This is a genomic window from Streptomyces sp. NPDC057616 (assembly GCF_042800575.1).
GTDB lineage: Bacteria > Actinomycetota > Actinomycetes > Streptomycetales > Streptomycetaceae > Streptomyces.
Genome location: NZ_JBHVGU010000013.1, coordinates 28608 through 126711, shown reverse-complemented (window position 1 = coordinate 126711; position 98104 = coordinate 28608). Strand labels below are relative to the sequence as shown.

The following is a 98104-nucleotide window of genomic DNA, read 5'->3' as shown; positions in this document are numbered from 1 at the left end:
TACCCGGTCGCTCCGTTGCGATGGTGCCCCGCCGGCGGTGCGGCTCCTTAATTACCTCCCGTACTACCTTGCTGCTTTACATTCCGTTCTTTAACTTCTTCCCCCCTCCCCCCCCCGCCCCCGGCGCCGTGGCCTGCCACTCCCCCACCGGCGAACTGCGCGAGCGCATCGTGCTGCCGGTCGGATACCCCACCAGCTGCGCCTTCGGCGGGGCCGGTCTGGGCTACCTGTTCGTGACCTCCGGCTGCCGTCCCGTGAGGCCCGACCGTCGATCCGCGGAGATCGCCCGGGGAGCCGGCTCCCTGTTCCGGCTCACGCCCGGCACCCGCGGACTGCCGACCAACAGGATGGTGATCTCGACATGGCCGCGCTGAACGGCACCACCAGCATCGTCACCGGCGCGGCGCGCGGGATCGGCCGCGCCGTCGCCTCCTGCCTCCATGACCTCGGCAGTCAGGTCGTCGCCGTCGACATCGACGACGCGGTCGCCGCCGACTCGCCCTGGCACCCGGTCGTCGGCGACATCACCGACCCCGCAGTCCACGACGAGTGCCTGAAGGCCGCGGCGGCCCTGCCCGGCACGCTCGGCGTCATGGTCAACTGCGCCTTCGCCGAGGAGCGCGCGCATCTGCTCGACAGCACCGACGAGGGCTGGGATCACACCCTGGCCGTCTCCCTTCGCGCACCGATCGCGCTCAGCCGCCGCTTCGTGGCCGCCCTGGACTCCCGCCCCGGCGCCATCGTCAACGTCACCTCCGTCCACGCGCACGCGGGCCTGCCCGGCTTCGGCGCGTACGCCACGGCCAAGGCGGGCCTGACGGCGTTCACCCGCACCGCGGCGGTCGAGTGGGGCCCGCTCGGAGTACGGGTCAACGCGGTGGCGCCCGGTTTCGTCGCCGTCGAACGCAACGCCCACGTCTGGCGCGACCCGCGGCTGCTGGACGACGTGGTGGCGCACTACCCGCTGCGCCGGGCCGGCCGGCCGGCGGAGGTCGCACGCTGTGTCGCCTTCCTCGCCGGCCCCGACGCCTCGTTCGTCACCGGAGCGGTCCTCCCCGTGGACGGCGGACTGCTCGCCCGGCTTCCGGAGGAAGATCGCTCATGACCGAACCGGTTCTCCAAGTCCGAGACCTCACCACCCACTTCACCACCGAGCGCGGTGTCGTCCGGGCGGTGGGCGGCGTGTCCTTCGACGTCCGGGCCGGCGAGACGCTCGCTCTGGTCGGCGAGTCCGGCTCGGGCAAGTCCGTGACCGCCATGTCCTTGATGCGCATCGTCAGGTCGCCGGGGCGCGTCGTGTCCGGCGAGGTGATCTACCGCGGACGCGACCTGCTCACGCTCTCCGACCGGGAGATGCGCGAGGTGCGCGGGGCCGGCATCAGCATGATCTTCCAGGATCCGATGTCGTCGCTGAATCCGGTGATGCGGGTGCGTGACCAGCTCGTCGAGGCGATGCTCGCGCACGGCAAGTTCACCGGGGCGCAGGCCCGCTCCCGCGCCCTCGACCTCATGGAACGCGTCGGCATCCCCGATCCGGATGCCAGGCTGACGGACTACCCCCACGCCTTCTCCGGCGGGATGCGCCAGCGCGTGATGATCGCGATGGCCCTCGCCAACGAGCCGGACGTCATCGTCGCCGACGAACCGACGACGGCGCTCGACGTCACCATCCAGGCGCAGATCCTCGAACTGCTGGCCGAGCTCAATCGCGACCTGGGCACGGCCATCGTGCTCATCACGCACAATCTCGGCGTGGTGGCGCGCTCCTGCCGGCGGGTGGCCGTGATGTACGGCGGACGGATCGTCGAACAGGCGCCGGTCGACGAGCTGTTCGCCCGGCCCCGGCACCCCTACACCCGGGCACTCCTGGCCGCGACGCCGCATCTCGCCACGCCCCGGCAGCTGCCCCTGCGGCCCATCGAAGGCCGGCCGCCCAACCTCGTGGCCCCCGTCCCGGGCTGTGCCTTCGCGCCGCGCTGCGAGGCCGCGGAGGACCGCTGCCACACCGAGCAGCCTCCCGTCTTCCGGCAGGAGAACCGCCACCGGGAATGGGCCTGCTGGGTCTCCGGTGCGGACGGCGTGCTCCCGCCACCGCCCCCGGCGGCTCCGATCACGGACCCCCTCGTCGAACGCGGCGTCCAGAAGCCGCTGTTGAGCGTGCGGGATCTGGTGAAGACGTTCCCGGTGAAGCGACGGACCGGATCACTGCGTCGCAGGACCGTCCAGGTCAGCGCGGTCGACGGCATCGACTTCTCGATCGCGCCCGGTGAGACGCTCGGCCTGGTGGGCGAGTCGGGGTGCGGGAAGTCGACCCTCGCCAAGGCCCTGCTGGGCATCCACCCGGCGACGTCGGGAGCCATCCAGTTCGACGGCCGGGACGTGGGAGTCCTGCGCGGCGGCGACCTGCGGTGGTACCGCGGCCAGACCCAGCTGGTCTTCCAGGACCCGATGTCCTCGCTCAACCCGCGCCTGACCGTCGCGGACGCCGTGGGCGAACCCCTCCTGGTGCACGGGCTCGCCCGCGGCGCCGAGGTGAAGCGCCGCGTGGCGGAACTCCTCGAACTGGTCGGCCTGGACCCGCAGGCGGCGTCGCGCTACCCGCACGAGTTCTCCGGCGGTCAGCGGCAGCGCGTCGTCATCGCCCGCGCTCTCGCGGTCAACCCCCGCCTGCTGGTGTGCGACGAGGCGGTGGCCGCCCTCGACGTGTCGCTGCAGGCCCAGATCGTGAACCTGCTCCAGGATCTGCAGCGGCGCCTGGGACTGGCCTACCTCTTCATCGGGCACGACCTCGCGACCGTCCGGCACATCTCGCACCGGATCATGGTCATGCACCTCGGTCACATCGTCGAGTCGGGACCCTCCGATGAGATCACGGCCCGGCCGCAACACCCTTACACCGCAAGCCTGTTGTCGGCGGTGCCCGAGCCCGACCCGCAGCGCGAGCGGGCACGCGAGCGCATCGTCCTGACCGGCGACGTACCCAGCCCGATCAGTCCCCCGCCCGCCTGCCGGTTCCACACCCGCTGCCCCATCGGTCCCAGGGCCAACCCCGAGCGGACCATCTGCGCCACCGAACGCCCGCCTCTGACCGAGGTGGCCCCCGGCCGCTACGCCGCCTGCCACTTCCCCGGCGAGCTGAGCGGCAGCGGTCTCGGTGCGACGCGGACCTCCGTCCTCGCCCCCTCGGGAGAGACATCATGAAGGCGTCCACCGCCGTCCGCGCGATCCGGGACACACGGCTCGTGGCGATCCTGCGGGGCTCCAGCACCGACCGCCTGGTGGCGGCGGCGGGGCTCCTCGTCGAGGAGGGCGTACGAGTGCTGGAGTTCCCGCTCACCGGTCCGGGCGCACCCGATGCCCTGCGTCGTACCGTCGAGGCCGCCGGCGGGTCCGTGGTGGCCGGCGCGGGCACCGTGCGCACGGTCGACGACGCTCGCCGGGCCCTGGAGGCGGGCGCACACTTCCTGGTGGCACCGAGCCTGTCGGTGCCGGTGATCGAGTACGCGCGGGCCCACGACACCGCGGTGCTGCCGGGCGCGTTCACCCCCACCGAGATCGCCACGGCGCTGGAGGCGGGCGCCGGACTCGTGAAGCTGTTCCCGGCGGCCTCGCACCGACCTGAGTTCCTGCGCCGGCTGCGCGTCCCCCTGCCCGAGGCCGGTGTCGTGCCCACGGGCGGTGTGGGACTCGACGACGCGGCCGCCTGGCTGGCAGCCGGCGCCGTCGCCGTGGGGATCGGCTCACCTCTGACCGGCGACACTCTGGAGACCGGGGACCTCGCCCGGCTGCGGGTGCGGGCCCGCGCATGGAAGGCTGCTGTCTCATGACCGTCGACGTGCTGACGTACGGCGAGACGATGGGGCTCTTCGAGAGCGAGCGGATCGGACCGTTGCGGATGGGGGGCCCTATGCGGCTGTCCATGGCCGGGGCCGAGACGACGGTCGCCATCGGCGTCAGCCGGCTCGGCGGCAGTGCCGCCTGGGTGGGCGTCGTCGGCGACGACGAGGTCGGCCGGCTCATCCTCCGCACCCTCCGCGCCGAGCAGGTGCAGACGGACGGTGTGGTCGTCGACCCCCGGACGCCCACCGGTCTGCTGCTCAAGGAGCGGCGCAGCGCCGGCTTCTCCCGCGTGTCCTACTACCGGCGGCACAGCGCCGGCGCCCGGCTCGCTCCGGAGCATGTCCTGCCCGAGCATGTGGCCGAGGCACGGATCGTGCACCTGTCGGGGATCACTCCGGCGCTGTCCGCGAGCGCCCGCCAAGCGGTCTTCCGCGCGCTGGAGTTGGCCGAGGAGGCCGGGCGAACCGTGTGTGTCGACCTCAATTACCGCTCGGCGCTTTGGACTGCGATGGAGGCCCGACCGATACTCATGGAAGTGATCAAGCGGGCCGACATCGTGCTCGCCACCCAGAGAGAGGCCGCCCTCCTGACGAAGCATCCGATGGCCGACCCCTTCGAGGCGGCCGCATCACTCGGCCGGCTCGGGCCCCGGCTCGCCGTCGTCAAGCGCGGCGCCGACGGTGCCGTGGCCTGGGACGACGGCCGCCTGCACGAAGTGCCGCCGCGTCCCGCGCAGACCCTCGACCCGGTGGGCGCGGGCGATTCCTTCGCGGCCGGGCTCCTGGTCGACCTGGCGCGCGGCCGCTCCGCCCAGGAGGCGCTCGACACCGCCGCGGCGGTCGCCGCCGTCAACGTCGCCTGCCCGGGCGACTGGGAGGGACTGCCGTCCCGGGCCGAGATCGACATGGTGCGGGGTGACGATGTACTCCGCTGACACCGACGACCAGGACGCCGCGCGGCGCCCCGACGGCGGCCCGCTGCCCAGCGCCACGCAGCCGCACGGCAGCGGTCTGGAGAGCCTGCGGCGCCGCAACACGGCGCTCGTCGCCAGGACCCTGCTGCACCGCGGGCCGTCGGCACGCTCCGAGATCGTCCATGCCACCGGGCTGAGCGCGACCAGCATGACCAAGATCACCGCGCAGATGGCGCGCGCCCGCATGCTGGTCGAACTGACCGCGGTGGCCGGGGGCAACATGGGGCGCCCCCGGGTGCCCGTGGCCCTCGACACCGCCTACTACCGGTTCGTCGGCATCCACATCGGACTGCGCCGCACCACCGGGGGCCTCCTCGACCTCGCCGGCGACGTCGTGACGGAACACGCCCTCACGCACCGCGGCAGAACGCAGAAGGCGATCCTCAACGAGGCCCGGGAGCTGCGCGACCAGCTCGTCACCGAGGCCGGCGGACCCGAGCGCGTCCTGGGTACCGGCGTGGCCACGGGCGGCCGGGTCGATCCGCACACGGGCGTCGTCGTCGACCACCCCCTGCTCGGCTGGAAGAACGTCCCGCTCGCGCAGGAACTGGGCACCGACGACGGCCGCCCGGTCTTCATCGACAGCAGCGTCCGCGCCATGGCGCTGGCCGAGACCTACCTCAGTGCCGCGCGGCACGCCGGCTCCTCGATCTTCCTGTTCATCGGCAACATCGTCGGCGCCGGCCTGATGGTCGACGGACGTCTCCGCCTCGGTCACGATGCCGCGGCGGGAACCATCGACCACCTTCCGCTCGGGCACACCGCGCAGGGAACGCCGTGCCGCTGCGGACGCACCGACTGCCTCGCCGCGCTGGCCAGCGACGTCGCCGTGCTCGAACGCGCGCGTCAGGCCGGAGTCGTGCCGTCCCACGCCTCCTTCGAGTCCCTCGTCACCAAGTCCCGCTCGGGCAGCGCACAGGCGGCGGCGCTGCTCAGGGAACGGGCGGAGCACGTCGGTACGGCCGCGGGCATCCTGCTGGATCTCATGGACCCCGACCTGCTCGTCCTCGGCGGCGGCCTGCTGCAGACCCCGGAACACCTCGACGCGCTCCGGGCGGCGGCCGCCGCCCGGCTCAGCCGCCCCACCGCGGCCGAACGCATCGTGCCCACCGGCCTCGGCGAAGGGTCCCTCGTTCGCGGATCGGGCAGCCTGCCGCTGCACGCCTTCTTCTCCGACCCCGTACCGATGCTGCCCGTCTAGCCCGGCTGGTCCGTCCAGCCCGTCGGGGCGGTGGCAGGGGACCCCTCCCACCGCGCCGACGGCCGCCGTCCGGCCGCATTCGGCGTGTTCGACGAGCAGGGCCCGCCTCCAGTCGTCCTCGGCGTGGCCGTGCAGCAGGCCGGCAAGGCCCTGCCCGTCGACGGTGGGGTTCAAGTCTCCCGCGGCACGGGTGTGGACGGGCTGTGCGGTGCGAACGTCGTCACCTCTGCCGTTCTCGTTCAAGGCGTAGGTGAAGACGCCGGTGTTGTGCGGGTACTGGCCGGAACGAAGGTGAGTTGCAAGGTCGACGGTTCGGATCAATTCGGCCGGTGGCCGGAATAAATCACGGCCGGTCCGACTCCCGGCACCGGCCGCCGCCGCTACGTTAATATCCACTTGGATACTAACTACGGAGGGACGGTCACCGTATGACCAGCACACTCATCGTCGGCGGCAGCGGCGGGCTGGGGAGTGTCATGGCCCAGCACTTCGCCGACCGCGGCGACGACGTCATCGTCACCAGCAGGGACAAGGCGCGTGCCGAGGCCATCGCCGCGCAGATCGGCGGCAGCACGCGCGGTCTGGCCCTCGACCTCGCCAGGCCGGAGACGATCAGCGCCTCGCTCGCGGACGTGACGGACGTCGACAACGTCGTCATCACCGCGGTCGGCCAAGCGGCCAACACACTGGCCCAGTTCGACATCACGGATGCCGTCTCGGCGGTGACCATGAAGCTCGTCGGCTACGCGGAGACCGTCCGCGTGCTGCGCGAGCGCTTCACCCCGGACGCGTCCGTCGTCCTGTTCGGCGGGCTCGCCAAGGAGCGCCCCTACCCCGGCTCGACCGTCGTCAGTACGTTCAACGCCGGCATCTCGGGTCTGGTCAGGACCCTCGCGATCGAGATCGCCCCGCATCGCGTCAACGCCCTGCACCCGGGCCTGATCGGCGACAGCCCCAAGTGGCGAGATGTCCCCGATCCCCCGCACTCGGCCCAGACGCCGATCGGGCGCCTGGTGACCATGGCCGAAATCGCCGACGCCACCGCGTTCCTGCTCCACAACACCGGAGTCAACGCGCACGACCTGCACATGGACGGCGGTCTGCTGGCCACCTGACCGGCGGAGCGCGTCGGCAGAGCGTGCTGGTGGATCAAAACTGCCGCCGATCAGCAGTTGGAGGCGGCTCAGGCGGTTCCCGGTCTCCGTGCCCGGCACCGGTTGCAGCATGAGAAGTCGCTGCCGGGACTGCGGGCTGGCGAGGACGACACAGTCCAGGTCGAGGCGTCCCACATGCTCGTTGAACACGGACTTCGTCGAGCAGTGCAGCGTCGACACCCTGTGCTGATCCCACATCCGGGCGAACTCCGCGCTTGCTTCCCGGAGTTCGGAGACCAGGTTCGTGGCAGCGGCATCGTGGCCGCGCTGGGCGACCGTGGCTCTCAGGTCCGCCACGTACGACAGGCTGGTCGCCTCTTCCTCCTGCGGCGACCCGGAGCGCAGCACGGAACGCCAGTGCGCGGAGGTGAACCAGTGCCAGGCCAGGTTCCTGTCGTGGCCGGGCCGCTCGGCGAACATGCCGAACAGGGCGATGTTCAAAGGGTTCTGTGCCACGACGTTGGAGAGGTCGTCGGAGATGAGCGCGGGTGTCGTGGCCGCCAGAGCGTCCAGTGTGTACTTCAGCCCTGGGTCGACGTAGTCCGCGGCCTCGGCGGGCGCCGGTGGCGCCTGCCCGGCCAGCAGATACAGATGGTGCCGCTCGTCGGGTGTCAGCCGCAGGGCGGTCACGAGGCTCGCGAGGATCGAGGCCGACGGCCGAGGACCGCGTGCCTGCTCGAGGCTCTCGTAGTAGGCCGTGGACATGTTGGCCATCGCCGCCACCTCGTCGCGGCGCAGCCCGGGCGTCCGGCGCCGGGCGCGCGGCGCGAGGCCCAACTCCTCGGGGCGCAGGGCCTCTCGGCGACGGCGGAGGAAGTCGCCCAGCTGGATCCGGTCCGTCACCTGGGTCCCCGGGGTGGGCCTCCGGTCCGCGTCCACGCCGGCGAGCAATTCGCGGGCCGCATCGAGAGATTGCGTCATGAGGTGCATCGTCGCACTCGAGCTCGCACGCATGCACACGGGCTGAACGCGCCCTCGCACGACGCACGGCACGACGCCCGTTTCATCCACCGCTCGTCACTACGTGGCTGAGCTGTTTCTCCGCCAACGACGCACACCTACGGTCCCGTTGAGACCGGATGGTCTTCCACGAGACGAAAGAGGAAGCATGCACATCACGACCCCCGTCGTCCTTGTCCACGGTTTCTGGCACGGAAGCTGGTGCTGGAGCCTGGTGGGTGAGCAACTCGCGAGCCGCGGAATCGCCTCGGTCGCCGTGGATCTCGACGGACATGGGCTCAAGAGCCGCTCGCCGCAAACTCGATGGCGGCGGCCGTTCGACTCCGGTGCCTTCGCCACCGAACCCTCGCCGATGGCCGGGATCACGGCGTCCTCCGCGGCCGAGGGCCTGGTCGAGCAGGTGCGGCGGATCGGGAACGGCCGGCCGTGCCTGGTGGTGGCGCACAGCATGGGCGGCACGGTGGCGACGGCCGCGGCCGAGCTGGCGCCGGAACTGTTCGCCGAGCTCATGTACGTGGCGGCGTTCGCCCCGGTCGGTGGGATGCCGGCGGCGCAGTACATCAACATGCCGGAGAACGTCGGGGAACTGGTGGCGAGCGGGCTTTCGGCGGACCCGGCCGCGGTCGGTGCGCTGCGCTACGACACGGGCGACAGGGACCGTAGAGCCGTGATCCGCGAGGCGTTCTACAACGACGACGTCGACGAGGCGACCGCCGAGGCCGCGATCTCCCTGCTGACCGCCGACGCACCGGCGGGCATCGCCCTCGAACCGATCAAGGTGACCGCTGGACGGTACGGCTCGATCCCGCACGGCTACGTCGTCTGCACCCGGGACAACGCGATACGGCCTGCGCTGCAGCGCCTCATGGTCCACGAGATCGACGCCGTCTCGGCCCGGCCGACGACGGTCGTGGAAATCGACTCCTCGCACTCACCGTTCCTCTCCCACCCGGCCGCCCTCGCGGACGTCGTCCAGGCGGCACACGCGGCCCTCCGCCGACCCGACCGGGCGGAGACCGCCGGGGTCTGACGCGGCCTGACACCCGTGCCCATTGCTGCCCCGAAGGGACCGCCTTTCCCCATGCCGAGCCAGACGACACAAGCCGCCGCGCACAGGACGCTCGTCCTGCGGTTGCTGCGGAAGCACGGTCCTTTGACCCGGGGCGAGTTGGCACCTCTGTGCGGCCTGTCCCGCACAGTGCTGCACGACACCGTGGGCGCGCTCATGGACAGCGGCACCGTGCGCGCCTCGGTGCCGGAGGCGGCGCGGCGCAAGCGGGGCCGCCCTGCGGAGGTCCTGGCCGTGAACCCCGGAACCGGCCTGCTGCTCGGCATCGAATTCGCTCGACGGGCGGTCCGGGTGGCCACGATGGACACGGCACACGGAATCGTCGGCGCCCTGGCGGAGGCACACGGGCCCGACACCCCCTGGCAGACCCGTGTCGACACGGCTTGGCGACTGGCGGACACCTTGACGAGCGGAACGCTGCGATCTGCCGCGCCGAACGGCATCGGTGTCGGGGTGGCCGGCCCTGTCAGTCAGGTTGGCGCGGTCGACCCGGTCAGCCCGCTCGAGCTGACCGGGCCTCAGCCGCCCACTCACAACCCGCTCCCAGCCCTCGTCCGCGAGCGCTTCGGCGCACCGATGCTGATCGACAGCAACGCCCGGCTGGCGGCACTGGCCGAGAGCATCTGGGGCGCCGCCGCCGGTCGGCATGACGTGCTCTACGTGCGGTTGTCGTACGGCGTCGACGGCGGCCTTGTGGTGGCCGGCGCACTCCACCGGGGCGGCCACGGGCGCTCCGCAGAAGTCGGCCACATCACCGTCGAACCGGGCGGCGCACCGTGCGAGTGCGGTGGGACGGGGTGCCTGCAGACGGTCGCCTCGCTCGAGGCCGTACTCGCCGCCTATCGCGCCGCCGGAGGCACGGCCGCGGACGTCCCGGAGCTACTGGCCGCGCTCAGGTCGGGCAACCGTACGGCGCATGCGGTCCTGGAGCAGGTCGGCGCTCACGTCGGCAGGGCGCTCGACGCGGTGAGCCACGCCGTCGGACCTGACATGATCGTCATAGGCGGCGAACTGGCCGACGCCGGCGCGCCCTTGATCGGGTCGATCGAACGCACCCTCAACACACGTACGGTGCACGGCATCGCCGGCCGACCGCTCGTGCGCCCGTCCCGCCTCGGCGACGCCGCCACCGCATTCGGCGCCATCGCCCAACTGATGCCGTAGCCGGGGAGAGCACCACGACCAGGGCTGCAGCTACGCTTCCACCGGCGCAGCGAAGCGGTCCCTGCGGATCTGGCTCAACCCGGCGCACGGACGAGACCTGCTCCGGCTCGGCTACGACCTGTGCTGGGCCACCACGTGGATGGCGGACGCCAATCGGTGGATTGCCCCGGTGCTCGGCCTTCCCGAACTCCCCTTCGTCGACTTCGGGGACGCCCTGCTCCGGGACCGCCCCGACGGAGTTCACTGGAAGACCTCTCCCCTGGTCGGCCTGCGCGAGGATGACTTCCGCACTCTTGCCGACTTCACCCGTTCTCTGGGCACTTCACATGCCACCGGCTGAGCCCGCCCCGGCCCAGAACCTGCTCATCACCCGAACGGCGGCAACCCCTTGCTCTCCAGGTGAGCCAGCAGCGCGTCGAGGCACGCGTCCGCCGTCGCCAGTTCCGTGCGGAAGAACGAGTCCTCACCCAGCGGCCCGCCGCCGACGATGACCATCCACGCCTTTCCGTGTTCCAGCATGCGATCCCCGTCGGCCTTGAACACGGTCGTGACCCCGCGTTCGGCCAGCCACTCCATCAACTCGAACAAGTCCACAGCGGCCCCCCTCGGGCTGGAACATCCCCGGGAGGTCGGCTCACTTCGGGGCGCGATCGGGAGGGCATCGTATGGGACAGGCTCCAGTCCTGTCCGTGGTTTCTGGTGCGGGTGGTTCGGGTGGGTTCAGGCGTTGGGCAGCCCATGGTGTGTGTGGATACGATGCTCAGCGTCGCATGTGCCTTCCGGTGAGGCCTTTGCGCATTTCGGTCCCGCGGGGGTATTGCTGTGGAAGCTCCAACCGTTGCCTGGCCGGCGCTTGCCGAGACCGACGGCGACCATGTCGGTTGGCAGTTCCGCCAGCCCGGCCTGAAGTCGCGGGCTCTGCCGTTCGCCCTGGTCGCCCTGGTGGCCACGGTGAGCGTGCTGGTGCCCCTCGGCCATGTGCAGTCGTGGCCGGAGTACGCGGTGAGCGTGGCGCTCCTGCTCGCCTGCGCCGGGGCCTTCTTCCTGCCGTGGCAGCGCCTGCCCGCGTGGACCACCGTCCTGGTGCCCCTGCTGTACACCCTTTCCGTCCTGGAACTGATCCTGGCCTCAGGTGTGGCTTCCGGCGTGGGCCTCGTACTGCTCGTCCCGCTGATCTGGTCGGTGCTCTTCCACCGCCGGTGGGAGTCGGCGTGCGTGGTGGTGGCCGTGGTCGCCGTCCAGGCGGTGTCGTCGGTCATCCAGGACGCACCCGATGCGGTGATCGTACGGCGCGTGGTGCTGTGGAGTGTCCTCGGCGCGTTGATCGCGGTGGCCGCCCATGGCCTACGCGACCGGATCAGGGGCTCGCTGACCGCCAACGCGGCACTGCAGGCGGAGGTGTCGCTGACCCGGGAGCGGGACCGTATCGCCGCCGATCTCCGCGACAGCGTCGTACGGAAGATCTTCAACGCCGGGCTGGATCTGCACGGTGCGGCCGCGATGATCGGCGAGGGGCCCGCGCGTGCGCGGCTGATGCACGGTGTGACCGAGCTCGACGAGGCGATCCGCGCCCTGCGGGAGAGCGTGTTCGACCTCGGCGACGAGCCCGACGCCTCGATAGGGGCCTCCGCCCACACCGAGCCCCACGACGGCTGACACCACACATCCACCCATCCACGCATCCACACGCTCACACGCAAGGCGTCCACCTCCGTGTAATTGAACGTTTCAAAATCGGCGACAGGCCGCGCGATCGGCGACTTCCTCGCACGTCAGCACCTTCATCGCCTCACCGCTCAACTACCGCCGCGCCACCTCCCATTGATGCACGACAGGCCGAACAAGCGGCCTACTGATCAGTTCTTGTGAGAAACCTTGACGGCCCATGTGCGTGCACATACCGTCTCCCGGCAGCGACTTTTAACGATTCAAAATCCTTGGCGATCCGAGGCCTTGCTGCCCACCCGAAGGGAGCTCAGCGCGTGCCCGCACAGCGCGTCCCCGCCACTCCTTCCCGCCGTCAGATCGTGTTCGCCGCGTCCGCCGCAGCGGCCGTCGCCGCCCTGCCCTCCCCCCTGGACCCATCCGCGCACGCGGCGCCCTCGGCCTCCCCGGCCGGCTCCATTGACTCTTCCGCGACCACCGGCGCGACCGATCCGGCGGGCCCGGAGAGTGCCCGGACATCCGCCGCGGAACCGCTCCTCACCGCCTTCCCGCTCTCCCAAGTCCGTCTGCTCGACAGTCCGTTCCTGGCCAACATGCGGCGCACCTGCGCCTACCTCCGGTTCGTCGACATCGACCGGCTGCTGCACACGTTCCGCGGCAACGTCGGCCTGCCCTCCACCGCGGAGCCCTGCGGCGGCTGGGAGGCGCCGAACGTGCAGTTGCGCGGGCACACCACCGGTCATCTGCTCAGCGCCCTGGCCCAGGCGCACGCCAACACCGGTGACACCGTCCATGCCGACAAGGGCCGCGCCCTGGTCTCCGCGCTGGCGCAGTGCCAGCAGGCCGCGCCCTCGGCGGGATTCCACCGCGGCTACCTGTCCGCCTTCCCGGAGTCGGTCTTCGACCAGTTGGAGACGGGCGGCAAGCCGTGGGCCCCGTACTACACCCTGCACAAGATCATGGCCGGCCTCCTCGACCAGTACCAACTGAGCGGCAACCGGCAGGCGTTCGAGGTCCTGCTGGAGAAGGCCGCCTGGGTGGACGCGCGGACGGCGCCGCTGTCCCACGAGCTGATGCAGACCGTGCTGAAGGTCGAGTTCGGCGGTATGAACGACGTCCTGACCCGGCTCTACCAGGTCACCGGCGACAGCGCCCATCTGCGCACCGCCCAGCGCTTCGACCACGAGGACCTTTACACGCCGCTGGCCGCCGGCCGCGACGAGCTCGCCGGGCGGCACGCCAACACGGAGATCGCCAAGGTCGTCGGTGCCGTCCCCGGGTACGAGGCGACCGGCGACCCCCGCTACCTGGACGTCGCGGACACCTTCTGGACGACGGTCGTCCGGCACCACTCCTACGCCATCGGCGGCAACTCCAACCAGGAACTCTTCGGCCCGCCGGACGAGATCGTCAGCCGGCTCTCCGAGGTGACCTGCGAGAACTGCAACAGCTACAACATGCTGAAGCTCGGCCGGCAGCTCTTCCTGCACCGCCCGCACCGGGCGGAGTACATGGACCACTACGAGTGGACGCTCTACAACCAGATGCTCGGCGAGCAGGACCCGGACTCCGAGCACGGCTTCGTCACGTACTACACCGGACTGTGGGCGGGTTCCCAGCGCCAGCCCAAGGGCGGCCTCGGCGCGGCCCCCGGAAGCTACAGCGGCGACTACGACAACTTCTCCTGCGACCACGGCACGGGTCTGGAGACGCACACGAAGTTCGCCGACAGCATCTACTTCCGCTCCCACGCGCCGCGGTCCCGGCCCACTTTGTACGTGAACCTCTTCATCCCCTCGGAAGTGCGCTGGCCCGAGGCGGGAGTGACGCTGCGTCAGGAGTCGGCCCACCCGACCGGCGACCGTACCCGCCTCACCGTCACGGACGGCACCGCGCGCTTCACGATGAAGATACGCATCCCGTCCTGGGTGTCCGACACCGGTCGGCCCGCCACGCTCCAGGTCAACGGCCGCCGGATCGCCGTGCCCCTACGGCCCGGCAGCTACACCGCGGTGGAGCGTGTGTGGCGTACCGGCGACGTGGTCGAACTCGCCCTGCCCCGGCGGCCCGTGTGGCGTCCCGCCCCCGACAATCCGCAGGTTTCCGCACTGTCCGTCGGTCCCCTGGTCCTGGCCGGGGAGTACGGCGACACCGCCCTCGCCACCCTCCCCACGATCCTGCCCGACACCCTGCAGGCCGCTCCCGGCCGACCCACCGAGTTCACCGCGGTCGCCGGTGGCCGCACGGTCACGCTGCGCCCCTTCCACCAGGTGCAGCACCAGCACTACAACGTCTACTGGGCGCACACCCCGCGGCCGAGCCGCGAGCGGGACATCGCCCGCTATCCCCTGAGCGAGGGAAGCGGCGTGACGGCCTCCGACACCACCGGCACCTTCGCCGGCGCCACGCTCGCCGGCGGTGCCACCTGGACGCGTGACGGTGATGCGACGGCCTTGGCGTTCGACGGGGTCAGCGGTCATCTGGCGCTTCCCGTGGGGCTGTTGAGCGGTCTGAACGAGCTGACCGTCAGTGTGCGAGTGCGGGTCGACAGCCTCGCCCCGTCCGCCCGCGTCTTCGACCTCGGGTACCACAAGGACACCTACCTCTTCCTCGCCGCGACCACCGGAGCCGGGCGCGCCCGTGCCGCGCTGAAGATCGCCGGCATGGAGGCCGAGGACGTGGTGGACGGCACCGCGCCCCTCCCCGTGGGGCGGTGGACGCACGTGGCCCTCACGCTCGGCGGCGGCATCGGCGTGCTGTACGTCGACGGCACGGAGGTCGGTCGCAACGCCTCCATGGTCAGCGGGCCGCTGCTGCTCGGCGCGACCAGCCGGAACTACCTCGGGCGGTCGCAGAACACCACCCACCCGTATCTGCACGGAGCAGTGCGCGACTTCCGGCTGCGCAACCGGGCGCTGAGCGCCGCGGACGTGGCACGGCTCGCCTCGGGCTGAGCGGACTTCCACCGCTCGAGCCAACCCAACGGCCCCTCCCTCATGACTGGTTGGGGCCCGGCCCATCAACTGCTTCGTACACCACGCACCAATCCTGAAAGGCCCATCAATGACGGCCCCACACTCCGAACAACCGCTCCCCAGACGCACTTTCGTCGTCGCGGCCGGCCTGGCCGGCGGCGCGCTCGCCACCGGTCTGCCCGCCGTCGCCTGGGCTGCCGACTCCGCCCCCGCCGCCGCATCCGCAGACACCGCCCGCCGCGGGTACTCCGCACCCGGCTTCGCCGACCCCGCCAAGGACAGCCGGCCCACGGTCTACTGGTACTGGAACGGCCCGGTCACCCCCGAGCTGGTCGACCGTCAGATGGCCGACCTGCGCGCCAAGGGCATGTACGAAGTCGTCCTGTTCTCCTTCGACAACGCCGAGATGCAGCCGGCCTTCTTCACCGAGGGCTGGTTCGACATCGTGGGCCATGTGCTGCGCACCGCCGAGAGCACCGGCATGCGGGTGTGGCTGTTCAACGACGACCACTTCCCGAGCGGCCGGGCCGGCGAGTACATCGTCAAGGGGGGCACGGTCGGCTCCCGCACCTACGCGCCCCGCCCCGAGCTGCGGCTGAAGGCCCTGTGGCGGTCGACCACCGTGGTGGAGGGACCGGCCACCGTCGACCTGCGCCGCAGCACGGGAGTCGGCGTCGAGGCGGGCCATCTGGTCGTGGACGCCGGGGTGTTGAACGGCGCCGCCGTCCTGCGGGGCGGCGAGAGCTGGACCGACTGCACGGTCAGCGGCAGCGCGAAGGCCGACCACACCGCCGCCGGGCTCGTCGTCCGCGCCACCGCCGACGGCTCCGGCGGGTACGCGGTCGGTTTCGACCAGACCGGTGTCGTCACCGTGCTCCGCCTGGCCCGGGGCACCGAGCCGGTGGAACTGCTGCGCAGCACCCGTACCGACGGATTCAACAAGACCAAGTTCCACACGCTGGCCGTCTCCGTGCGCGGCGGCAGCCTGTCCGTCACGCTGGACGGCCGGGACAAGGGCACCGTGACCGACGACCGGTACGCCTCCGGAAGTGTGGGCGTGCGCGCGGTCGGGGACGAGCGCGGGCTGTGGGACAGCCTGTCCGTCACAGCGGCCGACGGCGGCACCCTGTACACGTCGTCCTTCGACACCGCTGACGCCGCCGGGGACTTCCCCGAGCGTGCCGCCCTGGCATCGAAGGCCGTTGCCGCCGCGGCACGGCCCGCGGCCTCCGCCGACGCCTCCGACGTCGTCGACCTGACCGGCCGGCTGACCGGGGACGCCAAGTGGCAGGTCCCGGCCGGGCGTTGGCAGATCGACCTGTTCGGTGGTGTCACGCTGGTCGACGACAGCCAGGGCTACAGCCGCAGCTACGTGGATCTGCTCGACGACGAGCCCGTCGAGCTGTTCCTCGACATCGTGCCCGGCGAGTACCACCGGCGTTTCGGCCGGTACTTCGGCACCGTCGTCCCGGGGTTCTGGGACGACGAGCCGTTCTTCGCCTCCGCCGAGGCCCACTTCAAGCGCCTGCCGTGGTCCCCCACGCTGGACCGGGCACTGCGCGACGTGGGAGTCGAACCGGGCGTGGCGTACGCCAGTGCCTTCGACGACCTGGGGCGGCGCGGGCGCATCGCCCGCGGCCACTTCTGGCAGGCCGTGTCCAACCGGTTCGCCCGGTACTTCGAGCGGCAGGCCCGCTGGTACGACGAGCGCGGCGTGTCGCTGATCACCAATCCCCTCTACGACGAGACGTCGCCGGCCAAGCGCATACCGTCGACCGGTGACCTGCACAAGGTCAACCAGTGGGCGCAGGTGCCCGGCGGGGACATCATCACCGCCGAGTACGTGGCCGGGGAGCAGACCATGCTGCCCCGCAATCCGGTGTCCGTCGCCCATCAGATGGGCCGCGAACGGGCGTTGATGGAGATGTTCGGGAACATGGGCTGGCAGGTCACGCCCTCGTTCGTGCACGCGACGGTCGGCGCACAGGCAACTCGCGGTGTCAATCTGGCAGTTCTGCACGCGCTGTGGACCGACGAGACACACGTCTACTTCCCGCCGCCGTTCGGCCCCCGGGCCCCCTGGTGGTGGGCGATGAAGCCGCTGGCCGAGTGGATCGGCCGGGTGATGGAGGTCGGCCGCGGCAACTCGGCCGCACGGACCGCGCTGCTCCAGCCGCAGCGCGCGGCCGAGCAGTGGACGGGCACCGACCGGCAGGGCGAGGTGGACGGCGCGCTCGCCGACGCCGCCTACGCGCTGGAGCGGGCTCAGGTCGACTTCGACCTGCTCCACGAGGGTGCGCTCGCCGGTGACGATCAACTGCTGTGCCAGGCCCGGGTGCACGGCGGTGTCCTCGCCGTGGGCGCCGCCCGCTACGAGCTCGTCGTGCTGCCGGTCACGTACACGCTGGACGCGGCCTGCGTCCGTACGCTCGCCTCCTTCGTCCGCGCGGGAGGCACCGTGGTCGCCGTCGGTGAGCTGCCCGCCGACGACGCCGACGGCAACGACCGCTCGCTGACGCGCGGGCTGTCCGACCTGTTCGGCGACGCGGTGCCCGGCAGCCGCCGGTACGGCGCGGGACGGGCCGTACGGGTGGCGGGCGCCTCCGGTCTGCGGGCGGCCACGCACGAGGCCGGGGTCGCGGCCGCCGTCCTCGAACCGGCCGGTGACGCCGTGCGGGTGCTCCGCGTCACCCGGGGCACCGACACGGCGTTCCTGTTCAACAACGAGAGCGGCACCGCCGTCGAGACCACCGCCACGCTGCCCGTCGACGGCGTGCCCGAGCTGTGGGACCCGCTGACGGGCGACACCGGCCCCGCACCGCTGTACCGCACCTCCAGGCGGGGCATCCATCTGCCCGTCTCGCTCGCCCCGTACGAGACCCGGATCGCCGTGGTCCGGCGCGGCGGAGCGGCCGAGGCCCACCTGACCGGGTCGCCGCTGCCCGTCATCGCCGTGGCGGAGGCCGGCCGCTCCCTGCGCGTGACCGTCGAGGCCTCGGCACCCGGGGAGCACCGGCTCACCGGCGTCGCCGGCGGGCACGCGTACGAGGGCACGGTCCGCATGGACGACGCACTCGCTCCCCTCGCGGTCACGGGCGACTGGACCCTCACGCTGGAGCGCGACGGCGCGACTCCCGTCACGGGTCCGCTGGGCAGCTGGACCGGCGTCGACCGGCTGTTCTCCGGCAGCGGCACCTACACGATCACAATCCCCGTGGAACGCTCCGTGCTCGACGGGCGGCGCGTCCTCCTCGATCTGGGTGATGTGCGGGACGTCGCGGCCGTGACCGTCAACGGCACGCCTCTTGAGCCCCTGTTGTGGGCGCCCTTCGTCGCCGACGTCACCGACTCCGTGGTGGCGGGCGACAACCGGCTCGAGGTCCGGGTCGCCAACACCCTGTCCAACGAACGCAACAAGCCGCTGCCCTCCGGGCTGCTCGGCCCGGTGACGTTCCGCTTCCGCCGCCGGGTCACCACCGACCTGAGGCGCGTGTGAACCGCCGCGACGCCCTCGATCGGTCCCCGTACCCCCGAAGGATCACAAGGATCACCATGCACAGAACCAGCAGACGCGGCGGTCCTCGCCGCGCCCTCGTCCTGCCCGCCGCCGTGACCGCGTTCGCCACCGTGCTGGCCGGAGCGGTGACCGCCGACGCCGCGGCGGACATCACCATCACCCCGTCCGGCCTCAGGACCCAGCACCTGAGCCAGGCGCTCGGCATCGACGACACCACGCCCGACCTCAGCTGGCGGACCACCGCGCACGCCGCGAACGCCCTGCAGGGCGCCTACCGCGTGCAGGCCGCCAGTTCCCTCCAGCGGCTGCGGTCCGGACGTCCCGACCTGTGGGACTCGGGCAAGGTGGCGTCGGCCGTGCCGGAGACGACGTACGACGGCCGTGCGCTTGGATCGCGCACCCGCGTGTACTGGCGCGTCATGCTCTGGTCGCAGGGCGGGCGCCAGGCCTCCGGCTGGAGCGACCCGGCCGCGTTCGAGACGGGTCTGACGCGGTCCTCCGACTGGGGCGCGGACTGGATCACGCATCCGGACTGGCAGCTGAGCCGGCGCAGCGTCGACCCGGTGGTCGTCAAGGTGCCCCGCACCACGGCCCGTTACGTCCGCCTGGACGTCACCCGCCTCGGCCTTCCGCTGGAGGAGAACTTCCCCGCCCGCACCTGGCGGCTGCAACTGGGCGAGATCGACGTCCGCGACTCCGTCACCTCGGCAGGCGGCCTGGCCAAGGGCGCCGCCGTCACCGCGTCGGAGACCAACACGGTGCGCAAGACCTGGGAGCCGGCCCTGGCCGTCGACGGTCTGCCCAACAGCGCCCTGCAGACCGCGGCCGGCTACGCCAGTGCCGCCCACGACTCCGCGGACGTGTCCGACCGTCCTGTGACCCTGACCCTCGACCTGAAGTCGGCCAGGACCTTCGACGAAGTGGCCCTCTACCCGCGGGCCGACGTCCTCACCGACGACGGGCGCGTCCCCAACTTCCCCGTCGACTACCGCCTGTCGGCGGGTGACGCGGCGGACGGTTCGTTCACCGATCTGGCCCAGGTCACCGGCGGGCAGGCGCCCAAGCCGTACCTGCCGGCCGGACTGCCCCTGCTCGCAAAGGACTTCACCCTTCCGCGTGCCGTGCGCAGCGCCCGCCTCTACATCGCCGGGCTCGGCGTCTACGACGCCACCCTCAACGGGAAGGCGGTGGGTGACGCCGTCCTGGAGCCCGCCAACACCACGTACGACAAGCGCGTTCAGTACGCCACCTACAACGTCACCGACCGGCTGCGCGCCGGTGCCAACACCATCGGTGTCGCCCTCGGCAACGGCATGTCCAACGTCGTCAGCACCGCCGACCGGTACCGCAAGCTCTACGGCGACATCAGCGACCCCAAGCTCATCGCCCGGCTGGAGGTGACCCTCGCCGACGGCAGCGTCCGCACGGTCACCAGCGGCGGCGACTGGCGTGCCACACTCGGCCCGACGACCTCCTCCAACTGGTACGGCGGCGAGGACTACGACGCCGGCCGCGAGATCCCGCACTGGGACGAGCCGAACGGCGACCGCTCCTCCTGGGAGCGGGCCGTCTCGGTGCCCTCCCCCGGCACCGAGCGGGCCCCGGCCGTCCTCAGCGCCCGCGAGACGGAACCGATCCGCGACGTGGAGACGCTCACCGGCAAGGAGGTCGACGGCGCCGCGGGCAGCCACGTCTTCGACCTCGGCCGCAACATCGCCGGCTGGCCGGAGATCACGGTCGGCGGCGCCCCCGCCGGGACCGAGATACGCATCTACCCGGCCGAGAGCCTCAAGGACGGGCACGCCTTCCAGTCCATCAGCAACGTCGGTGCCCCGCTGTGGGACAGCTACACCACCGGCTCGACCCGCACCGCCACCTGGCACCCGACCTTCAGCTACCACGGGTTCCGGTACCTGGAGCTCAAGGGCGTGCCCGCGGGCGCGACGGTCACGGTCCGGGGCAGGGTCCTGCACACCGACAACGCCTCCGCCGGTGACCTCACCACCTCCGACCCGCTCGTCAACGGCATCCACTCGCTGATCCGCCGCGCCATCGAGGGCAACATGATGGGCGTCCTCACCGACTGCCCCAGCCGGGAGAAGCTGGGCTGGCTGGAGCAGGACCAACTCGTGTTCCCCGCGCTCGCCGCCAACTTCGACATGGAGGCCCAACTCCGCAAGATCGTGCGGGACATGGCCGACGCGCAGACCGAGGACGGGCTGATCCCGAGCACCGTGCCGGAGTACACCAGCCTGCCGGGCGCCTACCGCAACGACTCCAACTGGGGCGGTGCCTTCGTCCTCGTACCGTGGCAGCTCTACACGACGTACGGCGACCTCGGCACCCTGCGCACGTACTACCCGCGCATGCGGCAGTACGCGGCCTTCCTGGACAAGCAGGTCTCCGGCGGCATCCTGGACTACGGCCTGGGCGACTGGTTCACGCCCGACCGCACCTTCCCGCGGGCCGTGGCGGGCACCTACGGCTACTGGCGTGTCGTGGACACCATGGCGCGGATCGCCACCCTGCTCGGCGACAAAGCCGCGGCCGACGGCTACCGGGCGAAGGCCGACGCCAGTGTCCGGGCGCTGTCGGACGCGTACTACTCCCCCGCGACGGGCACGTTCGGCGGTGGCGGCCAGGGCGCCGAAGCCCTCGCCCTCGACATGGGCGCGTACCCGGCGGGCGAACGGGACCGTCTCCTCGGCCACTTCACCTCCTCCGTCGAGGCCGCCGGCCACCATCTGCTGCTCGGCGAGATCTCCCTGCCTGCCGCCTTCCGGGTGCTGTCCGCCGCCGGTCGCGACGACATCGTCGAGAAGATCGCCACGCAGACGACCAGCCCCAGCTACGGCTACCAGGTCCTGGCCGGCAACACCACGCTGGGCGAGTCCTGGGACGGCGGTCCGGGCCAGTCGCAGAACCACTTCATGCTCGGCGCGATCGACTCCTGGTTCACCACGCGCGTCGCGGGCATCGACCAGACGGCCGACTCCGTGGGCTACCGCGAGCTCCTGATCGACCCGGCGGTGGCCGGCGAGCTGACGTCGGCGTCCGGCTCCTATCGCACTCCCTACGGCATGGCGCGCACCTCCTGGCACCGGACCGGCGACCGGTTCCGGCTGAGCGTCGACGTCCCGGCGGGCAGCACGGCCGAGATCCACGTCCCGGCTGCCGAAGGCCGGGCCCAGGCCCCGCGCGGCGCACGCCTGCTGCGGGCCCGCGGCACCGAATCGATCTACCAAGTCGGCTCCGGGCACTGGCAGTTCGAGTCGGTCATGCCGTCGTCCTAGCGCCCGCGGGGGCACGCCACACGGACATGCATGGCCGACGATCCGACCACCGTCCGACATATCGAACGAGAGAAGGGGCACTGCACATGGCACCGCACCAGTTGCCACGACGACACTTCCTCGGCACCGTGGGCGCGGCCGGCCTCGCCGGTGCGTCGCTCGGCCTCGTGCCGGGCACCGGGCGGGCCGAGGCGGCCCCGTCCGGTGCGGACGTCGCCGCGAGCGCGTCCGCCGGGCACGGGACCGGCTTGCCGTACCCGACGCAGCGGCGGCCGTTCGCCATGCCCGGCGTCAGGGAACAGGACTGGACCGGCGCGCTGTTCGTCGGCACCGGCGAGTCCCGGTTCGCCCTGCGCGTCGGACTGCTCACCGAGCAGGGCAAGTTGCTCCGCGAGAAGATGACCAACTACCTCTGGCGGATCGGCCCGATGACGCCGGACGGCGCGTACAAGGAGGTGCAGGTCACCACCGACGACCGCACGGTCATGCCGGCGCACCTGGAGGCGCTGCGCGAGGTGGTCGCACACCCCGACCAGTGGTCGCAGAGCGAGGTGGCCGACGCCACGGCGAAACTTCCGCAACTGCAGAAGAAGTACGACCAGGCGCAGAGCGAGAAGCACACGATACGGGTGCGGTACGCCCGTACCGGCGACGGCAGCGCCTTGGTCGGCGCCGTCACCGCGCTCGACGACGACACCACCGTCGTGCTCGAACTCTCCTCGCCCTGGGGCGAGTCGGCGTCGTTCGCGGTGGACGGTGGTGGCCTGACGGGCAGCGCTCCGGGCCTGCTGGACCCGACGATCACCGGTCACGTACGCCTGACACCCACCGAACCCGCCGACGGCAGCGGGAGTTACGCCTCGGTCGCCGACCTGACGGCCGCCGTGACGGGCGGCAGCGGCGCGGCGGGCACCGCCGTAGCGGCGCTGATCCACCGGCTCGACAAGGGACGGACGATCACCTTCGCCGCCCGCGTCGACGACCACCCGGTCGATGCCCGGACGCCGGAGGCGCACGAGGTGGAGCACACGCTCGCCGCCGCGGGCGCACATGTCCGTGGCGCCAACCTCACCGGTTCCGGACCGGTGGGGCGGGCGGCGGACGCGGTGCGCGACGCCCTGTCGCTCAACACGAACTACGACCGGGAGCGCCGGCGGAACTTCGTCATGTGGGGATGGGGCGGTGGCGGCGGCCTGTTCACGGGCTGGGACTCCGCCTTCGACGCCGTGGACGCCGCTCTGGTCAGCCGCCCGCTCGCCATCCAGCACGAGACGGACGTCTTCGAGGCGCCGGCCCCGCCCAACCAGGTCCCGCTGCCGGGGCCGCGCTACGACCAGCAGAACTCCGGGCCCATGCACGCGTACGCCGCGTGGCGGCTTTACACCAAGTTCGGCGACCGCTCGGTGCTGGAGAAGACCTATCCGGCGCTCGTCACGTTCCACGACCTCCTGCCCGAGTGGGACACCGACGGCGACGGCTTGCTGGAGACGCCCTACTTCGGGGACCGGATCGGCGGCCGGGGCAACCACCTCGGCCTGGACGACAGTCCCGTCTACGCCTCCTACCACCGCATCCCCAAGCAGGGCGGCAGCGGCGACAAGCGCGACAACACCGACCTGACCGACGTGGCGCTCAACTCCTACTACGCGCTGCTGGCCGAGACCCTGGCCAAGATGGCGCGCGTACTCGGCAGGCCACAGGACGCGCTACGGTACGCGGCACAGCACGACACGATCCGGCGCCTGCTCAACGACCGCCTGTGGCACCCCGAAAAGGGCCTGTACCTGAGCCGCTACCTCGACGGCACCTGGAACGAGGTGGTCACGCCGACCGTCTTCTACCCGATGTTCGCGGGCCTCGCCACGCCCGAGCGGGCACGGATCCTCGTCGAGCAACACCTCCTGGATCCGGAGGAGTTCTGGGGCGACTACGTCGTCCCGAGCGTCGCCCGCAACGACCCCTCCTACTGCTCCGGCGGCCCGGTGCACCCGTCCTCCGAGCACTTCCGCTTCTTCGACCGCTACGGCGAGGGCACCGCCCCGGAGCAGTGGAAGGGCGCCGTGTGGCCCCCGATGAACGCCACGGTCTACGACGGCGTCAAGCGGTACGGCTTCGACGACGTGGCCGCCCGGTTCGCCGCCCGCAGCACCGCGATGTACCTCGACGCCTGGGACAAGGAGAACTGGTTCCCGGAGTCCTTCGACCCCGAGCCCGGACAGTCGATCATGGACTCCGCGGTCGACACCGCCTGGCGCACCTACTCCTGGTCCAACGCGATGGCCGTGCAGGGCCTGCACGAACTCGTCTCCGACAACCCCTGGGACGGCGACCCCTCCGCCCTCATGTTCGGCACGCTCGCCCTCCCGGGCACCAACACGGTCGCCAACGTGGAACTGCGCGGCCACACCTACGCCGTCTCCGCCGGGCCCGACAGGACGACTCTCGTACGGGACGGCCGCACCGTCTTCCGGGCCACCGGCGCCCGCGTCGCGGTCCGCGACTTCGTGCTCCGCCGCTCCGGGGCCACCTTCGACATCAACGCCGACGGACCCGCCCGCGTCGAGGTGTTCACCGAGGACGGCCGGACCCGTGGGCGGAAGGTGCCCCGCGGCCGCACCCACATCTCCCTCTGAACGACCGCCCAACACCCCTGCACCCCCGCCCCTGACCCGATGTATCCGGAGAACAAGGGAGAACCATGCTCAGAACGGAAAGACGGACCGGCACAGCGCGCCGGCTCCCCGGGCGCGCCGCCCGCGTCGTGCTCGCCCTGCTCGTGTCCTGCCTGGCGCTCGTCGCCCCCTCCGCCGCTCACGCCGAGGCCGACGCGCCCGCGGCGCAGCAGATCACCGTGGACGGCGCAGGCACCGGACGGGTCTTCGACGGCGTCGGCGCGATCAGCGGGGGCGGCGGCACCTCACGGCTGCTCGTCGACTACCCGGAACCGCAGCGCAGCCGCATCCTGGACTACCTCTTCAAACCCGGCTACGGCGCATCGCTGCAGATCCTGAAGGTGGAGATCGGCTCGGACACCAACTCCAGCAACGGCGCCGAGCCCAGTCACATGCGCACCCCCACCCAGGTCGACTGCAACCGCGGCTACGAGTGGTGGCTCATGGAGCAGGCCAGGAAGCGCAATCCCGACATCCGGTTCTACGGCCTCGAATGGGGAGCGCCCGGATGGTTCGACGGCGGCTTCTGGTCCCAGGACAACATCGACTACCTGATGCGGTGGCTCGGCTGCGCCCAGCGGCACGACCTGCACATCGACTACCTCGGCGGCTGGAACGAGAAGGGCTGGGACGCGGCCTGGTACGGGAAGCTCAAGGCCGCCCTGGTGCGCGAGGGCCACGGTGACGTCAAGGTGGTGGCGGCCGACAACGCCGGCTGGCAGGTGGCCACCGACATGAAGAACGACCCCGCCTTCGACGCGGCGACGGACGTCGTCGGCATCCACTACCCGTGCTCCGCGGTGCACTGCTCCAGTTCCCCGGACGCCCTCAGCCTCGACAAACCGCTCTTCGCCAGCGAGTCGGGCTGGAACAACTACCTCACCGGGGCGACCAGACTCGCCGCGGAGATGAACCACGAGTACGTCGACGCCCGCATCACGGCGTTCATCAACTGGCCCGCGGCGTACGCCTGGTACCCGACCGTCCAGATGCAGGGCAGCGGTCTGCTGCGGGCCAACGAGCCGTGGAGCGGTCACTACGAACTCGGCCCGACCCTGTGGACCATCGCCCAGACCGCGCAGTTCACCCGCCCGGGCTGGCGCTACGTGGACTCCGCCGGCGGCTACCTCGACGGCGGCGGTACGTACGTGACCCTCCGGTCGCCGGGCCCGCGGCCGGCGTACACGACGATCTTCGAGACGACCGGCGCGACGGCCCCGCAGAACGTCAGCGTCACGCCGACCGGCAAGCTGCCGCGCGGTGCCCTGCACCGCTGGACGACGACCCTCGAGTCCACCGACTCCGCCGACTGGTTCGTCCGGGGTGCCGACGTGCCTCCGGACCCAACGGGCGCCCACGGCATCACACTTCAGCCGGGCACCGTCACGACGGTCACCACCATGCCCGGCGGAAAGGGCGGTGCGGTGGCGCACGCACCCCGTGCCCAGAGCATGGCCCTCCCCTACCGCGACGGCTTCGACACCTACCGGACCGCGGCCACCCCGCGCTACGTCTCCGACATGGAGGGCGCCTTTCAGGTCGCGCCGTGCGCCACCGCCCCGCAGTCCGCCGCCGGCAGCCGGGGCACGGGCCGGTGCCTGCGTCAGGCCATCACCACTCAGCCCACGAAATGGTCCCGGGTGGCCGCCCCGCTCACCCTGTCCGGGGACATCCAGTGGACCGACTACACCGTGTCCGCCAAGGTCCTGATCGACCACACGGGCACGGCGTCACTGCTCGGCCGCGTGGTGAACCAGCTCAACAACGTCGGCACCGGACGCGTCAACGCCTGGGAGGGCTACTACCTGAAGCTGTCCGACTCCGGCAACTGGTCGCTGGAGGTACTCGCCCCCGACAAGACGACCCGCGTCCTGGCGAACGGCAGCATCGCCTCCGCCGGCGCGAACACCTGGCACAAGCTCTCGCTCGGCTTCTCCGGGCAGACGATCACGGCTCGCGTCGACGGAACGGAGGTCGCGCAGCTGACCGACACCACGTACGACCACGGTCAGGTCGGCCTGGGCCTGGACTCCTACACCACCTCGCAGTTCGACGATCTTGAGGTACTCCCGACGCACGGCGCGTAGAGGGCCGAACGTGCCTTCTGGGCTTGGGGGTTGAGTCACCGTTCGACACTCACCAACGCCCAGAGGGCACGGCTCGGGCATCGTTACGCTTGCTCCGGAGGTGGGGATGATCAACGCGATGGTCCTGAGCGCCGGCGCCTTGGTGTTCCTCGTGATCGGCACGTGGTTCGTCCGGCGGCAGCGACGTCGGCACGCGGACGCCCGCGCGGGTTGGGGCGCCGTGGCGATCGGCCTGGGACAGCTCCTCCATGGAATCGGGTCTCTCTCCGGGAATCGGCAGCCACTTGGCGTGATCCTCGCTGCGTGCTCCGCCGCCTTCGGCATCGCCGGAGCCGTGCTCGTGGTGCTTGCCGGCCGGACGCTCGGCAGGGGCAGGATCGCCGGCAAGCGCTGAGGCCCAACCAGTGGTCCGTACCAAGGTATTGACTCCCCCTTACTTCATTCCTTAAATCAAGAGGCGATGCCTTCATCCCCCACCTCGGCCGGCTCATCTCGTCCATGAACCCGGCCGCTGCCCGGAAGGAAGAGCCGTGGCCTCTCCACGTCTGCTCCGAAGATGCCTGTTCGCCGCCCTGTCCGCCGTGCTGGTCGCCTCCGCGGCGACCGGCGCGGCGCACGCGGATCCGCCGCACGCCTCTCCCGCCCCCACCTCCGCCGCCGCCGTCGCGTTCTCCGACTCCTTCGACGGTCCGGCCGGTGCCGCCGTCGACGGCTCCAAGTGGCAGATCGAGACCGGCGACAACGTCAACAACCACGAACGCCAGTACTACACCTCCGGCAACAACAACGCCGCCCTGGACGGCCAGGGCCACCTCGTCATCACCGCCCGCAAGGAGAACCCCGCCAACTACCAGTGCTGGTACGGCACCTGCCAGTACACCAGCGCCCGCCTCAACACCTCCGGCAAGTTCAACGCCCAGTACGGCCACGTCGAAGCCCGCATGAAGATCCCCCGCGGCCAAGGCATGTGGCCCGCCTTCTGGATGCTCGGCACCCCCGTCAACTGGCCCGACTCCGGCGAGATCGACATCATGGAGAACGTCGGCTTCGAACCCTCCACCATCCACGGCACCATCCACGGACCCGGCTACTCCGGCTCCGGCGGCATCGGCGCCGGCTACACCCTCCCAGGCGGCCAGGCCTTCGCCGACGCCTTCCACACCTTCGCCGTCGACTGGGCCCCCGACTCCATCACCTGGTCCGTCGACGGCACCGTCTACCAAAAACGCACCCCCGCCGACCTCGGCGGCAAGACCTGGGTCTTCAACAAACCCTTCTTCCTCATCCTCAACCTCGCCGTCGGCGGCTACTGGCCCGGCGACCCCGACACCTCCACCGCCTTCCCCCAGCAACTCGTCGTCGACTCCGTCTCCGTCACGACGAGCTGACACGCCCCCTTGAGGCCGAGCGGCACGCTGTCCGTGCCGCTCGGCCTTCGGCGTCACGCGATGCGGGCCGCCCGCCCTTGGGGAACCCTGGTGGTGGAGGTCAGCATGGATCCCCTTGAGGCACTGGACCGGATCGCCTTCCTGCTGGAGCGGTCCCTGGCGCCGACGTACCGCGTCCGCGCCTTCCGCACGGCGTCCCGCGTCCTGGCGTCGCTGCCCCCGGACCAGGTCCGCGAGCGCGCGGCCGACGGGTCGCTGGAGTCGCTCAAGGGCGTCGGTCCGAAGACTGCGCAGGTGGTGCGCGAGGCGCTGGCCGGTGAGATGCCCGGCTATCTGCGGAAGCTGGAGGACGAGTCCGCCGAGCCGTACACCGGGACCGGTACGGAGCTGCGGGCGCTGCTGCGCGGGGACTGCCATCTGCACTCGGACTGGTCGGACGGCGGCAGCCCGATCGAGGAGATGGGCCGGGCCGCGGCGGCGCTCGGGCACGAGTGGGCGGTGCTGACCGACCACTCCCCGCGGCTGACGGTCGCGCGCGGCCTGTCGCCCGAGCGGCTGCGGGAGCAACTGGACGTGGTGGCGGAGCTCAACGCGAGCTGGGCGCCGTTCCGGCTGCTGACGGGCATCGAGTGCGACATCCTCGACGACGGCTCGCTCGACCAGGAGCCGGAGCTGCTGGAGCGGCTCGACGTGGTGGTCGTGTCCGTGCACTCCAAGCTGCGCATGGACGCCCGTCCCATGACCCGCCGCATGGTGGCCGCCGTACGCGATCCGCACTCGGACATCCTCGGCCACTGCACGGGACGGCTGGTGTCCGGGCGGGGGCGGCCCGAGTCGGAGTTCGACGCGGACGAGGTGTTCGCCGCGTGCGCCGAGACCGGTACCGCCCTGGAGATCAACAGCCGTCCCGAGCGGCTCGACCCGCCGCGGCGGCTGCTGCGCCGCGCGGTGGACGCCGGGGTGCTGTTCTCGATCGACACGGACGCGCACGCGCCCGGCCAGCTGGACTGGCAGATCAACGGCTGCGCGCGGGCCGAGGAGTGCGGGGTGCCCGCCGAGCGGGTGGTCACCACCTGGTCGCGGGACGACCTGCTGGCCTGGACCCGCGAGCGGCGCGTTCCGGAGGGAGTGCCACGCCGTTGACGTGGTACCCGTCCGGTAAGCGAGCGAGGGAGAGCGGGCATGGACCGGGCGGCCGTCTTCGATGTCGACGGAACTCTCGTCGACACCAATCACCTGCATGTGGTGGCCTGGTGGGAGGCGTTCCGCCAGGTGGGCTGCACGGTGCCGATGCACGCCGTCCACCGGGCCATCGGCCTCGGCTCCGAGGACCTGATCGCCCATCTGCTCGGCGACGGCCGCAAGAAGGAGCAGGACGCCGAACTCAGCGCCGCGCACAAGACGTTGTACGGGCAGTACGTCGACCGGCTGCCGGCGCTGCACGATGCCGGGCGGCTGCTGCGGTGCCTGGACCACGAGGGCTGGAAGGTGGTCCTCGCGACGTCCGCGAGCGGGCCGGAGCTGTCCGCGCTGCGCCGTGCGATCGGCGCCGAGGACGCGATCGCGGCCACCGCGAGCGCCGATGACGTCGAGCAGGGCAAGCCGGCGCCGGAGCCCGTCGAGCGGGCCCTGGAGCTGGCGGGGGTGCCGGCGGACCGGGCCGTTCTCGTCGGGGACACGGTGTGGGACATGCGGGCGGGCAGTCGGGCTGGGGTGCGCTGCGTGGGTGTCCTGTGCGGCGGGATTCCGCGGGGAGACCTGGAGGAGGCGGGCGCGTCGGCCGTGTACGACGACCCGGCGCACCTCCTGGCCTGCCTGGCGGACAGCCCCTTCGGGGAACGGTGACGCACCTCACCCTCGAAAGCGGCAGGGCGCGGAACACCCACGAGAGGTTGTCCGTTGAACGACACGTGGGTGCGGATGGGACAGTGTCCCCGGGCCTCACCATTCGCCCACAGGGAAGATCGTTCGGCTGAAGCCCTGTGGAGCCTTTCGCCGAGAGGCGACCGCCATCCGTGCCCGCCCTTGAACGGCCCCGACCGAGATTCCCCCGTCCGGTCGGGGTCTTCCTCGTTCCTGCGGGCCGCCGCGTGCCCCCCGGGCGCGCCCGGTGCTCGCGGCTTCCGCTTGACTTCGAGAGCACTCGAATTCGTAGCGTTTCGAGCATGACCACGCACAGCACAAGATCGGGTCCGGCTTCGGCGCCACCAGCACCGCCGACGAGGTCCTGGCGGGCATCGACCTGACCGGCAGGCTCGCGATCGTCACCGGAGGCTACTCGGGCATCGGCCTGGAGACCACGCGTGCGCTCACCGAGGCGGGCGCCCACGTCGTGGTGCCGGCCCGCCGCCGTGCCACCGCCGAGGAGGCGCTGGCCGGTGTGAAGGACGTCGAGGTGGACGAGCTGGATCTCGCCGACCAGGAGAGTGTGCGCGGCTTCGCCGAGCGCTTCCTCGCCTCCGGGCGGACCGTCGACATCATGATCGACAGCGCCGGGATCATGGCCTGTCCGGAGACGCGGGTGGGGCCCGGCTGGGAGGCGCAGTTCGCCACCAACCACCTCGGCCACTTCGCGCTGGTCAACCGGCTGTGGCCGGCCATCGCGCCGGGCGGCGCCCGAATCGTCTCCGTCTCCTCCCGCGCCCATCACTTCTCGGGCATGCGCTGGGACGACGTCCAGTGGACGCGGGGCTACGACAAGTGGGAGGCCTACGGCCAGGCCAAGACCGCGAACGTCCTGTTCGCCGTCCACCTCGACCGGCTCGGCCGCGACGCCGGCGTGCGCGCCTTCTCCCTCCACCCCGGCGGCATCCTCACGCCGCTCCAGCGGCACATCCCCAGGGAGGAGATGATCGAGCGCGGCTGGATCGACGAGGCCGGCAACGTGCTCAACCCGCAGGGCTTCAAGACCCCGCAGCAGGGCGCGGCCACCCAGGTCTGGGCGGCCACCTCCCCCCAGCTGGACGGCCTCGGCGGCGTCTACCTGGAGGACTGCGACATCGCCGAACCGGCAACGGACACCCGCCCCACAGGCGTCAAGCCCTGGGCCACGGACCCCACCGAGGCATCCCGCCTGTGGGACCTGTCGGCCGCCTTGACGGGCGTGAACGCCTTCGCGTCCTAGGAGCGGAGCAGCGCCGGACCGTAATGGGCCGCCGGCGCGCCCGTCATCAGGGCCCAGTACCGGTCGCCGTACGACCAGTGCCACCACTCGGTCGGATAGTTGACGAGACCGGCCGCACCGAGGACCCGGCCCAGCAGCTCGCGGTTGGCCCGGGCCTCGGCGGAGATGTTCGTGGCAGCCGTGTAGCAGGCGCCGTCGCTGTGTTCCGGGCTCGCGTTCATCGGCGTGCCCAGGTCGAGTTCGCGCCCGTCGGTGCCGGCGAGCGTGAGGTCGACGGCCGCCCCGGCGCCGTGCGGGGCGATCTCCGGCGGGCAGACGTAGCGGCTTGCGGCCGTCCGGATGTCGTGAGGCGACACTGCGGATGCTCCGCGCGCAGCCCGGCGGCGTACCGCTCGAAGTACGACCGCTGCAGCTCCGGCGGCCGGTACCCCTCGACGAACAGCAGACACAGGCCGTCCGGCAGCCGGGCCTGCGCGGCGAGGAGGCGGTCCAGCACGCCCCGGCGCAGGTGAACCTCCGCGCCACGGGAGTTCCCGTGCTTGCGGTCGTCGACCGGCAACACCTCTCGTACGTCGACCAGAGGCTCGCCGCTCTCCCGCACCGGTATCGCCGCCACACGGCCGTCGGACATCAGGATGATCTCGCTCATGGCCCGATGACCTCCCGGCCGGCCGCAGCCCAGGTCGCGTGGTCCGCTCTCAGGGTGGGTACTCGGTGTGCTTGCTTCCGGCGGGGGGCCGGTGGGGAGCTCGTGGGTGGAAGGAGCCGAAGGTGAGCAGCGCAACGGGTAGCAGGATCGTGGTCACGGGCGGCACCGGCAACGTGGGCACGAGTGTGGTGCGGCAGCTTTCCGAGGATTCCCGGGTCGGGTCCGTCCTGGGGCTGGCGCGACGGATTCCCGACTGGTCGCCCGCGCGGACGGAGTGGTCCCCGGTGGACATCGCGTCCGAGCGGTCGGATCTGGCCGACACGTTCGCGGACGCCGACGCGGTGATCCATCTGGCCTGGGCGTTCCAGCCGACGCACGACCCCGCGACGACCTGGCGAACGAACGTGCTCGGGAGCATCCGGGTCTTCGACGCGGTCGCGGCGGCACGGGTGCCGACGCTCGTGCACGCCTCCTCGGTCGGCGCGTACTCGCCCGGCCCGAAGGACCGCATGGTGGACGAGTCGTGGCCCACGCACGGCTGGCCGGACGCCGCGTACTGCCGTGAGAAGGCCTATCTGGAGCGGGCGCTGGACACGTTCGAGCGGGAGCATCCCGAGGTGCGGGTGGTCCGGATGCGGCCCGCGTTCCTCTTCAAGCGGGAGTCGGCGAGCGAGCAGCGCCGCATCTTCGGCGGCCGCTTCCTGCCGGGCTCCCTGGCCCGTCCGGAGCTGCTGCCCTTCCTCCCCGACATCCCCGGCCTGCGGGTCCAGGCCCTGCACACCGACGACGCGGCCAAGGCCTACGCGCTCGCCCTGCACTCCGAGGTGAGCGGCGCCTTCAACCTGGCCGCCGATCCCCCGGTGGACGCCGAACTGCTCGGCGAGATGCTGGGCACGCGCCCGGTCCGGCTCCCCCGCGCCGCGGCCCGCTCGGCGATCGCCGCGGCGTGGGGCCTGCACCTGCTGCCCGCCTCACCGCACCTGTTCGACGCGGTGCTCCGCCTGCCCCTGATGGACTGCACCCGCGCACGCGTCGAGCTGGGCTGGCATCCGCAGAACACGGCGACCGAGGTGCTGGAGGAGTTCCTGCAGGGCCTGCAACGGGGCGAGGGCGCCCCTACGGAGCCGATGAAGGGCCGGAAGGTGGGCTGACCCCGCCGGCCCTCCTCCGCCAGGCGGGTTTTGGCGGCTGACCTGGAGGTACTCGCGGTGCCCTCAGCTATGTGCACTACGGGAAGGGAGGACGCCGTGGCCGACAGGCATCCCACCGGCCAGGATGGCGAGCCGGTGCCGCGCGATCTGCCGGATCAGCTGGTCACCGAGGGCGAGGATCCGCTGGACATTCCGCTGCCGCCCGGTGAGGAGGAGGCCGACGAGGAGCTGCCGGACACCGACGAGGCCGGTACGGGGCGCCAGGACCGTCCCCAGTCGGCGACCGTCCATCCAGAGCATCCGACGCCGGACGAATCGACCGGCTGACCGGGACGGTCCGAGCCCGGCACGCGGCTCGCGACCGCTAGTGCGGCGCCCGTTCCTGCAGCGCCGTCCGCCAGGCCGGTGCCGGCCCCTCGGGCGCGGGCTCCGGCCGGCGCCCGCCGCGGGCGAAGAAGTCGGCCAGCGGCAGGATCGCCGCGCCGACCGTCACCGCGTCCGGCCCCAGCCGCCCGAGCTCGACGGTCACCTTCTCCGCCGGGTGCCGCAGCGCGTACGACGCCGCGTGCCGGCGGACGGCCGGCAGGAACCGCGCCCCCAGCTGGAGCCCGGCCCACCCACCGATGAGAATCCGCTCGGGCTGGAAGAGGTTGATCAGATCGGACAGCCCGGCGCCGAGATACTCCGCGGTCTCCTCCAGCACGGCGAGCGCCATGGGGTCCGCCTCCGCCCCGGCCGCCGGATACGCCGCGGCCAGCATCGCGGTCAGCGCCGTCTCCTCGTCGACCCCCTCCGGCGGCTGTCCGCCCTCCTCCCGCCAGCGCTCCAGCAGGGACTCCGCTCCCGCGTACGCCTCCAGGCAGCCGAGGGCGCCGCACCGGCACCGCCGCCCCCTGACCCGTACCGTCAGATGCCCCCACTCGACCGCCCGGCCGTGCTCCACCTCGGGGGTGACCAGGCAGGCACCCACGCCGGAACCGAACAGCACGACGACCGCGTTGTGCGCCCCGCGCCCGCCGCCGAACCACATCTCGGCCTGGCCGAGCGTCTTGGCGCCGTTGTCGATGAAGTACGGGATCATGTCGGGCAGTTGCGACGAGGAGCGCAGCAGGTGCTCCAGCGGGACCGCGTCCCAGCCGATGGTCTGGCCGTGCACGACGGCGCCGCGGTCGGGGGTGCGCTCCACGATGCCCGGGACGCCGATGCCGACGCCGAGCAGCCGCTCGGGGGCGATGCCGGCCTCGGCGAGCACCTCGGCGATACCGTCGCGGATGTGGCCGACGATGACCTCGACCTCGTAGCGCTGCTGCTCCAGGGGCCGCTCGGCGCGGGCGAGTTCGGTCAGGGTCAGGTCGAACAGCTCGATCCGCACCCGGGTCTCGCCGACGTCGACGCCGATCATGTGGCCGCTGCCGGGTGCCACGCGCAGCAGCGTGCGCGGGCGGCCGCCGTCGGAGTCGACGCTGCCGGCCTCCTCCACCAGGCCGTCGGCGACGAGGTCCGCGACGACGTTGCTGACCGAACCGGAGCTGAGGCCGGTCGCCGGGCCGAGTTCGAAGCGGCTGAGGGGTCCGTCGAAGTAGAGCCGCTGCAGCACGACCGTGCGGTTCGCCCGCCTGAGGTCGCGTACCGTGCGTCCGTTCCGCCCCGCAGCCATGTGGCTCCCTTCGCACCCTGTTCGACCTGCAACATACCTCCGAGTGCGGGCCCGGCGCGACTTTCTCCTACCCTTAGTTCACGCTGTGAGCTAAGAGGGGTCTCACGACGCGCGCCATTCGGACATGGTCAGTTCCTCGATCTCGTCGAGAGCGGCGACGAGTTCGGGCGCGACCACGTCCTGGACCCAGCGGTCGTGCTCCTCGTCGGCCTCGCGCGGGATCGTCTCGGTGAGCATGATCAGGTAGAGGTAGGTGCGATAGAGCGCGAGGCGGAGCAGCGCCGGGGTGCCGAACTCGGCCCGTCCGCCGGCCTCCCGGTAGCCTGCGAGGAACGCCTCGTCCTTCTTGATGTCGCCCAGCAGCGCCAGCGAGACGAAGTCGGCCAGCGGGTCGCCCCAGAACATGCGCTCGCCGTCGATGAGCCCGCCGATCCGGGGCTCTCCGGCCGACCGGTCGACCAGGATGTTGCCTTGCCACAGGTCGAAGTGGACGAGGCTCGGCGTCGTGACGAGGTCGAGGGCGGGACCGGCGGCCCGGGTGGTGCGGGCCACCTCGTCGGCGGAGCGGGGCAGCCGGGCCTGGTAGTGGCGGGCGTCGTCGAGGACGGCGTCGAGCATCCCGGTGAAGGCGGTCCGCCAGTCGCGGGAGAGGTGGCCGAGCGCCCCGGACGGATAGCCGTACGCCGGCCCGGTCACCCGGTGCAGCCGGGCCACCAGCCCGCCCAACTCCGTGCGCAGTCCGGCCTGCTGGACGTCGGTGAGCCAGGAGCCCCAGGCCTCGCCCGGGCACGCCGTCATCAGCAGATGGCGTCCGTCGGTGTCGCCCCCGACGGAGACGAGGCGTGGCGCGGGTACGCCGGCCTCGGCGGCGCAGCGGTAGAACTCGGCCTCGGAGACCAGTAGTTGCTTCTCGTAGCTCAGCCCGGGGGCGTCCGGCGCGAGCTTCAGCACGTAGCGGCTGCCGTCGCTGAGCCGCAGTTCCTCGACCGTGTTGTACGTGCCGCCGTCCAGGGGGCGCAGGTGGGCGAGGCGGTCGAGAGGGATCTTCGAGCCCTCCAGGATGCGCCGGGCCCGTTCCCAGGAGTCCACCACCGTCCGCCCACCCCTCCCCTGCGCTCAGCCGGCCGCGTACACGTCCTCGACGTAACGCCCCTCCGTGATCATCGCGTCCAGCCACTCGCCGGCCGCCGTCGCGTCCGTGCCCGGCATGCGATCTCCGTACAGCGTACGAAAGGCGTCCCGCACTCCGGGCGCCATTCGCGAACCGTCGCCGCAGACGTACACCCGCGCCCCGGCGCCGAGCAGGTCCCACACCTCGTCCCCCTCCGCGGCGAGGCGATGCTGCACGAACGTGCCCTCGGTGCTGAACGCCGGGCGGAGCGAGACGGCTCCGGCGGCCTCGGCGGCGTACAGCTCCTCGGCGTGCAGGAAGTCGGCGCCGGGTGCGTCGCAGCCGAAGTAGCAGAGCGCCGGGGCGAGTTGGGCACCGGCGGCGAGGGCAGCGGTGCGGTCGGCGACGGCTCCGCGGAAGGGCGCGAGCCCGGTGCCGGCCGCGATCATGATGACCGGGACCGAGGTGCCGGGCGTATCGATACGAAAGGCCTCGCGGCACGGCTGGACACGGGCGTGCACCGTGTCACCGGGCATGACGTCCGCCAGATGGCCGGAGCCCGTCCCCCGGTACGTCCCCTTGCCCGAGCGCGCGGGCGCCTCCAGCAGCGAGACCATGAGGTCCGCGTGGCCGGGGTCGACGGCGGGCGAGGAGGAGATGGAGTAGTGGCGGGGGCGCAGCGGGGTGAGGATCTCCAGGAGCCGCGGCCAGTCGAGGGCCTCGCGCAGCGCGGGGTGGTCCTCGACGACGTCGACGAGGGTGCGCGGATCGTCGTCGGTGAGGGCCGCGAGCGCCGCGCGCTCGGGCGGGCAGGCGTTGGCGGCGGCGAGGGCGGCCCGCTGGGCGGCGGTCGGCCGCTCCTGCAACTCGACGTGGTGCGTCAGGAGTTGACGTACGGTCAAGGGCCGGTCGACGGCGAGTCCCTCGCGGCGCGGGCGGGTGGGCCGGATGTCCAGGACGGTGCCGGGGTCGGCGCCGAGGGCCGTGGCCGCGCGGTCGACCAGGGCCGGTGAGTTGGCGGGCAGCACGGTCAGGTGGTCGGCCGTGCGGTAGGCGGTGCCGTCCGGGAGGGCGACGCGCACGAAGCGCTTGCGGCGCGGGTGGCCGGGCGCGGTGAGGTCGTACGCCTCGGTGACCGTCATCGGGACGAGTCCGTGCCGCTCGGCGAGCGCGTCCACGGGACCGCCGGTCAGGATGCGGACCTCGTACGCGGCGCTCGGCTCGTCGTCGGCCGGGGCGGTGGCGTCCGGGTCGCCGTACCGTTCCAGGAGGGCCGTGCGCAGGCGGGCCGTGAAGTCCCTTACCGTGCCGGTCAGATCGCCCGAGGCATCGGCGGCGGCCCGGTCGGCGAGGCGGGTGGCGCCGAGGGCGGCGAGGCGCTGGTCGATGCGGGTCGGGACCTGCTGGTAGGTGGCGGCCCAGTTGCGGTCGCCGACACCGAGGACGGCGTAGCTGACGTCCTCGAGGTCGTGGCCGGCCTCCAGCCAGGCGGCGAAGGCGGTGGCGTCGTCGGTGGGGCGGCCGTTGTAGGAGGCGGCGGCGATGACGACGGGGCGGTCGGTGGGCAGTCCCCCGACGTAGGCGTCCAGGGGTGCGACCTCGGTGGCGCAGCCGATGGCGGCCGCGGTCTCGGCGAGTCCGGCGGCGAACTCACGGCAGGTGCCGTAGTTGCTGCCGTGCAGCACGAGGACGCCGGTCCCGGGGCGGACGCGGGCGGGCAGGGTCCGCGGGTCCGCATCCTGGGACGTCTCGGCCGGCCGCTGTCCGGGAAGTGCGGTGTGCTCGCGGCCGGCGGCGGTGCGCGGCGTGAGGGTCAGCGTGAAGCCCTCCGGCTTGAGGGTGAGGGTCTCCTTCACGGTGAGCGCATAGTCGGCGTGGTCGTGCAGCCGGTAGCGGTGGACGAGCATGGCCAGCAGCATGGTCGCCTCGTGCAGGGCGAACTGCCGCCCGATGCAGGCGCGTTCACCCGTGCCGAACGGCTTGAAGGCGTGCACCGGCCGCGCCGCCTCCGCCTCGGCGGTGAACCGCGAGGGGTCGAACAGCTCGGGGTTGTCGCCCCAGACGGGCTGGCGGTGCAGCATCGGGGCGAGCACGGTGACGGCCTGTCCGGCGCGCAGCGGGACGCGTCCGCCGAGCAGCGTGTCCTCGAGGGCGTGGCGGCTGAAGGCGGCGGCCGTCGGCCACAGCCGCAACGCCTCGTTGAGCACCTGGCGGGTGTACGTCAGCCTGCCGATGTCGTCGTACGTCGGCTCGAGGTCGCTCGCGTCGCCCCACAGCGCGTCGGCCTCGCGCTGCACCAGCTGGAGCGCGGTGGGGTGCTTGGCGAGGTGGTACAGGGCGAAGGACATCGCGCCGGAGGTCGTCTCGTGGCCGGCGATCAGGAAGGTGATGACCTGGTTGCGGATGTTGGCGGCGTCCAGGGTGGCGCCGTCGGCCGGGTGCTCGGCGGTGAGCATCAGGCCCAGCAGGTCCTCGGCCCCGGCCTGGTCGGCGCCCGCGCGGGCGGAGATGACGTCGTCGACGACCTGGGCGAGGTAGGCGGCGTCGTCCCGGAAGGCGGCGTCGGCGGCCGAGTGGTCCTGGCCCGGGGTGCGGGCGAGGCGGTGCATGCTCCACTCCAGGCAGCGGACCATCGACTCGACGAACGGGTGGGGTTCCGAGCGCCCGAACGACCCGAAGTCGTAGCCGAATCCGGCCAGTCCGATCGTGTCGAGGGTCATCCGGGTCATGTCCTCGGGCACGTCGACCGGCTGCCCGGTTCGGGCGGCGCGGTCCCAGGAGGCGATGAGCCGACGCGCCACCCGCAGCATCACCGGGTGGTAGGTGCGCATCGAGCCGAGTGCGAAGGCGGGCATCAGGATGTCGTGCGCCCGGGCCCAGTTGGGCTCGTCGTTGTACGCGGTGAACAGGCCGTCGGCGGCGAACTCGCGGACGTTCTCCAGCGCCGGCCCGACGTGCTTGGCGAACCGCCGCTCGTCGGCGAGGTCGGCCACCAGGTCGGAGTCGGCGACGAAGAGCACGTCCCGTCCGTGCAGCCGCCGCACGAGCAGCGGACCGTGCTCGCGCATCAGCCCCATGACCTGCTGGATGGGGGTGCGGCCGGGTCCGGTGGCGCTGATGTCGACGACGGGGACGCCGGGGAGGGTGTCTGCGGTGTGGGGGTGCAGCACGGTGGGGGGCATGGCGCGGCAACTGCCTTTCGCGGTACGGAAGTACTGCGATCAAGGGTGGTCGAGCGGATCGGGCCGTCCGCGCTGCCGCGCTACACGATCGTGTAGTCAAGAAGGTCCCAGGGGCCTTGCACAAGTGCCCGGTGTGCGCCTCACTCCGGCCGCGCGCCGTCCGTGCGGGGTACGGGCGCCGGAGCGGTGGTGGCCCGCGGGATCAGGACGGTCGGCAGCACCACGTGCCGCTTGGCGTCGGTGTCCGGGTCGTGGAGCAGTTCCAGGACCATCTCGCCCACCACCCGCCCCATCTCCGAGGGCGACTGGGCGACGGTGGACAGGTCGAACCACTCGGCCACCGGCTGGTCGTCGAAGCCCAGGACGGACATCCGCTCGGGCACCTCGATGCCGGCGCGGCGCAGGGTCCGGATGAGCGAGGCGGCGAGCTCGTCCTGTTCGGCGAAGACTGCGGTGGGCGGCTCGCGCAGGCTCAGCAGCGTGCCGATCGCCTCGACCACGGCCCGCTTGTCCTCGGGCGGGGCGGACACCACGAGGGAGTCGTCCGGGGACACGCCCGCCTCGGCGAGCGCCTGCTGGTAGCCGAGCAGCCGTCCGTGCGAGCTGAACGAGAAGCCGGTGGCACCCTGGGCCTGCACGAAGGCGATCCGGCGGTGGCCGAGGTTGAGCAGGTGCCGGGTGCCGTTGCGGGCCCCGGCCACGTCGTCGACGTAGACGCTGGGCCGGCCGCTGGCGTGCTGGCTGACGTAGACGACCGGCATGCCCAGGTCGTCGAGCCGGGTGCACTCCTCGTCGGTGAGGTCGAAGCAGAAGACCAGCAGCGCGTCGGCGTTGCGCCGGGCCGGCAGCTGCTCGAAGAACGCGGTGCGCTCGGCCAGGTCGGGTATGACGTAGACGGCGAGTTCCAGGTCCGCGGCGCGCAGCAGCGGGCCCAGGCTGGACAGAGCCGAGCCCATGAACCACGAGTTGAGCGTGGGCACGAGCACCGCCACGACGCCGGTCCTGCCGGTCACCAGGCTCGACGCGTGCCGCGACACCGCGAAGTTCAGCTCCCGCGCAGCCTTCTCGACGCGGGCGCGGACGTCCGGCGACACGTTCGACAGTCCCCGCAGCGTGCGCGAGACGGTGGATGCGGAGACCCCGGCCCGCTCGGCGACGTCGGCCATCGTGGGGTGCCGTTGAGCTGCTGGCATGGGCGGACGTTAGCACAGGCGTGCGCGAATCCACAGGCCCTTATGACAGCGCTGTCAGGTAATTACCTGCGCGTAACGCATTGACGTGCCGACGGTGTCGCTCCTAGCTTGCAAGCGTTGTCCCACGGAAGGCATGAATGAGTGCGCAGCAGCTTCCAGCACGTGGGCATTACATGCTCTGAACTGCATAAATGTCATTGCCATCGTCGTGACAGCGCAATCACACCCTCCGTTCCGCCCGACCCGGGAGCGCCATTGAAGATCAGAACGACCAGAGCGCTGCGGCGCTGCGGTTCCTTGTGTGCGGGGCTGGCCGCCCTGGCCGCCTGCGGCTCGGGGGGCGGCTCGGTGTCGAGCGGGCCGGCCGGCCGCGCCTCCTTCGAGGGCCGCGGTCCCATCACCTATGTCGCCGGCACGGACAACACCGGCACGGTGCAGGCGGTGCTCGACCGCTGGAACAGGCTGCACCCCGAGGAGAAGGCCACCTTCGTGCAGCTGCCCACCGACCCGGACGCGCAGCGCCAGCAGATGATCCAGAACGCGGCCACGCGGTCGGACGCCTTCACCGTGCTCTCCCTGGACGTGGTGTGGAACTCGGAGTTCGCGGCGCACCGCTGGGTGGACCGGCTGCCCGAGGACCGCTTCCCGCTGCGGCAGATGCTGAAGCCGATCGTGACGACCGGCAGGTACCGCGGCGGCCTGTACTCCGTGCCCGCCAGTTCGGACGGCGGCATGCTCTACTTCCGCACCGATCTGCTGAAGCAGGCCGGGATCGGCCAACCGCCGGTCACCTGGGCCGAGTTGAAGGCCGACTGTGCCAAGGTGCGCCGGCTCCCCGAGGCCAAGGGCATGTCCTGCTACGCGGGCCAGTTCCAGAAGTACGAGGGCCTGACCGTGAACTTCGCCGAGGCGGTGAACTCGGCGGGCGGCATGGTCACGGACGCGGCGGGCCGCCCGCACCTCGACTCGCGCGCGGCCAGGAAGGGTCTGGACTTCCTGGCCGGCTCCTTCAGGGACGGCACCATCCCCAAGGAGGCCGCCACCTACCAGGAGGAGGACGCGCGCCGCGCCTTCCAGTCCGGCCGGCTGCTCTTCGAGCGGCAGTGGCCGTACATGTATCCCCTGGCGGCCAGGAAGGACGGCTCCAGCAAGGTCGCCGGCCGGTTCGCCGTCGCACCGCTGCCCGGTCTCGACGGACCCGGCGCCTCCAGCCTGGGCGGCCACAACCTCGCACTGTCGGCCTCGGCGCGGAACAAGGCCACCGCGCTCGACTTCATCCGGTTCTTCACCAGCCAGGAGACCCAGCGCCTCTCCCTCGCCTACGCGCCGGCCGCGCCCACGTACCGCGCGCTGTACCGGGACCCGCGGCTGGTCGCGAGGTATCCGTATCTGCCGACCCTGGAGCAGTCGATCCTGCACGCGGTGCCGCGGCCCCGCGTCTTCGGCTACGGCGACGTCACCGCGGCCGTCCAGCGGGAGGCGTTCGCCGCGATCACGGGCGACAAGAGCAGCGCGAGCGCGCTGCGGGACCTGCAGCGGGACCTGCGGCAGCAGGCGGCGGGGAAGTGAGGAGACGCGCATGGTGACCACCCACAACCCGCCCGGGAGCGTCGCCCGGCCGGCCGCGCGGAGGGCCGGGCCGCCCGTTCCGGCCCTGCGGGGCGTACGCCGCACGGCCACCTCCGGCTCGGCCGGACTCGCCGCCCTCCTGGTCTCGCCGACCCTGCTGGTCCTCGCGATCGTCGTGCTCTACCCCACGATCGTGGCGATCAAGGACTCCTTCTACGGCACGCCCGGCCTCGACCCGAGCACCGGCTTCGTCCGCGGCCACGACCCGTTCGTGGGCGCCGCCAACTACACCGGGATCTTCAAGGCGGCGGGCGAGCGCTTCTGGAACGCCTTCTGGAACACGACGTTCCTGACCGTCACCACGGTCGCCCTGGAGACGGTGCTGGGCATCGCGATGGCGCTGATCATGCACCGCGCGCTGCGCGGCCGGGCCGTCGTCCGCGCCTCGATCCTGGTGCCGTGGGCCATCCCCACCGCCGTCACCGGTCTGCTGTGGCGCTGGATCTTCAACAGCGACGGTGTCGCCAACGCGCTGATTGGCCGTCAGATCCTGTGGACCACCGAGGGTTTCCACGCCAAGGCCGCGGTCATCATCGCCGATGTGTGGAAGACGGCGCCCTTCATCGGCCTGCTCGTCCTGGCCGGTCTCCAGGTGATCTCCAAGGAGGTCTACGAGGCCGCGCGGATGGACGGGGCGGGCGTGCTGCGCCAGTTCTGGAGCATCACGCTGCCGCTGGTCAAGCCCGCGCTGCTGGTGGCCGTGCTGTTCCGCACCCTCGACGCGCTGCGCATGTTCGACCTGCCGTACATCCTCGTCGGCGCACAGAAGACCTCCGTGGAGACGCTGTCCATGCTCGCCCAGGACCAGGCCGCGAACGTGCGGTTCGGACCGGCCGCCGCCTACGCGGTGATCCTCTTCGTCTACGTCTTCCTCATCGCGCTGGCGTTCGTCCGGCTGCTCGGCGCCGATCTCGTGCCGCACCGCCGGAAGGGGGCGGCCGCATGACCACCACTCCGCACCCGGCCCTGCGCAGGGCGCTGCTCTGGCTCGGGGTGGCCGCGGTCGTCGCCTACTGCCTGGCGCCCTTCTACTGGATGCTCGTCTCCAGCCTGCGCCGCACCTCGGACATCTTCGACAACTCCCTGTTCCCCGGCCGGATTTCGCTGGAGAACTACCGGGCGGTCCTCGATCCGTCGCAGGCGTTCACCCGCGCGCTGCTCAACAGCCTCGTGGTGGCCGGGACCACGACCGTCTGCGCACTGCTGCTGGCGACCTTCACGGCGTACGCGATGGCCCGGCTGGAGTTCCGCTTCAAGCGGTTCGTGCTGACGCTGATCATCGCCACGTCGATGTTCCCCGTGGTGTCGATCGTGGTACCCCTGCTGAAGATGTTCGTCGGCTTCGGCTGGATCAACACCTACCAGGCGATGATCGTGCCCAGCATGTCGTTCACGCTGCCGCTGGCGGTGTGGAACCTGACGGCCTTCTTCCGGCAGATGCCCGAGGAGCTGGAGCACGCGGCCATGATCGACGGCTGCACGCGCGGCCAGGCCTTCCGGCGCGTCATCGTCCCGCTGGCCGCGCCCGGCCTCTTCACCACCGCGATCATCACCTTCATCGCGGCGTGGAACGAGTTCCTCATCGCCCTGTCGATGACCAACAAGCCCGACATCCAGACGGCGCCCGTCGCGATCTCCAAGTTCGCGGGGGCAACTCAGTTCGAGACGCCGTTCGGCAGCCAGATGGCGGCCGGTGTCCTGGTCACCGTGCCGCTCGTCGTCGTGGTGCTGGTGTTCCAGCGCCGGATCGTCGCCGGCCTCACGGCCGGTGCCGCCAAGTAGCCCCGTCCGCCCACCGATCCCGGAGGAGTACTCCCCAACATGTCGACCAGCACCGCGCCTTGGTGGCGCGACGCCGTCATCTACCAGGTCTACGTCCGCAGCTTCGCCGACGGCAACGGCGACGGCGTCGGCGACATCGCCGGCATCCGCTCCCGGCTGCCGTATCTCAGCGACCTCGGCGTGGACGCGATCTGGATCAACCCCTGGTACAAGTCGCCGATGGCCGACCACGGTTACGACGTCGCCGACTTCCGGGAGATCGACCCGCTGTTCGGCACGGTCGCCGAGGCCGAGCAGCTCATCGAGGAGGCGCACCGCCACGGGATCCGCGTCGTCCCCGACATCGTGCCCAACCACACCTCCGACCGGCACGAGTGGTTCGAGGCGGCGCTGGCCGCCGGGCCGGGCAGCCCGGAGCGGGAGCGTTACGTCTTCCGGGCGGGCCGCGGGCCGAACGGCGACGAGCCGCCCAACGACTGGGTGTCCTGCTTCGGCGGCCCGGCCTGGACCCGGCTGCCCGACGGCGAGTGGTACCTGCATCTGTTCGCCCCGGAGCAGCCCGACCTCAACTGGCGGCACCCGGAGGTGCGGGCGGAGTTCGAGTCGATCCTGCGCTTCTGGTTCAGCAGGGGCGTGGACGGCTTCCGCATCGATGTCGCGCACGGTCTGATCAAGCATCCGGAACTGCCCGACCTGCCGCCGCGGCCCGAGGCTCCGGCGGACGGCAGGGCGCAGCACTTCGACCATCCGCACTGGGACCGGGACGAGGTGCACGAGATCTACCGTGCGTGGCGGCGGGTGGCCGACGAGTTCCCGGGCGACCGCTCGTTCGTCGCCGAGGCGTGGGCGGACACCCCGGAGCGGCTCGCCGCGTACGTCCGCCGGGACGGACTGCACACGGCCTTCAACTTCGACTTCCTGATGTCCAGTTGGGACGCGAAGGACCTGCGGGCCGTCATCGACGACTCGCTCGCGATGCTCGGCGCGGTGGGCGCGCCCGCCACCTGGGTGCTCTCCAACCACGACGTCGTGCGCCATCCCAGCCGCTACGGCCGCAAGGTGGTCAAGCGATGGGTGGCCAACGAGACGTACCGGCCCGAGGGCCCGCTCGACCTGGAACTCGGCACGCGCCGGGCCCGTGCGGCGGCCCTGCTGATGCTGGCGCTGCCCGGCGGCGCCTACGTCTACCAGGGCGAGGAGCTCGGGCTGCCGGAGGTGGAGGACCTGCCGGAGAGCATGCTCCAGGACCCGGTCTGGGAGCGGTCCGGGCACACCGACCGGGGGCGTGACGGCTGCCGGGTGCCGATCCCGTGGTCGGGGCGGAGCGCACCGTACGGCTTCGGACCGGTGGGTGCGTCCGCCGACCCGTGGCTGCCGCAGCCGGAGCTGTGGGGGGACCTCAGTGTGGCCGCGCAGACCGGCGACGAGAACTCGATGCTGGAGCTGTACCGCAGCGCGCTGCGCCTGCGCCGCGAGCATCCCGCCCTCGGCGACGGCCGGCTCACCTGGCTGGACGCCCCGGCCGGCGTCCTCGTCTTCGGCCGCGACCCGGGCTTTTGGTGCGTGGTGAACCTGTCGGCCGAGCCGTACCGGCTGCCCGAGGACGCCTCGGTCCTGCTGGCGAGCGGGCCGGTGCGGGACGGCATGCTGGCGCCCGACCACGCGGCCTGGCTGGCCGTGTAGGTGGGCGCCGAGGGGAGGCTCGTCACCGGGCCTCCCCTTCTCCACCACGGCCGCCACCCCTCTCCACCACGGCCCCCACCCCGCTGGACCTGCATGATTGTGCGGTACACACAGCGCGCCTCCGCGCGCGCCGAGTCGCGGGAGGCACGGGTGGAGGACGGCAAACGGGAGGCCGTGGTGTGGCGCAACCGCGCCCTCACGCTGTTCGACCGGGTCGCCGTGCCCGTCGCCGTGTGCGACGTGTACGGCGACGTCCTGCTGGCCAATCCCGCGATGGCGGCCGAGTGCGGCACGACGCCGGGGCGGCTGCGCGGGCGTGACGTACTGGAGCTGTTCCGGCCGCAGGAGGCGGGGCAGGTGGAGCGGATCGCCGAGGCACTGCGGCTGCGGCACCGGTCGCGCTACGAGGTGTCGGTGCGCTGGGAGGCGCCGGGCGGGGCCGAGCGGTTCGGGGAGCTGACGGCCGATCCGGTCAGCGACACCGTGGAGGACACGCCCGCCCTGCTGGTGATGCTGCGGGTGCAGGGCGAGCGTGAGCCGCGCGCCGACGCGCCCGTGCACGCCGCGCCGGTGGAGGCCCGCATCCTGGCCCTGCTCGCCGGTGGTGCCACCACCGCGAGGGCCGCCAAGGAGACCGGCCTCACCACGGACGGCGTCACCTATCACCTACGGCGGCTGTCGGCGCGCTGGGGCGCCTCGAACCGCACCGAACTGGTCGCCCGCGCCTATGCGCTCGGGGTGCTGACTCCCGGGGTGTGGCCGCCCGGCGCGTAGGCGGTGCCCGCGCCTTCGGGGGCGCCGAAGCGGGCGAGGGTGTGCCACACCTTCTTCAGGTCCTGGGGTTCGTACCGGCCGGTGCGGGCGGCGTCGCCGATGATCCGGGGATCGACCAGGCCGTCCTGCGCGGTGGTGGCGCCCAGCTCCACGTACGCGCGGCCGCGGTAGTCCGCGTGGCGCAGCAGCTCCGGGACGCTCAGCCGGTAGCCGGGGTGCCACTCGACGGGGCAGGGCAGCGCGCGGGCCGCGGCCTCGACGGGCGTGCCGCGGTAGCTCGCGTCCAGGACGAGGGCCTCGACGTGCGCGGCGAGGAGGACACCGCCGTGGACCTGGGCCTCGATGTAGTCGTCGAGGGCGTCCCGCCGGTCGCCCTCGGCGAGGGCGACGAGCGCCATGCCGGCGGCGATCCCGAAGTCCGTCGGCTCGGCCGCGCTGTCCGGGTAGCAGAAGGTGGTGCGGGCGAGGGCGGCCGGGCCGAGCCGGAAGTGCGAGGACCCGAACCGCGGTGCCGCGCCGACGACTTGGTGGCGGAAGTTCAGCGCGCCGTAGACGGGCCGCTCGTGCGGGGCGGCGTCGTCGTAGGCACCGCCGAAGATCCGGCTCTCCCAGCGGTGGCGGTCGCCGCCGGGGTGTGCGGTGAGACCGCCGTTGCTGGTGCCGGTGACGAACTGCGAGTGGTATGCGCCGTCCTGGGCCAGCGCCTGAAGGATGGGCATTCCTCCGGTGAGCCGGTCGGGGTGGAAGTTCAGCGTGATCCGCACACTCGGGTCGACCGCCGGGCCCTCTGAGCGGGCGGCGACATGGCGGAGCGCGGCCAGCTCCCGCGGGCTCCCGACGGCACTCAAGTCCACTGCTGCGTACGCCCTTTCCCGTTCGGCGCCGACCGTGGTCCCGGGTGACGCGGCCGTCGGCAGGTGCCGATGGTACGAGCGGACCGGGCCTGCGCCCGACTCCTTTTTCGTGGCCCGGGGCCGGTGTGCCGGGCGGCAGGCCGGGCCTTCCGGTGGTCCTCCGTGCCGGGGTGCGGACAGCCACGGGGCGAGGACGGGGGTTTTCCTCATGGATCACCGGGGCGCCCGGAAGGGAGCATGCCGTACATGACGACTCGGCGGCTCGGCGGCCTCTTCCGCACGACGACGGCGGGCACGGACCTGCGGTGCTTTCTGCTCACGGGCATCGCCACCGTGCTCCTCACGCGCCGGCTGCTGGCGAGCACGGGCTATCCGAAGCTCGGCGGCCACGGCACCGGACTGCACATCGCGCACATGCTGTGGGGCGGGCTGCTGATGGCGGCCGGGCTGGTGGTGCTCCTGACCTTCCTCGGGCGCCGCGTGCGGCGGTGGGGCGCGGTGACGGGCGGTGTGGGGTTCGGGCTGTTCATCGACGAGATCGGCAAGGTGGTCAGCGACGGCGGGGGTTACCTCTACCGGCCGGCCGCCGGGCTGATCTACCTGGCCTTCGCCGCGCTGGTGGTGCTGAGCCGGTGGCTCGTCCCGCGCGGCGGCCCGCAGGGTGCGCGGGCGCGGACGGCTCGCGCCGCCGACACCGCGCTGACCGGTGTCGTCTCCGGGCTGACCGAGGCTCAACGCCGGGCGGCGCTGGGGATGCTGGAGGGCTCGACGCGGCCCGTGGACGTGGCGCTGGTGCGGGTGCTGGAGTGCGTGGAGCCCGTGCCGGAGCGGCCTCGGGCCCGGGTGGCGGACGCGGTGCGGGCCGCCGTCGCCCGCGGCCGCGGGGCCGTCTCGGCGCTGGTCGCGCACCGGGCCACGCTCTGGGCGGCGCTGACGTGGACCGTGCTGCAGGGGGCGGCCCTGCTCTTCGGGGTCGGGCGGGATCTGGCGGCGGGGCGGCTTCGGCACGAACCGGAGTGGGGCGCGGTGACGGGGCTGGTCGCCTGCTCGGCCGTGATGCTGGGGCCGGCCGTGGCCGGACTGGCACGGCTGCGCCGCGACCGGGTGCGCGGCCTCACCCTGATCCGCGCCTCGCTCCTGGTGGACCTGCTGGCCGGCCAGCCCTTCAACTTCGTCGTCAACCAGTTCTCGGCGGTGACGAACTGGCTGGTCGGCCTCACCCTGCTGACGGTCGTCACGACGGCCCTCCACCGCGAACGCGAGTCGACCGGCGAAGCGGAACGCGGGCTACGCCCGGGGAAGCCGAACGGAGCCTCGGCACCGTCTTGACCATGAGCCTCGGGCCCACCGGCGAGACCCCGTGCGGATCGTGCCCCACGAGGCGGGCAGAGACTCAGCGCGTGGCCGCGTGCCTCGGGCCGCCGAGCCCCCTCGCTGGGCGGCCCGGAAACGCCAACGGAGCCTCCGCACCGCCGTGGCCGCGGACCTCAAGAGGCCCGGCAGGGCCCAATGCGGACCGCCCCCCGAGAAGGCGAGAGGAGCCTCGGCATGGTCGTAGCCGCCGGCGCGCCACGGCGCGAAAGCGCCAACGGAGCCTCCGCACCGCCGTGGCCGCGGTCCTCAAGACGCCGGCGGAACCCCGTACAGATCCCGCCCCCGAAGAAGGGAGCAGGCCGCGGCGCGTGGCCAAGAGCCTCGAGCCCGCTGACGAAACCCGATGCAGGGCACGCCCGGGAAACGGCAAGCCGGCCCCAGCCTCAAGCAACCGGCGGAGCCCAGTGCGGATCTCGGCCCAGGAACGCGAGCAGGGACTCGGCGCTGTCGTAGTCCTCCGGCCGTTCGCGGGCGGGTGCGAACACCTGGTAGGCGTCGCGGAGGTGGTCGACGAGGTGGCGGGCCGCCGGCCAGATGCCGTCGGCCAGTTCGACGGGCAGGGCGCGGTCCTGGCCGGTGGCGACCGCGATGTCCCAGGCGTGCACCCCCGCGTCCATGGCGGCCGCCGCCGCGGCCAGTGGCAGGGGCAGCGGACCCAGCGGCGTCGGCACCTGGTCGGCGCCCGCGGGCAGCCCCGCGTAGGCGTCCGCCACCGCGCGCACCACCTTGCCGAGCTCCGCCGACGGATCCCCGTCGAGGGCGTCCGCCGGATGGAACGGGTCGGAGTCCGGGCGTCCGCCGGTGATCGCGAGGCCGTATCCCTGCTGATCGATCCGCGCATGATTGAAGACCTGCCGGACGGTCCACCCGGCACACGGGGTCGGCGCTCCCCAGCCCGCCTCCGGAACCCCGGCGACCAGCTCGACGAGATAGCCGTGCGCGAGCCCGAGAACCACGAGATCCTTGGTGTCCTGGGTATTCCCCATGATGCGTGTCCCCCTCCGGTCACCGTTTGTGCGACAGGAACAATCTAGGCTTTCTTGCGGTCAGTTACGGTCCTCAACGACAGCCCCCGCCCCGTCCCCGCCGATCACACCGATGCCCCAGGAAAGGAGCACGGCCCGCGCATGCGACAGGTACGTGACTGGTCCACGCCCCTCGCCCGTCTGGTGAGGCGGTACCGGGACCCGGTGGTCGTGCAGACACTGCGGTCGGCGGCCGCCGCGTCGATCGCGTACGTCGTCGCACTGCGCCTGAGCCCCGAGTCGGCACCCCTCACAGCCCCGCTGACCGCGCTGCTGGTCGTCCAGGTGACCCTGTACGCCACCCTCACCAACGGCGTCCGCCGGGTGAACGCGGTCGTGGCCGGCGTCCTGGTGGCGATCGCCTTCAGCCAGCTGGTCGGCCTGACCTGGTGGAGTCTCGCGCTGCTGATCGTGGCGTCGCTGGCGGTCGGCCATCTGGTGCGGGTCGACGAGTACGTCCCCGAGGTGGCGATCAGCGCGATGCTGGTCCTCGGCGTCACGGCCGTCGGCGACACGGCCTGGGCGCGGGTGGTGGAGACCCTGATCGGCGCGGTGGTCGGACTCGGCTGCAACCTCCTCCTCCCACCGCCGGTGTGGGTGGACGAGGCGGGCGAGTCGATCGAGGGGCTGGCCCGCCGGTTGCGGCAGTTGATGCTGCGCATGGGCGAGGAGGCCGCGGGCCGCCCACCGGTCGAGCAGGCCACGCAGCGGCTGTACGAGGCGCGCCGGCTCGACCACGACATCGTCGAGGTGGACGCGGCACTGCGGCAGGCCGAGGACAGCCTGCGGCTCAATCCGCGCGTGCGCGAGGGCCTGCTGCACCGGGTGGTGCTGCGGACCGGGCTGGACACGCTGGAGATCTGCACGGTGGTGCTGCGGGTGCTGGCGCGCAGCTTCACCGACCTGACCAAGGAACGCGAGCCGGAGCCGCTGTTCGCGCCCGCGACGGGCGCCGCCGTGGAGCAGTTGCTGTCCGAGATCGCCGACGCCGTGGTCAGTTTCGCGGTGCTGGTCACCAGCCCCGTCAGCACGAGCGCCGAGTCCGCCGAGTCCCGGCTGGCCGCCGAGCTCCGGCAGGCCGCCACCACGCGCGACAAGCTGGCCCAGCTGCTGCTCGAGGAGGTGCAGCGCGACGCCCGTACCTGGCACCTCTACGGTGCCGTGCTGACCGAGGTGAACCGCATCATCGACGAGATGGACACCGAGCACCGCTCGCGCCGCCTGTTCGAGGAGCTGGACCGCAACGCCCGGGACCAGCGCGAGCGCATGCCGCGCCTGACGAAGGTGCGGGAGAGCGTGCGCGACGCGAAGCCCCTGCGCAGGACCACCGGCCGCACGGCCGACGACGACTGACGGGACGAGCAAGGGACCAGCGAGGGACCGGCAAGGGACGAGCAAGGCTCGAACCGGGGACGAGCGAAGCGCGAGCGGTTGCGGGACAGACACCTATTGCACCCTGCGCAACGCTCGTTGCCGGTCTTGCGAGCACCCCGGGGCACACGCCATGGTGGCTTGTCACGACCGGGACGAGCGACGACCTGAGGTGCGGACATGGGCAGTGGGACGGGAGCGGCGGGCGGCGGCTGGAGCAGGCGCCGCTTCGTCGGCGCGCTCGGCGGCGCGGCCGCGGTGACGGCGCTGCCCTCCCCCGCGCCGCCCAGGACCGAGCCCGGTCACACGGCACCGGCCGACCGGGCGGCCCCCTCCCCCGGGCCGTCGGCCCGCCGCACGTCACCGGAGCCCGCCGGCCCCCGCCCGCTCTACGTCGGCACCTACACCTCGGTCGACGGCGGCGGCACGGGCATCGGACTGGCCACGTACGACTCCGCGAGCGGCGCCGTCACCGGCACGGGGACCCTGACCGGCGTGCCCGATCCCTCGTACCTCGCGATCCACCCGGACGGGCACACCCTGTACGCGGTGGACGAGCGGGACGACGGCGCCGTGACCGCCGTGCGCCTCGCCGACCGCAAGGTGCTCGGCGCGCGCGGCACCGGCGGGGCCGGCCCCTGCCATCTCTCGGTGCATCCGGGCGGCCGCTGGCTGCTGAGCGCCAACTACACCTCGGGCAGCGTGGCCGTGCACCCGATCGACGACGCGGGCGCCCTGGGCGAGCGCACGGACACGGTGACGCACTCGACTCCGGCGCCCGGACCGGGCCAACAGGGGCCGCACGCGCACCAGTTCATCACCGGCCCGGACGGCGGCCATGTGCTCGCCGTGGACCTGGGCACGGACACCGTCTACACGTACCGCCTCGACGAGCGGCGCGGCACCCTCACCGAGGTCGCCCAGGCGCACACCAGGCCGGGGGCCGGCCCGCGCCACCTCACGTTCCATCCCGGCGGCCGGTACGCGTACCTGGCCAACGAGGTCGACGACACGGTCGCGGTCTGCGCCTACGACACCTCGAGCGGGCGGCTGACGATCGGCGAGCCGCAGTCCTCGGGTTCCGGCCCGGGCACCAACTACCCGGCGCAGATCCTGGTGACCGCGGACGGCTCGTTCGCCTATCTGGCCAACCGCGGCGACAACAGCCTGGCGCGCTACGCGATCGAGGACGACGGCGCCCGGCTGCGGCTTCTCGGCACGGTGCCGGTGTCCGGCGACTTCCCGCGCCAGATCGCCTTCAGCCCGGACGGGACGCTGCTGTTCGCCGCGAATCAGAGGTCCGGCACGGTCAGCGTGTTCCACGTGGATGCCGTCAGCGGTGAACTGCGCCTGGCCGGCGAGCCGTTCGCCTCACCCGTCGCCGTCTGTGCGCTGCCACTGTAGGGCGCGCGGGCAGGAGGCGGCGCTCGCCTGCGCGAGCAGGACGTGCATCCGCTCCGTGAGCTGCGCGACGTCGTCGGCGGGGGCGTGGAAGGGCAGGCGTACGTCGCCGTGGGCGCGGGTGCGCTCGATGCGCAGCGTCAGCCCGTGCCGGTCGACGGAGAGGGGCTGGACGCGGACCGCGCCGTGCAGGCTGACGTGGTCGACGAGCCGGGTGAGCCGCTCGACGGCGTCGCCGTGGCAGTCCGCGAGATGGGTCAGCAGCCGGGCCTCGGCGAGGGCGAGCGGGTCGGCCTCGGCGGCGGCGAACTCGTCGAGGTCGACGAGCACCGCGCCGGACGACTCGCGCAGCACGATCCTGGTGGGCCGGAACGCGAGGCGCCCGTCGCCGGGCACGAAGTACCCGGCGAGCCAGAGCCGGGCCCGGATGCGGTTGCGGACGGGGACCGGCGCGACGTCGGCGAACTCCAGCACGGCGTGCGGCTCGCCGCGGGGCGCGCAGACCGCCGCCGCGAGCAGGGCGCTGTCCTCGGGCGCCTCCAGCAGCACCCGACCGTCCTCGTTCACGCTGTGCGCACCGACGAACTCCTCGCGGCCGCCGTCCGCGGCCACCGCACAGGACCAGGCGGTGGCGAGCACCGACCGGGCGCGCCGGGCCGCGGACGGCGCGGCCGTCCAGCTGGGGCTGTCCGACATCCCAAACCTCCTTAGGTAAGCCTTGCCTAACCTACCGAAGATCGAGGTGTACGCCAACCATGGGGTGCCGGAAACGAGTGCCGAAAACGATCGTGTCCGCGGGCGCCCAGGCGCCGCCGGACGGCGACTAGGGAGCCACGACGCCCAGCAGCGCCCGGGCGCACAGGTCCCGCACCTGCTCCCGGGTCAGGTCCGAACGCCGTAGCCACTCCAGGCAGACGGCCGTGGTGAAGGCCAGCCAGCCGCGCACGGCCAGCTTGAGGTCCGGGCGCTGCCGGGCCGCCTCGCCGAGTTCGGGGTCGGCGGCGATCGTCGCCAGGATCTGCCGCTCCTGCGCGGCCAGCGCCCGCTGGTAGATCCTCCGGATGGTCTGGTCCCCCGCCGCGTCCGCCCGGTGGAAGGCGCGGAACCCGTGCGCGTGGGCGTGCGCGTACTCCAGGAACGTGTCGAGGCCGGCGGCCAGTTGCTCGCGCGCCGGGACCCCCGGCACGGCCGCCGTCAGCCGCAGCATGCGCTCGCTCTCGCGCTCGACCACGGCGGCGAAGAAGTCCCGCTTGGTCGGGAAGTAGTGGTAGAGCAGTCCGCGCGAGACACCCGCGATCTCGGCGACCTGCTCGATCCACACGTCGTCGTACGGGCTCTCGGAGAACAGCCGCGCCCCCACCGCGAGCAGCTGCTCCCTGCGCTCCTCGGTGCTGAGCCGGCGGCGCGTGCGCTCGCCCTGGTTCGCGGCCATGTCCGCACTTTACTTGACGCCGGTTCAGCGGGAGGACCAGACTGAGGCCGCTATTGAACTCACGTACAACAGGTGTACGACAGCTCGACCTGCCGCTGATTCAAGGGAGATCGCGTCATGGCGGAGACGACGACGGGGGCCGGACCAGAGACCCGGGCCCCCCTTCCGAAGGGGTTCCGCAGCGCCGAACAGGGCTGGCCGGAACTCCACCGCATCCCGCATCCCCCGCACCGCGTCCCCCTGCTCGGCGACGTCCTCGGCGCCGACCGGCGCACACCCGTGCAGGACTCGATGCGCCACGGCCGGCAGCTGGGTCCGATCTTCCGGCGCAAGGCGTTCGGCAACGAGTTCGTGTTCGTGTGGGGCGGCGCCCTGGCGGCGGACATGGCGGACGAGACGCGCTTCGCCAAGCACGTGGGCCTCGGGGTCGCCAACCTGCGGCCGGTCGTCGGGGACGCCCTGTTCACGGCGTACAACCACGAGCCGAACTGGCAGCTCGCGCACGACGTCCTCGCCCCGGGCTTCAGCCGGGAGGCCATGGAGGGCTACCACCCGATGATGCTGGCCGTGGCCGAGCGGCTCACCGGCCACTGGGACCGCGCGCTGGCGGCGGGCCGGGCGGTGGACGTGCCCGGCGACATGACCAAGCTGACGCTGGAGACGATCGCGCGCACCGGCTTCGGGCACGACTTCAACTCCTTCGAGCGCTCCCGGCCGCACCCCTTCGTGTCCGCGATGGTCGGCACGCTGTCGTACGCCCAGCGGCTGAACACCGTGCCGGCACCGCTGGCCCCGTATCTGCTGCGCAAGGCCTCGCGGCGCAACGACGCCGACATGGCCTACCTCAACCGCACGGTCGACGACCTGGTCCGGGCCCGCCGGGCCGGGGACGGCGGCGGCAGCGGGAACGGAGACCTGCTGGACCGGATGCTGGAGACGGCGCACCCGCGCACCGGCGAGCGGCTGTCCGCCGAGAACGTCCGCCGCCAGGTGATCACCTTCCTGGTCGCCGGCCACGAGACGACGTCCGGCGCGCTCTCCTTCGCCCTGCACTACCTCTCCCGGCACCCGGAGGCCGCCGCGCGCGCCCGGGCCGAGGTGGACGCCGTGTGGGGCGACGCGGAGAAGCCCCGCTACGACCAGGTGGCCAAGCTGCGGTACGTGCGCCGGGTGCTGGACGAGTCGCTGCGGCTGTGGCCGACCGCGCCGGCTTTCGCGCGGGAGGCCCGCGAGGACACGCTGCTGGCCGGGGAGCATCCGATGCGGCGCGGCGCGTGGGCGCTGGTGCTGACCATGATGCTGCACCGCGACCCCGAGGTGTGGGGCGCCGACGCGGAGGGCTTCGACCCGGACCGCTTCGACCCCAAGGCGGTGCGGTCGCGGGCCCCGCACACCTTCAAGCCGTTCGGCACGGGGGCGCGGGCGTGCATCGGGCGGCAGTTCGCGCTGCACGAGGCCACGCTGGTGCTGGGCCTGCTGCTGCGCCGCTACGACCTGCGGCCCGACCCGGACTACCGGCTGCGGGTCACCGAGCGGCTGACGCTGATGCCGCAGGGGCTGCGGCTGCACCTGGAGCGGCGCACGGTGACCGCCGGGGCGGTTTCCGCGGCGGCCTTCGAGGAGGTGCCGTCAGACCCGCGGTGTCCAGTGCGCGGGGCGGGTGACTGAGTCCGGCAGCCGCGTGCCCGCGGTGCCGCGGGCCGCGTTGACCTGGGGCTGGGTGAGGAAGAAGGCGCCGGTCAGATCGGCGTCGCCGAGGTCGGCGTCACGCAGATCAGCGCCGATCATGTCCGCGCCGCGCAGATCGGCCCGGGTCAGGTCCGCGGCGATGAGGCAGGCGCCGCGCAGGTTCGCGCCGCGCAGATCGGCTCCCCTGAGCCGGGCGCCGACGAGATCGGCCCCGCGACGGTCCTTCCTGCGTCCGCGCGTGCCCGCCCGCACCAGCTCACTGGTCCTCAGCAGAAGCCCGTTGACCTCCTGGCGGTGCGCGGCCACGTCCAACTGGGCCAGCTGCTCCGGGGTTTGGCGGGTGAGCTCCTCGGTCGCCCCGAGCACGCGCCGCAGATCGTCCCGGAGGGGCCGGGCGGGCGGCAGCGTCAGCGCCTCGCTCAGATACCAGAGCAGCTCGTGCAACTGCCGTACCACCGGGAAGACGTCGAGCATGTGCCGCGCCCGCTCGGGCGATCCGGCACGCCAGTCCTGCCCGCCGAAGGTGACCTGCGAGACCTTCTGGCCCGCCCCGAAGCAGTCGTAGACGGTGCAGCCGCTGAAGCCCTCCTGCCGCAGCCGCGCGTGGATGCCGCAGCGGTGGTCCTCCCGCAGGTTCGGGCACGGCGTGCCGGCCCGCTTGTCGATCGCGAAGTCGGCGGAGGCCGCGAAGGGCAGGGCGACACAGCACAGCCCGAAGCAGCGCGCGCAGTCGCCGCGCAGGTCGGTCCGGTCCGGGGTTCGATCTGGCATGACGCCAAGGATATCCGGCGGCGGGACGATGACCTGCGGGTTTTCACCGGCCCCCTATCTCTTCGAGCAGTTTCGCGATCTTCGCCCGCTTCGCTCTGATGCCGCGCTCCAGCAGCCGCAGATGGGTCGGCGACTCGGGGACGGCGGCCTCGAACTCGGCCAACCGGCGCCGTTCCACGGCCAGTTCGGTTCTCAGCCGCGAGGTGGGGTCCGGGGGCGGGGGCGGGTTGCGGCCGTTGAAGACGATGTTGTGCCTGGGGCGTTCGGTGAAGACGGCCTCGCGTTCGGCGGCCTCGGCGTCGGGCGGGTAGTCGATCCGTATGCCGATGACGCCGGGCCCCCAGGGCTGCTCCCGCAGATGCGTGCGCACGCGGGTGAGCGGAGCGACCGAGATGCCGACGTAGAGGAGGCCCTCCAGGCCGTAGAGGCGGTACAGGGCCGTCCGGCCGGCGGTGTGCAGGCTGCCCTCCTCGTCGAACAGGCCCCGCAGGAACTGCGCGTCGACGTCGCCCATGCCGCCGCCCCCCTTCGCTCCTCCCTGTTCTCACGGTGGCACGCGGGTCTGACATCGGCCCCGGCGGAACCAAACCTCACCGATGAGTTTCCGGCGGTGTGGGGGTCTCCTCATACAACGGAAAACAAGCTCGGATACCAAGGTCTTGAGCCCCACTTCAGGCGGGAGCCCATTCACACACAGGAGAGAGACCATGTGCAGTCACCGGCCTTCGTGCCCCGCACCGGACAGCCCGGACCACCACACCGCCGTGATCGTCGCGGCCCACCCCGAACAGGGCTGGAGCCTGCTGTGCAACGGCACGATCGTGTTCGAGGACACGGGTGAACTGCTCCCGGACGGCCGGGTCGTGGACCCGCACCGCGCCCTCGGCCCGCTGGCCGTGGCGGCCTGACCCAGAACAGCCGTACCGCCCGATTGCGGGACGCCCGGCGCAGGGCGACGATGAGGTCGTCACCCACCCGAGGTGGAGCCATGGGCCCGGTCTCGTCCCGCAGGCTGACGCGCATCGCGGCCTTCGTGCTGGCCGTCCTGAGCACCCTGGTCTGCACCGCCGCGGCCACCACTCGCAGCACGGTGGTCTCCCCCGGCTTCTACCGCTCGGTCCTCGACGACCAGCGGGCCTACGACCGCCTCTACGACGAGGTCCTCGTCGACCCGCGCTCCGTCGCCGTCACCCGCCCCCTGCTGGCCCGGCTGCCGGTGCCGGAGGCGCAGATCTCCTCCAACATCAAGGTCGTCCTGCCCACGGACTCCGTCCGCGACCTCACCACCCAGCAGATCGACAGCGTGGTCGGCTATCTCGACGGCGACCGCGGCACCCTCGTGCTGACCGTGGATCTCGCCCCGGTCCTCGGCAACCTGAACGATCTGGCGCAGATCTACTTCGGCGACCTCGTCTCCTCGCTCCAGGAGCGGAAGGAGCCCGACTTCGCCGCGTTCTCGGCCGATCTGTCCGCCGCCCTGCGCGAGGTGACCGCGGGGCGGGCGCCCGACGGCCTGCCCAGCCTGCCGCTGACCTACGCGCAGGCCGGCCAGGCGGCCGACGCGCTGCTGCGTGCCGTGACCGCCCAGGGACGCGAGGCGCTGCGGCCCGAGGTCGAGGGAGCCCTGGCCGACGGTGACGTCGCCACCGCACTGGCCGCCGTGGCGCCGGCCGTGGTGACGGACCGCACCCGTGACGCGGCGGCCCGGCTGCGGGCCACCACGGGCGGCAGCACCTGGGACCTCACGCAGACCCTGAAGGCGTCGGGCAACGACCTGACGGCGCTGCACCGGGCGCGCCCGTACACCTCGTTCGGGCTCGGCCTGACGGAGGCCCTGTCGGCGGCGCTGCTGGTCGCCTCGCTGGCGGTGCTGTGGTTCACCGGCCCGGCCGCGCCGGGCCGCCGGCTGATGCCACTGGGCTGGGCGCTCGCCGTGGGCGGCGCGCTCACCGCGCTCGCCGCCGCGCTGGTGCGTCTGCTCGCCGACGGGCGCGTCGTCAGCCCCCGGGCCTCCTGGCCGCCGAGCCTGGCGCGGCTCGTCGACGACCTCCAGCACGCGGCCTTCGACGACGTCGTCACCACCGCCGTGCTCACCGCGCTCGTGCCCGCCGCGGCCGGGGCGCTGCTGGTGGCGGTGGGCTGGGTCGTCCAGGTCCGCCCCCGGCCGTCCTTCTCCCCGCTCCGCGCCCGCGGGCTCACGCTGGCGGCGACGGGCGCCGCCCTCGCCGGGATGCTCGCGGTACCGCTCGCGGCCGGCCCGTCCGCGCCGCGGGTGTGCGAGGGCCAGGCGTGGCTGTGCGACCGGCCCTACGACCAGGTCGCCTATCTCACCTCGCACAACGCCAACTCGACGACCGTCGACCGCTTCATCGGACCGCTCCAGGACCCCGCCATCCCGGCGCAGTTGGACGACGGCGTGCGCGCGCTGCAACTCGACACCTACCATTGGGAGCGGCCGGACGAGATCGCCGGGCGGCTGGCCGACTCCGACTTCACCCCGGAGCAGCGGAAGTTCCTCGCCTCGGCCGTCGAGAAGCTCAACCCCCCGCGTCCGGGACTGTGGTTGTGCCACGCGGTGTGCCGGGCCGGAGCGATCCCGCTGGTGCCGACGCTGCGGCAGCTGGGCACCTGGATGCGCGCCCATCCGACGGAGGTCGTGACGCTGATCGTGCAGGACGCGATCAGCGGTGAGGACACCGAGAAGGCCTTCCGGCAGGCCGGGTTGACCGACCTGGTCCGCACGCCGGACCCCGATCCCGCCAAGCCGTGGCCGACCCTGGGGGAGATGATCGACAGCGGCCGGCGGCTGGTCGTCTTCGCCGAGCAGGCCGACGGCCCGGCGCCGTGGTACCGCAACTTCTACCGCTACGGCATGGAGACGCCGTTCGCGTTCCGCACCCCGGGCGACATGAGCTGTGTGCCGCACCGGGGCGGCACCGGCAAACGGCTGTTCCTGCTCAACCACTTCATCACCAACAACGGCGGCAGCCGCCTCGACGCCGGTGAGGTCAACTCCCGCCGCTTCGTGCTCGACCGGGTCCACGCCTGTGAGCGCGAGCGGGGCAGGCCGGTGAACTTCATCGCCGTCGACTACGCCACGATCGGCGACGCCCAGGGCGCCACCGACGCGCTCAACGCCGAGCGCTGAACGGGTGGTTGGGGTCCTGACGGTTCAGTACCGCTGCGCCTTGACCAGCTTCGGGGTCAGCACCGGCTGGGGAGGCTTGCGGCTGATGGCGATCGGGTTGGCCTTGTCGCCCGGGGCGAGGTCCTCCGCGCCGACGTAGCGGGTCTCCACGGTCTTGCCGGAGGAGTCCAGGAAGTCGACCTGGACGGCGTAGGACGCCTTCTTGTCGGTCTTGTTGGTGATGGTGACGACGACGGCGAGCAGCCCGCCGGTCTGGGCGCGCGGCTTGCCGGTCATGGCGACCTCGGACATCGCGTTGCCCGGCGCCTTGACGTTCTTCAGCTCGTTCTGGGCGGCCTGGTTGGCCCGCTCGACGTTGGCCGACACCGACGCCTCGAAGGAGGACGCGGCGGCGGAGGCGGACGCGGCCGCCGAGGAGGCCCTGGCCCGTGCCGAGGCCTCCGCCGAGGACATGGCGGAGGGTGCCGTGCCCGAGAAGGATGCGGTGTCCGGTGGAGTGGGCCGTTCGGTGGACGTCGTACTCGAACTGCTGCTGTTGTCGTTCGAGCTGCACGACACCAGTGCCAGCGTGCCCGCGGCGGCCGCGGCCAGCACGACGGCGACCGGCCGGGACCGGCCCGCTCGCGCCCGGTGGGATGCCCCTGCCTTCATCGTCGACGTCCTCTCGCGCGATCACGGAAATACAGCGAGATGAACCCTATGTCGGAATATACCGCGGGGCATGTCGCCGAAAAGGGGCCCGGCCGGTCGTCCCGGCCCGCGCCGTGGCCTTCTCCTACCGGCCGAACACCTCGAAGGCCACGGCGGGCCTGCCGCCGAACCGCTCGGCCAGCCGCTCGGTGTTGGCGGTGAGGAATCCGCGCACGTAGGTCTCGGGATCCTCGTCGGTCAGCACCTCGATGTAGGTGCGGTGCTCCAGCAGCGAGCGCACCGCCCGCTCCAGTCCGGGTGAAGCGTCCACCGCGTGCGTGGGCGAGCTGGAACCGGCGACGGCGACCCAGCGGACGCCGTTCCAGGCTTCCAGGCCGCGTTCGGCCAGTTCGGGGAAGATCCACCGGTTTCCGGCGTCGCCCGCCGCGTCCAGCGTGGCCCGGCCGACGGCGACGTGGTCCGGGGTGTTCCAGGCGACGCCGCCCCAGGTGTCCCGGTGGTTGAGGGTGATGACCAGCTCGGGCCGGTACCGGCGGATCGCGGCGGCGATGTCGCGGCGCAGGGCCGCGCTGTACTCGATCACCCCGTCGGCGTGGCCGAGGAACTCCACCTGCGTGACCCCCACGACGGCCGCGCTCGCCCGCTGCTCGCGCTCGCGCAGCGGGCCGCACTCGGCGGGCTCGACGGTGTCGATGCCGGCCTCGCCCCGGCTCGCCAGCACGTACGAGACCTCGCGGCCCTCGTCGGTCCAGGCGGCGACGGCCGCCGAGCACCCGTACTCGAGGTCGTCCGGGTGCGCCACGACCGCGAGGGCGCGCCGCCAGTCGGTGGGCATGGGCTGGAGCTGAGCGGGCTGCGGCTCGGTCATGGCCGCAGACTAGCCCGGGCCGGTGCCGTCAGGCCTCGTCCCGCGTGAGGGCGAGCAGCCGGTCCAGGACCCTGGGGCCGCCGGCCCGCACGCCGTCGTGCTCGAACTCGTCGGTCACCCAGGTGCGCAGGCCGCGGATCGTGCGGGCGGTCTCGAGGGCGTGGGCCGTGTCGACGTACATGTCGTCGTGGTAGACGGCGGCCGCCACCGGGACCTCGTTGGCGGCGAGGCGCGCGGGGTCGTAGAGCGGCCGCCAGTCGGTGCGGGCGGCGAGGAGTTCGGCCGTCTCGCGCAGCGGGCGCAGCGCCGGGTCGCAGTCGAACATCCACGGGTGGATCGACTCGCCGGTGAACAGCAGCGGGCCGTCGCCGGCCAGGGTCTTCGCCGCGTCGAACTGCGGGAACTCGGCGCGGACCCGTTCGGCCGACCAGTCGGTGGGCCGCTCGTCCTGGCCGTAGATCGCCTCGTGGACGAGGGCGTACAGCGGGTGGCCCGCGTACGACAGGAGGCCCTGGACCGCTTCCTGGAAGGCGTCGGAGAGCGCGAAGCCCTGCGGGGTGCGGACGAAGGCGTCCTCGAGCAGGTGGTGGAGGCGGTGGGTGCCCTCGCCGCCGCCGAGCATGATGCCGAGGGACTGGAAGGCCTCGACGGTGAGGCGGTAGCCGTTCGGCAGGGTCACCTCGTGGGTGAGGAGGTGGTCGGCGATGCGGCGGGCGCGCTCGACGTCCTGCGGGTAACGCGCGTAGTGCGCGGCGACCTTGCGCTCGATGCGCGGGTAGGCGGCGCGGTAGATGTCGTCGGCGTGCGCGTCGAGGGAGGGCAGACCGCCGGTGATCACGGCGGCGGCGAGGCCCTCGGGCGCGCTGGAGAGGTAGTTCACCGTGCAGAAGCCGCCGAAGCTCTGGCCGAGGACGGTCCAGCGGGCGCCGCCGGTGACCTGGCCGCGGATCGCCTCGCAGTCACGCACGATGGCGTCGCCCCGGAAGTGGGTGAGGTAGTCGGCCTGTTCGGCGGGGCCGCCGCGCAGCGGGAGGGTCTGCCGGTTGGCGGGCGTGGAGCTGCCGGTGCCGCGCTGGTCGAGGAGGAGGACGCGGTGGTCCTTCAGGGCCCGGCCGAGCCATGCCTGACGTCCGACGAAACGGTTCGCCCCGAAGCCCGGGCCGCCCTGGAGGTAAACCAGCCACGGCAGGTTCGCTTGCGCCTTGTCGCTCGCGACGACCTCGCGGGCGTACAGCTCGATGGTCTCCCCCGCCGGGTCGTCGTGGTCGAGGGGCACGGTGAAGCGGCGGTCGGTGAGGACGACGCCGGGCTGACGGTACGAGGCGGTCAACGGGTCTCCAGGGACGGACGGATGTCGGGCCGCGTCCCACTTCATCACATGTTCGTCCGGCCGCCGACCCCCGGGATCATGAAAACCTACTGAACCCTTGATCAGCGGCCGGAAAGGCTCGAACGCCGTACGACCAGCTCCGGCTGGAGCACGACGCGGCGGTGCTCGTGCCGCGTGGACCCGTTCTCGGCCTCCGTCTCCTCCAGCAGCAGCTCGGCGGCGAGCGCGCCCATGGTGACGGCGGGCTGGCGGACCGAGGTGAGCGGGACGGCCGCGGCGGCGGCGAACTCGATGTCGTCGTAGCCGACGATGGCGAGGTCCTCGGGGACCCGGACGCCGGCCGCGTACATGGCCTGGAGCACGCCGAGGGCGAGCAGGTCGTTGGCGCAGAAGACGGCGGTCGGGCGGTCGGCGAGGCCGAGCAGGCGGGCGCCGGCGTCGCGTCCCGCGGCCACGTCGAGCCGCTCGGTGGGCAGTTCGCGCAGGCTGTCGGGGCCCAGTCCCGCCTCGGCGAGCGCGTTCAGCGCGCCGGTGCGGCGGTCGCGCACCTGGTTGAGGCCGGGCGGGCCGCTGACGTAGGCGATGGTCCGGTGCCCGGCGTCCACGAGGTGCCGCACGGCCAGCGCGCCGCCCGCCACGTCGTCGACCGACACGGAGCACTCGGTGGTGGAGTCGCCGACCCGGTCGACCAGGACGAAGGGGATGTTGTGCCGCCGGAACGTCTCGATGTTGCGGCCCGAGGCGTCGGTGGGGGTGAGCAGCACGCCGCGCACCCGCTGCTCGGCGAAGAGCGAGAGGTACTCGGCCTCCTCGCCCGCGCTCTGGGCGCTGTTGCAGACCATGACGCCCAGCCCGGCGTCGCGGGCGGCGCGTTCGGCACCGCGGGCGACGTCGACGAAGAACGGGTTGCCCATGTCGAGGACGAGCAGCCCCATGATCCGGCTGCGGCCGGCGCGCAGCTGGCGCGCGGACTCGCTGCGGACGTAGCCGAGTCGGTCTATGGCCGACTGCACCCGGGCCCGGGTCTCCGTGGCGACCGTGTCCGGACGGTTGATCACGTTCGACACCGTGCCGACCGAGACTCCGGCGGCGCGGGCGACGTCCTTGATACCCACCGACTGGGACATCAGGCAGGGACCTCCTGGGGGACGCGGGACGGCCGGAAGGCCATCACATTACCGTCAACAACCGGCGTATCCTGCCCGGTCACGCGGGCAGTCCGAAGTCGATGACGTGGAGCGCCGAGGGCGTGGTACCGCTCGACCTCTCCTGGTACATGAACGACAGGACGTTGTCCGCCCGCACCCGCGGTTCGTCGACGACGACCTCGCCGAAGGCGTCGAGTCCGCCGCCGTCGTACAGCAGCCTCCAGTCGGTGTGGCCGGTGGCCCGGGAGGCGCCGGCGATCCGGCCGTGGGGCAGGACCGCGTAGGCGTTGTCGTGCCGGTCCAGGACCAGCCTGGTGCGCTGGCTGGAGCCGAGGGCGACCGGGATCTCGGTCTTCTCCCAGCTGCCGGCGGGGTTCTTGCGCAGATGGAAGGCGCGGCCGTGGGCGGTGCGGTCGGCCACGTAGTCGGTGGTGCGGCGGCCGGGGACGTAGCTGATGATCGCGTGCGGGAGGCCGGTGGAATCGATCCACTGGCTCTCCTGGTTCATCAGCGCGTGGTCCGGGCCGAGGGGGTCGACGACCAGTCCGGCGTCGGTGACGGCCACCGTCTTCGCGCCGCCGGTGGTTCCGACGACGGTGCCGGCGTCGTTGAGCCAGGTGCGGCCGCGGTCGGCCGAGTGGACGTAGCCGGTGTCGTGGTTGGTGAGGCCGCCGCCGTCACGCATCACCGCGGCGTTCTGCTCGCGCCAGGTGAAGAAGGCGTGCAGCCGGCCGCCCGTGTCGTAGTCGATGCCGTGCAGATACATGTTGCGGGCGGTCGAGGAGCCGTGGGTGGTGGTGTACGTGCCCGTCGAGCTGGTCCACTCCCCGAGCGCCGTCCACCTCGAACCGTCGTACTCGGCAAGGGCGTTGCGACCGTCGCCGGAGACGCCGACGCGGTAGCCGAGCTGGAGTCCGCCCTCGGGGGTGGCGACGAACTGGGGGTAGGTGAAGCGGTCGGTGAGCGCCAGGCCGTCGAGCGTGGTCTGCACGGCGCCGAAGACGGACGGGGTCCAGGGTGTGGACGCCGGGTCGTCGAGGAGCCCGGCGACGGACTTCACGTAGAAGAAGCCGTCGCTGTGGGAGTCGAGGTTGAGGTGCAGCCGGCCGTCGGCGGCGGAGACGCCCATGGAGATGACGTTGTGGGAGTCGTCGCTCTTGAGCCGGTGCGGGAGCGTGACGGCCGACCAGTCCGAACGGCCCGGCTCCCGGCGGGCCACGACCGCCTCGCGGGTGGCCGTGTACCAGGCGGCGTACTGGTGCCCGCGGTAGGTCAACAGCCCGTTCTTCTGAAACGAGTTGTTGTTGACCAGGCCGTCGTAGGAGACGAAGTACAGGGCGTCGGCGTCGAGCCGGGTGCGGTCGAGGAGGGTGACGTGGGGGGCGAGCAGCCCGCTTCCGGCGGCGGTCATGACAGGTGGAACACCTCCGTCAGAGGCTTCATGGCCTCGTCGGGGCGGGAGCCGTCCAGCGACTCGAAGAACGGCGCCATCTCCGCCTGCCAGCGGGCGTTGACCTCGGTGGCCTCCATGCCGGCCTGGGCGGCCGCGAAGTCCTCGGTCTCCAGGTAGCCGACCAGCAGGCCGTCGTCGCGCAGGAAGAGCGAGTAGTTGTGCCAGCCGGTGGCCGAGAGAGCCTGAAGCATCTCCGGCCACACGGCTGCATGGCGTTCGCGGTACTCGGCGAGCCGGTCCTCGCGGACCTTGAGGAGGAAACAGACGCGCTGCATGAAGTACCGCTCCTGGATCAGGGGTTGAGCCGGTCGACGATCAGAAGTTGAACTGGTCGATGTTCTTCGCGTCGAACACGGTCGGCTTGCCGAGCGTGATCACGCCGTCCTTGCCGATCGTGTACGTGGTCGAGCCGGCCTTGAAGGTCTCGCCCTCCTTGCCGGTGATCTGCCCGGAGGACAGGGCGACGGCGGTGCGGGCGGCGAGGTCGCCGAGCTTCGCCGGGTCCCACAGCTCGAAGCCCTCGACGGTGCCGTTCTTGACGTACTTGCGCATGTCGTTGGGCGTGCCCAGGCCGGTCAGCTTGACCTTGCCCTTGTACTTGGAGCCGGACAGGTACTGGGCGGCCGCCTTGATGCCGACGGTGGTCGGGGAGATGATCCCCTTCAGGTTCGGGTACTGCTGCAGCAGGCCCTGGGTCTGCTGGAAGGAGGCCTGGGCGTCGTCGTTGCCGTAGGCGATCTTGACCAGCTTGACGTCCTTGTACTTCGGGTCCTTCAGCTCGTCCTTCATGAACCCGATCCAGGTGTTCTGGTTCGTGGCCGTCTGGGCGGCGGACAGGATCGCGATCTGGCCCTTGTAACCGATCTGCTTGGCCAGCAGCTGCACCTCGGTACGGCCGAGGTCCTCGGCGGAGGCCTGGGAGACGAAGGCGTTGCGGCAGTCGGCCTTGGTGTCGGAGTCGTAGGTGACGACCTTGATGTCGTTCTTCATGGCCTGCTTCAGCGCGGTGCACAGCGCGCCCGGGTCCTGCGCGGAGACGGCCATCGCGTTGACCTGCTGCTGGGTGAGGGTGTTGACGTAACTCACCTGGCCCGCGGTGTCGGTGGCGCTGGAGGGGCCGACCTCCTTGTACTTGCTGCCCAGTTCGGACAGCGCCTTCTCGCCGCCCTTGTCCGCCGAGGTGAAGTACGGGTTGTTGACCTGCTTGGGCAGGAACCCGACCGTCAGGCCCTTCTTCAGCGCGGCGTTCGGGTCGGCCTTCGCGGTCGAGGTGGCGGCCGCGTCGTCGCTGCCGGAGTTCTTCTTGGTGGTGCCGCCGCAGGCGGTGACGGCGAGGGCGAGCGAGGTGACGGCGGCGAGGGCCGCGCAGGTACGGCGGACGGATGACATACGCATGGCAAAGGTCCTTTGCTGAGCGGGGTTCAGGAGGTCGGAGTCGAGGCGGCTCTGCGCCCCGCCCTGGCGATGGAGATCTGTCGCGCGACCCGGGGGCCGAGGACGGAGATGACGAGGAGGACGCCGGTGACGACGATCTGCGACTGCGCGGAGACGTTGAGCAGGCTCATCACGTTCTGCAGCGCGCCCAGCAGGAACACACCGGCGATCGCGCCGCCGAGCGTGCCCTTGCCGCCGTCGAAGTCGATGCCGCCGAGCAGCACGGCGGCGACGACGGACAGTTCGAGGCCGGTGGCGTTGTCGTAGCGGGCGCTGGCGTAGTGCAGCGCCCAGAAGATGCCGGTCAGTGAGGACATCAGGCCGGTCACCGTGAACAGGATCAGCTTGTGGCGCTTGACGCGGATGCCGGCGAAGCGGGCGGCCTCCTCGTTCGCGCCGATCGCGAACAACGAGCGGCCGAACGGGGTGGCGTGCAGGACCACGACGGCGATCGCGAGCAGGACGAGGAAGGGGATGAACGCCTTCGGCAGGAAGGTGTCGCCGATCCGTCCGGCCGCGAAGTCCAGGTACTGGCTGGGGAAATCGGTCACCGCGTCGGAGCCGAGCACGATCTGTGCGATGCCCCGGTAGGCGGCGAGGGTGCCGATGGTGACGGCGAGGGAGGGCAGCCCGAGACGGGTGACGAGCAGGCCGTTGATCAGCCCGCACACCACCCCGAGCAGCAGGCACAGCGGGATGATGGTCTCGATCGCCATGCCGTCGTTCCACAGCTTGCCCATCACCGCGCCCGACAGGCCGGCCGTCGAGGCGACCGACAGGTCGATCTCGCCGGAGACGACCAGCAGGGTCATCGGCAGCGCGATCAGCGCGATGGGCAGGGTGTTGCCGATCAGGAACGACAGGTTCAGGGCGTTGCCGAAGCCGTCGACCGTGGCGAACGACAGCAGCAACAGCACGACCAGGAGCGCACCGACGACCGTGTCCCAACGGACGGCGCGCGTCAGGGAGTCAGGCATGGCGGGCGTTCCTCTTCTTCAGGGCGTTGGCCACGCGCAGGGCGACGATCCGGTCGACCGCGATGGCGAGGATGAGCAGGATGCCGTTGATGGCCAGCACCCACACGGAGCTGACGCCGAGGGCGGGCAGCACGCTGTTGACGGAGGTCAGCAGCAGAGCGCCGAGCGCGGCGCCGTAGACGCTGCCGGAGCCGCCGGTGAAGACGACGCCGCCGACCACCACCGCGCTGACGACGGTGAGTTCGTAGCCCGTGCCGGTGCCGGAGTCGACGTTGCCGAAGCGGGCCAGGTACATCGCCCCCGCGAGGCCCGCGAGGCCCCCGCAGAAGGTGTAGGCGGCGAGGATCCGCTTGCGGACCGGGATGCCGGCCAGGCGCGCGGCCTCCGGGTTGGAGCCGAGGGCGTACAACTCCCGCCCGCTGCCGAAGTGCTTGAGGTAGTACGCCGTGGCGACGAGCACGACGAGCGCGATGACGGCCAGCCAGGGGATCGCGGAGACGCCGCCGGAGCCGAAGTCCACGAAGCCGGCCGGCAGGTCGGCCGCGGTGATCTGCCGGGAGCCGACCCAGATGGAGTCGATGCCGCGGATGATGTACAGGGTGCCGAGGGTGACGACCAGCGCGGGCACCTGGCCCAGGCTCACCAGCAGGCCGTTGAGCAGGCCGAAGCCGACGCCCATCAGGACCGCCAGCAGGATGGCGACGACCGAGTTGCCGCCGCCGTGCAGATAGTCGCCGGCGGCGAAGGCGCAGATGCCGAGGGTGGAGCCGACCGACAGGTCGACGTTGCGGGTGATCACCACGAGGGACTGGCCGGTGGCGACCAGGACCAGGATGGTGGCGTTGAGCAGCAGGTCCTTGATGCCCTGCTGGGACAGGAAGTCGCTGTTGCCCGCCTGGGTGATGCCGATCATCACCAGGAAGACGATCAGGATGGCGAGTTCGCGCATCTTGAAGACGCGGTCGACGAGGCGGGTGCCGCTGGACTTGGGCACCTCGGCCACGGGAGTCTCGTTGGGAGTGGTCACCGTCATGCGGCGGCCCTCCCGGTTGCTGCGGCCATCACGGTTTCCTCGGTGGCTTCGGCGCGTGGGATCTCGGCGGTCAGCCGGCCCTCGTGCATCACCAGCACGCGGTCGGCCATGCCGAGGATCTCGGGCAGGTCGGAGGAGATCATCAGGACGGCGACGCCGTCCGCGGCCAACTCGCTGAGCAGCCGGTGCACTTCGGCCTTGGTGCCGACGTCGATGCCGCGGGTGGGCTCGTCGACGATCAGCACCTTGGGGCCGGTGGCCAGCCACTTGGCGAGCACGACCTTCTGCTGGTTGCCGCCGGACAGGGTGGAGACGGCGTCGGCGATCCGGGCGTACTTGACGTGCAGCTTGACCGCCCAGTCGAGGGAGCGGCTGCGTTCCGCGCCGCGGTCCATCAGGCCGGCCTTCACGGTGGTGCGCAGTCCGGTCAGGCCGATGTTGCGCTCGATGGACATGCCCATCACCAGGCCCTGGGCCCGGCGGTCCTCGGGGACCAGGGCGAGTCCGGCGGCCATGGCCGTGGACGGGGCGCCGTTGGTGAGCCTGCGGCCCTGGACCTCGACCTCTCCCGCGTCCCAGCGGTCGATGCCGAAGACGGCGCGGGCGACCTCGGTGCGGCCGGCTCCGACGAGTCCGGCCAGACCGACGATCTCGCCGTGCCGCACCTCGAAGGAGACGTCGGTGAACACACCCTCCCGGGTCAACCGGCGCACACTCAGGGCGACTTCACCGGCCTCGACGTCCTGCTTCGGATACAGCTCCTCCAGGTCGCGGCCGACCATGCGACGGACGAGGTCGTCCTCCGTCATGCCCTCGACCGGTTCGCTGGCGATCCAGGCGCCGTCGCGCAGGGTCGTCACCCGCTGGCAGATCTCGAAGATCTCCTCCAGCCGGTGCGAGATGAACAGCACCGCGGCGCCCTGCTCGCGCAGGGTGCGTACGACGCCGAAGAGACGGGCGACCTCGCTGCCGGTGAGGGCGGCGGTCGGCTCGTCCATGATCAGGACGCGTGCCTCGAAGGAGAGGGCCTTGGCGATCTCGACGATCTGCTGGTCGGCGATGGACAGGCCGCGGGCCGGGCGGTCGGGGTCGAGCTCGACGCCGAGGCGCTGCATCAGGGCCAGGGTCGCGGCGTGCGTGGCCTTGTGGTCGATACGGCCGAGGGCGCGCCGTGGCTGGCGGCCCATGAAGATGTTCTCGGCGATCGAAAGGTCGGGAAAGAGGGTGGGCTCCTGGTAGATCACGGCGATGCCGGCGTCGCGGGCGTCGCCGGGGCCGTGGAAGACGACGGGCTCACCGTCGAGCAGCACCCGGCCGGCGTCCGGCCGGTGCACACCGGCGAGCGTCTTGATCAGGGTGGACTTGCCCGCGCCGTTCTCTCCGGCGATTGCGTGCACTTCGCCGGGGAACAGCTCCAGGGAGACGTCCCGCAGGGCGCGCACCGCGCCGAAGGACTTCGAGATGTCCTCGAGCGCCAGCACCGGGGCCGGACCCGTGTCGGACGGGTGGGTCATGAGGGGCTCCTCGACGACGTCGACCAGTGGCTCACGACGTCGTGAAAGGTTTCAACTTGGTTGCCGGGACGTTAGGCGCGGAGCGCATGTCCCGTCAATGGGTCCGAGTCGAAAAAGTTTCGAGAGACCTTCGAGAGCCAAAGGTCACGGTCAGGCCACGGGCAACAGGGTGTGCGGAAACGCTTGACACCCCCAAGGACACGCCTAAGCTTCGCCTTCTGAATCGATTCATACAGCAGCCGTTCCGGCCCGACGTCACAGGAGCCCTGAAGTGACCGAGCTCGCCGCGGTGAAGACCGCGCTGAAGACCCAGGCAGTCGAGACGCCGTCATGGGCGTACGGGAACTCGGGGACCCGGTTCAAGGTGTTCGCGCAGCGCGGCGTCCCCCGCACGCCGCAGGAGAAGCTGGCCGACGCCGCCCAGGTGCACGCCGTCACGGGCGTGGCCCCGACCGTCGCCCTGCACATCCCGTGGGACAAGGTCGACGACTACGGCGCCCTGGCGAAGTACGCCGGCGATCACGGCCTGAAGCTGGGAGCGATCAACTCCAACACCTTCCAGGACGACGACTACAAGCTCGGCAGCATCTGCCACCCGGACGCCGCGGTGCGCCGCAAGGCGCTGGACCATCTGCTGGAGTGCGTCGACATCATGGACGCGACCGGCTCGAAGGACCTGAAGCTGTGGTTCGCCGACGGCACCAACTACCCCGGCCAGGACGACATCCGGGCACGCCAGGACCGACTCGCCGAAGCACTCGCCAAGGTCTACCAGCGCCTCGGCGACGGCCAGCGCATGCTCCTGGAGTACAAGTTCTTCGAGCCCGCCTTCTACACCACCGACGTCCCCGACTGGGGCACCGCCTACGCCCACTGCCTCAAGCTCGGCGACAAGGCCCAGGTCGTCGTCGACACCGGACACCACGCACCCGGCACCAACATCGAGTTCATCGTCGCCACCCTCCTGCGCGAACAAAAGCTCGGCGGATTCGACTTCAACTCCCGCTTCTACGCCGACGACGACCTCATGGTCGGCGCCGCCGACCCCTTCCAGCTCTTCCGCATCATGTACGAAGTCATCCGCGGCGGCGGCCTCACCGCCGGCATCGCCTTCATGCTCGACCAGTGCCACAACATCGAAGCCAAGATCCCCGCCATCATCCGCTCCGTCATGAACGTCCAAGAAGCCACGGCCAAGGCCCTCCTCGTCGACCGCGACGCCCTCTCGGCCGCCCAGCACGACGGCGACGTACTCGAGGCGAACGCGGTGCTGATGGACGCCTACAACACCGACGTACGCCCACTGCTGGCCGAAGTACGGACCGAGTCGGGACTCGACCCCGACCCCATCGCCGCCTACCGCCGCTCCGGCTGGCAGCAGCACATCACCGCCGAACGTGTCGGCGGCACCCAGGCCGGCTGGGGTGCCTGACCCCCGCTGCCGTCACCCCCGCACTGTTCCCACGAAGCAAGGAAGAGATCCGATCATGGCACCCCATCCCGAAGCCGCCGCTCTCCTCGCCCGTTCCCATCGGCTCGGTTCGGACCCCCGGAACACCAACTACGCCGGCGGGAACGCCTCGGCGAAGGGCACCGCCACCGACCCGGTCACCGGCGGCGACGTCGAGCTGATGTGGGTCAAGGGCTCCGGCGGAGACCTCGGCACGCTCACCGAGAACGGTCTGGCCGTGCTCCGGCTGGACCGCATGCGGGCGCTGGTCGACGTCTACCCGGGTGTCGAGCGCGAGGACGAGATGGTCGCCGCCTTCGACTACTGCCTGCACGGCAAGGGAGGCGCGGCCCCCTCCATCGACACCGCCATGCACGGCCTGGTGGGGGCGCCGCACGTCGACCATCTGCACCCCGACTCCGGGATCGCGCTGGCCTGCGCCGCCGACGGGGAGAAGCTGACCGCCGAGTGCTTCGGCGACGCGGTGGTCTGGGTGCCCTGGCGCCGCCCCGGCTTCCAGCTCGGCCTGGACATCGCGGCCATCAAGGAGGCCAACCCGCAGGCCATCGGCTGCATCCTCGGCGGGCACGGGATCACCGCCTGGGGTGCCACGTCCGAGGAGTGCGAGCGCAACTCGCTGCACATCATCCGCACCGCGGAGGCGTTCCTCGCGGAGAAGGGCAAGGCCGAGCCGTTCGGGCCGGTGGTCGAGGGGTACGCCGCCCTGGAGCCGGCGGAACGACGTGAGCGTGCGGCGGCCCTCGCGCCGTACGTCCGGGCGGTCGCCTCCCAGGACAAGCCGCAGGTGGGGCACTTCACCGACGCGGACGTGGTGCTGGAGTTCCTGTCCCGTGCCGAGCACCCGCGCCTCGCCGCGCTGGGCACCTCGTGCCCGGACCACTTCCTGCGCACCAAGGTCCGCCCGCTGGTGCTGGACCTGCCGCCCACCGCACCGCTGGAGGAGGCGATCGCGCGGCTGACGGAGCTGCACGCCGCCTACCGCGAGGAGTACGCCGCCTACTACGCGCGGCACGCGGCTCCCGACTCCCCCGCGATGCGCGGCGCCGACCCGGCGATCGTGCTCGTCCCGGGCGTCGGCATGTTCTCCTTCGGCAAGGACAAGCAGACCGCGCGTGTGGCGGGCGAGTTCTACGTCAACGCCATCAACGTGATGCACGGCGCCGAGGCCGTCTCGACCTACGCGCCCATCGAGGAGTCGGAGAAGTTCCGCATCGAGTACTGGGCGCTGGAGGAGGCCAAGCTGCAGCGCATGCCCAGGCCCAAGCCGCTGGCCACCCGTGTCGCCCTCGTCACCGGCGCGGGCAGCGGGATCGGGAAGGCCATCGCCGAGCGGCTGGTCGGTGAGGGGGCGTGTGTCGTCGTCGCCGATCTGAACGGCGACAACGCGGCAGCCGTCGCCGAGGAGTTGGGCGGCCCGGACAAGGCCGTCGCCGTGACCGTGGACGTGACGTCCGAGGAGCAGATCGCCGCGGCCTTCAAGGCGGCCGTGCTCGCCTTCGGCGGGGTCGACCTGGTCGTGAACAACGCCGGTATCTCCATCTCCAAGCCGCTGCTGGAGACGTCGGCGCGCGACTGGGACCTGCAGCACGACATCATGGCCCGCGGCTCCTTCCTCGTCTCGCGTGAGGCGGCCCGGGTGATGACCGCGCAGGGCCTCGGTGGCGACATCGTCTACATCGCCTCGAAGAACGCCGTGTTCGCCGGCCCCAACAACATCGCCTACTCCGCCACCAAGGCCGACCAGGCCCACCAAGTGCGTCTGCTGGCCGCCGAGTTGGGTGAGCACGGCATCCGCGTCAACGGTGTCAACCCGGACGGCGTGGTGCGCGGTTCCGGGATCTTCGCCGGCGGCTGGGGCGCCCAGCGGGCGGCGGTGTACGGGGTGCCGGAGGAGAAGCTGGGCGAGTTCTACGCCCAGCGCACCATCCTCAAGCGGGAGGTGCTGCCGGAGCACGTGGCCAACGCCGTCTTCGCCCTGACCGGGGGCGAGTTGACGCACACCACCGGTCTGCACGTCCCGGTCGACGCCGGCGTCGCGGCCGCCTTCCTGCGATGAGCGCCGTCGTGAGGTCGTACGCCGCGGTCGACCTGGGCGCGTCCAGCGGACGGGTCATGGTCGGCCGCGTCGGCCCCGGCAGTCTGGAGCTGGCCGAGGCGCACCGGTTCGTCAACCGGCCGGTGCGCGTGCCGGAGGGGCTGCGGTGGGACGTGCTGGCGCTGCACGGCGGCGTCCTGGAGGGCCTGCGGGCGGCAGGCCAGGTGGACTCGGTCGGCATCGACAGCTGGGCCGTGGACTACGGACTGCTGGACCGCGACGGGGCGTTGCTCGGCAACCCCGTGCACTACCGCGACTCGCGCACCGAGGGCGTCGCCGAGAAGGTGTGGGCGACGCTCCCCGCCGAGCAGCTGTACGCCGCGACCGGGCTGCAGTACGCGCCCTTCAACACGCTGTACCAGCTGGTGGCCGCCCGGGAGTCGGCTCAACTGACCGCGGCCGAAAGGCTGTTGCTCATCCCGGATCTGCTGTCCTACTGGCTGACCGGTGAGCAGGGCACCGAGCTGACCAACGCCTCGACGACCCAGTTGATCGATCCCCGGACGCGGGAGTGGTCGTACGACGTCGCCTCCCGGGTGGGCGTCGACCTCGGCCTGTTCGCGCCGCTGCGGCAGCCGGGCGATCCTGCGGGTGCGCTGCGGCCGGAGGTGCTGGAGGAGACCGGGCTGCGCGGTCCGGTCCCGGTGACGACCGTCGGCTCGCACGACACGGCGTCGGCGGTGGCGGCCGTACCGGCAGACGGCGAACGGTTCGCCTACATCTGCACCGGGACCTGGTCGCTGGCCGGTCTGGAGCTGGCCGCGCCCGTCCTGACCGAGGCCGGCCGGGCCGCGAACTTCACCAACGAGCTGGGGCTGGACGGCACGGTCCGGTACCTGCGCAACATCATGGGGCTCTGGCTGCTCCAGGAGTGCGTACGGGCGTGGGGCGAGCCGGAGTTGGGCCCGCTGCTGCGGAAGGCGGCGGAGGTGCCGGCGCTGCGGTCGGTGGTGGACGCGGGGGACGCGGCGTTCCTGGCGCCGGGCCGGATGCCGGAGCGGATCGCCGAGGCGTGCCGCACCTCGGGGCAGCCGGTGCCGACCTCGCCCGCCGAGATCACCCGCTGCATCCTCGACTCGCTCGCCCTCGCCCACCGCAGGGCGATCGAGGACGCGCAGCGGCTGGCGGACCATCCGGTGGACGTGGTGCACATCGTCGGCGGCGGTACCCGCAACGACCTGCTGTGCCAACTGACCGCCGACGCCTGCGGGTTGCCGGTGGTTGCCGGTCCGACGGAGGCGGCCGCGCTGGGCAACGTCCTGGTGCAGGCCCGGACCCACGGGCTCGTCGGCGACCTGGCGGGCGCGCGGCGTCTGCTCACCCGTACCCAGCCGCTCACCCGCTACGAGCCGCGCGGCGACACCGCCCGCTGGCGCGCGGCACAGGCCCGGCTCGCCGGGGGGTGAGCGGGGTCTCCCCCGCACCCCCGTACCCGGACTACCCTGCACTCATCCGATGATCGACAACAAGGAGCCGCGATGCGTGTCGCCCTGTTCCTGACCTGCGTCAACGACACGCTCTATCCGGACACCGGTCGCGCTGTGGTGAAACTGCTGACCAGACTGGGCGTCGAGGTCGATTTCCCGATGGCCCAGACGTGCTGCGGGCAGGCGCACTACAACACCGGATACCGCCATGAGGCCGAGCCGCTGGCCCGGCATTTCTCCGACGTCTTCGGGGAGTACGAGGCGATCGTCACGCCGTCCGGGTCGTGCGGGGCGATGGTGCGGGAGCTGTATCCGCGGATGGGTGCGCGGGCCCGGGCCGAGGGGCGCGGGGACACGCTCGCGGCGACGCTGGAGCGGGTGGTGCCGAAGACGTACGAGCTCACGGAGTTCCTGGTGGACGTCCTGGGGGTGACCGACGTCGGTGCCTGGTACCCGCACCGGGTGACCTACCACCCGACCTGCCACGGGCTGCGGAGCCTGGGGCTCGGCGACCGGCCCCGCCGGCTGCTCGAGGCCGTGAAGGGGCTGGAGCTGGTCGACCTGCCGGGTGCGGAGGAGTGCTGCGGCTTCGGCGGCACCTTCGCCGTGAAGAACGCCGACGTCTCGGGGGCGATGGGCACGGACAAGGTGCGCAACGCCGAGGCGACCGGCGCGCAGGTGCTGTGCGCGGCCGACAACTCCTGCCTGATGCACATCGGCGGCACGATGGCGCGGCTGGACAGCGGCATGCGGCCGGTGCACATCGCGGAGATCCTGGCGAGCACGGAGGAGGAGCCGGCGGTATGAGCGGGACGTTCGTGGGAATGCCGGCCTTTCCCGTGGCCGCGCACGAGGCGGTGCGCAACGAGACGCTGCGGGGCAATCTGCGGCATGCGACGCACACGATCCGCGCCAAGCGGGCCAAGGCCGTGGCGGAGGTGTCCGACTGGGCGGCCCTGCGGGAGGCCGGCAAGCAGATCAAGGACCACACGCTGCGTCATCTCGACCGGTACCTGGAGCAGTTGGAGGAGTCGGTCACGGCGGCCGGCGGCACCGTGCACTGGGCCGCCGACGCCGACGAGGCCAACCGCATCGTCACCGAACTCGTGCGCGCCACGGGCGAGTTTGAGGTCGTCAAGGTCAAGTCGATGGCCACGCAGGAGATCGGGCTCAACGAGGCGCTGGAGGCCGAGGGCATCCGGGCCTACGAGACCGATCTCGCCGAGCTGATCGTGCAGTTGGGCAAGGACCGGCCCTCGCACATCCTGGTGCCGGCCATCCACCGCAACCGGGGCGAGATCCGCGACATCTTCCGCACCGAGATGAGCGAGTGGGGCCGTCCGGCCCCCGAGGGCCTCACCGACGCCCCGGCCGAGCTCGCCGAGGCCGCCCGTCTGCACCTGCGCGAGAAGTTCCTGCGCGCCAAGGTCGGCATCTCCGGCGCCAACTTCATGGTCGCCGACACCGGCACCCTGGTGGTCGTGGAGTCCGAGGGCAACGGCCGCATGTGCCTGACCCTGCCCGAGACGCTGATCTCGGTCGTCGGCATCGAGAAGATCGTGCCCACCTGGCGGGACCTGGAGGTCTTCCTGCAGACCCTGCCGCGCTCCTCCACGGCCGAGCGCATGAACCCCTACACCTCGACGTGGACGGGCACCACCGAGGAGGACGGGCCGCGGACCTTCCACCTGGTGCTGCTGGACAACGGCCGCACCGACACCCTCGCCGACGAGGTCGGCCGCCAGGCCCTGCGCTGCATCCGCTGCTCCGCCTGCCTGAACGTCTGCCCGGTCTACGAGCGCGCGGGCGGCCACGCCTACGGCTCGGTCTATCCGGGCCCGATCGGCGCCATCCTCAGTCCCCAGCTCCGCGGCACGCAGAGCGAGATCGACGCCTCGCTGCCGTACGCCTCCTCGCTGTGCGGGGCCTGCTACGAGGTCTGCCCGGTCGCCATCGACATCCCCGAGGTCCTCGTCCACCTGCGCGAGCGGGTCGTCGAGGGCGGGCCGGTGATCCGCGAGGGCAACAAGGTGATCCTGCAGCCGGCCAAGGGACATGCCGCCGAGCGGGCCGCGATGCGGGCGGCCCGCTGGGCCTTCAGCCACCCCGGCGCACTGCGCACCGGCCAGCGCCTGGCCTCCCGCACCCGCCGCCTGCACCCGCGCACCCTGCCCGGTCCCGGCAAGGCGTGGAGTGCGAGCCGGGATCTGCCACCGGTCCCCAAGGAACCGTTCCGTGACTGGTGGCAGCGCACGAACGGCGGGAACGGCGGCAAGGGAGGTGCCAAGTGAGCAGCAGGGAACGGATTCTGGGCCGGGTGCGGCGCGCGCTCGCCGATGTACCGAAGGATGACGCGCCGTACGAGCAGGCGGTGGTGCGTGACTATCTGCGCGAGCACGGCGACCGCGGAATCGCGCAGACCGTCGACCTGCTCGCCGAGAACCTGGCCGACTACCGGGCCGTCGTGCACCGCTGCGAGGCCGCCGAACTGCCGTCGGTGATCGGCCGGTTGCTGGCCGAGCGCGGTGCGAAGACCGTCGTGGTGCCGCCCGGGCTGGACGAGGCGTGGCTCGGCGGCACCGACGCCGCACGCATTCCCGACAGCGCCGGGAGCACGCCGTACGAGCTGGATCGCGTGGACAGTGTGGTCACCGGCTGCGCGGTGGCGATCGCCGAGACCGGCACGATCGTGCTGGACGGCGGACCCGACCAGGGCCGCCGCCGCATCACGCTCGTGCCGGACCACCACATCTGCGTCGTCCGGGTCCCGGAGCAGGTCGTCTCCGCGGTGCCGCAGGCGCTCGAACGCCTCGACGCGGCCCGCCCGTTGACATGGATCTCGGGTCCTTCGGCGACCAGCGACATCGAGCTGGACCGGGTCGAGGGGGTGCACGGTCCGCGCACCCTGGAGGTGGTGCTGGTGGGCGGTCAGCCGAGCGCCGAGGTCACCTCGTAGCGGCCGGACGGGAGCCGGTAGGAGGCGGTGCCGTCCGCGAAGCCCAGGTAGGTGACGTCCCGCACGCGGGCCAGCGGGGTGCGGCCCTCGCGGACGGTGTCCGGATCGCCGGTGGGGATGCGCAGGGTGGCCGTGCTGTTGGCGGGCACGGTCGCCCGGTAGGTGAGCCCGCGGTCCGTGGACTGCCAGGCGCTGACGATCTCGCCGTACGGCGACAGGTGGGAGCCGGACACCTGCGTGATCTTCCCGGTCGGGTCGAGGTGCGGCCGCAGGAAGAAGTGCTTGAAGCCCGGGTGCGCCGGGTCCTTGGCGATGCCGGCCATGCTCTCGTACATCCACTCCATGATCGCGCCGTAGGAGTAGTGGTTGAACGAGTTCATGTCGACCGGGCCGAAGCCGTCCTGCTGGGAGTACGAGTTCCAGCGCTCCCAGACCGTGGTGGCGCCGTTCTTCACCGAGAACAGCCAGGACGGCATGGCGTCCTGGTGCAGCAGTCGGTACGCGAGGTCGGCGCGGCCCTCGTCGGTCAGGACCGGGGCGAGGACGTTCACGCCGAGGAAGCCCACGGAGAGGGTGTTCTCGGCGTACTTCACCCGGGTGCTGTCGGGGTGGGTCGCCTTGTAGGCCGCGTCGTTGCCGATGTTGTCGGCGAGGAGCGCGACGAGCTGGCGGCGCTGCGCCTCGGTGTCGTAGAAGCCGAGCTTGAGGACCCACAGCAGGGCGGTCTGGGTGTTGTCCTCCGTCCTGCCGCCGGTCGGCGGGGCGTCGCCGAGGCTGGAGCGGACGGTGATCTGCCCGGTGGAGGCGTCGGTGGCCAGGTACTTGGTGAGGAACGCGCGCTTGATGTCGGCGAAGAGGTCCTCGTAGGCGCGGGTCTCGGCGGTCCGGCCGGTGGCGCGGGCCATGTCCGCCATCAGCCGGGCGCTGTAACCGTAGTAGAGGTCGCTGATGAGCTGGGTGCTGGTGTCCTGGAAGGCGAGCCAGTCGCCGAAGACGGCGCCCTGTCCCGCGTAGGTGTCGCCGGTGCGCCGGTGGATCCAGTCCAGGTACGCCGTCATCGCCGGCCAGCTGCGGTCGACGATCGTGGTGTCGCCGGACATCTGCCAGACGGTCCACGGCACGACCACGCCGACGTCGGACCAACCGCTCGCGGGGATGGGCTGGTTGTAGCGGTTGCCGGGGGCGACCCAGGTGAACTGGGCGCCGTCCTGGCCGTAGGTCTTTTGCGAGTCGATCAGGGTGTCCTCGAAGTGGCCGAGGAAGTTCACGGCGTCGGCGTTATAAAGGCCGGTGTTGGAGAAGAGCTGGGTGTCGCCCGTCCAGCCGAGGCGTTCGTCGCGCTGCGGGCAGTCGGTGGGCACCCAGAGGTAGTTGCCGCGCTGCCCCCAACGGACGTTGCTGATCAGCTGGTTGACGTCGGCGTCGTCGGTCGTGACGGTGCCTGTCTCGCTGATGGCGGAGGTGGCGACCTTGCCGGTCAGTCCGGAGAGGGTGACGGTGTCGGTCGCGGTGACGGAGGCGTAGCGGAAGCCGTAGAAGGTGAGCGCGTCCTGGTGGGTCTCGCCGGCCGGGTCACCCTTGAGGGTGTACGTGCTGGTGGCCTTCGCGGTGCGCAGGTTGGCGCGGTAGACGGAGCCCTCGGGGCCGTCGGCACCGGCGCTCGTGTCGTTGAGCATCTCCCCGAACTTCAGGGTTACTTGGGCACCGGCCGGGCCGCGCAGGGTGTAGCGGGGGACGCCGACCATGTTCTGCCCGAGGTCGATCACGGCGGTGTCGCCGGGGCGCAGGGTGACCTGGGCGGTGGCCGCCTTCGCCGGATCGGTGACCGTGCGCGCCGGGTCGACGACGACGCGGCCCTTGCCGTTGAGGCTGCCCTGCTCGCCGGTGACGCCGGTGCAGACGGTGATCGAGTGCGGGCGGCGGTCCCACCGCGGCATCAGGCGGGCGCTCTCGCCGGGACAGGCGACCAGCCGGGAGCCGGGGAACCTGCTCGCGTAGGGGTGTTCCTCGGTGCCGGACCAGGCCGAGGCGTCGAAGCCGTTCGCCGTCCAGCCAGGTATCTCCTGGCGGGCGTCGTAGGTCTGCCCGTCGTAGATGTCGTCGGCGCGGAAGGGGCCGGTGTCCGTGGCCCGCCAGTCGTCGCCGGGTGCGGTGACGACGCTCTGCGTGGAGCCGTCGGCGTAGCGGATCAGCAGCTTGGCCTTGAGGGCGAGGCGGTTGCCGTCCTGGGCGTAGTAGACGCTGTTCTCGGAGATGCGGCTGTTGTACCAGCCGTTGCCGAGCACCGCGGCGAGGGTGACGTGCCGCGCACCGGCGAGCAGGCGGGTGACGTCGTAGGTCAGGTAGCTGACGGTGGTGTCGTAGTTGGTCCAGCCCGGGGCGAGCAGTTCGGGGGTGGTGCCCCGGTCCTGCGGTGCCTCGACGCGCCGCCCGTTGACGTGGGCGAGGTACACGCCGAGGGCGGAGACGTAGAGCCGGGCCTCGCTGACGCGTTGGTCCCGCAGGGCCGCCTGCCGCCTCAGGAGTGGCGAGCCGGCGCTGTTCGGCGCCTTGCCGGCCATGCTGATCCACCGCGCGCCGTCCCAGCCGGTGACGCCGTCGGTGCTGAGCAGGCCCGTCTCGAAGAAGGCGCCCGGGGACGCCGGGAGCGCGCGGCCGTCCTCGTCCCAGACGCGGACCGTCCAGTGGTAGCGGGTCGAGGGGCGCAGCGCCGGGCCTCCGTAGCGCACCGCCACCGAGTCGGCGGAGGTCGTGCGGTCGCTGTCCCACACGTCCGCGTGGCCGCGGGCGAGTTGCCCGGCCGAGGAGGCGACCAGGATCCGGTACGCCGTCTGGTGCCGGCCGCGGGCCGAGGACGCGGTGCGCCAGCCGAAGCGCGGTGCCGCCGCGTCCACGCCGAGGGGGTTCGTGCGGTGCTCCACGGTCAGGCCCTCGACCGCGTCGCGATCACCGGACGGGGCGGCGGCCGACGCCGTTCCCGCGCCGCCGATCCCGCCCGCCAGGGCGGCGGGCACGACGCCGAACGCGGTGCCGAGCACCGTTCTGCGGCGCACTGTCCTGCCGTTACTGCTGTCGACTCCGTCGGTCATGCCATGTCCCTTCGGGGGCATCGAGGGCTAGCAGTTGTAACGTTTCAAGCCGATAGACGGTGAAGCTAGTGGCAGTTGGGGCGGTCGTCTACCGTTCAGGCAGCGGCAATTGCGCACAGGTTCCAACAGAGGATCGGTGCGGCGATGCCTGCGATTGAAACCGTTCAGAATCGGAATCAGCCACTCACCCACCGGTGGGCGCCGTCGGCGGGCCGAGCGGCGGGCCCGCGGATAGCGTGAGGGCATGATCCGGTTCGAGCAGGTCACCAAGCGGTACCCGGACGGTACGACCGCGGTGGACGACCTGAGCTTCGAGGTGTCCGAGGGCGAGCTCGTCACGCTCGTCGGGCCCTCCGGCTGCGGCAAGACGACCACGATGATGATGGTCAACCGGCTCGTCGAGCCGACCTCCGGCCGGATCCTCGTCAACGGCGAGGACATCGCCGGCGTCGACCCCGTGCGGCTGCGGCGGCGGATCGGCTACGTCATCCAGCAGGTCGGGCTCTTCCCGCACCGCACGATCCTCGACAACACGGCGACGGTGCCGGCCCTGATCGGCTGGAAGCGGGCGAAGGCCCGGGCGCGCGCCGCCGAACTGCTCGACATGGTGGGCCTGGACCCCAAGCGGTACGGGCCGCGCTATCCCGACCAGCTCTCCGGCGGTCAGCGGCAGCGCGTCGGCGTGGCGCGGGCGCTGGCCGCCGATCCGCCGGTGCTGCTGATGGACGAGCCCTTCGGGGCCGTCGACCCGGTCGTACGCGAGCAGTTGCAGGACGAGTTCCTGCGCATGCAGGCCGCCGTGCGCAAGACGGTGCTGCTGGTCACGCACGACATCGAGGAGGCGGTACGGCTGGGCGACCGGATCGCCGTCTACGGGCAGGGGCGTATCGAGCAGTTCGACACGCCCGGGGCGGTGCTCGGCGCCCCGGCGACGCCGTACGTCGCCGAGTTCGTGGGCGCCGACCGCGGGCTGAAGCGGCTGTCGGTCACCGAGACCGAGGCCGACGACCTGGAACAGCCGCCCGTCGCCCGGTTCGACGAGCCGGCCGCGGACGCGGCGGAGCGGTTGCGGGCGGAGGGCGCGCGCTGGGCCGTCGTCCTCGACGCGCGGGGGGACCTGCACGGCTGGGTCGGCATCGACGACCTCGACACGTCCGGCGCGGTGGGCGACCGGGCCCGCCGGATGCAGGCGTGGGTGCCGGTGGGCGCGCCCCTGAAGCAGGCGTTCGGGGTGATGCTCCAGCACGACGCCGGGTGGGTCGCCGTACTGGACGGTTCACGCTTCCTGGGTGTCCTGACCCCGGCGAAGCTGCACGAGGCGCTCCGGCGGTCGGTGGACGCGGATGCGCTGGGTGTGGCGCGGGGGCAGGTGGAGTTCGACTCGATCTCCGACGCGTGACGGCCGGCGCCCGGCCTTGACTGAACGGGCAACCGGCACCTGGGCCGCCGACACCCGACCGCGGCCCACACGGCACCCGGCGCTCGCCCCCCTGAGGACACCAGTGCGCGGAGCGCCACGCAACGTCAGGAGGAGTTCGACTCCGGCGCCGCCCCCTTGTGGCGAGCCTGCGCAGCCGGCTTGCTGCTCTGGCGGTTGAGCATGCCGAAGGCCCAGCGTTCGTTGAAGCCTGCCAGGAAGCCGACCGCGCACCAGAAGCCCCAGAAGGCTGTGCCCTTCGCGGCCGCGTCCGCGCCGGCCGTGCAGAGCTCGCCGGTGGTGGACGGCATGCTGATCGCCGTCACCCAGCCGGTGCTGAGCAGGAAGTACACGGCGAGGGCGAGGATCCAGCCGACGAAGACGCGGTAGACGCCCTCGTGCCGCAGACTGCGGGAGACCTGCGCGGGAGCGATGGCCACCTTGTGCGAGGTGCCCTTGCGGCGCAGCGGCTCCTCGCTGCCACGCACCCGCAGCAGCACGCTGAGCACCGCCCCGAACGCCCCGACCCCGCCGCACACGAACGCGCCGAGCAGGCTCCAGCGGTCGCTGCAGTTCAGCGTCGTGCCGGTCATACCGAGCAACTGGACCCCGGCCAGCAGCGGCACGCCGAGCAGCAGCACGCTCAGGAACGCCCCCAGGGTGAGGCCGAAGTTGAGGCCGCGCACCACGGCCACCGCCTCGTCCTGGCACAGCCGCGCCCAGATCCCGTCGATCTCCTGCGCCAGGTACTCGGCCAGGTCCGCGTCACCCGGGCTGTCGTAGAGCCGTGGATCGCGCAGTACGGACCGCAGCAGACTGTCCAGCGTGATCTGCAGGGACTCCCTGGTCCTGGCCTCGAAGGCGCGCTGTGCCGCGCCGTAGAGGTACTGCAGCTCCAGCTGCTGCTTCGGATACACCTTGCGGAACTGCGCCAGGTCCTGGGCCAGTTCAGGCTCGATGCCGTCCGCCTGCGAGCGGGGCCGCAGATCGGTGGGCGCCCCCTCGACCGCTTCGCGCACCCTCTCCCACCGTGTCCGGTGTTCTCCCCCGTTGTCCTTCATGAAAGACATGTACCGGTACCGCGCGCCCGCGGGAAGCCGTCCCACCGCACCAGTACGGTCACCGCTGTCACGGAGCCGTGACGTCCTGTCAGCAGTAGGTCATGGGGCAGCCGCGGCGCAGCGCGTGCTGGGCGGCGCGCAGGTACAGGGCGACGTAGAACGCGGTGTCCAGGTCCTCGCTCCACGGCCCCGGCCGGGCGGCCGCCAGCGCCTCCGCCTCCCCTTCGAGGAACCAGAAGGTCAGGCCGAGGTTCCCGGGCTCCTCCGGCACCTCGGCGGGCAGCCCGACGACCGCGGCCAGCCGCTCCGCGAGGGCGAGGACCTGCGGCGCACCGGCGATCACGGTCTCGTCCGTGTACGCGGAGCCGATCGGCAGCCGTATCTCCTCGTCGAGGGAGACCGGCACCAGCACCGACCACTCCCCCAGCGTCTCCTGCTCACCCGGCGTCAGATGCGCCCGGCACAGCGCGGCGAACCCGTCCATCGGAGGGCTCAGCTTCTCCTCGAACCAGGTGGCCGACTCCTCCTTCGCCGAGGACGTGTACGGCGGCAGCCCCCGCCGCCGCAGCTCGGCGTCGAGCCCGGCGGCGATCGCCCCCTTGCCGCCCTCCTCCTCGTCCTCGTCCGACCATTCCCGCGCACCCACACTCACCAGATAGACACCCATGCCGGCAACGTACAGGCCGCCACTGACAACCACCTCACTTGAGGAGCCCCTTGTCGCGGAGGTAGCTGCGGGCCACGTCCTTCGCCAATCGGCGCCAGCTGTCGACCTGTTCGTTCATGGAGGCGAGGTCGGCGGTGGTGAGGACGCCGTTGAGCCGGTCGAGCGCGTTCGTGGCGCCGGCGCCCCCCGCTCGGGAGCGGTTGACGACCGGGACGATGTGGTCGGCGTTCTGGAGGTGTTTGTCGTCGGCGAGGAGGACCAGGCCGAAGCCGGGGAGGGTGGCGTCGGTCGTGGTGGTGAGGACCATCTGGTCCTGGCCGTTCTGCACGGCCCGCTTGGCCTGCGTGGTGCCGACGCCCTTGGGGTCGACGGCGGTGATGTCGATGCCGTAGGTCTTCTTCAACCCCGGTGCGCAGTACGGCCGTTGCACGCACTCGTCGCCCGCCGCGAGCCGTACCCCCAGCCCCGAGGCGCCGAGGTCGCTGAGGGTCTTCAGGCCGTGCTCCCGGGCGTAGGACCGGCTGACCGCAAAGGCGTTCTGGTCGACGGCCCTGCCGGCGTCGAGGACGGTGAGGCCGCGTGGCGTGGCCAGTTGGTGCAGGGCCGTCATGGTGGCGTTCAGGTCGGGCGAGCCGACCGGTGCCGCGCCCGCCCCGTTGGCCTTGGCGTTGAGCCAGTCGGCGAAGGTGGCCGCGTACTCGGGGACGACGTCGATCTGCCCCGACTCCAGGGCCGGTTCGTACAGTTCGCGGTTGGCGACCGTGATCAGGGACGTCCTGTAGCCGGCCCGGCCCAGCAGCAGGGCGTACATCTGGGCGAGCAGATCGCTCTCGGTGAAGCCGGCGGAGCCGATGGTCAGATGGTGGCTGTCGCCCGGTGGCGCGGTGACGTCCGACCGGGTCTCCAGGGAGGGTCCGGTGGTGCAGCCCGTGAGCAGCAGCACCGTGGCCAGGGCGAGCCGCCGTCTCATCGCGTGCCTCTGGCCCAGCAGGGGCTCAGCCGCTCCGCCGTCTCGAAGATCCCCTCCACGACCAGTGCGAAGGCGGCGACGAGGATCGCTCCGGCCACCACCTGCGGTGTACTGGCCAGGTTGAAGCCCGCCGTGATGATCCGGCCGAGTCCTCCGCCGCCCGCCAGCGCGGCGATGGTCGCGGTCGCCACGAGCTGCACGGCGGCGATCCGCACCCCGTTGAGGATCATCGGGAGCGCGAGGGGCAGCTCGACCTGGAACAGCATCTGCCGGCCCGTCATCCCCATGCCGCGCGCGGCCTGCACGACGCTGCGGTCGACCTCGCGCATGCCGACGTAGGCGTTGGTGAGCAGGGGCGGCACCGCGAACAGGACCAGGGCTACGACGGTGGGGCCCTCGCCCCATCTGCCGACCGGTGTCAGCAGCAGGAGCACGAGGACGGCGAAGGTGGGGATCGCGCGGCCGACGTTGGAGATGTTGACCGCGAGGGCCCCGCCCTTGCCGAGGTGGCCGAGGACGAGCGCGACCGGCAGGGCGATCAGGCAGCTGACGACCAGGCAGACGACGGTCAGTACGAGGTGCTGCACCAGCCGGTTCCCGATGCCGTCGGCGCCCGGCCAGTGCGCGGGGTCGGTGAGCCAGTGCCAGGCGTCGGTCAGGGTCGTCATGAGCGGGCCGCCCTGGTCCACGGGGTGATCAGCCGCTGGATGCCGAGGAGCAGCAGGTCGGCCACGACGGCGATCACCACGCACAGCACGGACGCAGTGAGCACCTGCGCCTTGAAGTAGGTGTTCATGCCGGAGTAGATGAGGTTGCCCAGTCCGCCGAAGCCCACGATCGCGCCGACCGTGACCAGGGAGACCGCCGAGACGGTGGCGACGCGCAGACCGGCCATCGCGGCGGGCACGGCGAGCGGCAGCTCGACGGTGAGCAGCAGGCGGACGGGGCCGTAGCCCATGCCGCGCGCCGCCTGCCGGGTCTCCTCGGGGACGGCCCGCAGCCCGGCCAGGATGTTCCGCACGAGCAGGGTCAGCGAGTACAGGACGAGCCCGGCGACGACCAGGCTCGCCGAGAGACCGTAGACGGGCAGGAGCAGCGAGAACATCGCCAGGGACGGGATCGTGTAGAGGATCGTCGTGACGGCGAGGACGGGACCCGAGGTCCAGCGCCAGCGGCGTGCCAGCACGGCCAGCGGGACGGCCAGGACGAGGCCGAGGAGCACCGAGATCCCGGCCAGCTGAAGGTGCTGGAGGACCGCGTCGAGCAGGATCTGGCGGCGGGTGGTCAGGTACTCACCGCAGATCCACTCGTTGCGCGCGAGGCAGTCGTCCGGGGGCCCGGTCACGGCTCCATTGCACCGGCGGGCGGCGGGGTCGGCGCGTTGTGGTGACCCGTACGGGGGGCGTGCCGAGGCGGTGGGTGTCGCTGGGTACACCCCGCGATACGGGTTCTGCGCCCCATGTGGTCCGGCCCGTGTCTCCGTAGCTTCGTGGGCGGGGCACAGGGCGTGCCGGACGGATGGTGATGACGATGTTTCGCGCACAGTCGCGACGCACGCAGGACGCTGGGCCCGCCGCCGAGGCGCTGCGGCTGGTCAAGGTCAGCAAGACGTACGGGTCGGACGGCGGCGCCGTGAAGGCCCTGGACGGGGTCACGCTGGGGCTGGGCCGCGGCACGTTCACGGCGGTGATGGGACCGTCCGGTTCGGGCAAGTCCACGCTGCTGCAGTGCGCCGCCGGGCTCGACCGGCCGGACAGCGGGATCGTGCGCGTGGACGGCACGGAGCTGACCGGTGGCGGCGAGGCCGAGCTGACCAGGTTCCGGCGCGGGCGGGTCGGATTCGTGTTCCAGCAGTACAACCTGCTGGAGACGCTGACGGTCGCGCAGAACACGGTGCTGCCGCTCAAGCTCGCCGGGCGGCGGGTGGACCGCGGGCGGGCCCGGGAGATCCTCGCCCAGGTCGGGCTCGGCGACCGTCTCGGGCACCGTCCCGCTCAGTTGTCCGGCGGGCAGCGGCAGCGCGTGGCGATCGCCCGCGCGCTGGTCACCGAGCCCCGGGTGGTCTTCGCGGACGAGCCGACGGGCGCGCTGGACACGCGTAGCGCGCGCGACGTGCTGCGCCTGCTGCGGGACGCGGTGCGGGTGCACGGCCGGACCGTGGTGATGGTGACGCACGACCCGGTCGCCGCCTCGTACGCCGACGCCGTGCTGTTCCTGGCGGACGGACGGCTGGTGGGCCGGATGGACGCGCCGACCGCGGACGCGGTGGCCGAGCGGCTCGCGCACCTGGGCGACGACGTGACGGCGGGGGTGTGAGCGATGCTCGTACTGGCGATGCGGTCGGTCCGGCAACGGCCCGGGCGGTTCCTGGCGACGCTGCTCTCCGCGTTCCTGGGCGCGGTGGTCATCATGATGTTCAACTCGCTCCAGGACACGGCCGGGCAGGCACGTGTGGACGCGGTCAGCCGCGACACGCTGGGCACGACGGCGAGCGTGGTCGGCGGGTACGGCACCCTGCTGGTGTTCTTCGCCGTGGCCTCCACGCTGACGGTCAACGTCCGCCAGCGCAGCGGTGAGTTGGAGCTGCTGCGCTGCTCGGGGGCGACTCCGGCGCAGATCGGGCGGATGGTCGTGGGCGAGGCGGTGGCGGTGGCGCTGATCGGCTCCGTCCTGGCGATCGGCCCGGCGATGCTCGGCGGGCGGGCGCTGCTCGACGCCTTCCAGGACAGCGGGCAGGTCGCGCGGTCGGTGGACTACTCGTTCGGCGCGTTCGCGCTGGACTCCGGCGTCGGCATCACGCTGCTCGCGGCGGCGGGCGCGGCGTTCCTCGCCGTACGGCGGGCCACGCACCGGCGTGAACGGCGCGGCCGCGCAAGGGCGTTGCTCGCGTACGTCGCACTCGGCGCCGGTGGTCTGTCGGTCCTGTCGACGTTCGCATTCTCCGCGAAGGACGCGGCGCTGATGGCTCCGCCCGCGTACGGAGCGATCCTGCTGTCCGTCGGCTTCGCCCTGCCGGCGCCGCGGCTGCTGAAGGGCGTGCTGGCCCGGCTGGAGTTCGCGGGGGCGAGCGGGTGGCTGGCGGTGCGCAACCTGCGGGAGCGGGCTGACCAGTTGGCCGGCATCCTGATGTCGCTGATCCTGTTCACGGCGATGGCCACGGCGACGCTGTACATGCAGGCGGTGGAGAGCGACGCGGTCGCGGCCTCGGGGCTGCGGAAGACCGTGGACGCCAAGAACCTCGAGACGCTGAACCTCACGGTCGTCGGCATCATCGTGGTCTTCGTCTGCGTCATGCTGGTCAACTCGCTCTACGCGGCGACCACTTACCGCCGCCGGGAGTTCGGCCAGCAGCGGCTGGCCGGGGCGACGCCCGCGCAGGTGCTGGGCACGGTGGGCGCGGAGAGCCTGATCGTGACGGCCGTCGGCGTCCTCTTCGGAACGGCCGCGGCACTGGCGGGCATCGTCCCGTTCACGATCGTCCGCTCCGACTCGATCCTGCCGCATCAGGGTTACGGCATCTACGCGGCCGTCGTCGCCCTCTCGCTGGCGGTGACACTCGGCACAAGCCTGGCGACGACACGACGGGTGCTACGGACCCCGGCAGCGGAGGCGGTGGAGCTGGCGGCGTGAGGCGCGTGGGGGGCGGCTGCTTGGGCGGCCGCCCCTTCCGCCATGCCGGGTCCCGCCGCCCGCGTCAGCCCCGAGGTGCCGAGGCGTCACACCCGCCCGCTCCACAAGGGCCGGCCCGCCACTGCGGTAGCCCCGGCCCGTCCCGGCATCGTGCTCCGCGCGCCTCTGAGCCAAGCTCGGTGCGCCGGTGCGGTGGGCGCAGCGCGTGCCGCCGAGGCATTCCGGCCTCTCCGCTGCAGCCGGCCCGCTGCGCCGCCATGCCCGGACCGCCCCCGTGGCCGGGCCGGCCTGCTCCCGCCGCCAGACGCAGCCCCCTCCGTCAGGCCACACCCCCCGCATTCAGCAGCGTCGCCACCGTCGCCGTCGTGAGTCCGTCCAGGGTCTCGATGTGGGCGCCCGCGCGGGCGCTTGCGCCGTCGAAGATGAGCATCAGCTGGCGGGACAGGAGCTCGGGGTCCCGGGCGCCGCCCTCGCGCGCCTGGCTGCGGAACGCCGACTGCAGGCGCTCCTTCGCCGTCCTGGCCACGACGCTCGCCGGGTGCTCGGGGTCTTTCAGCTCGACCAGCGCGGCCAGGAAGGGGCACCCCTGGTAGTCGGGTTCGGCCGAGAGCTTCTCCGCCTGCTCGAAGACGTAGAGGATGCGCTCGCGCGGCGTGAGGGCGTCCTCCCGCTCGCCGGGCTCGAGCTGCGCCGCGTACCCGGGCGCGCGGCGCTCCAGGCTCGCCGCGAGGACCTCGTCCTTGCTGGCGAAGAGCTGGTACATCGACCGCTTGGAGACACCGGCCGTCCTGCACAGCGCCTCGACGCCGATGGAGACGCCGTCGCGGTAGAAGAGCTCGGCCGCCGCATCGAGCAGCCGTTCCTTCGTGGACGCCTTGTCTGTCGTGGTCATACGGCGAGGTTACCTCCGCCGCGTGGGACATGGAAACCGATCGGTCTACCACCGGCCCGGGAGCCGGGATCGCGTGACAGACTGGGTGAACAAGCGCTTAGATAGTAGCTCCCGACCCGTGTCGAGCTGGAGGCCCCGTTGCTGTTCTCATCCGTCGACGACGTCTCCACGCGGCTGGCCGCCACCGGCTACCTCGCCTCGCCCGCGGTCGCCACGACCGTCTTCCTCGCCGACCGCCTGGGCAAGCCGCTCCTGGTCGAGGGACCCGCCGGGGTCGGCAAGACGGAGCTCGCCAAGGCCGTGGCCGAGGTCGCGCAGGCGCGGCTGGTCCGGCTGCAGTGCTACGAGGGCGTCGACGAGTCCCGGGCGCTGTACGAGTGGAACCACGCCAAGCAGCTCCTGCGCATCAGCGCGGGCCGCGACGAGACCTGGGACGAGACCCGCACGGACATCTTCAGCGAGGAGTTCCTGCTCACCCGCCCCCTGCTCACCGCGATCCGCGGCGACGACCCCAAGGTGCTGCTGATCGACGAGACCGACAAGGCGGACGTCGAGGTGGAGGGCCTGCTCCTGGAGGTGCTGAGCGACTTCCAGGTCACCGTCCCGGAGCTGGGCACGATCACCGCGAGCCGCCGCCCCTTCGTCGTCCTCACCTCGAATGCCAGCCGTGAGCTCTCCGAGGCACTGCGCCGCCGCTGCCTGTTCCTGCACATCGGCTTCCCGGACGAGGAGCTGGAGCGCCGAATCGTACGGCTGAAGGTGCCCGGGCTGGACGAGGCGCTGGCCTCCTCCGTGGTCCGCGTGGTCGGCGCCCTGCGCGCCATGGACCTGCGCAAGGTGCCCTCGGTCGCCGAGACCATCGACTGGGCACGCACCCTCCTCGCGCTCGGCGCCGAGACCCTGGACGAGAGCGTCGTACACGACAGCCTGGGCGTGCTGCTCAAGCATCAGGACGACGTGCTGAAGGCGGCGGCCAAGCTCGACCTGGACGCCGTGTGACCGCCCCCGGAGTGGCCGAGCGCCTGACCTCCCTGGTCGGGGCGCTGCGGGCACACGGCATGCGGATCGGCACCGGCGAGACCGTGGACGCCGCGCAGGCGGTGGCCGCGCTGGGCCTGGCCGACCGCGAGGCACTGCGGGAGGGACTCGCCTCGACGCTGCTGCACGGCCCGGTCCAGCGGCAGGTCTTCGACCCGGTCTTCGACCTGTACTTCCCGCGCGGCATCGGCGCCCCCGAGGGCCAGGCCGCGGACCGGGACGATCTGCGCGACCGGCTCGCGCGGGCGCTGACGGCGGGCGACGAGGCCCTGATGGCACGGCTGGCGGCGGAGGCGGTGGACGGCTTCGGCGGGTACGGCTCCTCCCCCGGTTCGGACGGCTGGTCCTCGCAGCAGACCCTCGACCGGCTCCGCCCGCAGACCCTGTTCGCCCGCGTCCGCGACAACCTCCGGGCGCGGGAGGGGACTTCGGGGTTCACCGACCGGCTGCTGGAGGACGAGATCCGGCGGCGCATCGAGACGTTCCGGCGGCAGGTGGCCGTCGAGGCGCGGCGCCGGGTAGCCGAGCGCCGCGACCGCGACGAACTCGCCCGGCGGGCGGTGGCCACGACCCCGGACCGGGTCGACTTCCTCTACGCCGGAAAGCTTCAACTGGCCGAGCTGCGGCGGACGGTGCAGCCGCTGGCCCGCAAGCTCGCCACCCGCCTCGCGGCCCGCCGGCGCCGCGCCGCCCGCGGCACCATCGACCTGCGCCGCACCCTGCGCGGATCGCTGTCCACGGGCGGCGTGCCGATGAAGCCGGTGCTGCGCCGGCGCCGTCCCGTACGGCCCGAACTGGTCCTGCTGTGCGATGTGTCGGGGTCGGTGTCCGGCTTCTCGGACTTCACGATGCTGCTGGTACAGGCGCTGCACGACCAGTTCAGCAAGGTGCGGGTGTTCGCCTTCGTCAACCGCCTCGACGAGGTGACGCCGCTCGTCGAACACGGCGCGGCGGACCCGCAGGGACTGGGCGCCCGCATCCAGGCGGAGGCCACCCTCACGGGCTGGCACGGCAGCAGCGACTACGGCGTCGCGCTGGGCGAGTTCGCCGAGCGCTACGGCGACGCGGTCGGCCCCCGCACCACCGTGTTTGTCCTCGGGGACGCCCGGACGAACATGAGCGACCCGAATCTGGCCGCGGTCCGGCAGACCGCCGAACGGGCCCGCCGTGTCTACTGGTTGAACCCCGAGCCGCGCGCCCAGTGGGGCACGGGCGACTCCGCGGCACCCGAGTACGCGGAGCTGGTGGAGATGCATGAATGCCGCAACGCCCGCCAGCTCGGCGCGCTGATCACCCGCCTGCTTCCTGTGTGACCCCCTCCGACGTGATCCCCGCCGGCTCCTGGGCTCACGCCTTGGCGTAGTCCGTGGCCATACCGCCGGCGAAGTCGTACACGACGCATGGTTCGTCCCCTACGACCCAGGCGTCGTGTCCGGGGGTGATCACGAAGACGTCGCCCGGTCCGACCTCGCGTTCGCCGCCCTCGTCCATGCGGATCTGCATGCGCCCGGAGACGCAGTACCCGTTGTGATGGACCTGGCAGCTCGGTGTCCCGGCGATGGGCGCCACCGACTCCGACCAGCGCCAGCCCGGCTCGAACGTGCCCACGGCGAAGTCGAGTCCGCTCATATGGACCGCTTCGAGGTGGCCGCGCGGGAAGTCGCGCCGCTCGTCCGGCTTGTCGACAGCCTTGACCTCAATCATGACGACTCCCTCCATTGCGAGCCCTGCCCACCACACCATCGTCCGCCCGTCCAGCCGAGGCCGCCATTCGAGTGAAGGGGGCATTACGGGAGCAGCGGACAAGCAGGTTGAACAGGCGCAGAATGGGGCGTGAGCCGCAGTCGCCGAAACACCAGAAAGGTGGCGATCATCGTGGCCGAACACCCGCACGCACTACTGATCCGCAAGGGCTACGAAGCCTTCTCGAGCGGTGACATGGACACCCTGCGCTCGATGATGACGAGCGACGCCTCGCACCACGTACCCGGCAACCACCCGCTGTCCGGTGACTTCAAGGGGATCGACACGGTCCTCGGCTACTACGGCCGGCTCATGGAGCAGACCGGCGGCACCTTCAAGGTCGAGCTGCGCTCCGTCCTGGTGGACGGCCGCGGCCACGCCGTCTCCCTGCACCACGCCACCGCACGGCGCGGCGACAAGAGCCTGGACGAGGACGGAGGGATCATCTTCCGGATCGTCGGGGACAAGATCACCGATCTCGACGAATGCGTCGAGAACATCGACGTGGGCGACGCGTTCTGGTCATGACTCCGCTGTCCGGCCGCACAGCCGGGCGAAGCGGTCCGCGTCCACATTGCCGCCGGAGACGATGACGCCGACCCGCGGCGGCAGAGCCTCCACCCGCCCGGCGAGCAGCGCGGCCAGCGGGGTCGCCCCGCTCGGCTCTACCACGATCTTCAGACGCTCGAACGCGAAGCGCATCGCGTCGCGGATCTCGTCGTCGGAGACGAGCGCGATCCCGTCGACGAGCCTGCGGTTGACCGAGAAGGTCAGCTCGCCGGGCGTCTCGGCCGCCTGCCCGTCGGCGATGGTGCGCGGCACGGGAATGGTGACCCGCCGCCCCGCCTCCAGGGACCGTTTGGTGTCGTCCCCGGCCTCCGGCTCCACACCGAGCACCCGGATCCCGGGGTGGAGCCCCTTGGCGGCCGTGGCGGAGCCGGCGATCAGGCCGCCGCCCCCGACGGGGGTGATCAGCGCACCCAACTCGCCTGTCTCCTCAAGGAGTTCGAGCGCCGCGGTGCCCTGCCCGGCCAGGACGTGCGGGTGCTCGTACGGCGGGATGAGGGCGAGCCCGCGCTCGGCGGCCAGGGCCTCGCCGACCGCGACGCGGTCCTCTGTGTAGCGGTCGTAGGTGACGACCTCGGCGCCGTAGCCGAGGGTGGCCTCGCGCTTGGAGCGCGGGGTGTCCTCGGGCATGACGATGACGGCGGTGGTGCCGAGTTCGCGGGCGGCCAGGGCGACGGCCTGGGCGTGGTTGCCGGAGGAGTAGGCGGCGATGCCGCGCGCCAGTTGCTCCGGGGTGAGCTGTGAGGCCGCGTTGTAGGCGCCGCGGAACTTGAAGGCGCCCACGCGCTGGAAGTTCTCGCACTTGAGGAAGACCTCGGCGCCGACGAGGGCGTCGAGGGTCCGCGAGTGCAGCACCGGGGTGCGGTGCGCGATGCCCTTGATCCTGGCGGCGGCGTCGCGGACGGAGTCGAGGGTGACCGGTGCGGTGGTGATCGTCACGCGTGTTCTCCGGTGGTCGTGGGGTCGGTGGCGGCGCGGGCCTGGGAGAGATAGCTGTAGGCGGAGGCGCGGGAGACGCCGAGCCGGGCGGCGACCTGCTCGATCGCGCGGCGCACGGCGAACACGCCGTGTTCGTCGAGGCTGCGGAAGAGTTCGAGGCGCTCGGTGCGGCCGAGCCCGGCCCAGCTCTGGGTCTGCCCAAGCCGGTGGGCGTCGAGGATGGCGTCCACGACGGAGTCGATGTCGTTGCCGAAGGCGGTGACCGGCGGTTCGGCCGATGCGGGTGAGGGGCCGGCCAGCGCGCCGAGCACGGCCTGGGCCTCGTGCACCGCGGTGATGTCGACGTTGACGCACAGCGCGCCGAACACCGCTCCCGCGGAGTCGCGCAGCACCATCGTGGACGACTTGAGCAGCTGTCCGGTCCCGGTGCGGGTGACGTAGTTCAGGTCGTCGTCGGCCTCGTCGCCCCGGGCGAGGATGCGCATGCCGATCTCGCTCATCGCCCCGCCCACGGAACGCCCCGTCACCGAACCGGCCACGGCGACGACCGACTTCTCCGGCTGCCGGTAGTCGTGCAGCACGACCTCGCACAGCGGCCCGAACGTCGCCACGATCCCGTCGACGACGGGGCGCAGCGCGGCGAGGATCGCGTCGCGCTCGGTGTCCGGTGAGTACTCGGCAGACATGCGTCTTAGACTACAGGTCCAGCCGCTGGACAGAAAGTCCAGACAGTCCGGACGCCGAACCCCACACGCTGGAACTAGAAGGCGGAGTCGTGCGTGGCCGCGTACGTCAGTGCCTCCCTTGCCGCGTGCCGGTCCTCGACCGTCTCCCACCAGGGGTGGGTGTGCATCTCCTCGGCCAGCCGCCGGCACCGCTCGCGCGCGTCCGTCAGCCGCTCCCGCTGATCGCCGGTCAGCTCGGCGCGGCCCGCCGCGATGTCCGCGCCGAGCGGCAGGTGCGCGGCGATGTCCTCGCAGTGCTCCAGTGCGCGGGTGAAGGTCCGCCGGGCCGCCACGAGATCTCCGGGGATGACGAACTCCCCCACCGTGAAAGGCCGGGAGAACGCCGACGGTCCCGGCTCGGTGTGCCACAGCGAGGCGTCGATGGCCCGCCCGTCGTCGCGCGCCCGGGTCAGCTCGCTGCGGACGCCCGCCGCGGCGCCCTCGGGGTCCGGCCCGGGAGCGGCCGGCCCGTCCGGGACGCCGGGGCCCGGCGCCGTCGACCCTCCCGGCACGGGCTCGGGGCGGCCTTCGAGGAACTCGTCCTTGTCCGTCGGAGTGACCCACATGTGCCAGCCGCGGCGGCCCGCGGGGTGGGGCAGGTAGAGCGAGACGAGCTCGCCGGTGGCCGTACGGCGGATGACGTCGTCGTAGTAGAGGCCCCGGACCGGCACCCACAGGGCGTGCCTGCCACCGCAGCGGCCGGCGCCCTGCTGCGGGCACGGCACCGGGTTGCCCCAGTCGCAGCGTGACATGTGCAGGTGCTTGACGCCGCCGCGCACCGGGAGGGCGGCTCGGTCGGTGACGTCGCGCCAGCTCTGCACGTTCACCCGGGCCCAGGGGGCTCGGTCGATGGGGATCGCGTTCTCGTTGTTGACGAGCCACAGCGGGGTGAGGCCCTCGCGGCGGGCACCGCGGGTGCGTTCGTCCACGGAGCCGCCGGCTATCGCGGCGAGCTGTATTTCATAAGCGAGCCGCTGTTTGCCTGCACCCTCCACCGTCACGTCCCGGTGCCGATTTCCGGGTTCGCCCGCCTCCGCCCGCGTCACACGGAAACCCTCTTCCGAGGCGACGTCGGCGGTGTAATCCCGGAGCGCCTTGTGGAGGTCGCTCTCGGCCTTTGTCTCCGGGCGTTCCCCTTTTGCCACATGCATCGCATGCGGCCTTCCGCTGACCTTGCGGATGGCCATGAAGCCGGGGCAGACGAACCCTTCGTCCTCATGAGCTTCGAGGCAGTAGAGAAGATCGGGCTGGTAATTGCCGTAGATCTCGTCGAGCAGCCGCGGGTATTCGGGGTGCCCGAGATCCGCCTCGGTCAGATCGAGCGTGATGCCGAGGCCCCTGTGCCAGACGCTGTAGGTCATATGGCGAGAGTAGGGCGCACCACTGACAATCGGCTTTTTCCTTGATCGTCAGGGTGCATTCCGGACGCATTCCCGTGATCACGAACAGCGGTCATGAACAGGCCGTCGTGGACAGCCCACAAATAGGCGCCCGTCGATTCACGCGCGCGTCAACGCACCCTCCCCCGCGGCTTCAACGGCAGCGGCGGCAGCTCGGGCGCCGGCAGCGGGGCGCCGTCGTAGCCCTTGACCTCGCCGAATCGCGTGCCGTTCGTCCAGTCCTCGCGGGCCTGCTCGATCTCCTGCTGGGTGCGGCCGATCCAGTTCCAGAACATGATCAGCTCCTCCTCGAACGGCTCACCGCCCAGGAGCATCAGCCCCGCGTCCGACTCGGCGCGCAGCGGGAGTTCGGTGCGTCCGCAGCCGAGGTAGAGCATCGAGCCCGGCAGCACCGGCACGCCGTCGACATGGGCCTCGCCGGACATGGACAGCACGGCGTACTCGAAGTCCTGCTCCAGCGGCAGCCGTACGTCCGCGCCGCTCGCGAGGGCCAGGTCGGCGCCGACGATCGGGGTGTACGCGGTACCGGGCGAGGCCGCGCCGTCCAGGTCGCCGAGGATCAGCGTCCCCTTGAGCCCCGGCGCGGTGACCACCGGCAGTTCGGCGTGGTGCTCGAAGTGCGGTTCGGTGTGCCGGTGGCTGTCCGGGAGGGCGACCCAGAGCTGGGCGCCGTGCAGGAGGCGGGCGTGCGGGCGGGGGCTCTCCTCCGAGTGGCTGATGGCCCGGCCGGAGGTCATCAGGCCCAGCTCGCGCGGGCGGATGGTCTGCAGGCTGCCGGTCGAGTCGCGGTGCAGCACCTCGCCCTCGTGCAGCCAGCTCACCGTCTGCAGGCCCATGTGCGGGTGCGGCGGCACCTGCATGCCGGGCTCGTCGGCGATGTCGTCGGGGCCGTAGTGATCGACGAAGCACCAGGCGCCGACCATACGGCGCCCCAGGTTGGGCAGCAGCCGGCGGACTTCGGTCGACTCGCCGAGCTTGACGCGGCGAGGACTGAGGAGTTCACGCACGGGCTCCGCCACCACGAAGCCGCGGCCACCGCACAGAGCGGGAACCGCCTCGCGATCAAGATTGCTCATGGCGCCAACCTAGCCCTGTCGGGGGCATCGCGTCAGTCCGTCACCCGGGCGGTACCGTCCGCCACCGAGAAAATAGTAGCCATGGCAACAGTAGCCATGTACCGTATTTTCCATGAGCCGAGGCAACGAGAAGGCGACGCCGGGTTTCCTGGTGTGGCGTCTGTCGATGAAGTGGCGGGTCGCCGTCGACCGGGCGGTGGCACCGCTCGGCCTCACGCACGCGCAGTACTCGCTGGTGGCGTCGCTGTACGGCATGCAGCGCGGCGGCGAGCGCCCCAGCCAGCGCCGCCTCGCCGACCACACCGGCCTCGAACCGCTCTACGTGTCCAAACTGGCCCGCGCACTGGAGACGGCCGGCCTGCTGGAGCGCACCCGCGACCCGCGGGACCCGCGCGCCGTCCAGCTGGCTCTGACCGAGCAGGGCCGCGAGGTCACCCGGCGTGCCATCAAGGTCGTCCAAGGGCTGCTCCAGCAGTTGACGGCACCGCTCGGCGGCCTGGACGGCCCGCGGACACAGGAGTTCACCCGCGACCTGGCGACCCTGCTCGACGCACCGCTCGACCCTTCAGCCATGGACAGCGAGTCCGACAAGGAGCAGTCATGACCACCACCGGAGACCCCACCACGACCACCACAACCACCACCGCCGCAACCACGACCGCACCCGCCGCCGCGCCCCCCGCCGACGCCCGCGCACTCGGCCTCGCCCACTACGCCGCCCGGGCCGCCCTGGAGAGCGTCCTGGGCCGGCACGGCGTCACCTTCGCGCAGCAGATCACCCTCCGGCTCGTCGCCGTCGCCGAGGCGCCGTTCGAGCGGCAGGCACTCGTCGACCAGGTCGTCGGCTCGCTCAAGGCCGACACGGCCGACGTACAGGAAGTCGTCGAGCAGCTGCTCGCCAAGGGGTTCCTCGCGGCCGAGGCGTCCCAGGTGCGCATCACGGAGGCCGGCCAGGAGTTCTACGGCGCGGTGACCGGCGAGACCGCGCAGATCTCGGCCCGGGTCTGGGGCGGCATCCCGGCCGAGGACCTGGCGGCGACCGGCCGCGTCCTGGCCCTGGTGACAGAGCGGGCCAACGCCGAACTCGCCGCGCTGTCCGCCTGATCCGTCCGGCCCGGCGGCCGACCGACAGCCAGCTCCACATCTGGTGGAATGTTCAACCATCGGTCGTGGTTGCGTACGTCGAAGGAGGTCACGAGTGGACACGACGTACTACGACCACGGGACACCGGCGGAGCGCTGGGAGCGCGCGCAGATGTTCTTCGACGCCAAGGACTACGCCGCCGCGGCGCGCGTGCTGGGCGGGCTGGTCGAGGAGGTGCCGGAGCAGACCGGACCGCGGCTGCTGCTGGCGCGCTCCTACTACCACTCGGCCCAACTGCACCGCGCGGAGGGCGAGTTGCGCGTGATCGTCGAGCGTGAGCCGGTGGAGCACTACGCCCGGCTGATGCTGGGCCGCACGCTCCAGCGGCAGGGGCGCCACGAGGAGGCCGAGTCGCACCTGCGCATCGCCTCGGCGCTCGCGGGCGACTTCGCGGAGGTCTGAGAGACGTCCGCGGCGTGAGAAACGCCTAC

The 98104-nt window shown here is 71.9% G+C and carries 80 protein-coding genes and 5 pseudogenes; 50 read left to right on the top strand and 35 right to left on the bottom strand.

Annotated elements, in window-relative coordinates; all coding sequences use genetic code 11:
• Positions 1–128 precede the first annotated feature (128 nt).
• The 8 genes from ACFU97_RS18305 (at position 129) to ACFU97_RS18270 (ending at position 7129) form a co-directional block, all read left to right on the top strand.
• Positions 129–374, top strand: a complete 246-nt coding sequence (locus tag ACFU97_RS18305) for an SMP-30/gluconolactonase/LRE family protein (RefSeq protein WP_384257306.1) — start codon at positions 129–131, stop codon at positions 372–374.
• Entirely contained in the window at positions 362–1105 is a 744-nt protein-coding gene (locus ACFU97_RS18300) for an SDR family NAD(P)-dependent oxidoreductase (RefSeq protein WP_384257304.1), read from the top strand. Before ACFU97_RS18305 ends, ACFU97_RS18300 begins: the two co-directional genes overlap by 13 nt.
• Entirely contained in the window at positions 1102–3201 is a 2100-nt protein-coding gene (locus ACFU97_RS18295; protein ID WP_384257301.1) for a dipeptide ABC transporter ATP-binding protein, read from the top strand. The genes ACFU97_RS18300 and ACFU97_RS18295 overlap by 4 nt, the downstream gene beginning before the upstream one ends.
• Positions 3198–3827, top strand: a complete 630-nt coding sequence (locus tag ACFU97_RS18290) for a bifunctional 4-hydroxy-2-oxoglutarate aldolase/2-dehydro-3-deoxy-phosphogluconate aldolase (protein WP_384257299.1) — start codon at positions 3198–3200, stop codon at positions 3825–3827. The genes ACFU97_RS18295 and ACFU97_RS18290 overlap by 4 nt, the downstream gene beginning before the upstream one ends.
• Positions 3824–4774: a sugar kinase gene (locus ACFU97_RS18285; protein ID WP_384257297.1), complete on the top strand. Its 951-nt coding sequence runs from the start codon at positions 3824–3826 to the stop codon at positions 4772–4774. The genes ACFU97_RS18290 and ACFU97_RS18285 overlap by 4 nt, the downstream gene beginning before the upstream one ends.
• Positions 4761–6014, top strand: a complete 1254-nt coding sequence (locus ACFU97_RS18280; protein WP_384257294.1) for an ROK family protein — start codon at positions 4761–4763, stop codon at positions 6012–6014. Before ACFU97_RS18285 ends, ACFU97_RS18280 begins: the two co-directional genes overlap by 14 nt.
• A gap of 123 nt (positions 6015–6137) precedes the next feature.
• On the top strand, positions 6138–6356 hold the full coding sequence (locus ACFU97_RS18275) for a hypothetical protein (RefSeq protein ID WP_384257291.1): 219 nt from the start codon (positions 6138–6140) through the stop codon (positions 6354–6356).
• 86 nt (positions 6357–6442) lie between these two features.
• Complete coding sequence (locus tag ACFU97_RS18270) at positions 6443–7129, top strand: SDR family oxidoreductase (RefSeq protein ID WP_384257289.1); 687 nt, start codon at positions 6443–6445, stop codon at positions 7127–7129.
• 72 nt (positions 7130–7201) lie between these two features.
• Here ACFU97_RS18270 and ACFU97_RS18265 read toward each other — a convergent pair.
• Positions 7202–8089 (bottom strand): annotated as a pseudogene (locus ACFU97_RS18265) (helix-turn-helix transcriptional regulator); the annotation flags it as partial.
• Between the two features lie 187 nt (positions 8090–8276).
• On the opposite strand from ACFU97_RS18265, the gene ACFU97_RS18260 reads away from it, so the two are divergent.
• The 3 genes and pseudogenes from ACFU97_RS18260 to ACFU97_RS18250 all read left to right on the top strand — a co-directional run.
• Positions 8277–9158: an alpha/beta hydrolase gene (locus tag ACFU97_RS18260; protein ID WP_384257286.1), complete on the top strand. Its 882-nt coding sequence runs from the start codon at positions 8277–8279 to the stop codon at positions 9156–9158.
• 51 nt (positions 9159–9209) lie between these two features.
• Complete coding sequence (locus tag ACFU97_RS18255; RefSeq protein ID WP_384257282.1) at positions 9210–10361, top strand: ROK family protein; 1152 nt, start codon at positions 9210–9212, stop codon at positions 10359–10361.
• A gap of 37 nt (positions 10362–10398) precedes the next feature.
• Positions 10399–10701 (top strand): annotated as a pseudogene (locus ACFU97_RS18250) (hypothetical protein); the annotation flags it as partial.
• 26 nt (positions 10702–10727) lie between these two features.
• On the opposite strand, the gene ACFU97_RS18245 reads toward ACFU97_RS18250, so the two are convergent.
• Positions 10728–10955 (bottom strand): hypothetical protein, encoded by a 228-nt coding sequence (locus tag ACFU97_RS18245; protein WP_384257280.1) that lies wholly within the window; start codon positions 10953–10955, stop codon positions 10728–10730.
• Between the two features lie 228 nt (positions 10956–11183).
• Between ACFU97_RS18245 and ACFU97_RS18240 the strand changes: the two genes are divergently transcribed.
• The 11 genes and pseudogenes from ACFU97_RS18240 to ACFU97_RS18190 all read left to right on the top strand — a co-directional run.
• Entirely contained in the window at positions 11184–12017 is an 834-nt protein-coding gene (locus ACFU97_RS18240) for a histidine kinase (RefSeq protein ID WP_384257277.1), read from the top strand.
• A gap of 326 nt (positions 12018–12343) precedes the next feature.
• Positions 12344–14980 (top strand): beta-L-arabinofuranosidase domain-containing protein, encoded by a 2637-nt coding sequence (locus ACFU97_RS18235; protein ID WP_384257273.1) that lies wholly within the window; start codon positions 12344–12346, stop codon positions 14978–14980.
• 109 nt (positions 14981–15089) lie between these two features.
• The gene (locus ACFU97_RS18230) at positions 15090–18497 is read left to right on the top strand and encodes a glycosylhydrolase-like jelly roll fold domain-containing protein (protein WP_384257271.1); all 3408 of its coding nucleotides are present in this window, start codon (positions 15090–15092) and stop codon (positions 18495–18497) included.
• A 56-nt stretch (positions 18498–18553) separates the two neighbouring features.
• A complete protein-coding gene (locus tag ACFU97_RS18225; RefSeq protein WP_384257268.1) occupies positions 18554–21811 on the top strand; it encodes a family 78 glycoside hydrolase catalytic domain in 3258 nt (1085 codons plus the stop codon).
• An 86-nt stretch (positions 21812–21897) separates the two neighbouring features.
• Entirely contained in the window at positions 21898–24444 is a 2547-nt protein-coding gene (locus tag ACFU97_RS18220; protein ID WP_384257265.1) for a trehalase family glycosidase, read from the top strand.
• 65 nt (positions 24445–24509) lie between these two features.
• Positions 24510–26570 carry a galactosylceramidase gene (locus ACFU97_RS18215; protein ID WP_384257262.1) on the top strand — a complete coding sequence of 687 codons (2061 nt, stop codon included), beginning with the start codon at positions 24510–24512 and terminating at the stop codon, positions 26568–26570.
• Positions 26571–26676: 106 nt separating this feature from the next.
• Entirely contained in the window at positions 26677–26964 is a 288-nt protein-coding gene (locus ACFU97_RS18210; RefSeq protein ID WP_384257259.1) for a hypothetical protein, read from the top strand.
• A gap of 136 nt (positions 26965–27100) precedes the next feature.
• A pseudogene (locus tag ACFU97_RS18205) lies at positions 27101–27955 on the top strand (family 16 glycosylhydrolase); the annotation flags it as partial.
• A gap of 108 nt (positions 27956–28063) precedes the next feature.
• Positions 28064–29101, top strand: coding sequence for a PHP domain-containing protein (locus ACFU97_RS18200; RefSeq protein WP_384257257.1), 1038 nt, complete (start codon positions 28064–28066; stop codon positions 29099–29101).
• A gap of 39 nt (positions 29102–29140) precedes the next feature.
• A complete protein-coding gene (locus tag ACFU97_RS18195) occupies positions 29141–29803 on the top strand; it encodes an HAD family hydrolase (RefSeq protein ID WP_384257254.1) in 663 nt (220 codons plus the stop codon).
• Between the two features lie 328 nt (positions 29804–30131).
• A pseudogene (locus ACFU97_RS18190) lies at positions 30132–31082 on the top strand (SDR family NAD(P)-dependent oxidoreductase); the annotation flags it as partial.
• Here the strand turns inward: ACFU97_RS18190 and ACFU97_RS18185 are convergent.
• Positions 31079–31731: pseudogene (locus ACFU97_RS18185) on the bottom strand (M15 family metallopeptidase). The pseudogenes ACFU97_RS18190 and ACFU97_RS18185 overlap by 4 nt on opposite strands.
• 122 nt (positions 31732–31853) lie before the next feature.
• Between ACFU97_RS18185 and ACFU97_RS18180 the strand changes: the two are divergent.
• Positions 31854–32882 (top strand): SDR family oxidoreductase, encoded by a 1029-nt coding sequence (locus tag ACFU97_RS18180; protein ID WP_384257251.1) that lies wholly within the window; start codon positions 31854–31856, stop codon positions 32880–32882.
• Positions 32883–32978: 96 nt separating this feature from the next.
• Complete coding sequence (locus ACFU97_RS18175) at positions 32979–33209, top strand: hypothetical protein (RefSeq protein WP_384257249.1); 231 nt, start codon at positions 32979–32981, stop codon at positions 33207–33209.
• A 37-nt stretch (positions 33210–33246) separates the two neighbouring features.
• On the opposite strand, the gene ACFU97_RS18170 is transcribed toward ACFU97_RS18175, so the two are convergent.
• The 4 genes from ACFU97_RS18170 to ACFU97_RS18155 form a co-directional block, all read right to left on the bottom strand.
• Positions 33247–34539, bottom strand: coding sequence for an ROK family protein (locus ACFU97_RS18170; protein ID WP_384257246.1), 1293 nt, complete (start codon positions 34537–34539; stop codon positions 33247–33249).
• 102 nt (positions 34540–34641) lie between these two features.
• Positions 34642–35631, bottom strand: coding sequence for a phosphotransferase family protein (locus ACFU97_RS18165; RefSeq protein WP_384257244.1), 990 nt, complete (start codon positions 35629–35631; stop codon positions 34642–34644).
• A 24-nt stretch (positions 35632–35655) separates the two neighbouring features.
• Entirely contained in the window at positions 35656–38832 is a 3177-nt protein-coding gene (locus tag ACFU97_RS18160) for a cytochrome P450 (RefSeq protein ID WP_384257242.1), read from the bottom strand.
• A 140-nt stretch (positions 38833–38972) separates the two neighbouring features.
• The gene (locus ACFU97_RS18155; RefSeq protein ID WP_384257239.1) at positions 38973–40025 is read right to left on the bottom strand and encodes a LacI family DNA-binding transcriptional regulator; all 1053 of its coding nucleotides are present in this window, start codon (positions 40023–40025) and stop codon (positions 38973–38975) included.
• 255 nt (positions 40026–40280) lie between these two features.
• Here ACFU97_RS18155 and ACFU97_RS18150 point away from each other — a divergent pair, with 255 nt between their 5' ends.
• From ACFU97_RS18150 to ACFU97_RS18130, 5 genes are all read left to right on the top strand, one after another.
• Positions 40281–41594 (top strand): ABC transporter substrate-binding protein, encoded by a 1314-nt coding sequence (locus tag ACFU97_RS18150; RefSeq protein WP_384257236.1) that lies wholly within the window; start codon positions 40281–40283, stop codon positions 41592–41594.
• Between the two features lie 10 nt (positions 41595–41604).
• Complete coding sequence (locus ACFU97_RS18145; protein ID WP_384257234.1) at positions 41605–42600, top strand: carbohydrate ABC transporter permease; 996 nt, start codon at positions 41605–41607, stop codon at positions 42598–42600.
• Positions 42597–43436 carry a carbohydrate ABC transporter permease gene (locus tag ACFU97_RS18140; RefSeq protein WP_384257231.1) on the top strand — a complete coding sequence of 280 codons (840 nt, stop codon included), beginning with the start codon at positions 42597–42599 and terminating at the stop codon, positions 43434–43436. The genes ACFU97_RS18145 and ACFU97_RS18140 overlap by 4 nt, the downstream gene beginning before the upstream one ends.
• 39 nt (positions 43437–43475) lie before the next feature.
• Complete coding sequence (locus ACFU97_RS18135) at positions 43476–45119, top strand: glycoside hydrolase family 13 protein (protein WP_384257229.1); 1644 nt, start codon at positions 43476–43478, stop codon at positions 45117–45119.
• A 93-nt stretch (positions 45120–45212) separates the two neighbouring features.
• Complete coding sequence (locus ACFU97_RS18130; protein ID WP_384257227.1) at positions 45213–45893, top strand: PAS domain S-box protein; 681 nt, start codon at positions 45213–45215, stop codon at positions 45891–45893.
• On the opposite strand, the gene ACFU97_RS18125 is transcribed toward ACFU97_RS18130, so the two are convergent.
• A complete protein-coding gene (locus ACFU97_RS18125; RefSeq protein WP_384257225.1) occupies positions 45845–46747 on the bottom strand; it encodes a DUF3626 domain-containing protein in 903 nt (300 codons plus the stop codon). The genes ACFU97_RS18130 and ACFU97_RS18125 overlap by 49 nt on opposite strands.
• A gap of 246 nt (positions 46748–46993) precedes the next feature.
• Between ACFU97_RS18125 and ACFU97_RS18120 the strand changes: the two genes are divergently transcribed.
• Positions 46994–48076 (top strand): hypothetical protein, encoded by a 1083-nt coding sequence (locus ACFU97_RS18120; RefSeq protein WP_384257223.1) that lies wholly within the window; start codon positions 46994–46996, stop codon positions 48074–48076.
• A 428-nt stretch (positions 48077–48504) separates the two neighbouring features.
• Here the strand turns inward: ACFU97_RS18120 and ACFU97_RS18115 are convergent, their stop codons facing one another.
• Positions 48505–49107: a TIGR03086 family metal-binding protein gene (locus ACFU97_RS18115; protein WP_384257220.1), complete on the bottom strand. Its 603-nt coding sequence runs from the start codon at positions 49105–49107 to the stop codon at positions 48505–48507.
• Between the two features lie 141 nt (positions 49108–49248).
• Here ACFU97_RS18115 and ACFU97_RS18110 point away from each other — a divergent pair, with 141 nt between their 5' ends.
• Both ACFU97_RS18110 and ACFU97_RS18105 read left to right on the top strand, forming a co-directional pair.
• On the top strand, positions 49249–50499 hold the full coding sequence (locus tag ACFU97_RS18110) for an aromatic acid exporter family protein (RefSeq protein WP_384257217.1): 1251 nt from the start codon (positions 49249–49251) through the stop codon (positions 50497–50499).
• Positions 50500–50697: 198 nt separating this feature from the next.
• Positions 50698–51921, top strand: coding sequence for a lactonase family protein (locus tag ACFU97_RS18105; protein WP_384257215.1), 1224 nt, complete (start codon positions 50698–50700; stop codon positions 51919–51921).
• Here the strand turns inward: ACFU97_RS18105 and ACFU97_RS18100 are convergent.
• Complete coding sequence (locus tag ACFU97_RS18100) at positions 51889–52614, bottom strand: DUF2470 domain-containing protein (protein WP_384257212.1); 726 nt, start codon at positions 52612–52614, stop codon at positions 51889–51891. The genes ACFU97_RS18105 and ACFU97_RS18100 overlap by 33 nt on opposite strands.
• 127 nt (positions 52615–52741) lie before the next feature.
• Positions 52742–53350: a TetR/AcrR family transcriptional regulator gene (locus ACFU97_RS18095; RefSeq protein WP_384257210.1), complete on the bottom strand. Its 609-nt coding sequence runs from the start codon at positions 53348–53350 to the stop codon at positions 52742–52744.
• Positions 53351–53467: 117 nt separating this feature from the next.
• Here ACFU97_RS18095 and ACFU97_RS18090 point away from each other — a divergent pair, with 117 nt between their 5' ends.
• Positions 53468–55018, top strand: coding sequence for a cytochrome P450 (locus ACFU97_RS18090; RefSeq protein ID WP_384257207.1), 1551 nt, complete (start codon positions 53468–53470; stop codon positions 55016–55018).
• Here ACFU97_RS18090 and ACFU97_RS18085 read toward each other — a convergent pair.
• Positions 54980–55810: a pentapeptide repeat-containing protein gene (locus tag ACFU97_RS18085; protein ID WP_384257205.1), complete on the bottom strand. Its 831-nt coding sequence runs from the start codon at positions 55808–55810 to the stop codon at positions 54980–54982. The two genes, ACFU97_RS18090 and ACFU97_RS18085, sit on opposite strands and share 39 nt — an antisense overlap.
• Positions 55811–55853: 43 nt before the next feature.
• A complete protein-coding gene (locus tag ACFU97_RS18080; RefSeq protein ID WP_384257203.1) occupies positions 55854–56324 on the bottom strand; it encodes a GIY-YIG nuclease family protein in 471 nt (156 codons plus the stop codon).
• 193 nt (positions 56325–56517) lie between these two features.
• On the opposite strand from ACFU97_RS18080, the gene ACFU97_RS18075 reads away from it, so the two are divergent.
• Both ACFU97_RS18075 and ACFU97_RS18070 read left to right on the top strand, forming a co-directional pair.
• Positions 56518–56718: a DUF5999 family protein gene (locus tag ACFU97_RS18075; RefSeq protein WP_384257200.1), complete on the top strand. Its 201-nt coding sequence runs from the start codon at positions 56518–56520 to the stop codon at positions 56716–56718.
• An 80-nt stretch (positions 56719–56798) separates the two neighbouring features.
• A complete protein-coding gene (locus ACFU97_RS18070) occupies positions 56799–58958 on the top strand; it encodes a hypothetical protein (RefSeq protein WP_384257198.1) in 2160 nt (719 codons plus the stop codon).
• A gap of 24 nt (positions 58959–58982) precedes the next feature.
• Here the strand turns inward: ACFU97_RS18070 and ACFU97_RS18065 are convergent, their stop codons facing one another.
• The 10 genes from ACFU97_RS18065 to ACFU97_RS18020 form a co-directional block, all read right to left on the bottom strand.
• Positions 58983–59609, bottom strand: a complete 627-nt coding sequence (locus ACFU97_RS18065; protein ID WP_384257195.1) for an FxLYD domain-containing protein — start codon at positions 59607–59609, stop codon at positions 58983–58985.
• A 124-nt stretch (positions 59610–59733) separates the two neighbouring features.
• The gene (locus tag ACFU97_RS18060) at positions 59734–60477 is read right to left on the bottom strand and encodes a PIG-L deacetylase family protein (protein ID WP_384257193.1); all 744 of its coding nucleotides are present in this window, start codon (positions 60475–60477) and stop codon (positions 59734–59736) included.
• Positions 60478–60505: 28 nt separating this feature from the next.
• On the bottom strand, positions 60506–61807 hold the full coding sequence (locus tag ACFU97_RS18055; protein WP_384257190.1) for an alpha/beta fold hydrolase: 1302 nt from the start codon (positions 61805–61807) through the stop codon (positions 60506–60508).
• A gap of 101 nt (positions 61808–61908) precedes the next feature.
• On the bottom strand, positions 61909–62934 hold the full coding sequence (locus ACFU97_RS18050; RefSeq protein ID WP_384257187.1) for a LacI family DNA-binding transcriptional regulator: 1026 nt from the start codon (positions 62932–62934) through the stop codon (positions 61909–61911).
• Positions 62935–63013: 79 nt separating this feature from the next.
• Positions 63014–64366 carry a BNR repeat-containing protein gene (locus tag ACFU97_RS18045; protein ID WP_384257185.1) on the bottom strand — a complete coding sequence of 451 codons (1353 nt, stop codon included), beginning with the start codon at positions 64364–64366 and terminating at the stop codon, positions 63014–63016.
• Entirely contained in the window at positions 64363–64683 is a 321-nt protein-coding gene (locus ACFU97_RS18040) for an L-rhamnose mutarotase (protein ID WP_384257183.1), read from the bottom strand. Before ACFU97_RS18040 ends, ACFU97_RS18045 begins: the two co-directional genes overlap by 4 nt.
• 40 nt (positions 64684–64723) lie before the next feature.
• Positions 64724–65803 (bottom strand): rhamnose ABC transporter substrate-binding protein, encoded by a 1080-nt coding sequence (rhaS, locus tag ACFU97_RS18035; protein WP_384257181.1) that lies wholly within the window; start codon positions 65801–65803, stop codon positions 64724–64726.
• Positions 65804–65829: 26 nt separating this feature from the next.
• Positions 65830–66819: an ABC transporter permease gene (locus tag ACFU97_RS18030; RefSeq protein ID WP_384257178.1), complete on the bottom strand. Its 990-nt coding sequence runs from the start codon at positions 66817–66819 to the stop codon at positions 65830–65832.
• Positions 66812–67852, bottom strand: coding sequence for an ABC transporter permease (locus ACFU97_RS18025; RefSeq protein ID WP_384257176.1), 1041 nt, complete (start codon positions 67850–67852; stop codon positions 66812–66814). The genes ACFU97_RS18030 and ACFU97_RS18025 overlap by 8 nt, the downstream gene beginning before the upstream one ends.
• Positions 67849–69366, bottom strand: a complete 1518-nt coding sequence (locus ACFU97_RS18020) for a sugar ABC transporter ATP-binding protein (RefSeq protein WP_384257173.1) — start codon at positions 69364–69366, stop codon at positions 67849–67851. The genes ACFU97_RS18025 and ACFU97_RS18020 overlap by 4 nt, the downstream gene beginning before the upstream one ends.
• 271 nt (positions 69367–69637) lie before the next feature.
• Between ACFU97_RS18020 and rhaI the strand changes: the two genes are divergently transcribed.
• The 6 genes from rhaI (at position 69638) to ACFU97_RS17990 (ending at position 77315) form a co-directional block, all read left to right on the top strand.
• Positions 69638–70798, top strand: a complete 1161-nt coding sequence (gene rhaI / locus ACFU97_RS18015; RefSeq protein WP_384257171.1) for an L-rhamnose isomerase — start codon at positions 69638–69640, stop codon at positions 70796–70798.
• A 55-nt stretch (positions 70799–70853) separates the two neighbouring features.
• The gene (locus ACFU97_RS18010) at positions 70854–72893 is read left to right on the top strand and encodes a bifunctional aldolase/short-chain dehydrogenase (RefSeq protein ID WP_384257169.1); all 2040 of its coding nucleotides are present in this window, start codon (positions 70854–70856) and stop codon (positions 72891–72893) included.
• A complete protein-coding gene (locus ACFU97_RS18005) occupies positions 72890–74338 on the top strand; it encodes a rhamnulokinase family protein (RefSeq protein ID WP_384257166.1) in 1449 nt (482 codons plus the stop codon). Before ACFU97_RS18010 ends, ACFU97_RS18005 begins: the two co-directional genes overlap by 4 nt.
• Positions 74339–74410: 72 nt before the next feature.
• Positions 74411–75166, top strand: coding sequence for a (Fe-S)-binding protein (locus ACFU97_RS18000; protein ID WP_384257164.1), 756 nt, complete (start codon positions 74411–74413; stop codon positions 75164–75166).
• On the top strand, positions 75163–76650 hold the full coding sequence (locus tag ACFU97_RS17995; protein WP_384257161.1) for a LutB/LldF family L-lactate oxidation iron-sulfur protein: 1488 nt from the start codon (positions 75163–75165) through the stop codon (positions 76648–76650). Before ACFU97_RS18000 ends, ACFU97_RS17995 begins: the two co-directional genes overlap by 4 nt.
• Positions 76647–77315, top strand: coding sequence for a lactate utilization protein C (locus tag ACFU97_RS17990; protein WP_384257159.1), 669 nt, complete (start codon positions 76647–76649; stop codon positions 77313–77315). Before ACFU97_RS17995 ends, ACFU97_RS17990 begins: the two co-directional genes overlap by 4 nt.
• Here ACFU97_RS17990 and ACFU97_RS17985 read toward each other — a convergent pair.
• Positions 77288–80404, bottom strand: coding sequence for a family 78 glycoside hydrolase catalytic domain (locus ACFU97_RS17985; protein ID WP_384257157.1), 3117 nt, complete (start codon positions 80402–80404; stop codon positions 77288–77290). The genes ACFU97_RS17990 and ACFU97_RS17985 overlap by 28 nt on opposite strands.
• Positions 80405–80648: 244 nt before the next feature.
• On the opposite strand from ACFU97_RS17985, the gene ACFU97_RS17980 reads away from it, so the two are divergent.
• Positions 80649–81803, top strand: a complete 1155-nt coding sequence (locus ACFU97_RS17980) for a betaine/proline/choline family ABC transporter ATP-binding protein (protein WP_384257154.1) — start codon at positions 80649–80651, stop codon at positions 81801–81803.
• A 125-nt stretch (positions 81804–81928) separates the two neighbouring features.
• Here the strand turns inward: ACFU97_RS17980 and ACFU97_RS17975 are convergent, their stop codons facing one another.
• The 5 genes from ACFU97_RS17975 to ACFU97_RS17955 form a co-directional block, all read right to left on the bottom strand.
• A complete protein-coding gene (locus tag ACFU97_RS17975; protein WP_384257152.1) occupies positions 81929–82840 on the bottom strand; it encodes a hypothetical protein in 912 nt (303 codons plus the stop codon).
• Positions 82841–82970: 130 nt separating this feature from the next.
• The gene (locus tag ACFU97_RS17970) at positions 82971–83549 is read right to left on the bottom strand and encodes a hypothetical protein (RefSeq protein WP_384257148.1); all 579 of its coding nucleotides are present in this window, start codon (positions 83547–83549) and stop codon (positions 82971–82973) included.
• 34 nt (positions 83550–83583) lie between these two features.
• Positions 83584–84519: an ABC transporter substrate-binding protein gene (locus ACFU97_RS17965; protein ID WP_384257146.1), complete on the bottom strand. Its 936-nt coding sequence runs from the start codon at positions 84517–84519 to the stop codon at positions 83584–83586.
• On the bottom strand, positions 84516–85187 hold the full coding sequence (locus ACFU97_RS17960; RefSeq protein ID WP_384257144.1) for an ABC transporter permease: 672 nt from the start codon (positions 85185–85187) through the stop codon (positions 84516–84518). Before ACFU97_RS17960 ends, ACFU97_RS17965 begins: the two co-directional genes overlap by 4 nt.
• Positions 85184–85864 (bottom strand): ABC transporter permease, encoded by a 681-nt coding sequence (locus ACFU97_RS17955; protein ID WP_384257141.1) that lies wholly within the window; start codon positions 85862–85864, stop codon positions 85184–85186. Before ACFU97_RS17955 ends, ACFU97_RS17960 begins: the two co-directional genes overlap by 4 nt.
• A gap of 185 nt (positions 85865–86049) precedes the next feature.
• On the opposite strand from ACFU97_RS17955, the gene ACFU97_RS17950 reads away from it, so the two are divergent.
• A complete protein-coding gene (locus ACFU97_RS17950; protein WP_384257139.1) occupies positions 86050–86835 on the top strand; it encodes an ABC transporter ATP-binding protein in 786 nt (261 codons plus the stop codon).
• A gap of 3 nt (positions 86836–86838) precedes the next feature.
• Positions 86839–88149, top strand: coding sequence for an FtsX-like permease family protein (locus tag ACFU97_RS17945; protein WP_384257136.1), 1311 nt, complete (start codon positions 86839–86841; stop codon positions 88147–88149).
• 319 nt (positions 88150–88468) lie between these two features.
• Here ACFU97_RS17945 and ACFU97_RS17940 read toward each other — a convergent pair whose 3' ends face one another.
• Entirely contained in the window at positions 88469–89041 is a 573-nt protein-coding gene (locus ACFU97_RS17940) for a TetR/AcrR family transcriptional regulator (protein ID WP_384257134.1), read from the bottom strand.
• Between the two features lie 141 nt (positions 89042–89182).
• On the opposite strand from ACFU97_RS17940, the gene ACFU97_RS17935 reads away from it, so the two are divergent.
• The gene (locus ACFU97_RS17935) at positions 89183–90040 is read left to right on the top strand and encodes an AAA family ATPase (RefSeq protein WP_384257591.1); all 858 of its coding nucleotides are present in this window, start codon (positions 89183–89185) and stop codon (positions 90038–90040) included.
• Between the two features lie 59 nt (positions 90041–90099).
• Positions 90100–91392, top strand: coding sequence for a VWA domain-containing protein (locus ACFU97_RS17930; RefSeq protein ID WP_384257589.1), 1293 nt, complete (start codon positions 90100–90102; stop codon positions 91390–91392).
• Between the two features lie 34 nt (positions 91393–91426).
• Here ACFU97_RS17930 and ACFU97_RS17925 read toward each other — a convergent pair whose 3' ends face one another.
• On the bottom strand, positions 91427–91783 hold the full coding sequence (locus ACFU97_RS17925) for a cupin domain-containing protein (protein WP_384257131.1): 357 nt from the start codon (positions 91781–91783) through the stop codon (positions 91427–91429).
• Between the two features lie 171 nt (positions 91784–91954).
• Between ACFU97_RS17925 and ACFU97_RS17920 the strand changes: the two genes are divergently transcribed.
• Positions 91955–92350, top strand: a complete 396-nt coding sequence (locus ACFU97_RS17920; protein WP_384257586.1) for a nuclear transport factor 2 family protein — start codon at positions 91955–91957, stop codon at positions 92348–92350.
• Here ACFU97_RS17920 and ACFU97_RS17915 read toward each other — a convergent pair.
• The 4 genes from ACFU97_RS17915 to ACFU97_RS17900 all read right to left on the bottom strand — a co-directional run bounded on the left by ACFU97_RS17915 (position 92345) and on the right by ACFU97_RS17900 (position 96529).
• On the bottom strand, positions 92345–93328 hold the full coding sequence (locus ACFU97_RS17915; protein ID WP_384257129.1) for a threo-3-hydroxy-L-aspartate ammonia-lyase: 984 nt from the start codon (positions 93326–93328) through the stop codon (positions 92345–92347). The genes ACFU97_RS17920 and ACFU97_RS17915 overlap by 6 nt on opposite strands.
• Entirely contained in the window at positions 93325–94014 is a 690-nt protein-coding gene (locus ACFU97_RS17910) for a transcriptional regulator (RefSeq protein WP_384257127.1), read from the bottom strand. Before ACFU97_RS17910 ends, ACFU97_RS17915 begins: the two co-directional genes overlap by 4 nt.
• A 74-nt stretch (positions 94015–94088) precedes the next feature.
• Positions 94089–95414 carry a hypothetical protein gene (locus ACFU97_RS17905; RefSeq protein WP_384257124.1) on the bottom strand — a complete coding sequence of 442 codons (1326 nt, stop codon included), beginning with the start codon at positions 95412–95414 and terminating at the stop codon, positions 94089–94091.
• Positions 95415–95563: 149 nt separating this feature from the next.
• The gene (locus tag ACFU97_RS17900) at positions 95564–96529 is read right to left on the bottom strand and encodes a pirin family protein (RefSeq protein WP_384257122.1); all 966 of its coding nucleotides are present in this window, start codon (positions 96527–96529) and stop codon (positions 95564–95566) included.
• A gap of 112 nt (positions 96530–96641) precedes the next feature.
• On the opposite strand from ACFU97_RS17900, the gene ACFU97_RS17895 reads away from it, so the two are divergent.
• The 3 genes from ACFU97_RS17895 to ACFU97_RS17885 all read left to right on the top strand — a co-directional run bounded on the left by ACFU97_RS17895 (position 96642) and on the right by ACFU97_RS17885 (position 98075).
• Positions 96642–97133 carry a MarR family winged helix-turn-helix transcriptional regulator gene (locus ACFU97_RS17895; protein WP_384257120.1) on the top strand — a complete coding sequence of 164 codons (492 nt, stop codon included), beginning with the start codon at positions 96642–96644 and terminating at the stop codon, positions 97131–97133.
• Entirely contained in the window at positions 97130–97633 is a 504-nt protein-coding gene (locus ACFU97_RS17890; protein WP_384257117.1) for a MarR family transcriptional regulator, read from the top strand. The genes ACFU97_RS17895 and ACFU97_RS17890 overlap by 4 nt, the downstream gene beginning before the upstream one ends.
• 94 nt (positions 97634–97727) lie before the next feature.
• Positions 97728–98075, top strand: coding sequence for a tetratricopeptide repeat protein (locus ACFU97_RS17885; RefSeq protein WP_384257115.1), 348 nt, complete (start codon positions 97728–97730; stop codon positions 98073–98075).
• Positions 98076–98104 lie beyond the last annotated feature (29 nt).

Coding starts and splice junctions, on each gene's coding strand:
- ACFU97_RS18110 (WP_384257217.1), top strand. CDS start 49,249: ATGCGACAGGTACGTGACTGGTCCACGCCCCTCGCCCGTCTGGTGAGG.
- ACFU97_RS18070 (WP_384257198.1), top strand. CDS start 56,799: ATGGGCCCGGTCTCGTCCCGCAGGCTGACGCGCATCGCGGCCTTCGTG.
- ACFU97_RS18010 (WP_384257169.1), top strand. CDS start 70,854: ATGGCACCCCATCCCGAAGCCGCCGCTCTCCTCGCCCGTTCCCATCGG.
- ACFU97_RS18115 (WP_384257220.1), bottom strand. CDS start 49,107: ATGGGGAATACCCAGGACACCAAGGATCTCGTGGTTCTCGGGCTCGCG.
- ACFU97_RS18105 (WP_384257215.1), top strand. CDS start 50,698: ATGGGCAGTGGGACGGGAGCGGCGGGCGGCGGCTGGAGCAGGCGCCGC.
- ACFU97_RS18030 (WP_384257178.1), bottom strand. CDS start 66,819: ATGCCTGACTCCCTGACGCGCGCCGTCCGTTGGGACACGGTCGTCGGT.
- ACFU97_RS18020 (WP_384257173.1), bottom strand. CDS start 69,366: ATGACCCACCCGTCCGACACGGGTCCGGCCCCGGTGCTGGCGCTCGAG.
- ACFU97_RS18215 (WP_384257262.1), top strand. CDS start 24,510: ATGCTCAGAACGGAAAGACGGACCGGCACAGCGCGCCGGCTCCCCGGG.
- ACFU97_RS18060 (WP_384257193.1), bottom strand. CDS start 60,477: ATGACCGAGCCGCAGCCCGCTCAGCTCCAGCCCATGCCCACCGACTGG.
- ACFU97_RS18255 (WP_384257282.1), top strand. CDS start 9,210: ATGCCGAGCCAGACGACACAAGCCGCCGCGCACAGGACGCTCGTCCTG.
- ACFU97_RS18130 (WP_384257227.1), top strand. CDS start 45,213: ATGATTGTGCGGTACACACAGCGCGCCTCCGCGCGCGCCGAGTCGCGG.
- ACFU97_RS18285 (WP_384257297.1), top strand. CDS start 3,824: ATGACCGTCGACGTGCTGACGTACGGCGAGACGATGGGGCTCTTCGAG.
- rhaS (WP_384257181.1), bottom strand. CDS start 65,803: ATGCGTATGTCATCCGTCCGCCGTACCTGCGCGGCCCTCGCCGCCGTC.
- ACFU97_RS18295 (WP_384257301.1), top strand. CDS start 1,102: ATGACCGAACCGGTTCTCCAAGTCCGAGACCTCACCACCCACTTCACC.
- ACFU97_RS18160 (WP_384257242.1), bottom strand. CDS start 38,832: ATGCCCCCCACCGTGCTGCACCCCCACACCGCAGACACCCTCCCCGGC.
- ACFU97_RS17960 (WP_384257144.1), bottom strand. CDS start 85,187: ATGACGACCCTGACCGACGCCTGGCACTGGCTCACCGACCCCGCGCAC.
- ACFU97_RS18080 (WP_384257203.1), bottom strand. CDS start 56,324: ATGGGCGACGTCGACGCGCAGTTCCTGCGGGGCCTGTTCGACGAGGAG.
- ACFU97_RS18225 (WP_384257268.1), top strand. CDS start 18,554: ATGCACAGAACCAGCAGACGCGGCGGTCCTCGCCGCGCCCTCGTCCTG.
- ACFU97_RS17900 (WP_384257122.1), bottom strand. CDS start 96,529: ATGAGCAATCTTGATCGCGAGGCGGTTCCCGCTCTGTGCGGTGGCCGC.
- ACFU97_RS18135 (WP_384257229.1), top strand. CDS start 43,476: ATGTCGACCAGCACCGCGCCTTGGTGGCGCGACGCCGTCATCTACCAG.
- ACFU97_RS18200 (WP_384257257.1), top strand. CDS start 28,064: ATGGATCCCCTTGAGGCACTGGACCGGATCGCCTTCCTGCTGGAGCGG.
- ACFU97_RS18025 (WP_384257176.1), bottom strand. CDS start 67,852: ATGACGGTGACCACTCCCAACGAGACTCCCGTGGCCGAGGTGCCCAAG.
- ACFU97_RS17895 (WP_384257120.1), top strand. CDS start 96,642: ATGAGCCGAGGCAACGAGAAGGCGACGCCGGGTTTCCTGGTGTGGCGT.
- ACFU97_RS18075 (WP_384257200.1), top strand. CDS start 56,518: ATGTGCAGTCACCGGCCTTCGTGCCCCGCACCGGACAGCCCGGACCAC.
- ACFU97_RS17945 (WP_384257136.1), top strand. CDS start 86,839: ATGCTCGTACTGGCGATGCGGTCGGTCCGGCAACGGCCCGGGCGGTTC.
- ACFU97_RS18065 (WP_384257195.1), bottom strand. CDS start 59,609: ATGAAGGCAGGGGCATCCCACCGGGCGCGAGCGGGCCGGTCCCGGCCG.
- ACFU97_RS17890 (WP_384257117.1), top strand. CDS start 97,130: ATGACCACCACCGGAGACCCCACCACGACCACCACAACCACCACCGCC.
- ACFU97_RS18095 (WP_384257210.1), bottom strand. CDS start 53,350: ATGGCCGCGAACCAGGGCGAGCGCACGCGCCGCCGGCTCAGCACCGAG.
- ACFU97_RS18050 (WP_384257187.1), bottom strand. CDS start 62,934: ATGTCCCAGTCGGTGGGTATCAAGGACGTCGCCCGCGCCGCCGGAGTC.
- ACFU97_RS18210 (WP_384257259.1), top strand. CDS start 26,677: ATGATCAACGCGATGGTCCTGAGCGCCGGCGCCTTGGTGTTCCTCGTG.
- ACFU97_RS18140 (WP_384257231.1), top strand. CDS start 42,597: ATGACCACCACTCCGCACCCGGCCCTGCGCAGGGCGCTGCTCTGGCTC.
- ACFU97_RS18300 (WP_384257304.1), top strand. CDS start 362: ATGGCCGCGCTGAACGGCACCACCAGCATCGTCACCGGCGCGGCGCGC.
- ACFU97_RS17965 (WP_384257146.1), bottom strand. CDS start 84,519: ATGAGACGGCGGCTCGCCCTGGCCACGGTGCTGCTGCTCACGGGCTGC.
- ACFU97_RS18220 (WP_384257265.1), top strand. CDS start 21,898: ATGGCACCGCACCAGTTGCCACGACGACACTTCCTCGGCACCGTGGGC.
- ACFU97_RS17980 (WP_384257154.1), top strand. CDS start 80,649: ATGATCCGGTTCGAGCAGGTCACCAAGCGGTACCCGGACGGTACGACC.
- ACFU97_RS18085 (WP_384257205.1), bottom strand. CDS start 55,810: ATGCCAGATCGAACCCCGGACCGGACCGACCTGCGCGGCGACTGCGCG.
- ACFU97_RS17910 (WP_384257127.1), bottom strand. CDS start 94,014: ATGTCTGCCGAGTACTCACCGGACACCGAGCGCGACGCGATCCTCGCC.
- ACFU97_RS18120 (WP_384257223.1), top strand. CDS start 46,994: ATGACGACTCGGCGGCTCGGCGGCCTCTTCCGCACGACGACGGCGGGC.
- ACFU97_RS18260 (WP_384257286.1), top strand. CDS start 8,277: ATGCACATCACGACCCCCGTCGTCCTTGTCCACGGTTTCTGGCACGGA.
- ACFU97_RS18000 (WP_384257164.1), top strand. CDS start 74,411: ATGCGTGTCGCCCTGTTCCTGACCTGCGTCAACGACACGCTCTATCCG.
- ACFU97_RS17940 (WP_384257134.1), bottom strand. CDS start 89,041: ATGACCACGACAGACAAGGCGTCCACGAAGGAACGGCTGCTCGATGCG.
- ACFU97_RS17970 (WP_384257148.1), bottom strand. CDS start 83,549: ATGGGTGTCTATCTGGTGAGTGTGGGTGCGCGGGAATGGTCGGACGAG.
- ACFU97_RS18040 (WP_384257183.1), bottom strand. CDS start 64,683: ATGCAGCGCGTCTGTTTCCTCCTCAAGGTCCGCGAGGACCGGCTCGCC.
- ACFU97_RS18090 (WP_384257207.1), top strand. CDS start 53,468: ATGGCGGAGACGACGACGGGGGCCGGACCAGAGACCCGGGCCCCCCTT.
- ACFU97_RS18005 (WP_384257166.1), top strand. CDS start 72,890: ATGAGCGCCGTCGTGAGGTCGTACGCCGCGGTCGACCTGGGCGCGTCC.
- ACFU97_RS17985 (WP_384257157.1), bottom strand. CDS start 80,404: ATGACCGACGGAGTCGACAGCAGTAACGGCAGGACAGTGCGCCGCAGA.
- ACFU97_RS18280 (WP_384257294.1), top strand. CDS start 4,761: ATGTACTCCGCTGACACCGACGACCAGGACGCCGCGCGGCGCCCCGAC.
- ACFU97_RS17925 (WP_384257131.1), bottom strand. CDS start 91,783: ATGATTGAGGTCAAGGCTGTCGACAAGCCGGACGAGCGGCGCGACTTC.
- ACFU97_RS18170 (WP_384257246.1), bottom strand. CDS start 34,539: ATGGCTGCGGGGCGGAACGGACGCACGGTACGCGACCTCAGGCGGGCG.
- ACFU97_RS17905 (WP_384257124.1), bottom strand. CDS start 95,414: ATGACCTACAGCGTCTGGCACAGGGGCCTCGGCATCACGCTCGATCTG.
- ACFU97_RS18290 (WP_384257299.1), top strand. CDS start 3,198: ATGAAGGCGTCCACCGCCGTCCGCGCGATCCGGGACACACGGCTCGTG.
- ACFU97_RS17995 (WP_384257161.1), top strand. CDS start 75,163: ATGAGCGGGACGTTCGTGGGAATGCCGGCCTTTCCCGTGGCCGCGCAC.
- ACFU97_RS17930 (WP_384257589.1), top strand. CDS start 90,100: ATGCGGATCGGCACCGGCGAGACCGTGGACGCCGCGCAGGCGGTGGCC.
- ACFU97_RS18230 (WP_384257271.1), top strand. CDS start 15,090: ATGACGGCCCCACACTCCGAACAACCGCTCCCCAGACGCACTTTCGTC.
- ACFU97_RS18045 (WP_384257185.1), bottom strand. CDS start 64,366: ATGACCGCCGCCGGAAGCGGGCTGCTCGCCCCCCACGTCACCCTCCTC.
- ACFU97_RS17950 (WP_384257139.1), top strand. CDS start 86,050: ATGTTTCGCGCACAGTCGCGACGCACGCAGGACGCTGGGCCCGCCGCC.
- ACFU97_RS18270 (WP_384257289.1), top strand. CDS start 6,443: ATGACCAGCACACTCATCGTCGGCGGCAGCGGCGGGCTGGGGAGTGTC.
- ACFU97_RS18195 (WP_384257254.1), top strand. CDS start 29,141: ATGGACCGGGCGGCCGTCTTCGATGTCGACGGAACTCTCGTCGACACC.
- ACFU97_RS18155 (WP_384257239.1), bottom strand. CDS start 40,025: ATGCCAGCAGCTCAACGGCACCCCACGATGGCCGACGTCGCCGAGCGG.
- ACFU97_RS18100 (WP_384257212.1), bottom strand. CDS start 52,614: ATGTCGGACAGCCCCAGCTGGACGGCCGCGCCGTCCGCGGCCCGGCGC.
- ACFU97_RS18145 (WP_384257234.1), top strand. CDS start 41,605: ATGGTGACCACCCACAACCCGCCCGGGAGCGTCGCCCGGCCGGCCGCG.